The 115,343-nt window shown below is 31.5% G+C and carries 96 protein-coding genes, 1 tRNA gene, 1 pseudogene and 1 riboswitch (2 of these 99 running past the window's edge); of the genes and pseudogenes, 43 read left to right on the forward strand and 55 right to left on the reverse strand.

Annotated elements, in window-relative coordinates; all coding sequences use genetic code 11:
• Positions 1-243, reverse strand: the start of a protein-coding gene (locus ACY2IJ_RS00845) for an MCP four helix bundle domain-containing protein (protein WP_476725270.1). The gene continues 354 nt to the left of window position 1, outside the view; only the first 243 of its 597 coding nucleotides appear in the window; it begins with the start codon at positions 241-243; its stop codon lies off the left edge, out of view.
• 108 nt (positions 244-351) lie between these two features.
• Positions 352-585: a VF530 family protein gene (locus ACY2IJ_RS00850; protein WP_476725271.1), complete on the reverse strand. Its 234-nt coding sequence runs from the start codon at positions 583-585 to the stop codon at positions 352-354.
• A gap of 230 nt (positions 586-815) precedes the next feature.
• Between ACY2IJ_RS00850 and ACY2IJ_RS00855 the strand changes: the two genes are divergently transcribed.
• Positions 816-2,354: a sulfatase family protein gene (locus ACY2IJ_RS00855; protein WP_476725272.1), complete on the forward strand. Its 1,539-nt coding sequence runs from the start codon at positions 816-818 to the stop codon at positions 2,352-2,354.
• 144 nt (positions 2,355-2,498) lie between these two features.
• Complete coding sequence (locus ACY2IJ_RS00860) at positions 2,499-4,118, forward strand: ABC-F family ATP-binding cassette domain-containing protein (protein WP_476725273.1); 1,620 nt, start codon at positions 2,499-2,501, stop codon at positions 4,116-4,118.
• 72 nt (positions 4,119-4,190) lie between these two features.
• Here ACY2IJ_RS00860 and ACY2IJ_RS00865 read toward each other — a convergent pair whose 3' ends face one another.
• Both ACY2IJ_RS00865 and ACY2IJ_RS00870 read right to left on the reverse strand, forming a co-directional pair.
• A complete protein-coding gene (locus ACY2IJ_RS00865; protein WP_476725274.1) occupies positions 4,191-5,141 on the reverse strand; it encodes a PKD domain-containing protein in 951 nt (316 codons plus the stop codon).
• Positions 5,142-5,251: 110 nt separating this feature from the next.
• Positions 5,252-5,461: riboswitch (cobalamin riboswitch) on the reverse strand.
• Positions 5,462-5,543: 82 nt separating this feature from the next.
• Positions 5,544-5,999: a hypothetical protein gene (locus ACY2IJ_RS00870; RefSeq protein WP_476725275.1), complete on the reverse strand. Its 456-nt coding sequence runs from the start codon at positions 5,997-5,999 to the stop codon at positions 5,544-5,546.
• A gap of 181 nt (positions 6,000-6,180) precedes the next feature.
• Between ACY2IJ_RS00870 and ACY2IJ_RS00875 the strand changes: the two genes are divergently transcribed.
• The 11 genes from ACY2IJ_RS00875 to ACY2IJ_RS00925 all read left to right on the forward strand — a co-directional run bounded on the left by ACY2IJ_RS00875 (position 6,181) and on the right by ACY2IJ_RS00925 (position 14,987).
• Positions 6,181-7,191 carry a homocysteine S-methyltransferase family protein gene (locus ACY2IJ_RS00875; RefSeq protein ID WP_476725276.1) on the forward strand — a complete coding sequence of 337 codons (1,011 nt, stop codon included), beginning with the start codon at positions 6,181-6,183 and terminating at the stop codon, positions 7,189-7,191.
• Between the two features lie 60 nt (positions 7,192-7,251).
• On the forward strand, positions 7,252-9,948 hold the full coding sequence (metH, locus tag ACY2IJ_RS00880) for a methionine synthase (protein ID WP_476725277.1): 2,697 nt from the start codon (positions 7,252-7,254) through the stop codon (positions 9,946-9,948).
• A gap of 132 nt (positions 9,949-10,080) precedes the next feature.
• Positions 10,081-10,398: a thioredoxin gene (gene trxA, locus ACY2IJ_RS00885; protein WP_167898554.1), complete on the forward strand. Its 318-nt coding sequence runs from the start codon at positions 10,081-10,083 to the stop codon at positions 10,396-10,398.
• Positions 10,399-10,570: 172 nt separating this feature from the next.
• Positions 10,571-10,644, forward strand: a tRNA-Asp gene (locus ACY2IJ_RS00890).
• Positions 10,645-10,856: 212 nt separating this feature from the next.
• Complete coding sequence (locus tag ACY2IJ_RS00895; protein WP_476725278.1) at positions 10,857-11,498, forward strand: phage integrase SAM-like domain and Arm DNA-binding domain-containing protein; 642 nt, start codon at positions 10,857-10,859, stop codon at positions 11,496-11,498.
• Positions 11,499-11,580: 82 nt separating this feature from the next.
• Positions 11,581-12,108 (forward strand): site-specific integrase, encoded by a 528-nt coding sequence (locus ACY2IJ_RS00900; RefSeq protein ID WP_476726527.1) that lies wholly within the window; start codon positions 11,581-11,583, stop codon positions 12,106-12,108.
• Positions 12,109-12,224: 116 nt separating this feature from the next.
• Positions 12,225-13,079, forward strand: coding sequence for an RteC domain-containing protein (locus ACY2IJ_RS00905; protein WP_476725279.1), 855 nt, complete (start codon positions 12,225-12,227; stop codon positions 13,077-13,079).
• Positions 13,080-13,304: 225 nt separating this feature from the next.
• Positions 13,305-13,577 carry a helix-turn-helix domain-containing protein gene (locus ACY2IJ_RS00910; RefSeq protein WP_476725280.1) on the forward strand — a complete coding sequence of 91 codons (273 nt, stop codon included), beginning with the start codon at positions 13,305-13,307 and terminating at the stop codon, positions 13,575-13,577.
• 4 nt (positions 13,578-13,581) lie between these two features.
• Positions 13,582-14,064, forward strand: a complete 483-nt coding sequence (locus ACY2IJ_RS00915) for a hypothetical protein (RefSeq protein ID WP_476725281.1) — start codon at positions 13,582-13,584, stop codon at positions 14,062-14,064.
• 63 nt (positions 14,065-14,127) lie between these two features.
• A complete protein-coding gene (locus ACY2IJ_RS00920) occupies positions 14,128-14,781 on the forward strand; it encodes a P-loop NTPase family protein (RefSeq protein WP_476725282.1) in 654 nt (217 codons plus the stop codon).
• Between the two features lie 74 nt (positions 14,782-14,855).
• The gene (locus ACY2IJ_RS00925) at positions 14,856-14,987 is read left to right on the forward strand and encodes a hypothetical protein (RefSeq protein WP_022199157.1); all 132 of its coding nucleotides are present in this window, start codon (positions 14,856-14,858) and stop codon (positions 14,985-14,987) included.
• Here ACY2IJ_RS00925 and ACY2IJ_RS00930 read toward each other — a convergent pair.
• Positions 14,984-15,490, reverse strand: a complete 507-nt coding sequence (locus ACY2IJ_RS00930; protein WP_476725283.1) for a hypothetical protein — start codon at positions 15,488-15,490, stop codon at positions 14,984-14,986. The genes ACY2IJ_RS00925 and ACY2IJ_RS00930 overlap by 4 nt on opposite strands.
• A gap of 352 nt (positions 15,491-15,842) precedes the next feature.
• Between ACY2IJ_RS00930 and ACY2IJ_RS00935 the strand changes: the two genes are divergently transcribed.
• The 4 genes from ACY2IJ_RS00935 (at position 15,843) to ACY2IJ_RS00950 (ending at position 19,684) form a co-directional block, all read left to right on the forward strand.
• The gene (locus tag ACY2IJ_RS00935; protein WP_476725284.1) at positions 15,843-16,235 is read left to right on the forward strand and encodes a hypothetical protein; all 393 of its coding nucleotides are present in this window, start codon (positions 15,843-15,845) and stop codon (positions 16,233-16,235) included.
• 84 nt (positions 16,236-16,319) lie between these two features.
• Positions 16,320-16,676, forward strand: coding sequence for a CPCC family cysteine-rich protein (locus tag ACY2IJ_RS00940; protein ID WP_476725285.1), 357 nt, complete (start codon positions 16,320-16,322; stop codon positions 16,674-16,676).
• A gap of 189 nt (positions 16,677-16,865) precedes the next feature.
• Complete coding sequence (locus tag ACY2IJ_RS00945) at positions 16,866-18,470, forward strand: type I restriction-modification system subunit M (RefSeq protein ID WP_476725286.1); 1,605 nt, start codon at positions 16,866-16,868, stop codon at positions 18,468-18,470.
• Between the two features lie 41 nt (positions 18,471-18,511).
• Positions 18,512-19,684 (forward strand): restriction endonuclease subunit S, encoded by a 1,173-nt coding sequence (locus tag ACY2IJ_RS00950; protein ID WP_476725287.1) that lies wholly within the window; start codon positions 18,512-18,514, stop codon positions 19,682-19,684.
• Here the strand turns inward: ACY2IJ_RS00950 and ACY2IJ_RS00955 are convergent.
• Entirely contained in the window at positions 19,677-20,918 is a 1,242-nt protein-coding gene (locus ACY2IJ_RS00955) for a restriction endonuclease subunit S (protein WP_476725288.1), read from the reverse strand. The genes ACY2IJ_RS00950 and ACY2IJ_RS00955 overlap by 8 nt on opposite strands.
• Before the next feature lie 103 nt (positions 20,919-21,021).
• On the opposite strand from ACY2IJ_RS00955, the gene ACY2IJ_RS00960 reads away from it, so the two are divergent.
• From ACY2IJ_RS00960 to ACY2IJ_RS00975, 4 genes are all read left to right on the forward strand, one after another.
• On the forward strand, positions 21,022-21,948 hold the full coding sequence (locus ACY2IJ_RS00960) for a tyrosine-type recombinase/integrase (protein ID WP_476725289.1): 927 nt from the start codon (positions 21,022-21,024) through the stop codon (positions 21,946-21,948).
• Between the two features lie 382 nt (positions 21,949-22,330).
• Positions 22,331-23,242: an Abi family protein gene (locus tag ACY2IJ_RS00965; RefSeq protein WP_476725290.1), complete on the forward strand. Its 912-nt coding sequence runs from the start codon at positions 22,331-22,333 to the stop codon at positions 23,240-23,242.
• 10 nt (positions 23,243-23,252) lie between these two features.
• A complete protein-coding gene (locus ACY2IJ_RS00970; RefSeq protein ID WP_476725291.1) occupies positions 23,253-26,093 on the forward strand; it encodes a type I restriction endonuclease subunit R in 2,841 nt (946 codons plus the stop codon).
• A gap of 10 nt (positions 26,094-26,103) precedes the next feature.
• Positions 26,104-27,018, forward strand: a complete 915-nt coding sequence (locus ACY2IJ_RS00975; RefSeq protein ID WP_476725292.1) for a DUF5655 domain-containing protein — start codon at positions 26,104-26,106, stop codon at positions 27,016-27,018.
• 131 nt (positions 27,019-27,149) lie between these two features.
• On the opposite strand, the gene ACY2IJ_RS00980 is transcribed toward ACY2IJ_RS00975, so the two are convergent.
• Positions 27,150-27,803 (reverse strand): RNA polymerase sigma factor, encoded by a 654-nt coding sequence (locus ACY2IJ_RS00980; protein WP_476725293.1) that lies wholly within the window; start codon positions 27,801-27,803, stop codon positions 27,150-27,152.
• A 212-nt stretch (positions 27,804-28,015) separates the two neighbouring features.
• Between ACY2IJ_RS00980 and ACY2IJ_RS00985 the strand changes: the two genes are divergently transcribed.
• The 6 genes from ACY2IJ_RS00985 (at position 28,016) to ACY2IJ_RS01010 (ending at position 37,495) form a co-directional block, all read left to right on the forward strand.
• On the forward strand, positions 28,016-29,212 hold the full coding sequence (locus ACY2IJ_RS00985) for a FecR family protein (RefSeq protein ID WP_476725294.1): 1,197 nt from the start codon (positions 28,016-28,018) through the stop codon (positions 29,210-29,212).
• A 106-nt stretch (positions 29,213-29,318) separates the two neighbouring features.
• Positions 29,319-32,693, forward strand: coding sequence for a TonB-dependent receptor (locus ACY2IJ_RS00990; RefSeq protein WP_476725295.1), 3,375 nt, complete (start codon positions 29,319-29,321; stop codon positions 32,691-32,693).
• Between the two features lie 285 nt (positions 32,694-32,978).
• Positions 32,979-34,295 carry a hypothetical protein gene (locus ACY2IJ_RS00995; RefSeq protein ID WP_476725296.1) on the forward strand — a complete coding sequence of 439 codons (1,317 nt, stop codon included), beginning with the start codon at positions 32,979-32,981 and terminating at the stop codon, positions 34,293-34,295.
• Between the two features lie 86 nt (positions 34,296-34,381).
• The gene (locus ACY2IJ_RS01000) at positions 34,382-35,329 is read left to right on the forward strand and encodes a T9SS type A sorting domain-containing protein (protein WP_476725297.1); all 948 of its coding nucleotides are present in this window, start codon (positions 34,382-34,384) and stop codon (positions 35,327-35,329) included.
• 95 nt (positions 35,330-35,424) lie between these two features.
• A complete protein-coding gene (locus ACY2IJ_RS01005; protein ID WP_476725298.1) occupies positions 35,425-36,234 on the forward strand; it encodes a hypothetical protein in 810 nt (269 codons plus the stop codon).
• A gap of 10 nt (positions 36,235-36,244) precedes the next feature.
• Positions 36,245-37,495: a S41 family peptidase gene (locus ACY2IJ_RS01010; protein ID WP_476725299.1), complete on the forward strand. Its 1,251-nt coding sequence runs from the start codon at positions 36,245-36,247 to the stop codon at positions 37,493-37,495.
• Positions 37,496-37,733: 238 nt separating this feature from the next.
• On the opposite strand, the pseudogene ACY2IJ_RS01015 reads toward ACY2IJ_RS01010, so the two are convergent.
• A pseudogene (locus ACY2IJ_RS01015) lies at positions 37,734-38,264 on the reverse strand (RNA polymerase sigma factor); the annotation flags it as partial.
• Between the two features lie 20 nt (positions 38,265-38,284).
• Between ACY2IJ_RS01015 and ACY2IJ_RS01020 the strand changes: the two are divergent.
• Positions 38,285-38,560, forward strand: a complete 276-nt coding sequence (locus ACY2IJ_RS01020; protein WP_476725300.1) for a hypothetical protein — start codon at positions 38,285-38,287, stop codon at positions 38,558-38,560.
• 1,292 nt (positions 38,561-39,852) lie between these two features.
• Complete coding sequence (locus ACY2IJ_RS01025) at positions 39,853-40,284, forward strand: DUF6943 family protein (RefSeq protein WP_476725301.1); 432 nt, start codon at positions 39,853-39,855, stop codon at positions 40,282-40,284.
• A gap of 261 nt (positions 40,285-40,545) precedes the next feature.
• Here the strand turns inward: ACY2IJ_RS01025 and ACY2IJ_RS01030 are convergent, their stop codons facing one another.
• From ACY2IJ_RS01030 to ACY2IJ_RS01040, 3 genes are read right to left on the reverse strand one after another with little or no spacing between them, the layout of a single operon-like run.
• Positions 40,546-40,755, reverse strand: a complete 210-nt coding sequence (locus ACY2IJ_RS01030) for a hypothetical protein (protein ID WP_476725302.1) — start codon at positions 40,753-40,755, stop codon at positions 40,546-40,548.
• 5 nt (positions 40,756-40,760) lie between these two features.
• Positions 40,761-41,156 (reverse strand): DUF5675 family protein, encoded by a 396-nt coding sequence (locus ACY2IJ_RS01035; protein WP_476725303.1) that lies wholly within the window; start codon positions 41,154-41,156, stop codon positions 40,761-40,763.
• A 4-nt stretch (positions 41,157-41,160) separates the two neighbouring features.
• Positions 41,161-41,700: a hypothetical protein gene (locus ACY2IJ_RS01040; protein WP_476725304.1), complete on the reverse strand. Its 540-nt coding sequence runs from the start codon at positions 41,698-41,700 to the stop codon at positions 41,161-41,163.
• Positions 41,701-41,889: 189 nt separating this feature from the next.
• Between ACY2IJ_RS01040 and ACY2IJ_RS01045 the strand changes: the two genes are divergently transcribed.
• Positions 41,890-42,093, forward strand: coding sequence for a hypothetical protein (locus tag ACY2IJ_RS01045; RefSeq protein WP_010136054.1), 204 nt, complete (start codon positions 41,890-41,892; stop codon positions 42,091-42,093).
• Positions 42,094-42,404: 311 nt separating this feature from the next.
• Here ACY2IJ_RS01045 and ACY2IJ_RS01050 read toward each other — a convergent pair whose 3' ends face one another.
• On the reverse strand, positions 42,405-42,884 hold the full coding sequence (locus tag ACY2IJ_RS01050; protein ID WP_476726528.1) for an ISL3 family transposase: 480 nt from the start codon (positions 42,882-42,884) through the stop codon (positions 42,405-42,407).
• Between the two features lie 76 nt (positions 42,885-42,960).
• Here ACY2IJ_RS01050 and ACY2IJ_RS01055 point away from each other — a divergent pair, with 76 nt between their 5' ends.
• A complete protein-coding gene (locus ACY2IJ_RS01055) occupies positions 42,961-43,401 on the forward strand; it encodes a response regulator (RefSeq protein WP_476725305.1) in 441 nt (146 codons plus the stop codon).
• Between the two features lie 101 nt (positions 43,402-43,502).
• Here ACY2IJ_RS01055 and ACY2IJ_RS01060 read toward each other — a convergent pair whose 3' ends face one another.
• The 7 genes from ACY2IJ_RS01060 to ACY2IJ_RS01090 all read right to left on the reverse strand — a co-directional run bounded on the left by ACY2IJ_RS01060 (position 43,503) and on the right by ACY2IJ_RS01090 (position 56,762).
• Positions 43,503-44,702, reverse strand: a complete 1,200-nt coding sequence (locus ACY2IJ_RS01060; protein WP_476725306.1) for a family 16 glycosylhydrolase — start codon at positions 44,700-44,702, stop codon at positions 43,503-43,505.
• 180 nt (positions 44,703-44,882) lie between these two features.
• On the reverse strand, positions 44,883-48,140 hold the full coding sequence (gene lacZ, locus ACY2IJ_RS01065) for a beta-galactosidase, LacZ type (RefSeq protein WP_476725307.1): 3,258 nt from the start codon (positions 48,138-48,140) through the stop codon (positions 44,883-44,885).
• Between the two features lie 191 nt (positions 48,141-48,331).
• The gene (locus tag ACY2IJ_RS01070) at positions 48,332-48,976 is read right to left on the reverse strand and encodes an SDR family oxidoreductase (protein WP_476725308.1); all 645 of its coding nucleotides are present in this window, start codon (positions 48,974-48,976) and stop codon (positions 48,332-48,334) included.
• A gap of 238 nt (positions 48,977-49,214) precedes the next feature.
• Complete coding sequence (locus tag ACY2IJ_RS01075) at positions 49,215-50,723, reverse strand: sulfatase family protein (RefSeq protein ID WP_476725309.1); 1,509 nt, start codon at positions 50,721-50,723, stop codon at positions 49,215-49,217.
• An 11-nt stretch (positions 50,724-50,734) separates the two neighbouring features.
• The gene (locus tag ACY2IJ_RS01080; protein WP_476725310.1) at positions 50,735-52,390 is read right to left on the reverse strand and encodes a sulfatase-like hydrolase/transferase; all 1,656 of its coding nucleotides are present in this window, start codon (positions 52,388-52,390) and stop codon (positions 50,735-50,737) included.
• Positions 52,391-52,398: 8 nt separating this feature from the next.
• Positions 52,399-54,867 (reverse strand): beta-galactosidase GalB, encoded by a 2,469-nt coding sequence (galB, locus tag ACY2IJ_RS01085; RefSeq protein ID WP_476725311.1) that lies wholly within the window; start codon positions 54,865-54,867, stop codon positions 52,399-52,401.
• 86 nt (positions 54,868-54,953) lie between these two features.
• Positions 54,954-56,762, reverse strand: coding sequence for an arylsulfatase (locus tag ACY2IJ_RS01090; protein ID WP_476725312.1), 1,809 nt, complete (start codon positions 56,760-56,762; stop codon positions 54,954-54,956).
• A 214-nt stretch (positions 56,763-56,976) separates the two neighbouring features.
• Between ACY2IJ_RS01090 and pepE the strand changes: the two genes are divergently transcribed.
• Positions 56,977-57,678, forward strand: coding sequence for a dipeptidase PepE (gene pepE / locus ACY2IJ_RS01095; RefSeq protein WP_476725313.1), 702 nt, complete (start codon positions 56,977-56,979; stop codon positions 57,676-57,678).
• Positions 57,679-57,708: 30 nt separating this feature from the next.
• Here the strand turns inward: pepE and ribB are convergent, their stop codons facing one another.
• The 7 genes from ribB to ACY2IJ_RS01130 all read right to left on the reverse strand — a co-directional run bounded on the left by ribB (position 57,709) and on the right by ACY2IJ_RS01130 (position 64,741).
• A complete protein-coding gene (gene ribB / locus ACY2IJ_RS01100; protein ID WP_476725314.1) occupies positions 57,709-58,860 on the reverse strand; it encodes a 3,4-dihydroxy-2-butanone-4-phosphate synthase in 1,152 nt (383 codons plus the stop codon).
• On the reverse strand, positions 58,853-60,289 hold the full coding sequence (locus tag ACY2IJ_RS01105; protein ID WP_476725315.1) for an LptF/LptG family permease: 1,437 nt from the start codon (positions 60,287-60,289) through the stop codon (positions 58,853-58,855). The genes ribB and ACY2IJ_RS01105 overlap by 8 nt, the downstream gene beginning before the upstream one ends.
• A gap of 8 nt (positions 60,290-60,297) precedes the next feature.
• Positions 60,298-60,930: an outer membrane lipoprotein periplasmic chaperone LolA1 gene (lolA1, locus tag ACY2IJ_RS01110; protein WP_476725316.1), complete on the reverse strand. Its 633-nt coding sequence runs from the start codon at positions 60,928-60,930 to the stop codon at positions 60,298-60,300.
• Between the two features lies 1 nt (position 60,931).
• A complete protein-coding gene (locus tag ACY2IJ_RS01115) occupies positions 60,932-63,400 on the reverse strand; it encodes an FtsK/SpoIIIE family DNA translocase (RefSeq protein WP_476725317.1) in 2,469 nt (822 codons plus the stop codon).
• A 39-nt stretch (positions 63,401-63,439) separates the two neighbouring features.
• Complete coding sequence (locus ACY2IJ_RS01120; protein WP_476725318.1) at positions 63,440-63,823, reverse strand: diacylglycerol kinase; 384 nt, start codon at positions 63,821-63,823, stop codon at positions 63,440-63,442.
• 42 nt (positions 63,824-63,865) lie between these two features.
• Entirely contained in the window at positions 63,866-64,360 is a 495-nt protein-coding gene (gene tpx / locus ACY2IJ_RS01125) for a thiol peroxidase (RefSeq protein WP_476725319.1), read from the reverse strand.
• 84 nt (positions 64,361-64,444) lie between these two features.
• A complete protein-coding gene (locus ACY2IJ_RS01130; protein WP_476725320.1) occupies positions 64,445-64,741 on the reverse strand; it encodes an isoamylase early set domain-containing protein in 297 nt (98 codons plus the stop codon).
• Between the two features lie 251 nt (positions 64,742-64,992).
• Between ACY2IJ_RS01130 and ACY2IJ_RS01135 the strand changes: the two genes are divergently transcribed.
• Entirely contained in the window at positions 64,993-65,490 is a 498-nt protein-coding gene (locus tag ACY2IJ_RS01135) for a DinB family protein (RefSeq protein WP_476725321.1), read from the forward strand.
• Positions 65,491-65,493: 3 nt separating this feature from the next.
• Here the strand turns inward: ACY2IJ_RS01135 and ACY2IJ_RS01140 are convergent, their stop codons facing one another.
• Entirely contained in the window at positions 65,494-66,660 is a 1,167-nt protein-coding gene (locus ACY2IJ_RS01140; RefSeq protein WP_476725322.1) for a right-handed parallel beta-helix repeat-containing protein, read from the reverse strand.
• A 266-nt stretch (positions 66,661-66,926) separates the two neighbouring features.
• Between ACY2IJ_RS01140 and ACY2IJ_RS01145 the strand changes: the two genes are divergently transcribed.
• Entirely contained in the window at positions 66,927-67,877 is a 951-nt protein-coding gene (locus ACY2IJ_RS01145; protein ID WP_476725323.1) for an aldo/keto reductase, read from the forward strand.
• A gap of 139 nt (positions 67,878-68,016) precedes the next feature.
• Here ACY2IJ_RS01145 and ACY2IJ_RS01150 read toward each other — a convergent pair whose 3' ends face one another.
• From ACY2IJ_RS01150 to ACY2IJ_RS01160, 3 genes are all read right to left on the reverse strand, one after another.
• Positions 68,017-69,000: a family 43 glycosylhydrolase gene (locus ACY2IJ_RS01150; RefSeq protein ID WP_476725324.1), complete on the reverse strand. Its 984-nt coding sequence runs from the start codon at positions 68,998-69,000 to the stop codon at positions 68,017-68,019.
• Between the two features lie 165 nt (positions 69,001-69,165).
• The gene (locus ACY2IJ_RS01155) at positions 69,166-70,680 is read right to left on the reverse strand and encodes a sulfatase family protein (RefSeq protein WP_476725325.1); all 1,515 of its coding nucleotides are present in this window, start codon (positions 70,678-70,680) and stop codon (positions 69,166-69,168) included.
• Positions 70,681-70,772: 92 nt separating this feature from the next.
• Positions 70,773-71,642: a 3-keto-disaccharide hydrolase gene (locus tag ACY2IJ_RS01160; RefSeq protein ID WP_476725326.1), complete on the reverse strand. Its 870-nt coding sequence runs from the start codon at positions 71,640-71,642 to the stop codon at positions 70,773-70,775.
• A gap of 186 nt (positions 71,643-71,828) precedes the next feature.
• Between ACY2IJ_RS01160 and ACY2IJ_RS01165 the strand changes: the two genes are divergently transcribed.
• From ACY2IJ_RS01165 to ACY2IJ_RS01175, 3 genes are all read left to right on the forward strand, one after another.
• On the forward strand, positions 71,829-72,524 hold the full coding sequence (locus ACY2IJ_RS01165) for a hypothetical protein (protein WP_476725327.1): 696 nt from the start codon (positions 71,829-71,831) through the stop codon (positions 72,522-72,524).
• 176 nt (positions 72,525-72,700) lie between these two features.
• Entirely contained in the window at positions 72,701-74,569 is a 1,869-nt protein-coding gene (locus ACY2IJ_RS01170; RefSeq protein WP_476725328.1) for a 3-keto-disaccharide hydrolase, read from the forward strand.
• Positions 74,570-74,622: 53 nt separating this feature from the next.
• Positions 74,623-76,575: a sulfocyanin-like copper-binding protein gene (locus ACY2IJ_RS01175; RefSeq protein WP_476725329.1), complete on the forward strand. Its 1,953-nt coding sequence runs from the start codon at positions 74,623-74,625 to the stop codon at positions 76,573-76,575.
• Between the two features lie 123 nt (positions 76,576-76,698).
• Here the strand turns inward: ACY2IJ_RS01175 and ACY2IJ_RS01180 are convergent, their stop codons facing one another.
• From ACY2IJ_RS01180 to ACY2IJ_RS01195, 4 genes are all read right to left on the reverse strand, one after another.
• Positions 76,699-78,366 carry a T9SS type A sorting domain-containing protein gene (locus ACY2IJ_RS01180; RefSeq protein ID WP_476725330.1) on the reverse strand — a complete coding sequence of 556 codons (1,668 nt, stop codon included), beginning with the start codon at positions 78,364-78,366 and terminating at the stop codon, positions 76,699-76,701.
• Positions 78,367-78,465: 99 nt separating this feature from the next.
• Entirely contained in the window at positions 78,466-79,911 is a 1,446-nt protein-coding gene (locus tag ACY2IJ_RS01185; protein WP_476725331.1) for a sulfatase family protein, read from the reverse strand.
• 24 nt (positions 79,912-79,935) lie between these two features.
• A complete protein-coding gene (locus ACY2IJ_RS01190) occupies positions 79,936-81,450 on the reverse strand; it encodes an alpha-L-fucosidase (RefSeq protein WP_476725332.1) in 1,515 nt (504 codons plus the stop codon).
• A 240-nt stretch (positions 81,451-81,690) separates the two neighbouring features.
• Positions 81,691-81,882, reverse strand: coding sequence for a hypothetical protein (locus tag ACY2IJ_RS01195; RefSeq protein WP_476725333.1), 192 nt, complete (start codon positions 81,880-81,882; stop codon positions 81,691-81,693).
• A gap of 459 nt (positions 81,883-82,341) precedes the next feature.
• On the opposite strand from ACY2IJ_RS01195, the gene ACY2IJ_RS01200 reads away from it, so the two are divergent.
• Positions 82,342-84,648: a LamG domain-containing protein gene (locus ACY2IJ_RS01200; RefSeq protein WP_476725335.1), complete on the forward strand. Its 2,307-nt coding sequence runs from the start codon at positions 82,342-82,344 to the stop codon at positions 84,646-84,648.
• Between the two features lie 40 nt (positions 84,649-84,688).
• On the opposite strand, the gene ACY2IJ_RS01205 is transcribed toward ACY2IJ_RS01200, so the two are convergent.
• The 3 genes from ACY2IJ_RS01205 to pbpC are packed head-to-tail and all read right to left on the reverse strand — an operon-like array spanning position 84,689 to position 88,075.
• Entirely contained in the window at positions 84,689-84,916 is a 228-nt protein-coding gene (locus tag ACY2IJ_RS01205) for a DUF6095 family protein (RefSeq protein WP_476725337.1), read from the reverse strand.
• Positions 84,916-85,725: an N-acetylmuramic acid 6-phosphate etherase gene (gene murQ, locus ACY2IJ_RS01210; RefSeq protein ID WP_476725338.1), complete on the reverse strand. Its 810-nt coding sequence runs from the start codon at positions 85,723-85,725 to the stop codon at positions 84,916-84,918. The genes ACY2IJ_RS01205 and murQ overlap by 1 nt, the downstream gene beginning before the upstream one ends.
• Before the next feature lie 4 nt (positions 85,726-85,729).
• Complete coding sequence (gene pbpC / locus ACY2IJ_RS01215; protein ID WP_476725339.1) at positions 85,730-88,075, reverse strand: penicillin-binding protein 1C; 2,346 nt, start codon at positions 88,073-88,075, stop codon at positions 85,730-85,732.
• 258 nt (positions 88,076-88,333) lie between these two features.
• Here pbpC and ACY2IJ_RS01220 point away from each other — a divergent pair, with 258 nt between their 5' ends.
• On the forward strand, positions 88,334-89,371 hold the full coding sequence (locus ACY2IJ_RS01220; RefSeq protein ID WP_476725340.1) for a LamG-like jellyroll fold domain-containing protein: 1,038 nt from the start codon (positions 88,334-88,336) through the stop codon (positions 89,369-89,371).
• Between the two features lie 87 nt (positions 89,372-89,458).
• Here ACY2IJ_RS01220 and ACY2IJ_RS01225 read toward each other — a convergent pair whose 3' ends face one another.
• From ACY2IJ_RS01225 to ACY2IJ_RS01275, 11 genes are all read right to left on the reverse strand, one after another.
• Positions 89,459-94,954, reverse strand: coding sequence for an MG2 domain-containing protein (locus ACY2IJ_RS01225; RefSeq protein ID WP_476725341.1), 5,496 nt, complete (start codon positions 94,952-94,954; stop codon positions 89,459-89,461).
• 68 nt (positions 94,955-95,022) lie between these two features.
• Positions 95,023-95,904 carry a DUF4249 family protein gene (locus tag ACY2IJ_RS01230; RefSeq protein ID WP_476725342.1) on the reverse strand — a complete coding sequence of 294 codons (882 nt, stop codon included), beginning with the start codon at positions 95,902-95,904 and terminating at the stop codon, positions 95,023-95,025.
• A gap of 5 nt (positions 95,905-95,909) precedes the next feature.
• Positions 95,910-98,285, reverse strand: coding sequence for a TonB-dependent receptor (locus ACY2IJ_RS01235; protein WP_476725343.1), 2,376 nt, complete (start codon positions 98,283-98,285; stop codon positions 95,910-95,912).
• Positions 98,286-98,631: 346 nt separating this feature from the next.
• Positions 98,632-99,738 (reverse strand): helix-turn-helix domain-containing protein, encoded by a 1,107-nt coding sequence (locus tag ACY2IJ_RS01240; protein ID WP_476725344.1) that lies wholly within the window; start codon positions 99,736-99,738, stop codon positions 98,632-98,634.
• A 111-nt stretch (positions 99,739-99,849) separates the two neighbouring features.
• Positions 99,850-100,953, reverse strand: coding sequence for a helix-turn-helix domain-containing protein (locus tag ACY2IJ_RS01245; RefSeq protein ID WP_476725345.1), 1,104 nt, complete (start codon positions 100,951-100,953; stop codon positions 99,850-99,852).
• Positions 100,954-101,125: 172 nt separating this feature from the next.
• A complete protein-coding gene (locus ACY2IJ_RS01250) occupies positions 101,126-101,674 on the reverse strand; it encodes a DUF3575 domain-containing protein (RefSeq protein ID WP_476725346.1) in 549 nt (182 codons plus the stop codon).
• Positions 101,675-101,703: 29 nt separating this feature from the next.
• Complete coding sequence (locus tag ACY2IJ_RS01255) at positions 101,704-102,414, reverse strand: DUF4386 domain-containing protein (protein ID WP_476725347.1); 711 nt, start codon at positions 102,412-102,414, stop codon at positions 101,704-101,706.
• 55 nt (positions 102,415-102,469) lie between these two features.
• Positions 102,470-103,045, reverse strand: a complete 576-nt coding sequence (locus tag ACY2IJ_RS01260) for a Crp/Fnr family transcriptional regulator (RefSeq protein ID WP_476725348.1) — start codon at positions 103,043-103,045, stop codon at positions 102,470-102,472.
• 243 nt (positions 103,046-103,288) lie between these two features.
• The gene (gene lysA / locus ACY2IJ_RS01265) at positions 103,289-104,494 is read right to left on the reverse strand and encodes a diaminopimelate decarboxylase (protein ID WP_476725349.1); all 1,206 of its coding nucleotides are present in this window, start codon (positions 104,492-104,494) and stop codon (positions 103,289-103,291) included.
• Positions 104,495-104,633: 139 nt separating this feature from the next.
• Positions 104,634-105,866, reverse strand: coding sequence for a peptidase T (gene pepT, locus ACY2IJ_RS01270; protein WP_476725350.1), 1,233 nt, complete (start codon positions 105,864-105,866; stop codon positions 104,634-104,636).
• Between the two features lie 86 nt (positions 105,867-105,952).
• Entirely contained in the window at positions 105,953-106,519 is a 567-nt protein-coding gene (locus ACY2IJ_RS01275) for a hypothetical protein (RefSeq protein ID WP_476725351.1), read from the reverse strand.
• Positions 106,520-106,587: 68 nt separating this feature from the next.
• Here ACY2IJ_RS01275 and ACY2IJ_RS01280 point away from each other — a divergent pair, with 68 nt between their 5' ends.
• Positions 106,588-107,505, forward strand: coding sequence for a patatin-like phospholipase family protein (locus tag ACY2IJ_RS01280; protein ID WP_476725352.1), 918 nt, complete (start codon positions 106,588-106,590; stop codon positions 107,503-107,505).
• A 32-nt stretch (positions 107,506-107,537) separates the two neighbouring features.
• On the opposite strand, the gene ACY2IJ_RS01285 is transcribed toward ACY2IJ_RS01280, so the two are convergent.
• Positions 107,538-108,659 (reverse strand): lactonase family protein, encoded by a 1,122-nt coding sequence (locus tag ACY2IJ_RS01285; protein ID WP_476725353.1) that lies wholly within the window; start codon positions 108,657-108,659, stop codon positions 107,538-107,540.
• Between the two features lie 124 nt (positions 108,660-108,783).
• On the opposite strand from ACY2IJ_RS01285, the gene ACY2IJ_RS01290 reads away from it, so the two are divergent.
• Genes ACY2IJ_RS01290 through ACY2IJ_RS01300 form a run of 3 tightly spaced genes read left to right on the forward strand, consistent with a single transcriptional unit; the run spans position 108,784 to position 112,168 of the window.
• Entirely contained in the window at positions 108,784-109,398 is a 615-nt protein-coding gene (locus tag ACY2IJ_RS01290; RefSeq protein ID WP_476725355.1) for a hypothetical protein, read from the forward strand.
• Positions 109,399-109,409: 11 nt separating this feature from the next.
• Positions 109,410-111,746 carry a TonB-dependent receptor gene (locus ACY2IJ_RS01295; protein ID WP_476725356.1) on the forward strand — a complete coding sequence of 779 codons (2,337 nt, stop codon included), beginning with the start codon at positions 109,410-109,412 and terminating at the stop codon, positions 111,744-111,746.
• Between the two features lie 2 nt (positions 111,747-111,748).
• Positions 111,749-112,168: a Fur family transcriptional regulator gene (locus ACY2IJ_RS01300; RefSeq protein ID WP_476725357.1), complete on the forward strand. Its 420-nt coding sequence runs from the start codon at positions 111,749-111,751 to the stop codon at positions 112,166-112,168.
• 3 nt (positions 112,169-112,171) lie between these two features.
• On the opposite strand, the gene ACY2IJ_RS01305 is transcribed toward ACY2IJ_RS01300, so the two are convergent.
• The 6 genes from ACY2IJ_RS01305 to prmA all read right to left on the reverse strand — a co-directional run.
• On the reverse strand, positions 112,172-112,945 hold the full coding sequence (locus ACY2IJ_RS01305) for a copper resistance protein NlpE N-terminal domain-containing protein (protein WP_476725358.1): 774 nt from the start codon (positions 112,943-112,945) through the stop codon (positions 112,172-112,174).
• Entirely contained in the window at positions 112,942-113,823 is an 882-nt protein-coding gene (locus tag ACY2IJ_RS01310) for a cation diffusion facilitator family transporter (protein ID WP_476725359.1), read from the reverse strand. Before ACY2IJ_RS01310 ends, ACY2IJ_RS01305 begins: the two co-directional genes overlap by 4 nt.
• A gap of 83 nt (positions 113,824-113,906) precedes the next feature.
• Positions 113,907-114,335: an FKBP-type peptidyl-prolyl cis-trans isomerase gene (locus tag ACY2IJ_RS01315; protein WP_476725360.1), complete on the reverse strand. Its 429-nt coding sequence runs from the start codon at positions 114,333-114,335 to the stop codon at positions 113,907-113,909.
• Positions 114,336-114,521: 186 nt separating this feature from the next.
• Positions 114,522-114,794 (reverse strand): hypothetical protein, encoded by a 273-nt coding sequence (locus ACY2IJ_RS01320; protein WP_476725361.1) that lies wholly within the window; start codon positions 114,792-114,794, stop codon positions 114,522-114,524.
• A 2-nt stretch (positions 114,795-114,796) separates the two neighbouring features.
• Positions 114,797-115,072 carry an ATP-dependent Clp protease adaptor ClpS gene (locus ACY2IJ_RS01325; RefSeq protein WP_476725362.1) on the reverse strand — a complete coding sequence of 92 codons (276 nt, stop codon included), beginning with the start codon at positions 115,070-115,072 and terminating at the stop codon, positions 114,797-114,799.
• Positions 115,073-115,092: 20 nt separating this feature from the next.
• Positions 115,093-115,343 carry the 3' portion of a 50S ribosomal protein L11 methyltransferase gene (prmA, locus tag ACY2IJ_RS01330; RefSeq protein ID WP_476725363.1) on the reverse strand. It continues 577 nt past the right edge of the window, so only the last 251 of its 828 coding nucleotides appear in the window; the start codon falls outside the window, past its right edge — the gene reads right to left on this strand; the stop codon is at positions 115,093-115,095.

Raw genomic sequence — 115,343 nt, forward strand, 5'->3', positions numbered from 1 at the left:
GTGTTTTTTGTTTTTGGTATGAAAATAAGAAGTGTCGGATGTTACAAAAGCAATTTCTTTGTCTTGAACAAGTATAGAAATTTCAAACAACAAATCATTAGCAACAATTCTATCCTCATAAATTGTTGTTACAGACTTTTTTAGTCTGTTAAAATTGTCTTTATCAATAAGGTTTGTAGCTAAAACAATAGCAAAAACCAATAAAACACTAGCGGCCCACTTAATTCTACTAAAAATAGTCATACTCTTAAAATTGTTTGAATCAAATTTATTAAGAATATTATAATTTTTACCTATAAAAAATAAAAATATAGCAGTAATTTTTACAAGATAATGTAGAAAATAAAGAATTTATAAATTGTGTATTTTTTTATAGGTAAGCCAATCTAAATATAAGTTTTCTGTTTTAGTTCTAGCCCAAGGAGTGGTTCTTAAAAACTTTAAACTACTTTTAAAAGTAGGGTGGTTTCCAAAACACTTAATTCCTGTTTCTTTTTCCATTTCTTCCCAACCAATATTTTCAATAAGTTCGGTTAAAATATCGGCTAGTTTAATTCCGTGTAGCGGATTGTTAGGTTGTGTCATAAACAATATATATAAATGCAAAAATAAGCTCTAAATATGAATAAAGCCACTAATTGACCTATAGAATGTAATAAGAGGTTTTTTTTAAAGAATTATAGAGTAAATGTTGTTTAAAATTCTTTTACAGTATATGAATTGTGTGTATACGTAAACAACTAATTCTACAGTTAAACATATGGTTTTGATTACAGTCTAAATTCTGAAATTAAAACTTAAAATTAAAACAGCGTATGAAGTATTTATTAAAATCATTGTTCTTATTAGGACTATTCTTTCACGGAAGTTTGTTAAAAATCCATGCTCAAAAGAAACCTAATTTGCTTTACATTATAACAGATGAACATAACTTTAGAACTATAGGGGCTTATAGAGAGTTATTGTCTGATAATGAAGCTTACATGTGGGGAAAGAAAGCTTTTGTAGATACTCCTAATTTAGATTATTTAGCTCATAACGGAGCTATTTTAACAAGTATGTATGCGACAGCTCCATCGTGTACACCATCAAGAGCCGCTATGTTTACAGGTAATTACCCACATACGGTTAAAATGCCTAAGAATGGATATGTGTTGTCTCACGACATTCCTACTTTGGCAGATGTGTTGGTTAAGAATGGTTATGAAACAGGTTATACAGGTAAATTACATTTAATAGGACATCCTAAACCTAATTGGTCGCCAAAATATAGTTATGGTTTTCAACACAAAAAATACATGTTTAACGGTGGACATTGGAAAAAATTTGAATTAGATAAAGATGGAAACCCCAAAATAGGTAGTGTAAATGCTAAAGGAGAACCTAACACAAAATTAAATGGAGCCGATGAAAAGTCTTTTGCTACAGATTGGTTAACAGACAGAGCACTTGAATATATAGATTCAAAAAAAGGGTCAAAAGCTCCGTTTTTTCAAGTAATAAGTTTTCCAGACCCTCATACCAACAATACAGTAAGAGCACCGTATGATACCATGTACAATATTAAAGATGTTGAATTGCCTAAAACATTTAATCTAGAATATAACAAAGAAATGCCTGCTTGGAAAAATCCTGAATTGGATTTTGCTGTTGATAAAAAATCAAAAGAAAAAAAGTTTAAAAAAAGTTATACGACAGAAAAAGTAAAAAGAAAATTAAAGAATGATATTACTCAATATTTTGGAATGGTAAAATGTATTGATGATAATATAGGTAAGGTGATTAACAGATTAAAACAGAATGGACAATTAGACAACACCATCATTATTTTTTCATCAGATCATGGAGATTTGTTAGGGGAATATGGTAGAGATAACAAAGGAGTTCCTCAAGAAGGATCTGCTAAAATTCCATTTATTGTTTATTACCCTAATTTAATAAAGCCAGGAACCATTGTAAACAAAGCGGCCAACAATACAGATTTAATGGATACTGTATTGGCATTAATGAATGTTACAGATTTTGATCCAAATACAACAGAGGGTAGAGATATTAGTCCGTGGTTGTTAGGTAAACAAGACAAATCTTTAGAAGATGTTACGTTTGTTACTTACCAATGGTGGACATCTGTAATGACAGATAGATATAAACTAGTTTTAGACAAAGGAATGACCAAACCTTGGTTGATTGATTTAGAAAAAAATCCAGATGAATTAACTAATTTTATTGATGACAAAGCTTATCAACCTATTGTTAAAGAATTAGCTAAAAAATTAAAAGAGTATGGGAAAAAACACAAAGACCCTGTGGTTTTAGATCCTAAAATAGAGAATCAGTTGAACAAATTGATATAAACAAATCAAAAAGAAAAAAAACAGCTTACCAATAAAAGGTAAGCTGTTTTTTTATGAAATGCTTAAAATAAAAAAGTTACAGAAATCAATAGCCATAAAATACACACGTTTTTGTACTTTTGCACCAAATTTAAAACAAGAATCATGTTAACAGTTTCAAACTTATCAGTACAATTTGGAAAGAGGGTATTGTTTGATGAAGTGAATACAAAATTTACGCAAGGAAATTGCTATGGAGTTATTGGTGCAAACGGTGCAGGTAAATCTACATTTTTAAAGATTATATCTGGTAAAATGGAAGCTACCTCTGGGCACGTTACCTTAGATCCAGGAAAACGTATGTCTGTATTAACCCAAGACCATTATGCTTTTGATGAGTATACGGTATTAGAAGCTGTTTTAATGGGGAATAAAGAGCTTTACAAAATAAAAACCGAAATAGATGCGTTGTATGCTGATTATACAGATGAAAACGCTGAGAAAATAGGTGAATTACAAGTAAAGTTTGAAGAAATGGACGGTTGGAATGCCGATGCAGCTGCCGCTACCATGTTGTCTAATTTAGGAATAAAGGACGATTTGCATTATACCTTATTGGCAGATTTAGATGGAAAAACCAAAGTACGAGTATTGTTAGCGCAATGTTTGTTTGGGAACCCAGATGTGCTAATTATGGATGAGCCTACCAACGATTTGGATTTTGAAACCATTGCTTGGTTAGAAAACTTTTTAGCAAATTATGAAAATACAGTTATCGTTGTATCGCATGACCGTCACTTTTTAGATGCAGTTTGTACGCATATTTCAGATATCGACTTTGGAAAAATTAATCATTTTTCAGGAAACTATTCTTTCTGGTACGAATCTTCTCAATTGGCAGCAAAACAACGTCAGCAAGCCAATAAAAAAGCTGAAGATAAAAAGAAAGAATTAGAAGATTTTATTCGTCGTTTTTCTGCCAATGTAGCCAAGTCTAAACAAGCTACATCTCGTAAAAAAATGATTGAAAAGTTAAATGTAGATGAAATAAAACCTTCGAGCAGAAGATATCCAGCTATTATTTTTGAAAGAGATCGTGAAGCAGGAGATCAGATTTTAAACATAGAAAATTTATCTAAATCTTTTGAGGGAGAGCCTTTGTTTAAAGGTATTGATATCAATTTGTCTAAAGGAGATAAAGTATTGGTAGTTTCTAAAAATTCTAAAGCGGTAACCTCATTTTACCAAATAATTATGGGGAATGAGTCTGCGGATACTGGAGAATATAAATGGGGAATTACGACCAATCAATCTTATTTGCCATCAGATAATTCAGAGTTTTTTGTAGATGAAAAATTAAACTTGGTAGATTGGTTACGTCAATATGCAAAAACAGAAGAGGAAAGAGAAGAAGTTCATTTAAGAGGTTTCTTAGGAAAAATGATTTTTAGTGGAGAAGAGGCTTTAAAAAAATGTAACGTATTATCTGGAGGAGAAAAAGTACGTTGTATGTTGTCTAGAATGATGATGACCAGAGCAAACGTTTTGGTGTTAGATGAGCCAACCAATCACTTAGATTTAGAGTCTATTCAGGCATTAAACAACTCGTTAAAAAACTTTAAAGGAACGGTGTTGTTTTCTACACATGACCACGAATTTGCACAAACGGTTGCTAACAGAATTATAGAAATTACACCTAATGGAGTAATTGATAAATATGCTACGTTTGATGAGTATTTAGATGATCCAAAAATTAAAGAATTAAGAACTAAAATGTATCAATAACATTTTTGATTATACTCGTAAAAAGGCGAATCTTGTTTTAAGATTCGCCTTTTTATGTAATTAACTATAGGGTTACTCTACCAAATTAACCATAGATAAATCTACGGCACCTTTTAATTCTGTAGATAGTTCTCCTAACCACCCCATGTTTACTTGCGATCCAGTATATACTTTTATAAAATCGATACCTTTCAAAGTAACAGGATTCATATCACTGTCAACAGCCCAATCAATATCAAAAGCATTTCCATTTCCGTTTTTACTATAATCAGCATCGTAATTGTCTACATACCCCCATTCTAAAGGTTCTGTTGAAATAAAGCTAGTTCCGTTTACTGTAGGAAATAATCTAGTTCCAGAATAGGTAACTTGATCTTGTTCTTTTATAAAAAGAGGATATTTATTAAGAGTTCCAACACTTAACTCACCATTGTTTCCTTTGTTATCTGTCCAAGTAACAGCTTTAGTGTTGCTTTTAGGATTGGTGTATGTTATGGTGTAATTGTGAAGTGTTTCGGCTTTGGCATGTGCACTTCCTGCAATTTCGTACCAAGTATCGTCTGCTAATCCGTTTCCATTTTCATCAAAAGAAACTTGTACAATACCAGGTTCAGAAAATGTAGAAAAAGCATTTCCATAAATAATAAAATCTTTATCGTTGGCTCTGTTTACTACCGTATGATCAAAAGTAAAAATGATAGAACCACCCCAAGCTCCCAAAGAAATAAGTCCTGTTTTTCCACCTACTACTGTTTCAGCAGATTCTAAATTCCCAAGATTTTTATTAATGTATTGTCCTGCAGCCGGATTATAGGATAGAACTTTAGAAATGTATTCACTACTTTCTGATGTTATAGGACGTGCATACTCTTTAAAAAAATCTATAGGCTCTGGATCGTTATCTTTTTCTATAGGTTGTTCAGTAATATCCTCTACAGGTTCAATGTTTTCTTCTTTTTCACAAGCTGTAAAAGTAAAAAGAGAAATGCTTAAAAAAGCGGCTAATAAATGTTTGTTTGTCATTTGTTTGTATTTAAAATAGTTGATAATTCACATTATTTTAAAACAAAACACCAAGGAATAATAGGATAAATCCAATAATAATTTACCCAAAGCTATAACTCCCGAAAGCTTTGTTTTTGTAATTATTGGCAGGTATTCTGACTCGTTTCACTTATTTAACCCTTCCCATCTTTTTGCAGACAGTGGTAATGTTAAAAAGCTGTTTCTGTTTTTTACAGAGAAACTTACAGCAGCGGGAACTGTTCAGGATTTACACCTGATTCCCTTTTAATGCACATGTTTTATATAAAAAATGTACAACCAAAAATCGTGGCAAAATTATAATATTTTAAATGTTAAACAGTATAAAACGTAAAATATATGTAAAGTACTGAATAGGGAGCTTATACAAATACTATTGTGTTATTTGTAAGTTGATTCGTACATGTTGTTTAGTAAATTTTGAATAAAATCATTTTGCTCTGTTTCTATACTCAACCAACTAGCAACAGCATTTACAGAACTAAAAATTTCATAATGATTGCGTTTAAAATGTTCGTTAAGCACATATACCATAGAAGCAACAACTTGTTCTGGGTTGGCTGTGTAAATGGCAACTCTTGCAGCTCCGGTAAGTTTTAAATTGTTAGAAATCCATGTTCCACAATCATACAACTCTTCTCTAGACATTTGAACCTTAGTAAATCTAACATCAATAATAAAACCATAACTACTATTAAACTTAGAATCATTAATAATTTGTGTGGTTAAGTTTTTTATAGCCATAAAAGTTAAATCACCTTGGTAATATTCAATAATTAGTTTTAAGTTTTGTATTATAATGTATTTAGAAGTGTTGATATTTGTTTTGTTAGGCATATTAATTTGGGGTGGGGTTGTTCTTATTAAATTTAGTGCTAATTTAAGTTTTTTAAAACTGAGTGTTTTCACAAGGAAATTTAAAACAATTCTTTAATTAAGCCTATAAACCTTATATTTGCATGTTAGAAATAAGGGTAAGAAACAATTGTTTTTACGACCCATTAGCCAAACAAATCATATGGCAAATATTAGAGAAGAACTTAAGAAAAGAATTTTAGTATTAGATGGTGCTATGGGTACCATGATTCAGCAATACAAATTTACCGAAGAAGATTATAGAGGTGAGCAATTTAAAGATTGGCATGTTTCTGTAAAAGGAAATAATGATATGTTATCTATCACTCAACCCACAGCTATTAAAGAAATACATGCAAAGTATTTTGAAGCAGGTGCAGATATAGCAGAAACCAATACATTTTCTAGTACAACCATTGCCATGGCAGATTATGAAATGGAAGATTATGTATATCAATTAAATTACGAATCTGCTAAAATTGCCAAAGAAGTAGCTCAGGAGTTTACTGCTAAAGAACCACACAAACCTCGTTTTGTAGCAGGTTCTATAGGACCCACAAACAGAACCTTAAGCATGTCTCCAGATGTAAACGACCCTGGTTTTAGAGCCGTTACATTTGATGAATTACGCATTGCATACAAGCAACAAACAGAAGCTTTGCTAGATGGAGGTTGTGATATTTTATTGGTAGAAACCGTTTTTGATACGTTAAATGCAAAAGCAGCTTTATTTGCGATAGAAGAAGTAAAAGCAGAAAGAAACATAGAAGTTCCTATTATGTTGAGTGGTACTATTACCGATGCATCAGGTAGAACGTTATCTGGGCAAACAGCCGAAGCTTTCTTAATTTCAGTATCTCACATTCCATTATTAACTGTAGGTTTAAATTGTGCCTTAGGAGCAGATGCATTAGTCCCTCATTTAGAGGCTATTTCTAGCAATACTCAATTTGGAGTTTCTGCACACCCAAATGCTGGTTTGCCAAATGCTTTTGGAGAGTACGACGAAACTCCTGAACAAATGGCTTCTCAAATTCAAAACTATTTGGATAAGAATTTAATCAATATTATTGGAGGATGTTGTGGTACAACACCAGCACATATTAAAGCTATTGCCGATATTGCGGCCAAAGCAGAGCCTAGAAAAGTTGCAGAGCAACTTTGTACGAAATAATATAGTTATAATATTGAGACTTAGTACTAAATACTCAGTACTCAATACTAAGCGAAAGTAATGAGCGAAATAAAACAAACAAAATACATGAAATTATCTGGATTAGAACCTTTAGTTCTAGGTTCAGATATGAATTTCATCAATGTAGGAGAACGTACCAATGTAGCAGGTTCACGTAAGTTTCTTAGACTTATTAAAGAAGAAAAGTTTGATGAAGCTTTAGCCATTGCACTCCACCAAGTAGAAGGAGGTGCTCAGATTATCGACATCAACATGGATGATGGTCTGATTGATGGTAAAGAATCTATGGTTAAGTTTTTAAACTTAATTATGGCAGAACCAGATATTGCTCGTGTACCCATTATGATTGACTCTTCTAAATGGGATATCATAGAAGCAGGTTTGCAAGTGGTACAAGGTAAATGTGTGGTCAACTCTATCTCTTTAAAAGAAGGAGAAGAGGTTTTTAAAGAACACGTTAGAAAACTAAAAATGTACGGTGCTGCTGTTATTGTAATGGCTTTTGATGAGGTTGGACAAGCAGATAATTACCAACGTAGAATTGAAATTGCTGAGCGTTCATATCGTATTATGGTTGATGAATGTGGTTTTCCATCCGAAGATATTATTTTCGATTTAAATATATTTCCTGTAGCAACAGGAATGGAAGAACATCGTAGAAATGCCATTGATTTTATTGACGCTACACATTGGGTACGTACCAATTTAACCAACGCAAGTGTAAGTGGAGGAGTGAGTAATGTATCGTTTTCGTTTAGAGGAAATAATCCTGTACGTGAAGCTATGCATTCCGTTTTCTTGTATCATGCCATTAAAAAAGGGATGAATATGGGAATTGTGAATCCGGCCATGTTAGAGGTGTATGATGACATTCCTAAAGATTTATTAGAACATGTAGAAGATGTAATTTTAGATAGACGTGATGATGCTACAGAACGTTTGTTAGATTTTGCGGAAAGTTTTAAAGGAGAAAAGAAAACAGAAGCACAAATCTTAGCGTGGAGAGAATTGCCTTTACAGGAAAGAATTACACACGGACTGGTAAAAGGAATAGATCAATATATTGTAGAAGATGTAGAAGAAGCACGTTTACAAGTAGCCAAACCCTTAGAAGTAATAGAAGGTCATTTAATGATTGGAATGGGAGTGGTTGGAGATTTGTTTGGTGAAGGAAAAATGTTTTTGCCACAGGTAGTAAAATCTGCTCGTGTGATGAAAAGAGCCGTAGCTCACTTAATGCCATTTATAGAAGCTACCAAAGATGCCGATAGTCCGCCACAAGGAAAAGTATTGCTAGCCACCGTAAAAGGAGATGTGCACGATATTGGGAAAAACATTGTAGGTGTTGTATTGGCTTGTAACAATTATGCTATTGTAGATTTGGGAGTGATGGTACCCCCAGAAAAAATATTGCAAGCAGCTATTGATGAAAAGGTAGATGTTATTGGATTAAGTGGATTGATTACTCCTTCTTTGGATGAAATGGTTCACATAGCTAAAGAAATGAAACGCTTAAATTTTACCATTCCATTGTTAATTGGTGGAGCAACAACATCCAAAGCACATACAGCCGTTAAAATTGCACCAGAATATGATGGAGGAGTGGTACACGTGTTAGATGCTTCTAGATCGGTTCCGGTAACAAGTACTTTAATTGGAGAGGATAAAAAAATAGCTCAAGCTTTTAAAGATAAAACCTATGCAGAATACGATAAAGTTCGTGATGGATTTTTAAACAGAGCACGTAAAAAAGTATACCTGCCTTTAGAAGATGCAAGAGCCAATAAATATCAGTTAGAGTTTACTCAAGAAACCGTATATACACCGAATCATTTAGGAGTAAAAGTAATTGATAACATGCCGTTAGAAGAATTGTTACCCTATATAGATTGGACACCATTCTTTCAGTCATGGGAATTGCATGGAAAATATCCTGCTATTTTAAATGATGAAATTGTAGGAAAACAAGCCACAGATTTATTTGCGGATGCTCAAGAAATGCTAGATAAAATCATTAAAGAAAAATGGTTTGTAGCCAAAGCAGTTTATGGATTGTTTCCAGCAAATTCGGTAAATAGCGATGATATAGAAATATATGATACTAAAGATACTTCTAAGGTGTTACAAACCATGTTAACATTACGTCAGCAATCTAAAAAAGCCAAAGGGAAACCAAATTTAGCGTTGGCAGATTACATTGCCCCTAAAGAATCTGGATTACAAGATTATATAGGAGGATTTTGTGTAACTGCAGGTTTTGGAGTAGAAGAAAAAGCAGAAGAATACAAGCAAAACTTAGATGATTACAACTCTATTATGGTAAAAGCATTGGCAGATAGATTTGCCGAAGCTTTTGCAGAATATTTACATGATAAAGTTCGTAAACAAGACTGGGGATATGCTAAAAGTGAAGATTTATCTAACGAAGAATTGATAAAAGAATCTTATCAAGGTATTCGTCCTGCACCAGGATATCCATCTTGTCCAGATCATACAGAGAAAACACAATTATGGAAGTTGTTAAGCGTTAAAGAACATATTGGAGTAGAATTAACAGATAGTTTGGCAATGTTCCCAACAGCATCCGTTTCTGGGTACTATTTTGCACACAAAGATGCTCGTTATTTTGGTTTAGGAAAAATAACCAAAGAACAAGTACACAATTTTGCAAACCGAAGAGGATTGACCAATGCAGAAGCAGAACGTTGGTTAAGTCCTAATATGGCAGAGCAGTAGAAATTTTGTAAGTATCAAATAGATTGATAGACATATAAGCAAAAGCAATTATAGAAAACTTTGATTAGTTGAATAATTGTATATTTTTGTTACAACAAAGTAATTGAATTAAAACATTTAAAAAATAAAATTATGGCATTAGAAATAACAGATGCAACGTTTGAAGAAGTAGTATTAAAATCAGATAAGCCTGTATTGGTAGACTTTTGGGCTGCATGGTGTGGACCATGTAGAATGGTAGCTCCTATTATTGATGAATTGACAGAAGAATATGATGGAAAAGCAGTCATTGGTAAAGTTGATGTTGATGCAAACCAAGAATTTGCGGCTAAATATGGAGTACGTAACATTCCTACTGTATTAGTTTTTAAAGGAGGAGAAGTAGTAGATAAGCAAGTAGGAGTAGCTCCTAAAGCAACCTATGCTGCTAAAATTGATGCTGCTATTTAAGCTTGTTGATAACACAGATATAAAAAAAGATTACCAATGGTAATCTTTTTTTATGCGTAAAATTCTGAAAATTAATAAGCTATGTTTTTAGAGCTGAAAAAAAATAAAAAAAGCCTATAAACCCTTTGCACAACTGTGATTTAGTTGTATATTTGCAACCGCTAACAGCAACGGTCTGGTAGTTCAGCTGGTTAGAATACCTGCCTGTCACGCAGGGGGTCGCGGGTTCGAGTCCCGTCCAGACCGCAAGAGAAAATTTAATCTCTTCCAAAACCTTATAAACGCTATGTTTATAAGGTTTTTTTGTGCGTGAATATTTCATATAAAATCAAAGTATTTTATATATTTGGTTCACAAATCGGTTCACAGTTTTAAATTGTGATTTTTGTGAACCAGTTTAAATGATTTAATAGTTGATTTGACTTTTGTCCATTGTTTAACCACAAAATGACGATACTATGAAATCATTAAACACTTATGCTATCCTATTTTGGATATACACCAATCGTGCAAAAAATGGATATACAAATGTTTTTGCAAGAATTACTATCAATTCACAAAGAGCCAATATTAGTCTAAAAAAGAAGGTAGAAGTTTCTAAATGGGATTCTTCCAGAGGAAGAATCAAAGGAAATTCTGTAGAAGCAAGACAAATCAATCAATTCTTAGATAAAGAGCAAGCTAAAATATCCAAAGCTTATCAGGAGCTAGAATATGAAGAGAAATTAATTACAGCACAATTAGTTAAAGCAAGGTATTTAGGTACCGACCAAAAACATAAAACTTTACAAGCTTTAGTGACCTATCACAATAAATTAGTAGAGAAAAAAAATCATAAGAACACTTTACGTAGTTACAATACTTCTCAAAAGTATCTTTTTTCATACATAAATGAACTACTAAAAACTACCGATTTATATCTTAAGGAATTGGACTATCAATTTTTGTTAGGTTATGAATCCTACTTACGCAATTATGAACCTACCAATGGACAACATGCCATTCAGAACAATACAGTTATGAAGCACATTCAAAGGCTTCGTAAAATGGTTAAAATAGCTGTTGAAATGGAATGGATAAACAAAGATCCATTTATTTAAGTTCTCTCCTACTATTGAAAAAAAGCAAAGAGAATATTTATCAGAAACTGAATTAGAGAAAATTCAAAACTATCATCCAAACATTCCAAGGTTACAATTAGTTAAAAAACTATTTTTATTCAGTTGTTATACTGGATTATCATACATCGATATCAGAAATTTATCTCCAGATAATATTGTAAAAGGTATTGATGGAAACAATTGGATTATCACCAAAAGACAGAAAACAGGAACTTCTGTAAAAGTTCCTTTACTAGAATCTGCTGAAAACATCATAAATTCATCTTACGAAAACTTACGTGTTTTAAATTCAAAAAAATTACTACCCACTATCTCCAATCAGAAACTAAATAGTTACTTAAAAGAAATAGCAGATTGCTGTGGAATTACTAAGAATTTAACCTTTCACATGGCACGCCATACCTTTGCTACTACAGTAACATTGTCCAATGGAATTCCTATAGAAATGGTTTCTAAAATGTTAGGACATACTAAGCTTACTACTACTCAAATCTATGCTAAAATCATCGACAAAAAAGTAAGTGATGACATGCAACTACTTAAAAATAAATACAATAGAAAAACTCAAAAGCATAGGGAAATATCATAATCAAATTGAGTGTTTTGATATCAAAACACTCAATTTTAACTGTGTTTTTACTCAGTTTTGTTTTAAAACTCATCATCTCATCATTAAATTAAAAGTTGCTTAAAAATTTAATTGCAATGAAAAAAATAAAAACAATGATGAAAAATTATGAGAATTCTATTAAAAAAATTGAAGCAAAAAAACTTAATAAGCGTGAAGAACTGAAACTAAAAATTAAGGTTTCAAAAACACATTTACATCAAATTAGAGTTTACGTTAGGACTTTATCATTTAAAAATACACAAGAAGAAATAACCTTTTTTAAAAACATCAAGCCTGGTATTTGTGGAGAAATTAAATTTTTAAAATTACAAATGGCTTACAAAACCGAAAAGCCATTTGTTTCCATAGAAAAACAAAAGAAATACATTCACAAAGAGCTTAGGAGGTTAGAATCTAAAAAGAAGAAAAACCTCAATTTTTATAGATATATCAAACAAGGTCAGACTACTTTGGATGATAAGTACTTTATTAGAGGCAATGAACAATTAGTTTTGTTTTCACAAACAGATTATCCAGATATAGATCCCGAATTTGCAACCTCTTATGATTTATTAGCATGTGAGGTGGTTACATATGATTTACTAACAGAGTTTTACAAGCAAGAGCTTCACTGTTTATATAATATTGAAAATGGTTGCTATAATGTTTTAAGTGAAAAAGAAAGTACTATTCATAACTCCCTTTCTTGGACAGCATCCAAAACGGATTTAATAGAGCTTATATATTCACTTAAATGTTCTGGGGCTGTTAATAATGGGGAAGTCAACATCAAAGAAATCATAGAAATATTCGAAAAGTTGTTTGGTATTGAGTTAGGTAACTACTACAAAACTTTTGGAGAGATTCAGAATAGAAACAAAGACCAAACCAAATTCTTAAACAAATTATCTTTAAATCTTGTTCGTAAAATTGAATTAGAAGATGCATAAAAAATCGGTAGTTTTTGGAACTACCGAAAATAGTATTTTTACAAAAATTATTTAAATAAATTCTAAGTAACAAAACCTCAACCCCTATAGACGTTGAGGTTTTGTTTTTTAATGTTTTTTTTTCGGTAGTACCGAATAGGTACCGAATAAATTCCATCAAAGCGTTGCAATTTTGAAAAACGAAAGTCAAATCAAACTATTAGTTAATCTTTAAAATTGTAAAATATGCCAACAACAATTATTACCACAGATGATTTAAGAGAATTTAAAATTGAATTATTAGAAGATTTTAAAAAACTCTTAGAATCAAATTCATCCACAAAAACCAAAAAGTATTTAAAGTCTAATGAGATTATGGAGTTACTTCAAGTGAGTCCAGGAACCTTACAAACACTTCGAATCAATGGTACTTTACCTTACACCAAAATTGGTGGAATTATTTATTACGATGCTGAAGAAATTCAGAAAGTAATGGATGAGAACAAAGTAAAACATTGAGTTTATGGCTGAGATTAATTACATATCACATCTCAGTAATTTCTTTGTAAAAATACAAACCGACTCAAAAATGAATCCTACACATGTAAGCATGTATATGGCTTTGTTCTATCACTGGAATAAAGCCAGATTCTCATCGGAATTTTTTATCAATAGAAATGAAATTATGTTAATGTCTAGAATAGGTTCCAAAGGGACCTATCATAAATGTTTACATGATTTATCAGAATGGAAATACATCATTTACAAACCTTCTCATAACCCTCATATTGGAAGTAAAATTTACATGTTCAATTTTGGGACAAGTAGTGAACAAGTAGTGAACCGATACCGTACCAAAAGTGGGACAACTACCGTATCAAAAGTGGGACAAGTATCGGGGCCTTATATAAACAATAATAAACATAGTAAACATTATAAACAGGAAAATCATAATTCTGATTATTTAAAAGTTGAAAATGACAAAGATTACAACCAACCACTTTGATGGTCATCGAGCGGAGTCGAGATGAAAAAAATAGTTCCGGCTAATTTCAAAAATATAAACTCTATGCACCCACACATCATACACGAAAAAGAAACCCTATTCGAATTAGGAACTATTGAAAATAATATCATCCACTACGATTTTGACAAAATTGTAGCCTATCTCAATTACAAAGGCAGATTAACCTTTGGAAAAAACTTTAAAATCTACGAAGATGACATGTTTTTACTCTACAAGCTTTGCTTGTATTTTATCAGAGATTACAAGAATTGTGAAAAATACGGACTAGATCCCCACAAAGGAATTTTACTTTCTGGTCCCGTAGGTTGTGGAAAAACAAGTTGGATGAAATTATTAAAACACATCACACCTTCAACAAATAGTTTTCAAGTCATACCAAGTAGATTTTTAACGTTCCAGTTCAACAGTAAAGGTTTTGAGGTAATAGAAAAATACGGTTCTAGCTTTTCATTTTGTTTTGATGATTTAGGAGTAGAGCCTGATGGTAAACACTTTGGGCAAGATTGTAATGTGATGGGAGAAATTTTACTCTCCAGATACGATTTATTCATTCAAAACAAAAAACTAACCTTTGCTACCACTAATCTCAATGCAGAAGAAATAGGCGAACGTTACGGTTCTAGAGTTCGTTCTAGAATGCGACAGCTTTTTAATTTAGTAGCTTTTGATAAGAATTGTAAGGATAAACGATTGTAAGTCGATGTTTTACAGCTTTGTTAAAACCTATTATATATTTTATTAACTTGTAGAAACTTTTAAAATTAAATATTATGGGAATTAAACCAGGACCAAAAAGGATAGCAAAAACAACAGGAAAACCAGACAAACGTCAACGAGATAATAAGGAAACTCCTGGAAATACTCCTTCATTAAAACCACATAAGCATAAAAAAGGAGATTAATTAACTAAGAGTTTATTACATGTTGTCTTAAATTGGGTATATTCTTTTTGAGGAAACTTTTTACCAGTCCATTCTTCATAATCACTTTTATCAATAGAATTCTGTTGTTTCAAGATGTCTGTTACATTGTAGACTAAAGGAATCCATGTTGTTTGTCCACACATAATGATTTTGTAATTATACTCATCATTTTCAACAAAATTGCAACCTGGTTCTTCATTTATCGAACTTAATATAAAGTCTATTGGGGTAATACGATATTTTCTTAGTTCATAACGGATGTTATTCACATCTTTTTTTTGAAACACTAAAAAATAAGTATCTGGTTCAGCATCAAAATAAAGAAAGCTTTTTTGGTGCCTCTCAATTTCAAATAACATATTTATAAAATCGCTAATACAAAAAGAATAATTACTAAAAGTATATTGTTGATGTATAAACCCATCAATAAAACTAAAATGCATCCAGGCATTAATAGTTTGTTTTAAGGTTATTTTTAACATAGATGATTGATTTAGTTATAGATTATAATGGCATTAAAAAATACTTAAAAACATTAACAACCCAACCAAGAGTACTATACAATGGACAAATCCTTTAATAACCCATCCTCCAAAATTTAGAACATGAGACTTGTTATTCTTTTGTGTAAAAGCGAGGCCTGTTATCAGTATAGCGAAGATTCACATATGTTAAAGCTTTAATGTTATGGCAAATAACAATATGAACTGTGTTATGTAGCTGCATTGATAATCAAACAATTTACTATCATTTTCCATTAAATTACATCAAATACCACCTTGTATGCACATCAACAACACACAATAATATTAATTTTACTCAAAAAGTAATAAAATGTGTGATTTAACAAACGAGTTTAAACTTTGTACTTGTGATTTTGAACTTTCAAAAGCAAAATACACTTGGAAAATATTTAGAAAGAATTCTACAGTTGTTCAAGTAATTGTTGGCGAATATTACATACCGTATCTAGACTGGGACAATAGTACGTTACCTGAAAGAGTTGAATTCTACCTCAACAAAGCTCAAGATGAAAATAAGTTGTTTGACAAAAAGATAGATTTATATGACAATGATAGATTAGTGTTTTATAAAGAAAGCAAAATAAAGCTTCAGTTTAATTATGAGATGTATAGATGGTGGCTAAATAATTCTAAAAAAGAGCCTAAATATGCCATAATAAATCAAGGAAATATAAAAATAGCATCTGAAAAAATACGACAATGAAAAAGAGAATTCTAGTCGATTTTGAATGTGATATTATTGAAGATTTCGAAAAAAAGAAGAGCTTTTTTTAAAAAGTATCTAGAAGTGTATCACGTACAAAAATATGTTTGTGAGTCTTGTGGTTTTCCTATTTTTGATGATGAAGGAGCTTATGATATTTGTCGAATCTGTGATTGGGAAGACAACGGTTATAATGATGAACGGGAAGATTGGCCGAACCACAGTGCTGGTGAAAAATTAACTTTAACCGATTATAGAATTCAAAGTGGTGAAGAAGTTCTAAAACAACCTAAGACAGTACAGGATTTTAAAAGAATTATAAAAGCAATTTACCGTTACGATCGTTTTGAAAAATTTTATTACTCGCATGAAATATTCTCTATGGATTCAGATAAAAAAATTGAATTAGATAAAAAAAGGAAACAGCACTTACCAAACTAAAACAAGAACTAAGAATTTTAATTTAATACAATCGGATTTAAACATATACTAAAAGAACTTTTCTTTCTAAAAACATCAATAAAATTGACTGACTACAAAGAAGATTGCTTTTTACCTTTTACCATGAATCACTAACAATTCATATCGTACTACTTTGTATATTTAACAACTCAAAACAAATAATTGCAAATGTCAGAAGAGCAAAAAAGAATATTAGAAAAACAATTATGGGCCATTGCAAACCTATTAAGAGGTAAAATGGATGCCGATGATTACAGAAATTATATCTTAGGGTTTATATTCTTTAAGTATTTATCAGAAAAACTACACTTATATGCTGATAATATTTTAAAACCTGACAACCTTAAATACGAAACATTAGATGAAAATTCTGAGGAGGGAAAATTATATGTAGAACACGTAAAAAAAGCTTGTATTAAAAATTTAGGGTATTTCTTAAAACCTTCAGAATTGTTTACAAGTATTGCCAACAAAGGAGAAAACTTAAATAATTTAGAAACCAATGAAAATGATGAAGCAGTAAACTATTTCATCATAGAAGATTTAGAGCGTATTTTAAACAATATTGAACAAAGTACCATGGGTACAGATTCTGAGGATGATTTTGTACGTTTGTTCGAAGATTTAGATTTAACTTCTTCTAAATTAGGAAGAACCGTAAAAGCTCAAAACGAAATCATAGCCAAAATATTAAGTCACTTAAACCAAATTGATTTTAAATTAGAAGATACTGAAAGTGATTTATTAGGTGATGCTTACGAATATTTAATTGGTGAGTTTGCTGCAGGTGCTGGTAAAAAAGCAGGGGAATTCTACACGCCTCAACAAGTGTCTACCATTTTAGCTAAAATTGTAACCTCTCGTAAAACACGTATTAGGTCTGTTTATGACCCTACATGTGGTTCGGGTTCTTTATTGTTAAGAGTAAAAAAAGAAGTAGATGATGTCGGTTTTTTCTACGGACAAGAACTAAACCGTACCACATACAACTTAGCGCGTATGAACATGATTTTACATGATGTTCATTTTTCTAAATTCGACCTTAAACAAGAGGACACCTTAGAAGAACCCCAGCACATGGAAATGGACTTAAAAGCAGAGGCTATAGTAGCTAACCCTCCATTTTCTGCAGCATGGTCTGCCAAACCTATTTTTGCTTCGGATGATAGATTTAGCCAATACGGTAAATTAGCTCCAAAAACCAAGGCCGATTTTGCCTTTGTACAACACATGGTACATCATTTAGATGAAAACGGGATTATGGCTTGTGTTTTGCCTCATGGAGTTTTGTTTAGAGGAGCTGCAGAAGGACATATTCGCAAATACTTAATAGAAGATAGAAATTATATTGATGCGGTGATTGGTTTACCTGCCAACATCTTTTTCGGAACCAGTATTCCAACTTGTATTTTAGTGGTAAAAAAATGTAGAGAAGTAAACGAAGATGTTTTGTTTATGGATGCCTCTAAAGAGTTTGAAAAACAAGGAAATCAAAACAAACTACTAAACAAACACATAGCTAAAATTGTTGATACCTATAAAGAGCGTACTGAAATTGAAAAGTTTAGTTATAGAGCTCCATTGTCTGAAATTGCAGAGAACGATTACAATCTTAACATTCCTCGTTATGTAGATACCTTTGAAGAAGAGGAACCAGTAGACATACATGCGGTAATGGCAAATATAAAAGAATTGGAAGCCCAACGAGCAGCATTAGACACAGAAATTGATGGTTATTTTAAAGAACTAGGATTGAATTTTTCAACCCTATAAAAATCCTTAATCCTAATTTATTAAGTAAAATAACAATCAAGATGACAAAAAATAACAAGAGTGTTACTAAAGTTCCTAATAAAAGAAATATCCCTAATTTGAGATTTCCTGGGTTTACAGAGGATTGGAAGGAAACAAAAATTGGAGAAATATTAAAAATAGGTAGCGGTAAAGATTATAAACATTTAGAGAGTGGTACTATACCTGTTTTTGGGACAGGGGGCTATATGACCTGTGTAAATGATTTTCTTTTCAATGGAGAAACAGTATGTATAGGAAGAAAAGGTACTATAAATAAACCTTTTTATTATTATGGTAAGCTCTGGACAGTAGACACTTTGTTTTATACACATTCTTTTAGAGATATTATACCTAAGTTTTTATTTTATGTTTTTGAGCAGGTTAATTGGTTAAAATATAATGAAGCATCAGGAGTGCCGAGTTTATCAAAAAAGACCATAGAACAAATAAAGATTACAATACCAAAAATAGAAGAACAAAAGAAAATTTTTGTTTTACTTTCTGTAATTGACGACCGTATCTCTACCCAAATTGAAATAATTCAATCTTTAGAATCCTTAATGTCGGGGTTGATACATGATGTTTTTTCTCAAGAGCGAAGGTTTAAGGATGACAATGGAAATGAATTTCCGGAATGGAAAAAAAGTAAATTAGGAGATTTAGGTAATATTGTTAATGGATTAACATATAGTCCTGATAATGTAAATGACAATGGTGTTTTAGTGTTACGCTCCTCAAATGTAAAAGAAAGAACCGTCATTTTAAAAGATAAGGTTTTTGTGAATGTTAAAGAGGGAGAGTTTAACCCCGTAGTCTTAAATGATATTTTAATATGCGTAAGAAATGGAAGTAAAAGGTTAATAGGAAAAAATACTATTATTAAAAAAGAATCTGTTGGTCTAGCATTTGGTGCTTTTATGTCTGTCTACAGAAGTGATTATAATCAATTTTTATTTCATTATTTTGATAGTCAACATTACAAGAGAGAGGTACATAAAAACTTAGGTGCTACAATTAATTCAATCAATGGGAGTGATTTAAAAAAATTTAAAGTTCCTTTTCCTAGGGTAGAGGAACAAACCAAAATAGCTAATTTTTTATCTTCAATTAATAAGAAGATTGAAAAAGAGAAACTACTTTTAAAAGAATACGAGCAACAAAAAAAATACCTGCTTCAAAATTTATTTATATAAATAGGTTCTGTAATAAATACTTTTTTTTACTTTTATAATGCTCTAACAATTTGGTTTCTAATGCTATTTTAGCATCAATTGCTGATAGTGTAGCTGCTATTTTTTGCTGTTCTTCTATACAAGGTAATCTAACTAAACACTTTCCTATTTCTCCTAAATTTATTTTTACAGGAAATGCAACGTGAATTATTCTTTTCCATAGTTCTCGCTGAAAAGTAATTCCGTTCATATATTGAGATAAATATTTACTAGAAAACGAAGAGTTATGTTTGATTAAAGCTAAACTGACATAAAACGAAGCAACTACATCCCAATCTATATATTTAGCTTTACCTACATTACCAATACGGGTCATTAATATATCTCCTTTTTCTAACACTACTCTTTTATTCTCTTTTTCAAAAACTTCTTTAGAGATAAATTTTGTTTTTTCAAATTGATTAGCTGTAACATGTTCTACACTATAAAAAGGTATACCTTCTGAAACATAATTAGGTGTTTGATGTGTACCATCATAATATTCTGCTACTTCTCCTAGTTTTTTTTCTTCCCATTTAGAAAATGTATTATTACTATTATCTTTAAAAACTAATTCTTGAGAAAATAATTTTTGCATGGCACCTTTTTTTAACAATTCATAATCCTTTATTATTTCAATTTGAGTAATAATTCTAGAATCTACGAGACTTAATAAATCAACTATTTTATTTTGTTCTTCTTTACATGGTAAGTGAAGATTTATTTTTGAAATTCTTCCTACGTTTATACTTAAAACTTTTGAGCCTTGAGATTCTTTTTGTATTTGTTTTCTAACAAAATTAGATTTGAATAAATAACCATTAAATCCTAGACTAAAAATATTTTGTTTTGGTCTTGCTAATAAAGTATGTAATCCTGCTAATAACTTTTCATTATTAATGTTTAAAATCTCAATACTCTTACCTACATCATTTAAATCTTCAGAGGCATCCGCAAACACTAAATCTCCTTCTTTACAGTAATTTCCTTCAGAAATTCTATCGATATTTATTTCTTCATTAATAAACGGAACAGGTTCTTTAGTGATATCAAATAAGGTATGAAATTTAGTATGTATATCTCCGTAGTGAATGTTTTTTATAGTTCCTTTTTGGTAATTTAAATTATCACGAGAAAAAGAATTTGTGACTTTAAATTCCATTAAATCACCCATTTTATTTACTTTCCAATCTCCTTCAAAATTTGGAAATCTCAAATTAGGAACCTCGATTGATTAAAGATTATAAATCTTTAAATATCGTGTATCGGAATCCTTAATCCCTAATTTATTTCTTTGTGCATTCATTAAAAACAACACAATGCACCATCAAAAAAACATTCAAGAAATTAGCAAACTTTGGGTAACAGACAAAAAACAATACGTAAAAAAATCTACCATTTCGGCTTATGTGTTACTTACAGAAAACCATATACTTCCTGTGTTTGGTAATTATAAACGACTAGAAGAAGCAGAAGTACAAACGTTTGTATTACAAAAAATAGAACAAGGCTTAAGTCATAAAACCATCAGAGATATTTTAATTGTGTTAAAAATGATCTTAAAATACGGAGCAAAACACAAGTACACTACTTACACTCCTTTTGAATTGCAGTTTCCTACACCACGTACCCATCAAAAATTAGAAGTACTAACACGTTCAGAGCAAGTAAAAATTATGAATTACATTCAAGAACATTTTACCTTTAAAAATTTCGGAGTTTATTTATGCTTAAGTACGGGTTTACGTATAGGAGAAATATGTGCTTTACAATGGAAAGATATTGATGAATTGGATGGTTTAATATCGGTAAACAAAACCATTCAGCGCATTTATACCATAGAAAACGGAATCAGAAAAACAGAGTTATTAATAGATACTCCAAAAACAAAAAATTCCATAAGAGAAATCCCTATAAACAGATCTTTAGTTAGCAAAATAAAATCTCTTAAAAAAGTGGTGAATCCTAATTTCTATGTACTCACCAACGAAGCCAAACCCACAGAACCTAGAACCTATAGGAACTATTATAAAAATTTAATGTCGGACTTAAACATGCCCAATCTAAAATTTCATGGACTAAGACATAGTTTTGCTACCCGTTGCATAGAAAGTAAATGTGATTATAAAACAGTAAGTGTGCTTTTGGGGCATTCCAACATAAGCACCACACTTAATTTATATGTACACCCTAACACAGAACAAAAGAAAAAAGCAATAAATCAAATGTTTCGTGCTTTAAAATGATATTTTAGTAGACTTAAAATTAAAAAAGGAAAATTATTATAAATAGTAAAAAGAAAATTCAAAGGGAGCAAATTTATATGGTGTGCTAAAGGCAGTAAATTCATATAATATTGGGCATAAACAAACTATTAGAATCTTGTCCGTTCGAATGTCCTGAACTTGTTTCGGTATCTATCGAGAACATGTGTTAGATGTATAAAAATGAATCCATTTTAATCAAAAATAACTACGGTTCATTAAAATTAATCATAATAATGCGTGGTTTATGGTGTGAAAGTTGTAATTTTGCAGCAACAGTACACACCACGCTACATCATAAGAACAGCGTCCCAGGGTGTGTCTTTTGCTTTTTATAAGGTTCAATAAATTCTACAAATACTTTATGTTTGATAAAAAAGCATTTACATTAGAAGAACAAGTAAAGCAATTACAAGAACGTGGTTTAGAAATTAAACATCCACGGATAGCAGAAAAATACTTAATCAATATAAGCTATTATAGGCTTGGTGAGTATTGGTATGTAATGCAATCAGATAAGGAAAATCACATTTTTAAACCCAATAGTAAATTTGAAGATGTAATAGCACTATATAATTTTGATGCCGAATTACGTTTGTTATTGTTTGATGTGATAGAAAAAATAGAAATTAGTTTGCGTACCAAATTAATATACTACCTATCGCATGAAATAGATCCTTGGTGGTTTCAAAATTTTGAATTGTTTAACGATAGCAAAGCTTTGGTAAAAACCTTATCTAATTTAGAAGAAGAAATAGCGAGAACCAAAGACATATCTATAAAAAACCATCATAAGAAACACAAAGATGATGGACGTTTTCCTCCAGCATGGAAATCGCTAGAGCAAACAAGTTTTGGAGCATTGTCTAAGCTTTACGGAAATTTAAAAAACACCGTAAGTGCCAAAGATAGCATTGCTAAAGAATTTGGTGCTGTCAATCACACATATTTACCTAGTTGGTTACAATCCATAGCTCAAATTCGTAATTTTTGTGCACATCATTCAAGGTTATGGAATCGTAATTTGCCAGGAACAGTAAAATTACTATCAAAACCTCCAAACCCATGGATAACAGATATAAATAACATTCCTAAACAACATGAATTTAGTAAATTGTATATTCACATGTGTTTAATGAAATACATGCTAAACACCATCATTCCTAAGAATGAGTTTGGTAATAGATTAGAGGCTTTGTTAAACAAATACCCAAACGTAGATCCTAATGCTTTAGGCATAAAACCAAATTGGAAAGCAGAACCACTTTGGAAATAATAAAACAGCAATGAGAACCCAACCAGAACAAGAATTAGAAAATAACTTAGTAAGCCAATTAATAAGTTTAGGTTACAAGTCGGTTACTATAAAAACAGAAGATGATTTGGTAAAAAATCTAAAACATCAACTTGAGACACACAATAAAACCACTTTTACAACTGCTGAGTTTAAAAGAGTTTTAATACATCTTTCTAAGGGGAATATTTTTGACAAAGCTCAAACATTACGAGACACAAAATATGTGTTACAAAAAGACAATGGTGATAAATCTTATATTGAATTTATCAATCAGGACTTCTGGTGTCAAAATCAATTTCAAGTAACCAATCAAGTAACCATTAACGGCAAAAGAGAAAACCGTTATGATGTAACCATTTTAATAAACGGGTTGCCTTTGGTGCAAATTGAATTGAAAAAAAGAGGAGTTGAATTAAAAGAAGCCTTCAATCAAGTTTGTCGTTATCAAAGAGATTCTTTTGGATCTAACCATGCTTTGTTTAACTATGTACAGCTTTTTGTAATAAGCAATGGAGAAAACACAAAATACTATGCCAATACCTATAAGCAGGGTAAAATGCCAAGTTTTAAGTTTACCTCTTATTGGAGCGATAAAGAAAACAAGAGAATCTCTCAATTAGAAACGTTTGCAAACATCTTTTTAGAACCTTGTCACATTGCCAAAATGATTACCAAGTATGTGGTCCTGCATCAGAGTGATAAAATTTTAATGGCATTAAGACCCTATCAATACCATGCGGTAGAATCCATCATTAACAGAATAAAAAACTCTGATAAAAATGGATATATATGGCATACTACAGGGTCTGGTAAAACAATAACATCATTCAAGGCAAGTCAAATACTCATCAACAACCCTAAAATTAAAAAAGTTGTTTTTGTTGTAGACAGACAAGATTTAGATGACCAAACAGTAAGAGAGTTTCAATTTTTTGACAAAGATAGTATTGATGGAACAGAAGATACTAAAACATTGGTGAAACACTTTTTAGATCCTTCTAAAAAATTAATAGTAACCACCATTCAAAAACTAAATGTAGCCACAAAGAAAACCGCATTTAAAAATCAAATCGAAAAAATTAAAGATAACAAAACCATTTTTATTTTTGATGAATGCCATCGTTCTCAGTTTGGAGAAACTCATAAAAACATTGTGAAATTTTTCACAAATCATCAACTGTTTGGGTTTACCGGAACACCTATTTTTAAAGAAAATGCAACCAGTATTAAAAGTGTAAAACAAACCACAGCAAATCTGTTTCACGATTGTTTGCATAAATATGTAATTACGGATGCGATTAGAGATGAAAATGTGTTAAAGTTCTCTATAGAATATTACAACGTTTTTAAGAAAAAAATTCAAGAAGAAACAGAAGACACCAAAGTACAAGCTATTGATACAAAAGAGGTGTACGAGAGTGATGGCTATATAGAAACCGTTACCAATTACATTCTTAACAATCATTACGACAAAACCAATAGCAAACAATTTACGGCCATGTTTTGTGTAAGTAGTGTGGATATTTTAATAAAGTACTACGAACTTTTGAAAGCTAAAAAAGAAGCGGGTGTACACAATTATAAAATAGCAACCATCTTTTCATACAATACTAATGAAGAGGTTGAAACGATTGATGGTAATTTACCTGAGGAAGATGTTAGTGATGATGCTCCAGTAAACAAAGCAACAAGAGACAAGTTAGATGAATTTATTGCAGATTATAACAAAATGTTTAACGATTCACATACTGCAAATGATGCCAAATCTTTTCTAAATTATAAAACCAATATCTCTAAAAGAGTTAGAGCAAAAGAAATAGATATTTTATTAGTTGTAAACATGTTCCTTACAGGGTTTGATAGCAAAACATTAAACACCTTATATGTAGATAAAAACTTAAAATATCATGGATTAATTCAAGCTTTTTCTCGTACCAACAGAATTTTAAATGATAACAAATCACAAGGGAATATTGTAACGTTTCGTAACTTAAAACAAAACACAGATGATGCGGTTAGGTTATTTTCTAATCTTTCGGCAAAAGAAACCATTATCATAGCTCCTTATCACGAGCAGCTTTCTTTATTCAAAGAAGCTTATGAGAAATTAATAGCGATCACTCCAACACCTAATCATGTAAATGATTTGGTTACTGAAGAAGATGAACTAGAGTTTGCAAAAGCGTTTAGAGATATCATTCGTCTTAAAAATATTCTAGAGTCGTTTACCCAGTTTAACTTTGAGGATTTGCCAATAAAACCGCAAGAGTTTAAAAATTTTGTTTCTAAATACTACGATTTAAAAGATAAAATTCCCAAAAGAGTTAAGGCATCTATTTTAAATGAAATTGATTTTGAAATTGAATTGCTACATAGAGATGAAATAAACGTAACCTACATAATGAAGTTGCTAGCACAGTTACAAGAAGCGAATCCTAAAGATAAAGCAAATCAAAAAAAGCAAATTATAGAATTGTTATCTGGAGATGCAGAGCTGCGTAGCAAACGTGAATTGATAGAAAAATTCATTCAAAACAATTTACCTTCTATTGAAAATAGTGAATTGATAGAAGATGAATTTAAAAATTATTGGAAACTAGAAACCCAAAAAGCATTACAAGAATTAAGTACTACAGAAGCTTTAAAACATGATAAAGTAGAAAACATCATAAACGATTTTTTGTTTACAGGTAGAATGGCCACAGAAGATGAGGTGATTGATGCTTTAGAAAAACAACCTAGTGTACTCCAACGTGAATCAATAAGCAATAGGATTACATTAAAAATTAAGGACTTTATCAAAACCTTTATCAATGGTATTGATAGTTAAAAAGTAGAAAATGAATTTATACTCGGTAAATAAAAAGAATGAGTTACATAGTTTTAAAGAAATTCCTTTTAAACTAGAAAGTGAAATACAACATGTTTTTGAGGAAAACCTTCATGTTATAACAAACTTACAATTGGTGAAATCGGAGTTTTCTATAAAAAACAAACGAATTGATACGCTAGCTTTTGATAAGGAGTCCAACGCTTTTATTATTATAGAATACAAAAGGAGCAAAAACAGCAGTGTCGTAGATCAAGGTTTTACTTATTTAAGTTTAATGCTAGAAAACAAAGCAGATTTTATAGTTGAGTATAACGAAACTTTAAAACAAAACTTAAAACGTAATGACGTTGACTGGAGCCAAACCAGAGTCATGTTTGTGTCTACAAGTTTCACTGAAAATCAAAAAACAGCAACCAACTTTAAAGATATTGCTATTGAATTATGGGAAATAAAAAAATATCAGAATAATTTAATCAGCATCAATCCTATAAAAAAATCAAAATCTGCTGAAAGTATAAAACCCATTACAGCATCTAATAGTCAGCTTCAATCGGTAACAAAAGAAATAAAAGTATATACTGAAGAAGAACATTTAGTGAATAAATCAGAAGAAATTATAGAGCTATACGAGCTTTATAAAGAAGCTATTTTAAACTTAGCTGATGATATTGATATAAAGGTAAATAAACTATACATAGCCTTTAAAAAAGAGAAAAACCTTTGTGATATAGTAGTACTTAAAAAAGGATTAAAATTATTTATCAACCTAAACAAAGGGCAATTAGACGATGCCAAAGGAATCATGCGTGATGTATCCAACACAGGACACTGGGGAAACGGAGATTATGAAACCATTGTAACCAACACCAAAGATTTGGAATATATCATGAGCCTTATTAAGGAAGTTATTTACCAGTCCTAATATTATAATATTAAAATAGAGATATAATGAATTAATATTTATAGTTAATGGATATCTAAAATAATACGATTTACAATCTTAATATTGGCTATAAAAATAACATTGATAAAGGTGTTCATACAAATTGTATATTATCGTACAAGTAAACCTAATAATACTATAATTTTTAAAATTGTTTTTTGATCGGTTAAATCGTTGTCGTTTAATAGTTTTTCAATTTTATCTCTTACCAAGTTTAATACTTTTTTATGATGAGTTCTAATCACTTTTTCACTAACTCCTAGCTGTTTAGAGGCTTCTTTTGCACTAAGATTATTTTCCCAAACTTCTTTAAATATTTGTTGAGTTAATTCAGGAAAAACTTTTAAAATATCTTGGATAACATTTAATATTTCTTCTACCTGAATATTTTCTATGATATGTGAATAACTTTCAGACTCACTTAAAGTTTCTAGCAAAAAGTCATTACCTAAAGTTTTTGCAGCAGAAGTTCGTAAATAATCAAACATTCTATAAGTAAAATAATGAATCAAATATTTTCTCGCAGCTCCTGTCTCATCTGTTTTTATAGCATAAGGTTTTGACCAAAAAATAACCCAAAAATTTTGAACAATATCTGCTGATATTTCTTTGTTACCCGTATGTTTAGTAGCCCAGTTTAAAAGTAAACTAGCGTATCTATCATAAAAAATCTTAAATGCTTTCTCATCTTTTTTATCATAAATAGCTATTAGTAAATTTTTATCTGATTGTAACATTTTATCAAAGAATAATTTTAAGCGCAAATTACCAAATAGTAATAAGATATTGTTGAATGTAGATTAAAAAAATGTTACTAAAAATCATTTTCTTAATATAAGAATGTATGGGGAATGGTTTTTATTATGTTGATATATAGTCTTTTGAAAGAGGTAACATTTCCTTAACCTAATTGAGGGAAAAAAAAAGGGGCTTCATACGATATATATGTAGAGTACAACAAAAACATGGTTTTCACATGAAAAATAATAACAAAAAAAAGTGGCTAAAATTATTATTGGTTACGGAACTGTTCGAACGATATTATGAAAATAGAAGTTCTGAGCAAGAAAGAAAAATAATGGAAGATTGTGATCTTGAGAAAGAAAATAAACTAGATATAACTTTTTTTAAACCTAATGCAAAAACTAAAAGTATATGGAAAAGAATAAATGTTGAGTTACAGCTGAAGTCTTATACTCAAAAAAAACAGAAACAAATTTATAAATATACAGTGGCTGCTTCTGTAGCAATTATTGCTACTACTGGCTATTGGTTTATCCCTAATATATTTAAAAAATCGAATAGATTATCTAAGGTGTTGTCTGAAAAAACTAATGAACAAATACCAACAGGAACAGACAAAGCTATTTTAACTTTAGAAGACGGTTCTGAAATTCATTTGGAAAAAGGAACAAAATTCAAAACAAAAAACGCTCAGAGTAACGGAACACAAATTGTTTACAACACTGCTATTTCTAATTTTCAAGCAGACACTGTAGTCTCTGTTTTAGCTGAAGCCCCTAAAAATTATATAACCGTTCCTAGAGGTGGTCAATTTTTTATACAATTGTCAGATGATACTAAAGTATGGCTGAATTCTGATTCTCAATTAAAATTTCCTGTTCATTTTACTAAAGGAAAACCAAGACAAATTGAATTGGTATATGGAGAAGCTTATTTTAATGTATCTCCTAGTACAGAACACAATGGGGCTCCTTTTAAAGTAATAACAGCATTGCAAGAAGTTGAAGTATTAGGAACCGAATTCAACATCAAAGCATATAAAGAAGAGTCTAATATTTATACTGCATTGGTAGAAGGTAAAGTTTCTGTAAGTACCGAAAACAGCAAAAAAATACTTTCTCCAGATCAACAATCTGTACTAAATACAAAAGATCATCAAATAACTGTTCATCCTGTTGATGTATACAATGTCATCTCTTGGAAACAAGGTGTTTTTAGTTTTAAAGGCACAACATTAAAAGAAATTATGCTTGTGTTGTCACGTTGGTATGATGTACATATAGAATTTGAAAATAAAGCACTAGAAAAAATAAAGTTTAATGGAGTACTTAAAAAGAATGAATCATTAAATGAAATTTTATCAACTGTACAAAAAACAAAATTTATCAATGCTTATACCATAAAAAATAAAACAATCATTTTAAGATAATAAAGTAAAAAGAAAGGGAAAAAGTATCCACCTACCACAGCAGTACTTTATTCCCTTGTTTTTAAGAATTAATCAATTAAAAATTAACTAAATCGTATCCAAATTTATGGAAATTAAATTTATGAATCTGTTTTTCCTATTAGGAAAAATGAAATTACAGTTTGTTATGAGGCTGTTCGTTTTCTTGTTTTGCACATCCCTATTCAGTTTTACACCGAGTACTGTATTTTCACAGGAAGAAATTACTATACATAGAGAAAAAATAGTAGCAATAGATGAAGTTTTTGACCTTATTAGAAAACAAACAAATTATGCGTTCTTTTACCAAGAAGATTTATTTAAAGATACCCCAAAAATAGCTATAAAAAAAGGAAAATTTAATGTGCTAGAGCTTTTAGAAAATAGCTTAAGTAAAACAGCATTTAATTACGAATTAACAGCTAATAACAATACTATTGTAATTGTAAAAACCACTCCTGAAAAAAGTATCCAACAACAACAACAACAACAACAAGGAAAAGTTATAGGTAAAGTTTTAGACGAGGATGGAATGCCCATTCCAGGAGCCACAATTCTCATAGAGGGAACCACTCAAGGAACCATGACCGATTTTGATGGTAATTTCAAGATCAATGTACCCGTAGGAACCTATACGTTGGTGTTTAGCTATGTGTCCTACCAAACTCAAAAAGTAACCGATGTTGTAGTAGATGCTAACAAAACCAATCAGTTAAATATTGTGCTTAAACAAGACATTGCAGGCTTAGACGAAGTTGTCATTACTGCTAAAATTGCACGTAACCAAGCAAGCATTGCTGGATTCTTAAATCAACAAAAAAAAGCGGCTCAATTTTCAGATGGTATTTCTGCCGAACAAATAGCCAAAACACCAGATAGTGATGTAGGAGCTACGCTAAAACGTATTACAGGAGTAACCACAGTAGACAACAAATACGTAGTGGTACGTTCTATGGGAGGTCGTTGGAACCAAGCGGTGATGGATGGGGTAAACTTACCCAGTACAGATGCTTACCAACAACACTTTTCTTTTGATATTATTCCGAGTGCTTTGGTAGAAAGTGTGGTGGTGAGCAAAACCGTAACTCCTGACATGAATGCCAATTTTACAGGTGGATATGTAGAAATAAAAACCAAAACAGTTCCCAAAGAAAACTTTACCTCGTTTTCTGTAGGAAGCTCTTACAACAGCCGTAGTACCTTTAAAGACCGTGTAACCAAACAAAAAGGAAAATACGATTATTTTGGCTTTGATGATGGAACTAGAGACTTTCCTGATTTGGTTGCAATAGAAGCTCCCGAGAGCGAAGCTGAAGCAGATGCTTATATAGAACAGTCTAAAAAGTTTACCCAAGACAATTTTACCAATTACACCACCAATACTCCTTTAGGAAGCTCTTACAAATTAAGTTTAGGAAGGGTGTACGATCTTAAAAACAATCACAAATGGGGATTTGCGACCGCATTGACTTTAAGAAACAGACAAGAAACCCAAGAAATAGAACATACGCAAAGAAGTACTTGGAAAGAAAACTCATTGTTTTTACCTATTACAGAGAACAATAAATACTACAAAATGGAGCAGTATTCTTTTCAAAACTCAGGAGCTTCTTACAGTTATAATAGTAGTTTAGGGGGGATTGTCAATGCAGGGTTGGATGTAGGAAATCATCAAATAGATCTAAGAAACACCTATACTCATACTTTTGATAGTCAATTGACTCAAATTACAGGTTGGGATAATGAAAGAGATGACTTTCCTAATATTGTAGATGGTTCTGCATTGCCATATACTGAAACCACAAACTATCCCGTTTTTCAAGATTTTATTCAAAACAAGTTAGAAGGGAAACATGTTTTTGGAGACTTAGAAGTAAAATGGTTTGGAGCCCATTCTTACACAGATAAGAAAACCAAAGATGCAACTTCTTATGATGTATTTGATGTGTATCAAGGAGAAGATATAATATCAGAATATTTGGTTGTAAATAGAAATCCAAACACTTTAAAACGATATCATTTCTGGAACAAAGAAACCAATTACAATTGGGGAGGAAGTGTGCAATGGAAATGGAATTTAGGAGACCATGAGCACCGAGTAAAGGCAGGATATTTTGGAACCCACAAAAGAGCAGAAAATAAGCAAGAACGTATAGATTTAAGTTGGTTGGTAGAAGAACCTAAAGGAAAAGGAACACGTTTGTCCATTCCTTTTTCTGAACTGCTAAATGGAGATTATTATGGTTGGAATCAATACGGATGGTCTAAGTACGATTATTTGGCAGATGCTACTATAGGAGAAACCAAAATTCATGCACCTTTTTTAATGTTTGACAATGCTTGGACAAAATGGTTCCGTATGGTATGGGGAATGCGTGCAGAATCTTTTTTGTATGCACAACTACAATCGCAAACAGATAGTAATTTTTTGACTGGTGGTGGAGATAAATTACAAGAGGTAGATGATAAAAAATGGCAATACCTACCTTCAGCCAACTTGACTTTTACTCCTTCTAAAAAAGTAAATATACGATTGGGTTACAACCGTTCGGTTACCCGCCCACAGTTTGCAGAAAGACTAAGAGTCCCTTATTTTGATCCTGTGCGTTCAGCACTAGTTTCCAGTTCTAAAGGTATGGTCTCTTCGGTAGCGGATAATTACGATTTTAAAGTAGAATGGTTTCCAAAACTAGGAGAACTATTATCTGCCAGTGTGTATTACAAAGAAATTCAAGATCCGTTAGAAGCCGTTGCAAGTAGAGGAAATGGGACAGGAGCAACTTTTATTACTACAGCAAATTCTAAAAGTGCTACGTTATGGGGAATAGAAGCGGAAATCAGAAAAAGCTTTACTTTTTTGGGACAGAGTACCATTTTAGAGAATTTATACGTTACCGCCAATGCTACTTATAACAATACCAAGGTAGTAGGTTGGGGAAGTGGCGTATTACGAGATGAAAATAATGAATTAGTTCTTGATGAAGATGGTAATTCCATATCAATAGATGTTCCTTACGATGCCAATCGTCCTTTGAGTGGACAGTCCCCCTATGCGTATAACATCGGCTTAGATTATACAGGAGAACGTTTTGGATTCAATGTAGCACACAATACAGTGGGGGATCAATTTTTACTGGTTGCGGCAGATTATTTTCAAGAAGAAATACGCAGACCTTTTAGTACCACCGATGCCCAAATTAGTTACAAATTTTTAAAGGAAAAAAACTTACAATTCAAAGTGAATGTAAAAAATATGTTTGACACTCCTACGGAAACTTATAACAACCAAAACAGTTATACAGGTGAGGAAAGACCAGCTATAGGGGGAATACGACCTAGTTCTAGAAATAGATATGGTTTAACTCCAGGTGCTAGCAATGGTTACGATGAAGGGATAGATAAAGTAAAGTTCAAATCGTACAGAGGGGTAAGTATTAGTGCCAATATCAGCTATCGTTTTTAAATAAGATAGAATTACGTTCATAAAAATAATGTTAGTTCAAGAGTCCTGAACTCGTTTCAGGATATATCAAGAACACACCATAAAAGAATAAACCCTGAAACAAATTCAAGGTTACGAAGATAAACTTTGCGCAAAGAGGCTATAAAACCTTTTGTCTAAAAAAACCTGAGACAAAAGATGGCGAAAACAGGTACAGCTATAATCTTTAGAAAGAACAGTTACCCTTTCTAAAGATTGCTTCCTAAAAAAGGTGACTACTAAAATAAACTTGTTAAAAAATTTATCATGAAAAAATTATTGTCTATGGCAGCAGCGATTGCGATGTTAAGCTCTTGCCAACAGAATGAAGATCTTCCAACAGGAAATACTTCTTTCAACATGGAAGTAACTACTGCAGATTATGCAGCAGCAACTTTATCAGTACAAAATGTATCTGGAGACATTACCAGCAACACTACTTGGACGAATGATAAGGTTTGGGAAATTAGTGGAGTAATCAAAGTAAAAGATGGTGCTACTTTGACTATTGAAGCAGGTACCTACATCAAGTCAGACGGGGTAACAGCAGATCCAAATGGAGTTTTAGTCATTACGAAAACAGGTGCTATCAATGCTGTTGGTACAGCAACCAACCCAATTGTATTTACCAGTTACAAATTGTTAGATGGAAATTCTAGTAACAGTCCAGCTCCTGGAGATTTTGGAGGGGTGATTGTTTTAGGAGATGCTCCTACAAATACGGGGTCTACTAACAATATCATTGAAGGTTTACCTAGTGATGATACAGACTTCTATTACGGAGGTTCTGATGCAACTGATAACAGAGGTACGTTACAGTACGTTCGTATTGAGTTTGCAGGTAGTGATTTAGGTGGACCTAACTCTGGAGACGAAGTAAACGGATTGACTTTAGGTGGTGTTGGTTCTGGTACTACTATTGACCATATTCAAGTATCTTACGGATTGGATGACGGTATTGAGTTTTTTGGAGGTACTGTAGATTTAGAGTACGTTGTAGTGTTCGCACAAACAGACGATGCATTGGATTTTGACCAAGGATATACTGGATCTGTTACCAAAGCTTTGGTATTGGCGGATAAAAACAGTGATCACTCTGGTAGTTCATCTCCTGACTCTAATGGTATAGAGTTAGATAATGATAGTTCAGGTTCTACTAATACACCTATTACAAGACCTGTAATTGCTGATTTATCTATTGTTGGTGTTAGCTACCCAGCAGCGGCTGACTTGTACGAAAATGGAATTCATGTACGTAGAAATGGTGAGATTGACTTAACCAATACTACCGTAACAGGTTACAACACAGGTGTTTTCTGGCAAAGTCCTTCTTTACCTGCAAATTCTTCATGGTCTTTTTTTAAAGCTCATGGGTTTGTGAATCCTGCGACTTCTACAGGGGGGGCAGTTAGTTTGGGTAATCCTATTAATAACCCTACTTCAACTTCAAGTACTGCTGAAAAATGGGGATTAACACAACCTTTCTTTAATGATGGTGGATTTAGCTTGTCTGGTAACACAGGTGCATTTGCAACTGAGGCAGGATGGGCTACGGCTACTTGGACTCAGTATTTTGGGTTTTAATTTTTAAGTAAAACAAACCAATGGACATCAGCTTCGGCTGGTGTCTTTTTATCAAACAATTATTTAATAATAATAACAACAAAACAATGAAAAAAATAATACTTTTAACGAGCTTGTTAGTGGTTGTAGGAACAGCTCAAGCACAATTGCCTGTATGGTCAGACGATTTTAACGATGGAGCTGTAGATGATTGGACTTTGGTAGATGCAGATGAAGATACTTATAATTGGAAAGCACAAAAGGCAGTTACAATGGATAATACTACATGGGTTGTAGGGAAATTGGATGAATTTGATATTTTGGGGTCATACATTTATGCATTACCATCTTTTAATACAATTAATAACCCTAACAATTGGGCGATTAGTCCAGAAATTTCTTTAGCGGTTACTGGGGCTGAAGGGTTCTATTATCAAGGAACGTTTAAACTTTTGATAAATGGTCAAGCAGCTTTGGCTACTGATAGTAAATCAGCAGACTTATTATTTTATGCATCTACAAGTCCCGATTTTAGTGATGTTGCAGCAGGTTCATTAGAAGGATCTTTTGTTTTGTTGGGGAAAATATCATTAAAAAACCCAAACAATTCTTCATTTGGTCCGTTTCCTGAACAATTTGAAGATTATGAGCTAGATATTACTAGTTATATAGAAAGTTTACCTAGTCAAAATACTCCATTTTATATAGGAATTCGTCACATGACAAATTCCAATGGTAATAATTTTGGTTGGGGTTATGAGATAAATTCTATTGTTTTAGATGCATCTACATTAGGAACCCTAAGCAATCCAGAAATCCCTGGCTTGTCAAAATTAGCGTTGCAAGAAAATCCTGTAGGTTCTAAGTTGTTGTTTAATGATGCAAGAAAGCTAGAAAAAGCAGAGCTACAGATTTACAATGTTTTTGGAGCTTTGGTAAAAGAGGCTAGCTATAGTGCAGAAGGAATATCTGTTTCAGAACTTTCCTCAGGAGTTTATTTTGCAGTGCTTTCTACACCAAGCAAACAATACAGCATTAAGTTTATTAAAAAATAAACGCAAAAAATTAAAAATGCACAATGCTTTTGCATTGTGCATTTTAGTTTTTAGAACACCGTTATTTTATACTGTACATTCACAAAATACAACATATGAAAAAATCAATTTTAGGAATCATTTTGGGTACAACTCTTTTATTCCAAAGCTGTAACGATTCTTTAGAAGTCCAAGAAACCAATTTTGGTGTTGTTGGAAAAATTTCCATTCAAGGTTATGTATTATCTAACAACGCAGATTCAGTACGAATCAAAATCAATCACCAAACCCTAGAAATAAACACCGACAGTGTTTTTACCAAAAACATTCAAAACAACTACGAATTTGTCAACTATTACGACAGGGTTATTCCTAGAAACATTCAAGTCATTAGCCATTTGTCTGAAGACGTTTTAGAAGAAAAAGAATTTATCTATAACAACGCAGAAGTCAGTGAAATTTTAGACACCGTTTCTTTTTTTTACAAAGCTCCTAGCATTTTTATATCGGAGGTCTACAAAGATCGTCCAGGTAAATTGACAGGAAACAACTACATGGGCTATCGTTTTCGGTTTCCTAACATGAATTATTATAGCAAAAGTGGCTATCAGGGTACGGTAGATGCTATCATCACCTCTTTTTTAGGAACACCATTGGCTACTGCTCAAAACATCAATCCAGAGGCGTTTTCTGCTTATGTAGAATTTGATACCTCTTTGGCCATTCCGCCATTAATCAACATTCAAATTGTAAAACATGGTACTACAGAATCCTATTTGGCTGACAATGCTGAAATAAAAATTACGTTACCTGTACAAGCGGGTAAATCTAAAATGGTTTTGTTAGAAGAAACAGCCGATGCTTCGGGTAATTTTACAGGAGTAAGTGCTTCTATAGATTTAAGAACCTATTTTAATTACAATTAGAATTTTTTTAATGAAAAAAACAATCGCCTATCTTTGCTTGTTCATATTTTTATTTGTCTCATGTCAACCCGATGTTGAAGAAATTATCACCTATCAAGAAGGAACTAATGAGTATACCAATCAATGGATGTATGAACAAATGGAACGCTATTACTACTGGAACGAAAGCCTTCCTAATAAGGTAGATTTGTCCTTGCCTCCTAAAGATTTTTTAAAAAGTATCCTTCATTCAGAAGATCGATTTTCTTATGCTTACCATCCTGCTCTGTCCGAAACTTTTCCACAAAGTTTGCGTAGGTCTTATGGTTTTGATATCGCATTTAAGGAATATCAAGGAAAGTTGTATGGTGTTGTTTTATATACCCTTGTGGGTTCTCCTGCACAAAATGTAGGATTGGTTAGAGGTGATTTGATTACCAAGATTAATGGGGTTAATTTGACTAGTTCTAATGCTAGTAATTTGTATTCTACACTAATTACAGCCGATGAAGCAACCTTAGCACTTGTTACTTTTACAGAAGAAAACGGATTTTCTAACACACAAGAGTTCCATATTTCTCAACGCTTTACCTTGGATCAACCTATTCAAACTACGGTTATAAAAAATAACGGAATTAAAATTGGTTACATTTACTTTTCTCATTTTGACAAAGGAATGGCTCAAAATTTTGTTCATATTTTTGAAGATTTTAAAAATCAACAGGTTAACAAAATTGTTTTGGATTTGAGATATAACGGTGGTGGCGATGTTTCTTCTTCAGCAGCGTTGTGTGCTATTTTAGCTCCTAATATTTCACAAGACGATTTATTTATTCAATTTGTTGGCAACAAAAACGGAGGTACAATTCTACAAAGTTTTCAAGAAGCTATTGAAATGAATGAGTTTCAGGTTGATTTTAAAACGCTTCACAATGTGCATCCATCCATTCAGAAAGTTTATATTTTATGCGGTTCTCACACAGCATCCGCTTCAGAAATTGTCATCAACAATCTAAAACCCTACATGGAAGTAGTTACCATTGGAGAAAAAACCGTTGGTAAAGATGTGGCAGGTTTTACAATAAAAGATGAGCGTTTGGAAGAATCTGGCTGGGTTTTGTATCCGTCTATTTACAAACTATTCAATGCCCATCAAGAAGGAGGTTACGCAAAGGGCATCACTCCTACTCACATTGTAGATGAACTAGAGAGTTTGGAAATACAACCATTAGGAGATTCTAATGAGTTGTTGCTAAAAAAAGTACTCAGCCTAGTCAATTAAAAACACTTCAATACACACAACGTTCCTTCTTTCTGTAAAAATAACCAACAGTTTGAGACTATTTTTATTACAAAATCACATTGATACTACTGGCAAACTAGGTTGTTAGTAAAATTCAATTTTTTAAATTTGTTTGTTTTAAAGCTGAGCCAGTAACCTAGTATGCTGGCTTATATTTTGTGTAGTTTATTGTTACCCTTAAAAAAAATCAACCTTGTTTTTAATAAAATAGGGGTAATTAAAAATAAATATTTTCTATTAAAAGCACAATGTAAACAACCGAAGAGGTGTTGTCTTTTACTATTTTAAACGAAGTAACATTTTTATTGGTTTCCAATATTTTTCTTAATGTTGCAATACATTCTTTAGACTTGTACCTAACTGTTCTTTCGTTCATGTTAAGAATTTTAGCAGTTTCTTTAAAAGTATGTCCATCACGATGATGGAGCATGAATACTTCTGCCATTTTTCCAGGAAACTCTTTTAATATAGAATGAATAATCAACTCCAACTCCTTAATATCATATTCTTCAGAAACATGATTGTAAGACAAACTTTCTTCAAAATATTGAAAAGTTTCTTCGTTAGCCAATGTGATGATATTGATACTCTCTTTTCTAATAAAATCAAGAACTCTGAATAACAAATAATGAGATAGAAATCCTTTGGCACTCCCTTCCTCATTACATTTAAACTTTTCTGTTTTTTCCCAAATATCAATCCAAAAATTTTGCAAGATTTCTTCAGTCTGCTCCACATTGTTTATTCGGTAATTGTTTGCTTTTTTTTATGCATCAGAATACGATTCTATATACAGAAAGGATTCGCAACAAAACAGATGCCTTAAAACAACAACAATCTTCTGCAAAAAGAAAGAGTATGGATGATAAAAACAAAATGGGAGCAGCCGATAAAAAATTTATAAACTCTTTGAACTGGACAACAAATGTGTTGAAAAAATACTTTGAAGAAACCTTAACAATTCAAGAAAAAAAATTGATTAAAGAACAATTAGAGGCTATTGATTTTGATGAAACCGAGCTTAAAGCACTTATTCCTAAATGAGTACTAAAAAGTGGAAAGCGGAGTTCCTCCTTTAATCGTCAGCAAACAACCCTGCCAAAGTAAATAGCACTTTTTTTAAGCTTTTCTATTCATCATAAAGTTTAAAAAAAGAGCTATTTTACATTTCATGTGCCCGGCCTGTCCTGAGCCTGTCGAAGGGCACTTTGTCACGGTTGTTGCGTTCCTCAATCAGTCCTCACTGCAATTCCTTTGTCTGTTTTTGTCACTTCACTTCATTCACACTCATGGCTTCGGTTCATTTCGTTCAGCCACAACACAGCCAACCATTGCCATAATTTTAGCTCGCCTTGCAGGTCGCTACGGGCTGCGGGTTCTTGATTGTGTTGCTTCCGCCTTTTTGCCAACCACATCATCCAACACACAGGCTCTAGCAATTAAATCGGCACCCTTGTGTATTGTTCCGTTTCTCTTTAGGTTTTTGTTTGAAAAAATACAAAAACCTGCCGTTCAACTCCACACATAGCTGCAAACCACATTCGTTCCTCATGCTATTTTTTGCACCACCCGTTGCTCCACTCGCAAGGCGGCTCGCTAGCGCTTGGCCTGTGTCCGCAAACCGTTCCACTATTTGCACACTCAGCCCACCGTTTGGCTCAAGGCTGTTTTACCTCATTTCAATCCGATTAATCATTTTTTTAAAATGAAACTAGATGTCTAATTATAAATGGCATACACAGTTATTGCGTGTAAATTCAAATTGAATATTTCTTATCGAATACCTAAGAAATAATGAACGAAACAATGAAAGTGCGTTTCGAAGAAAAAGAGCATGGAATTGTGAGAGTGAATGATGCGTAGCAATTTCATAAGGTGCTTCTTGATTTTTGCTTACTTTTTATCAAGAAAAAGTAGGAAAGAAAGCATACATAATTATACCAATTCCCCATGTGCTTGTGGGCATTGGAAGCTTTTAAGAAATAATAAAGTTTACAAAACAATCCCCTCAGCACCGCACAGCAAGAGGTTTTTCATTCCACTACGTTACATTACAAACCACTTGCTTTAAGCCTTTGAAAAGAAAGATATTATTTAAATAAAAAAGGTTGCAAATTTCGTTGCTTCCTTTCATCCAACACTCAATGCTATCAAGTTCAAGCCCTCCGGGTTTTGATAAAAACTTTGATAAGTATTTCAAAAAACTATGCATTCTTTCTCCAAACTTTTTTCCAAAAAGCTTGACAGCATCTGCCACAGCAACAATGTTATAGGCATCTTTTTTCCAAAAAAAATATTGATGCGGAGTGTAGCGGAGCAATTTTAATTGGATAGCTATGTACTGTTTTGAAATCAAGACCCACCGTGTAGAGATGACCTACGACAAACCTCACTTTTTCATTTTAAACAAAGGATTGAACAGTGGCAAGCCACTGGACAACCCTTGTCCGAACTGCTTTGTGGTTACCACCAGATCAGAAGAAGACAAAAACACATTATTTCATTTATCAATGATGCTTCAAATTGGAGGTTTTTATGCTTATTATTTAAAGGGTAGTGTTATTCCATTTATTGGTATTAAAGATTGTTCTAAAACATTAAAAGAAGGAATGATTTTAAATGTTGAGGTTTACAAACACATCAAAATCATTCAAGCAATTAACCAGGAGCAAGAAAGATTATCTCAAGCATTGGAAAAAATTAAATTATTAAAAAAGGCTTTTATACAAGCCTGTTTTAAAGAAAGTAAAAACAAAATCAGTGCATAAAAAAAACTCCTGATCAAAAGACCAGGAGTTTATAAAATGAAGCAAAGTATCAAGTCTTTTTACTTTCTACCTTTTACCAACTACTGAAAATCACTTCAAAAAAATCTTACGTAACAGGAGCGATACAAAGAAACTGACCACCGCACCAATAATAGCCATGATAATAGTAAAGTAAACATCATGTAGTTTGATATTCGCTAGGGTAGTAAACAATGTACCTCCAAACACCGTTGATTTTAATTGAAGATTTTCCATAGCTATTTATTTTTTGTCTGAAACCACAACTTGACTGACCGCAGTGGCCACCGTTCCGGCTACTGCTACATATCCGGCAATACTAATCACGGCAGCAGGTAACGCAATTGGAGAGGCCAAGATGGCCCCACTTGCAGCTGCTAATGCTAGACCAATGTTTCTAAGTTTTCTAAAAAAGGATGGTGTTGGATGTTTTAATCTTTCTTGAATATTCATAAGTTCTAAGATTTTATAATTAATTGTACAGTTTCCTTTCTATCAAAAGCTTGATAACATTTGGAAACCAATTTGTTTAATAAACTTCTGGAAGAGGTACCTTTTCCAATGCCTGATAAACAAGTTACAGGAGCGATACAGCCTCTTAATTCTTTCAAAGCATCATTGGCAGGATGAATTAAAATAAGTGTCCTGTTTTTAACATTTTCCAAAATCAAATGATGTCCGAGTTTTTGAGAATACCTTGATTTTAACATATAAGTTCCTTCTGGAATACAAGAAACATTTCTACGATTTTCTAACCAGGGCAACTCGATACAGAAGCCAAAAAAAGAATCGTGAATAAAGAGAGCACCGTTGGTACCCTCTTTAAAGTAAGTTCTATACAAATGGATATCCATATCCTTACACTTTATCAGCTATCTTAATAGCCAAAGCATTGTAAGAACCATTTTTTAATGAATACATTTCACCATTCACTTCTTGATAGAATTCAACACCCAACACCTGAACAATAGGAAGTACAGAGTTTGCAGGAGCTGAAGCAGTCAAGTCAATAATGGCAGTATCATTACCATCGTATGGTAAAATAGCTGTTTCATCATTGTCAAAAACAAAAGTTTCATTCTCAAAATCCAATTCTGCCACACCAGTCACAATTTTAAAGTGAGTCGTTCCAGAAGGACCTGCAATGTGAGTTGTTGGTTTAAAAGCAGGAATGTTAACGGTTGCTTCTCCTGTAGCTCTATCCAAAGCATTGGTAAAAGCTGCAAACATAGTAGCTCCTAATTTTCCATTGATGTTGAACTCAAAGTTAGTTAACAATCCAAAAGTTCCATCTTGAATGGTTCTTTCCCCACGAGCATGCGTAGTATCTGTTTTAACCACTTTTAAAACAGTGGTTGTTAATCTACTAGAAACACGTTTGTCTTTAGCATTTTGCAAAAGAGTTCCTTTTAATTTAATAATACCTGTTTGTTTTGCTATAATACTATGATTTTAAAGTTTATAACAAAAGAATTAGTATCTTATATAGAAATCAAAATAAGGGTGTTATATAGGCCGTTAAAAGCCTTTCTTTCCGAAATAGTGTATATTTACCCCTAGGATAAAGTATAGTTAAAGTATTAAATCATGAAAATTACCAGAGCATGTATTTATCCAAAAGATGTTCAGTGTATAACTGGAAGAAGTGAACGTTATGGTAGGAGGCTATTAAAAGAGATTAGAGAACATTTTGATAAGCAACCACACCAATTTATTACCTCTGAAGAATTCGCTGAATACAGTGGAATAAGTATCGAAATCATTAATAATTATTTGAAGCAAGTATCATAAAATTTGATGTGTTTTGTATTGATTTAAAGATAGTTAATTTGTAAATTTGTAGAAAGAACGATAGTTAAATAATACTAAAATTATTTAAACTTTAGGTTCACAAATCGGTTCACAAAAATAATTTATAAGTGTTAATAGCACTGTTTATAAGGTATAACGGGAATAGTTCGAGTCCCGTCCAGACCGCATTAATTTTTAAAACACCTTATAAACACTATGTTTGTAAGGTGTTTTCTTTTTTAAGGTGTAAATGAGGGGGTGAATAATTCTGTTTAATTAGATATTTTTAGGATCATTCCTAAAAGTTGTGTTTATGCAAAAATATTTGTTAGTCTAAATAAGAAGAATTCTACATTTCTTACCCCTCTGAATTGTGCTCTAAAGGCTTTTATTTTGGCATTGAAAGATTCAGCAGCAGCGTTTGTACTTCTATTATTAAAGTAATTCAATATGGATCGATAGTTATTATAGATGGTGTTTGCAACTGTATTAAAAGCCTTAAATCCTGATTTTTCTACTTGATTATACCACTGTGCTAACCTTGTGTATGCAATTTTTATTGATTTCGCTTGGTTGAATATATTTTTGAGACTTTGGACTAAGTCGAATGCTTTTTTGATATCTGGGTATTGCTGGAATAGAATTTTACTTCTGAAGTATTGATTTTGTGTCCAATCTGAAAGAGCTTTGTAGAGTAAATATCTACTTCTAGCGAGTAGTTGTTTTCTAGTATCTCCATTTTCAAAAGTTTCAGGAATAAAGAGTATCTTTTTCTGTTTTGCTAATTTTATGGAATTGTTAAATTGTTAAAAGGAGATTTTATGGTGGAGTCTGGCGGAGTCTGAACTAAACAAAGGAACCATTTTTATGTTTACCATTCCTTTAAACACAACAACACTTTCTCCCAAAAAAGAAATCAATCAAAATGATTTAAAAAAATTAAACAACCGTAATATAATTATAGCAGAAGATGAACCTGTTAATATTGAGTATTTTAAAGCTTTTTTTGAAAAATTATCTGCAAACGTTACCTACGTTAAAAACGGAAAAGAAGCGATAGAGGCTTATTGTTTAAATCCTAATGTAGATGTTATTTTAATGGATATTAGAATGCCAGTAATGGATGGTTTAGAAGCGAGCAAACAAATTTTAAAAATGAATGCTAAAACAAAAATTATAGCCCAAACAGCTTATGCCATGTCATCAGATTATGATAAATATATAAGTTTAGGATTTACAGATTATATTTCTAAACCGATCAAGAAAAAAGAGCTGTTAAAAAAACTGATAGTAAACATTCAGAACTAAAAGTAAATTTGATTACTACTCCTAATTTTTTTGTTTGCATCAGAAATTGGTTTATTAATAGCGTAAATAAAAAGGTCGTCTAAAATAAACGACCTTTTTGTTTAAAAATGCTTTACAAGTTCTAGTTGATATGTATAGGTTTCTTTTTTAGAAATTTTATCCTTTAATTTAATAACTTGATTATTGTTTCCAAATCCAGCTAAAACTTTAAAAGTAGTTGTAGAAACTACTTTGTTGTTAGTATCTACTACTTTTAAAAGTGCCTTTGTATTTTTATTGGCTTTGTAAGTGTAAGAAATTTCTATCTTTTTTTTACCAATTACCTTTGGAGTTTCTGTAAGATTAATTTCCTCTTTATAAATAGGAGCGTAGTTGGTTGTATAGGTTTTGTTTATGGGAACTAATTCATAAGACCTAACCCAATTGTAATAAGAAGTATTAATAGCATTGTTGTTTAATTCTTCTGGGGTAGGAATAGGTTTAACCCAATTGTAGGTTTCGGTAACCATGTTTATTTTCATGGCTCTGTCAAAAGGTTTGTCAACTACTTCAGTACTTACTTTTACATCACCAACAAAACGGTTGTCTGCGTAAAAAGACACTTCGTTGGCATTTTTCCAGTAAGCTCCATAAGTATGAAAATCTTGCCAAGACTCAGAACTTAATTTAGCATTGCTTTTTTGACCATTTCCTTCAATTGCATTATTTCCTGCAGAATAGAATTTTTCTCTACCACCATTACAATCAATATAACGGTAATGTGTGTTAAAATTCATTTGTGTTCTAAACTTGTTGGTTCTATTAAATGTACCACCAATACTTTCTACAATATCTAGTTCTTGGCTGTATTTGTCTTTAGCACAATTTTCTCCGTTACTTTTTTTAGTTACAAAGTCTACAGGTTGTTTACTGTTAGACATCCAAAAAGTGGTAGACATGTTTATTTTAGAAGCTTTAAAATTTACCTCGTAATAACCAAAATGAGCTGTTTCTTCTTTACTTTGTACCGCACCACCTGCAATGGTATATCCATTTTTTTCTTCGGGTAACATTCCGTTTTTAATTTGCATAGTTCCGTTGTTTACAGAAACCGTACTTGGTTCGAACATGGCTGGTTTTCTTCCTTTCCATCCTTTAAAAGTATTGTTCCATTTGCTACGGTCTAATTCGGTTCCGTTAAATTCATCAGAATATTTTTCATTAATTACCCATCTATATCCTGGTTTAGGAGTAGGAGGGTCAAAAGATGCAGCAAATATATTGCTACTAAAAGCTAATATGGCAATCCATGCAGTTTTCATAAAATAATTTTATTGGTTTAAAAAAAACAAAAGTATAGGTTGTTGTAACTGGGTTTGGCTAGAGTAGATTTAAATACTAATACAAATGTCTAGAATTTATTTTTTGAAATAAAAAACTCATCATTCTAAAAAATAATGATGAGTTTTGTTATAAAAGAAATGTAGTGTTCTATAAAGAAACTAGAATTTTATTTCTTGAGCTTTTATACGTTTTCCGGTTAAAGGAGTAATGTAAAAACTATATTTATAAGTTCCTGGGCTAAGTAAATATTCTTCATGTGGTTCTGCTATCGCAGACCAAGTATTATCTCCACCTACTCCTGTTTGCTGCGCATCTACATTTACGGTAAACACGTTGCGTTTTTTCAATTGATAGGTGTGGGTTGCTTTTTGTAAATTTTCTAAGCTATAAGGCCATACGCTAAAGTTAATAGGTTGTTCGCTAGAAATTAAAACTCCTTTTCCTGCTTTGTTTTGCAAACTAAACCAACGAGTTCCCATATGATTTCCATGTTCTTCTGGATAAATGTATTCATAATTCATATGGTTTGCATTGGCTTTGTAAATACCTACAAAAGCTCCTGTATTTCTATCGGCATAATTAGCCTGTGGTCCTTTACCATAATAAGTTACATTTTGGAATTGGTTGTATAAATCAAAAGACATTCCTATTCTTGGTGCATTAGGTTGTCCGTTAGGAATGTTGGCTTGGTAATTTACTTTTAAATTTCCTTTGGCAATGTAGGTATATGTTAAAAGAACCTCTGTATTAGTTGTACTTATAGTCCCTTTTACGTTTACAATTGCTTTTCCTTTTTTAGGGTTTGATACGGTTACATTGGTTACTTTAAAATTCTTATTAGCATCCATCCACATCAATTCATTCTGTTGTTTTTTAGCTCTTCTATAAGCTTGATCATTTTCAGTTGCTGCTCTCCAAAAATTTAAGTTTAGTGGAGTAGCTAAAACAGCAATCCCTTCTTTTACAAAATCAGTTACCATTCCTGTTTGTTTATCAATAACAACTTTACTTTCTGGAGTTTGTAAAATCACTAAATTATTTTGATCTTTTATGGTAAGCTTAGAACCAGAACTCATTTCTTTTGCCTGAGGAGTCTCATAATTTAAAGCAAATTGCTCTTGAAAAACCAAGAATCCTTTTTGAGCCCAAAGGGTATTGTTTTTTAGGCTTCCTTTAATGTTGATAAAAAATTCATCACCAGCTTTTACACGTGGTTTTTTAAAGTCTACAACTATTTTATCTGTTTGATTAGGCAATGTTTTTAAAGAAGCAATACTTCCTTGTTTGATAATATTTCCGTTTTGAACCAATTCCCAAGTGATGTTGTAAGCAGACAAATCTTTTGCATGATGTCTGTTTAAAATGGTAAATTTACCTGTTTGTGCGTTTGTAGTGGTAATAACTACAGGTTGATTAACTTTTTTACACTCATAAATTTCAGGTTTTGGAGTTCTATCTGCAGCAATAATTCCGTTGATACAAAAACTTCCATCGTTTGGAGTGTCTCCAAAATCACCACCATAAGCAAGATATTCAATACCATCTTTGGTTTTGGTCAATACACCTTGGTCAATCCAGTCCCAAATATATCCTCCAATAGCTCTATCGTTTCTATAAATAACATCCCAATATTCTTGCATATTTCCTACAGAATTACCCATTGCATGTGCATACTCACACATAATTACAGGTCTGTTGTCTATAGCAGCTGTATCATCAATTAAACTTTGCAATGCATCTGGATTTGGGTACATTCTACTAATCATATCTACCCATTTTGGATCTGTAGGGTTACCTTTTCCAATGTTAAAATATTTCTTTTTATAATCTGGGTGGGCAGGTTGTCCTTGTGCACCTTCGTAATGAATGTAGCGTGTAGGATCATATTCTTTAATCCAAGCAGCCATAGCAGCATGGTTAGGTCCCATTCCCGATTCGTTTCCTAAAGACCACATTACCACACTAGGGTGATTCTTATCTCTTTCCACCATACGAATGGCTCTATTTAAATAAGCAGCTCCCCAATCAGGTACATTGCTTAGTTGCCCTCTAGTTCCATGAGATTCTAAGTTGGCTTCATCCATAACATACAATCCGTATTGATTACACAATTCATAAAAATAAGGATCGTTAGGGTAGTGAGAGGTTCTTACTGCGTTAAAATTAAATTGTTTTAACAGTTTTACATCTGCCTCTATATCTGCTCTAGTTACACTTTTTCCATTAGTCATACTATGATCATGACGATTGACACCAATCATTTTTACCATGTTACCGTTTACCAAAAAACGTCCTTTTTCATCAATATGAACTTCTCTAAATCCAACTTTTGTACTAGTGTGTTGAGTTTCGTTCCCCTTATCATCTTTAAGAGTAAAAATTAAAGTATACAAATAAGGTTGATCTGCTGACCACTGCTTTGGAGCTTTAATTTTAGACTCCATTAAAGCAAAATACACATTGTCTCTTTGCGGATAAAACTCTTTAAAGTATTTTCCTAGTGTAATGCTCTCGTTGTTTATTTCTTTTCCTTCGGCATCAATTAAAGTAGTTGTTAAGGTCCAATTGTCATAATTGGTAGCTAAAGGACTGGTGCCAAAATGACCTATTTGTTTTACATATTTATTAGATACATTGGCTACAAATTTAGGTCTAACTAGTAACAAAGCATCTTTGTAATTTTCATCAAAATCGGTACGTACGGTAAAATCAGCCAAACGAACTTTAGGTACAGCTTGAATGTAAACTTCTCTTTCTATACCGCTCATTCTCCAATGGTCTTGTGCTTCTAAATAACTACCGTCTGCCCAACGATATACTTTTACAGCAATTTTATTTGCTCCTTTTTTTAAGTGTGCTGTAATATCAAATTCTGATGGCAAACGAGTGTCTTCACTATACCCAACAAATTCTCCATTTACCCAAACATAGTAAGCAGATGAAACTCCTCCAAAATGTAAGATAACATCTTTGTTTTCCCAGGCATTGTCCCATTGTATAGTTTTTGTATAGTGACCAATAGGGTTGTCGTGATGATTGATGTTAGGAAAATCACTAAAAAAAGGATACGTAGAGTTGGTGTATATTGGAGTTCCATACCCTCTCATTTCCCAGTTAGATGGAACATCAATATTTTTCCAATGGTTAGTATTGTAATCTGTTTTTTCAAAACCCTCAATAGCATCTGACGGTTTGGCTACCCAGTGGAATTTCCAGTTACCGTTTAGGGATTTAAAGAATTTAGATTGATTTCTATCTCCTTGTAAAGCCTGAGTTTTATTTTCGTATTCGTAAAACGTACTACGAGCAGGCATTTTGTTAATTTGATTGACATGTGGATTCTCCCAATCATTTTTTTGTGCTTTGGTACTTTGTATAAAAAGCACCGCACTCATAAGGATTATTAATTTTTTCATTCTTAATTTTTAAACTTCTATTTTGTGTATGCTAAAATACAATGCTAAACCTTAAAAAGAGAATAATGAATGTGCTATCGTGTGTAGTATATGTTGAATTCTAAGAATATTCTAAAAAGAAAATCCTTAAGCTCCGTATATATACGGAGCTTAAGGATTGATAGGGAATAATTGTTTTAAAAAATAGAAAATTATGCAATTTGTTGCAGAGCACTATCTATAGGAGTATCTCCAGTTACAAGCTCAAAACTTTTTTCATATGCATTGGGATGATCTAATACCTTTGCTATAAAAGTAGCTACATCTGTACGTGGAATTGTTTTTCCTTTTTGTGCTAAATCATAGCTTAATGTAATGTTATTGGTGGCTGGTTTGTCTGTTAAAGTTCCAGGCATTAAAATGGTATAATTTAATCCGCTGTGTAGTAAATGCTCGTCTGCATCTGTTTTTGCTTGTAAATATGAAGTTAAACTTTTAGGCCAATTTTCTTGTGGTTGTCCTGATCCCATAGAACTTACCATAATAAAACGATCTATTTTGTGTTTAATAGCCAAATCAATAGCCTTTTGCGCTCCTTGTCTATCAATAAGATGTGTTTTTTCATCAGAAGTATGTCCACCGCTACCTGCTGTAAAAATAACAGCATCAATTCCTTTATAAGCATGTTCAAAATCTTCTTCTAAATCTGCTATTACTGTGTCTATTTCTTTGTTTTCAAACGCTTGTTTTTGTTCTGGTTTACGCAACATAGCAATAGGTTGGTGGTTTGATTTTTTAAGTTTTTGGGCTACTTGTTGACCAATATTTCCATGGGCACCAATAATTAATACTTTCATGTGTTTGTTTATTTTTAGAAGTAATGTTTTTAGGTAAAAATCATAAGCCATCAAAATGGATTGTGTTACAAACATTACTAAAGATTTTACACAATATTGTGCTTAACTATAAAACATCAAATAGCAAACCAAAGTAGGGTTGTAGTAGAAGTATAACGATTGATTGTAATCAACATATAAAAATCCCTAGTCTTAAAAAAAGACTAGGGATTGAAATTGAATATGGTAAGTTAATGAATTACAAATTCTGATAAATTTTAGAAATATCTAAAGGATCGTTCATGTTTTTCTGTAATTCTAATAAATCTTTAAAAAGACTTTTTACTCGTTGTTTTTGCTCAGGATTTTCAGATAAATTATTCATTTCCTCTGGATCGTTTTTTAAATCGAACAATAAAACTTTAGGAACATCTGGATACACAATTAATTTGTAACCATCTTTTCTAATAGCACGTTGTAGACTTAAATATGCTCCATAAATAGAAGGGTAGTAGCTTTCTGTTTTTTGCCCTTTAGCAATGTTTAAAAAACTATTAAAATCTATATAATCTGGTTTTTGTATTCCTCCTAACTCTAAAGTTGTGGCCATTACATCTTGTAAATACACATCGGTGTCTACTTTTTTGTTTTTAGGAATATCGGGTCCTAAAATAACCATAGGAGGTCTTAAACTATGATCGAATAAGTTTTGCTTTCCTAACAAACCGTGTCTTCCCATAGCCAAACCATGATCGGCAGTAAAAATAATATAGGTATTCTCCATTTTTCCAGATTTTTCTAAAGCTTCTAAAATTAACCCTATCTGAGCATCGGCATAGGTAATACTTGCATAATACTCTTTAATATGAGTTTTAATTGCATATTCAGTTCTAGGAAATGGAGCCAAAGCTTCGTCTCTTAAATTGTTTCCGTTTCCAATAGATTTACGGTACGGATATTCAGGAATAAAACTTTTAGGGACTTCCATTTGGTTAACATCGTACATTTCTTGATATTCTTTAGGAGCTTGTCTAGGATCGTGCGGAGCGTTAAAAGCCAAGTACATAAAAAATGGTTTGTCTGATGTTTTTGCATGGTCTATAAACTGTAAAGCATCGTCTTTTACAACGGCACTCCAGTGTTTACCACCCTCCCAAAATCCTCCAAATTTAGGATTGCTCGGATCCCAAGAATGATCGTTTTCGTTTTGAGGACGATTGTAACCTATAGGCATTAAATCATCTGGATTGGCATTTTTTATGTTTTTAATAGAATCGAACTTAGCGACCATTTTAAAATGATCCCAAGCATCTTTTGGCATTCCACCTCTAACATGGGCAGTATGGTTGAATACTTTTTCTGGATTAATGTGTACGTGCCATTTCCCTGTCATATAGGTTTCATATCCACCTGACTGCATTAGTTTTGACCAAATTTTTTCGTCGTTTCCTTCTTGTTTGTATGAGAATTTTTTAGCATTCCAAACAAATCTACCAGTGTTCATCATTGCTCTGGAAGCCAAACAAACAGCACCACTCCAAGAACCCATATTGTAAGTGTGGGTTAGTGTAGTTCCGTTTTGTACTAGCTTATCCATGTTTGGGGTAATAATTTGAGAGTTCCCTAAAGCATGGATAGAACTATAGGTTTGATCGTCTGTAAAAATAAAAACGATGTTAGGTTTTTCTGCCTTTTTAACCTTCTTTTGTTTAGGAGCACAGCTAAACAAAGCAATGCTAAGGACTGATAATGCAATGATTTTTTTCATGAATCTATTTGTTAATGACCTCCGTTAGGATGACTATCGTTTGTATATCTATATACAGCTGGTTTTCCCTTACCTCTAGCATAGGTAATTTGTGTTTTCCAAGCTGCTTTTAATTTGTTAAGAACTGCTGTATGTTTTGGGTTGTTGATTAAATTGTGCAATTCGTTAGGATCGTTTTTTAAATTGTACAATTCCTCATACACAGGTTGTTCTCCTTCTAAAGAAGATTCTGCCAAATGTCTGTAATAAGCAATATCTGGATCGTGTACTGCATATAACATTTTGTTTACAGGAATTCCCATTTCTTTAGCTGTTTTAATTTCTTGAGTAGCAGAACGAGTGGTGTTTTTGTAATAACGAATGTATTTCCATTCTTTATCTTGTACCGCTTCACATTTAGGATTTCCAAAGTGAGTAGACCATAAGTTTTCTGTGTAGGTATAGTCTCTTACTTCTTTGTTTTCTCCTTTAATTAAGTTAGAAATATCTTTTCCTTGCATTTCTTTAGGAATTTCTATACCAGCCATGGCTAACATTGTAGGAGCAATGTCTATTGTTTGTACCAAAGCATCACTTCTCATTCCTCTTGTTTTTCTTTTTGCTTTAGGATCTAACACAATAATAGGTACATGGGTTGTTTTTTCGTAACACAGTGCTTTTCCTCCTAAACCTTGTTCTCCCATAAATAAACCGTGATCAGAGGTAAAAATAAGGATGGTTTTTTTATTGATTTTTAGGTCTTTTAATTTTTGTCTTAAATTACCAACCAAACGATCAATTCCTGTCATTGCTTCTAATTGACGGATATATCTTTCTTTTACATCTTTTGGAGTATCAGAGTAATTGTATCCATCTTGTCTGTCTTCTGCTCTTAATAAATCTGCCGGTAACTTAGGTGTTTTAATGTCTTTTTTAGCAATATAGTTGTCCGGTAAAGGAATTTCTATATCTCTATACTTGGTTCTATACAAAGCATCATCTGTAGGCTTTAGTTTCATAGTTTTAGTACTAGCACTATGAGGTAGATTAAAGTTGATTGATAGCATAAAAGGTTTGTCTAAAGGTCTTGATTCTAAAAACTTAATAGCTCCTTTTAATTTACGTGCGTTAGGATCTAAAAAATCATCAACCCCTTCGTTAATTACTTCTGGTTGCGTATCTGCAATGGCATCGTTAAAAATTTTGTGTCTATCTTTTGGATAAAATCCTAAGTGACCGTGACCAGCATACCAATAATCAAAACTTTTTTCCATGACTCCGCTATCGTAACCACCTTTTCCAATAGGAGCGTGGTTTTTACCAATCCATCCTGTATAGTATCCTGCTTTACGCATAACCATTGGATATGATTTTTCCCAAGCTTTGTCCGACACAGAAGTTCCTGAGTTAAAGTTAACACCGTGCTTACGTTCGTATTGCCCTAATAAAATAGAAACTCTACTTGGGGTACAAATAGCACTAGATACGTGTGCGTTGGTAAATAAGACTCCTTCTTTGGCAAGTTTGTCTATATTGGGAGTTTCTACAATTTCGTTTCCTGTACAACCTAATAAATTGTAAGATTGATCATCTGTAAGAACAAAAATAATATTTGGTTTTTCTTGTGCTTGTAGACTAGTAATAGCCAAATAGCACATTAAAGTGATGAATTGAATTGTTTTTTTCATATAAGAAATTATTTACTTGTAATAATAATATTTGTTGATTTTAACCCTTTAGCCGAAGCTGTAAGTTTTATTTTTCCTTTCTTTTCGGTAGATTTTATAACAGCCAAACATTTTCCGTTAAAAGCTTTTCTTTCCGATGCTTGAAACGAAGCTAATGAGGTTTGATCTCCGTTACCTACCGCAATTAATTTTCCTTCACCTTCAACTTTAAATTTTACCAAATGGTTGGCTAGTGGGCAGTTGTTTCCGTTTTTGTCTTGAATTTGAATGGTGATAAAAGACAAATCATTTCCATCGGAATCAATTGTAGATCGATCTGCTGTTAATTGAATTTTAGCAGGTTTTTGTGCCGTTTTTACCGTTTTTTCTGCAACTTGTTTTCCGTTTTTATAGGCAATTACTTTTAACTCTCCTGGTTGGTAAGGTACATTCCAGCTTAATCTATATTTAGACTTGTACATTCCTTTTTTAAATCCGTGATATTCTGATGGAATTTCTGTAACATCTTTTCCTTTTGTTTTTCTTCCGTAAGATTTTCCGTTTACAAACAATTCAACTTCTTCTGCATTGGTATACGCTACTACAGGTATGTTTTTTCCTTCCATACCTTTCCAATTCCAATGTGGCAATACATGTACCATTGGTTTAGTTGTCCATTGACTTTGGTATAAGTAATAACGGTCTTTAGGAAATCCACATAAATCTACAGGACCAAAATAAGAAGAGCGAGATGGCCAATCATCATTCCAATATCCGTTTGTAGAATTGTCTCTACCTCCATATGGAGTAGGTTCTCCTAAATAATCAAAACCAGTCCAAATAAACTCTCCTAAAGATCTAGGTTCTTTTAACTGTGCATCAAACTCAATTTCTGGAGCATATGCCCATGGTGGTCCCACAATAACATCGTAACTAGAAACATGATTGGTTTCGTGTTTTTGATGAAAATCGATAGGCAAATGATAAACTCCACGACTACTAGTCATAGAAGAGGTTTCTGAACCGTATACAATAACCTCTGGGTGTTCTTTTAAAATATCTCCGTATTCTTCTGGCCAATAATTCATTCCAACCACATCTACATACTTATACAAATTGTTTTTAAACGGAGCAGGAAAGTAGTTAAACCCAATAGTTGTAGGTCTTGTAGGGTCTTCGTCATGACAAATATCGTTTAATAATTTGGTGGTTTTCCAACCGTCTTTTCTAGATTGTTCTAAAATTTCGTTTCCAATACTCCACATAATTACCGATGGATGATTGCGATCTCTTTTGATCATGTCACGCAAATCTTTCTCGTGCCACTTGTCAAAATATAAGTGATATCCGTTTTCTACCTTCCCTAATTTCCATTCGTCAAAAGCCTCTACAATCACTACAATACCTAGCTCATCGCAAATTTTTAAAATTTCTGGAGAAGGAGGGTTGTGACTAGTCCTTAGAGCATTTACCCCCATACTTTTCATAATTTCTAGTTGACGTTGTTTGGCTCTGTAATTAATGGCAGTTCCTAAAGGACCTTGGTCGTGGTGCATACAAACTCCTTGAAATTTGATTTGTTTACCGTTTAATGTAAATCCATTGTTTGTATCAACCTGAATGTTTCTTATTCCAAAAGTAGAATGGTACACATCAGTAATTATTTGGTTCATGATGATTTTACTTTCTACCTGATACAATTCTGGAGTTTCTAAATTCCATAATGTAGGATTTATAAGTGTAGTTTGAACATTTACCTTAGAAATTGTTTTAGGATTTAATGTAATTTCTTTCTTTTCTTGATGTACAATTTCTCCTTTGTTGTTTTTAATAGTTGTTTGTAAAAAAGCCGAAGTAAACTTATCCAAACAATTCATAATTTTAGTTTCTATATTAACTGTAGCTTGTTGTGAGCTAACTTTAGGAGTGGTAATATAGGTTCCGTATTGTGGAATATGAATGTTGTCATTTATTTTTAAACGTACATTTCTATAGATTCCAGCTCCAGGATACCATCTAGCAGCTAAATCTTTAGGGTGTAGTTGTACTGCAATTACATTCTCTTTATTAAAGTGTAAAAAAGGAGTAATATTAAACTCAAAACCAATGTAACCATTAGGACGTTCTCCTACATAATTTCCGTTTACCCATACTTTAGCATTGCTCATAGCACCATCAAATTCTACAGAAATAATTTTATTTTGATAGGCTTTATCAATGGTAAAATGTTTTCGATACCATGCTTCTCCAGTAACCGGTAAACCACCCGTTCTGGCATTGTGTTTATTGCTAAAAGGACCTTCTATAGCCCAGTCGTGTGGAAGATTTAATTTTCTCCACTGGCTATCATCTAAAGTTACTTTTTCACCATTTAGTGTATCTCTTACAAACAACCAATCTTTGTTAAAGTTAATATCTGCAACCGATTGGTTTTTTAGAGAAGAGGTACAGGCTGTAAAAGCAATGTACAAAAAGAGCACCCATAAGATGCTAAGCATTTTTTTAGAAATAAAGGTCATAATTTATATAGCAATTGTAACACTTTGTTGTACAAAACAAGTACAACAAAGTGAATAAGATGTTTTTAATTTATTTTTTGAATGTAAACGTAGTAAGCTACATTTTCTTCTCCATTGGCATCAATAAAACTAGCGTTAAAACCAGTTCTACCTTTAGGTAATTCTACTGTAAAGTTTGCAGCAACCGCATTTTGTTCAATAGAAGTTGAAATTGCTTTTTCTTTATTGAATTGAATAGTTGCTTTTTGATAATGTAAATTTTTACCTGCAGGAATATTGTTTTCAAGTCCAGGTACTTCTTTTTGGGTAATAGCAGCTACCTCTTGGTTGATTTTATACCCAGATTCTATAGGGTATCTTCTTAAAGATATTTGATATTTTGCTGCTTCTGTAACATCAATACTCCAATAACCTAAACCTTTAATACCTTCTCTAATATATATTTGATTCCAAGGATATTTACCTGAAGTTGTGTGAATATCATGTGCTGTTAATGTAACAGGGTTTTCTTTTTCTAAACCTATTTTGATATATACTTCTTCATCAAACTTTACAGAAACACGTTCCCACCATTGGTTGTAAAAAGCTTTCATTTTAGCTACTTGTTCCGGATATTGCTTGGCAATGTTGTTGTTTTGTCCTTTGTCGTTTTCAATATTGTAAAGTTCTTTTCCGTTTACCAAACGCCATTTGTTTTGCATTACAGATGATTTTCTCCATTTTTCTGGTTGTTGAATTCGTTGAGAATCTGTAACCAACATTCTATCCCAAGTAGTTTCAGGATTTTTTAACAATGGAACTAGACTTTTACCGGCTAAAGGTAAGTGGTTTTTAGGTAAATTAAGATTACACAATTCTGCCAATGTAGGAAGAATGTCTAGGTTTGCTGTCATTTCATTAACATCGGTTCCTCCTGTTAACTTTCCGTTTTTCCAATGAATAAAAAAGGGAACTCTGTGACCACCTTCATATTCGCTACCTTTGTGTCCTTTCATTCCAGCATTGTAACCTAATTCTTTACCTTTTTTAAATGCATGACCTGCCGATGTTCCGTTATCAGTCATAAAAATTAAAATAGTATTGTCAGCAATGTTAAGTTCTTCTAATGTTTTTCTTAGTTTTCCAAAATTGTCATCAATATTGCTAATCATTCCAAAAAATCGCTTTTGTTTTTCGGTCAATTCTTCGTTTTTATATTTGTTGTAATATTCTAGAGGTACGTTGTACGGACCATGAGGGGCATTGGGAGCTAAATAACAAAAGAAAGGTTTGTTCTTGTTTTGTTTGATAAAATTAAGGCTCTCTTCAAAAAAGACATCGGTACAATATCCGTTGTATTTTGTAGGAACTCCATTTTTAAAATAGGTATCATTAAAATAGGTGTTTCCCCAATAGTCTGGAGTTTGTCCAACACCACCACCACCGTGCATTACAGTGTGTTGAAATCCTCTGTTTTCTGGTTTAAAATCATGATTGTCTCCCAAGTGCCATTTACCAAATCCACCTGTTACATATCCGTTTTCAGAAAACATATCAGCCATTGTTTTTTCATCCTCTCTAAGTAAAGACCATCCACCTACGGTGTGCCATACACCTACTTCGTTTGCATATCTACCCGTCATTAATCCAGAGCGAGTTGGTGCACATGTAGGACCTACATGAAAATCTGTAAGTCTATAACTGTCTTTGTGAAATTCATCTATGTTAGGAGTTTTAATTATTTTATTTCCTAAGGCACCAACATCACCATAACCTTGATCATCTGTAATAACAATAATTACATTGGGTTTTTTAGAACTTTTTTGATGTTCGTTGTTGCTACTACAAGCAAAAGAAAATAATAGGCATGCTATAAGGTATAAAGACTGTTTCATGAATGATTAAAATTATTTATAAATGTAAAATTCTCAAAAATAAGGAAAGTTAATAACTACAAATGATTTTTAGCTTGAAACAAATGATTTCTTTTGGTTATAATATGTGTTTTAGCTCTTTATTTTATAGTGATTTACAAATTATAGAAACTAACAGGTTTAAATTTTTTAGTTGGTAAATAATTAGTTATTTTTAGTTAAACATATGTTAATTATGAATTTAGTTTTAGCCAGTTCAGGAACTGTACACGGATCTGAATATTTAGAATATTTATTGCCTACAATTGATAAGTTGTATAAAGATGTGGAAGAGGTTTTGTTTATACCTTTTGCACAGCCTAGTGGTATTTCGTTAGATGATTATACAGATAAAGTTCAAGAAGGATTAAGTTCTTTAGGTATTGAAGTAAAAGGGTTGCACGAGTTTGATGATTATAGATTGGCCATTAAAAATGCCAAAGCCATATATGTTGGAGGAGGCAATACTTTTTTATTAGTATCTAAATTGTATTGCTATGGTTTGTTAGAGGTGTTGAAAGATGCTATAAAAAGAGGAACTCCTTATTTAGGAACAAGTGCAGGAACAAACATTGTTGGATTAAGTATGCAAACCACAAATGATATGCCCATAGTATTACCACCTAGTTATAAAACATTGGGAATATTACCTTTTAACTTTAATGTACATTATTTAGAACCAAGTAAAAACTCTAAACATAAAGGAGAGACTAGAGCAGAAAGGATTAAAGAATTTCAGTGCATAGAACACACAAAAGTTTTGGGGTTAAAGGAGGGGAGTTGGTTGCGAATAAAAGGAGACGATATCCTTTTAAGAGGAGGAAAAAAAGCTTTTTGGTTTGATAAAGGAGAACTTACAAAATTAGAACCCAACACCAATCTAAAACAAAAAAGCTGAGCAATTAATTTGCTCAGCTTTTTTGTTGGATTAATAATTAATTCTATCCACAACCTCTAAACCATAACCGGTAATACCTACACGTTTTTTTTGTGCGGGGGAGTTGGTTAATAGTTTTAGTTTGGTAATGTCTATATTGTGTAATATTTGGGCACCAATACCAAAATCTTTTTCATCCATAGAAGATGAAGTTTCAGTTTCGGTGGTAATTCCCTTTTGAGCATTTTTAAAATCAGACAAACGCTTTTTTAAGTTAAAGGTTTGCTGTTCTTGATTGATAAATACAACAGCTCCTTTTCCTTCTTTGTTTATTTTATCAAAAATTCTTGATAATTTATCTTCTGGCCCTTTTGTTAAAGTATTTAATACATCGTTTCCAAAAGCATTAGGAGTTACTTTACAAAGTACAGCTTCGTCTTTTGTCCAAGAACCTTTGGTTAAAGCCAAATGGATTTGATTGTTTGTTGTTTGGTTGTAAGCTCTTAGCCTAAATTTTCCAAATCTTGTTTCAATATCAAAATCTTCAATTTTATCAATTAAAGAATCGTGTTGCATACGGTAGGAAACTAAATCTTCTATAGAAATTAATTTTAGATCAAACTTATCTGCCACCTCTTTTAACTGAGGCAAACGAGCCATGCTTCCATCTTCATTTAAAATTTCTACTAAAATTCCTGCTGGTTTTAATCCTGCCAATCTAGCCAAATCTACACTTGCTTCTGTATGACCGGTTCTTCTTAACACACCACCTTCTTTTGCTTTTAAAGGAAATATGTGTCCAGGTCTACCAAGGTCTTGAGGCTTTGTTTCTTCTTGAGTTAAGGCATATATGGTTTTAGATCTGTCGTGAGCAGAAATACCTGTAGTACATCCGTGTCCTATCAAATCAACAGAAACGGTAAACTGGGTATTGTGTAAAACAGTATTGTTGTCTACCATCATATTCAACCCTAATTCTTCGCATCTTTCTTCTATTAAAGGAGCACAAATTAATCCACGACCATGTTGAGCCATAAAATTAATCATTTCTGGAGTTACTTTTTCGGCAGCAGCAATAAAGTCTCCTTCATTCTCTCTGTCTTCATCGTCTACAACAATTACCATTTTTCCGTTTCGGATATCTTCTATGGCAGCTTGAATGCTATCTAACTTTATTTTAGATGTGTTTTTTGTGTTATTCATCTCTTTTTTTAAGTCTATTGAATAGTTTTTTAAACGGCAACAAAATTACACCAAATTTAATGAATCCCATGTCTTTTGATGCGCTTATCGTAAATATAATTGCCAAGGGTAACATAATAAGTGTACCTAACCAACCACCTAAAAATGCAGATAAACTACTTTCTTCTGCTAGGTTTTTTCCAAAAGTATTGGTAAAATGATAGGTTACATATATAACAATGGCTACAATCATTGGCAAACCAAAACCTCCTTTTCTAATGATAGATCCTAAAGAGGCTCCTACAAAAAACAACATTAAGCATGAAAAGGAACTTGTTAGAATTAGGTGGTATTGATAATCGTGATTGTTCAAATCTTTTCGTCTTCTTTTGTAATAGTCTTTGTAATTATTTACGTTTTTAATTTTGTTGTTAACAGAGTTAATTGCTTGATTTAAAACTGTTATTTGGGTGGTTAATGAAAAATTTTCTAATATATTGGGGTTTAATTCTTTTACTATAGGATCAATAGTGTCTGATAATTTTTTAGCATCTATACTACTTTGCATAGATTGTAATTTTATTTCTAAATATTTGTCGTAAGAAATTTTTAAACTATCAGAACTATTTTGCAATTGCACCATGTTTTTCATGGTGTAATGATGCTTGTATTTTTCTTCTTCTAAATCGCTACTTGTTAAATCGGAAATATCGATGTTAACGGTATATTTATCAAACTTTGCCATAGAGGAAGGCATGCGTAGTTTGTCTTCTTTTTTTCTTTTATCTGCTGTATGATCTTCAAAATAGTAACCATCTTCTAATATTAAGGTCATGTATTTACTACCTTCTTCGGTAGTAATTTTTCCTTTTTTGGCTGTAATAATGGTTTGATCTTCTTTTAAGCCTTTTGTGTCTATAATAATAACATCTTTTAGTAAATTATTTTCCTCTCCATATTTTTTAGCGAATTTAATACTGTATCCTGGTATTTCGTCATTAAAACTACCTTCTACTAAGGCTAAAGTAGGCTGTGTTTTTTTAATGTTTAAAAGCAAGTTTTTTTGTTTTAAACTGGCATATGGAAATGTGTAATTAATCATTAAAAAATTAATTAAACTAATAATTCCAGCAGTTACAATTAAAGGTCTTAGGAATCTGTAAAAAGAGACTCCAGAAGATTTTATGGCTGCTAGTTCATAATTTTCACCAAGGTTTCCCATGGTCATAATGGAAGACAGCAAGACAGAAATAGGCAAAGCTTGTGCGGTAACTAACAAACAGGTGTACCACAAAAATTTAAAAATAATGGCAACTTCTATTCCTTTTCCAGCAATGTCATCAAAAACCAACCATAATAGTTGCATTACCAATACAAACATTACAATTAGAAAAGAGGCGAAAAAAGGAACTAAAAAGTTCTTAATAAGGTATTTATCTAAAGTTTTCAACTAAATAGTTATTCGTTAATATAGTAATCTAACGCTTGGTATTTTGCTTTGTTAAAAACAAATGTTGATGGCGATAGGTTTTGATTTGTTTTGTAGCTGGTAATATCAAAACTTGTGTTGGTTCCATTTTTACCAACTTCGGTTAAAGATTTTATTTGGTGTTTGTTGGTGTTTATTCCTAGTAAAATATGTGAAACTTCTTCAGAATCTTTAGTAGGAATTAATTTAATGTATTGAATTTCTCCTGATTTTTTGTCCAATTGATACGTGTATCCTTTTTTGTAAAAAGATAATAATTTAGAAGGAGTTAAACTTTCATCATCTATGTCATTGGCAGATGTGATGTTAATTTCTTCATTTTCTGGAGATATTACATAGCTCTTTTGTTCATCAAACAAAATAATATTGTCTAAATAGTTTAGCAAATATTTATCTCCTTCTATGGTGGCAGATCCTTTACTGGTTTGTTTAATATTAACCGCTTTGTTTTCTAAAGTATGGGTAAATTCAATGATGATATTTTTTTGAGATTCTAAGTTTTTAGTAACTTTTTTTAGAATTTCTTCGGCTTGTGGTGAGTTTTGGCTATAACCAAATATACTTAGTAATAATGCTAAGGCAATAGTAATATTGTATTTCATTTTAATTGTTTTTTTCGTTGGCTAACAACTGTTCCAAAGCTGTTAAATCGGTAATTAATACTTGTCTGGCTTTACTTCCTTCAAAAGGACCTACAATTCCTGCAGCTTCTAATTGATCAATCAATCTTCCAGCTCTGTTGTAACCTAATTTTAATTTACGTTGCAATAAAGATGCAGATCCTTGTTGTGCTATAACAATAGTTTCTGCAGCTTGGTTAAATAGTTTGTCTCTTTCGCTAATGTCAATATCAAGTTCTGTACCACTTCCTTCTTCACCTACAAATTCAGGCAACTGATAGGCTTCTGGGTAAGCTCTTTGCGATCCAATAAAATCAGTAATTTTTTCTACCTCTGGAGTGTCTACAAAAGCACATTGTACTCTTGTTAAATCGTTTCCACTAGAGTATAATAAATCTCCACGACCAATTAACTGATCGGCACCTGGAGCATCTAAAATGGTTCTAGAGTCTATTTTAGAAGTAACTCTAAAAGCAACACGGGTAGGGAAGTTGGCTTTTATAATTCCGGTAATAACGTTAACGGACGGACGTTGTGTTGCCACAATTAGATGTATACCAATGGCACGTGCCAATTGAGCTAAACGAGCAATAGGTGTTTCTACTTCTTTACCTGCAGTCATAATTAAATCTGCAAATTCATCAATTACCAAAACGATATAAGGCAAAAACATATGCCCATCGTTAGGATTTAGTTTACGTCTTTTAAATTTATCGTTGTATTCTTTAATGTTACGTACCATTGCATTTTTTAGCAAATCGTAACGGTTGTCCATTTCTATACACAAAGAATTTAGGGTGTGTATTACTTTGGTGGTGTCGGTTATAATAGCATCATCTGTATCTGGTAATTTTGCTAAATAATGACGTTCTATTTTGTTAAATAAAGTTAATTCTACTTTTTTAGGGTCTACCAATACAAATTTAACTTCGGCAGGGTGTTTTTTGTATAGCAAAGAGGTTAGAACAGCATTTAATCCTACAGATTTTCCTTGTCCTGTGGCACCCGCCATTAGCATGTGTGGAGCTTTGGCCAAATCAAACACAAATGTTTCGTTAGAAATGGTTTTACCTAAGGCAATTGGCAATTCCATTTTTGACTGCTGAAATTTGTTAGAAGCAATGGCCGAATTCATAGAAACAATATTCGATTTTTTGTTGGGTACTTCTATACCAATAGTTCCTTTTCCAGGAATTGGAGCTATAATACGAATTCCTAATGCAGATAATGATAGAGCGATATCGTCTTCTAAATTTTTAATTTTAGAAATTCTAATTCCAGCATCAGGAACAATTTCGTACAGAGTAATAGTGGGTCCAACAGTAGCTTTTATTTGAGCGATTCCTATTTTGTAGTTGCTTAAAGTTTCTACAATTCTATTTTTATTGGCTTCTAGCTCTTCTGCATCTACAGAAATACTTTCATCAAACTCTCTTAATAAATTTAGTGTAGGAAATTTAAAGTTTCCTAAGTCTAGCGTAGGATCAAATTCTCCAAAGTCCTTAACCAATTTGTCCGACAAGTTACTTGTAGATGTTTCTTCTTTTTTAGAGGTTTCTACAGCTATTTTTAAATCGTCTTTTTTGATTTCTTCTTTTTTTATGCTAGAATGATTTTCTATGGTAGGAGTTGCATTTTTTACATTTAATTCAAAAGAAGATAATGGCTTTTCTGTTTCTTCAAACTCGTCTAATGATATAATTTGTTCCTCTACAATTGGTTTTTTGGTGTCGGCAACGGTTGGTTGTTGTTTGTCATCGGAATTTTCTAGTGCTGTTTGTTCACTATTTTCTTTAGTGTTAGAATTTTTAGGTGTTTCTTTTTTAGGAATAAAATCAGATTTAAAATTTTCTAATTCTTCTTTTTTGGGAATCCAACTCTTAATTTTTTCTGGGGTAATTTTAAAACGAATAACTGCGTAAGAAATGTATCCAAAAATTAAAATGATTAACAAACCAAAAGGAGCTAAATAAGGAATTAAAAAGCTGTTTAATTCTACACCTACAACACCTGCTATTAAAGCATTTTTATCGGCAAAAAAACCAAAAGTAGTAGCGGTCCATATCAAACCTAAAATTCCCCAATTCCATGATTTTGCTATTTTTTTAACAGGTATTTTTAATAGGATGTAAACTCCTGTAAAAAATAATAAAATAGGGATTAACAATGCTGCAACACCAAAGCCATCGTAAATAAAAAAGTGACTTATGTTGGCTCCTATTTTACCTAGTAGATTTTGAGCAATTACTGTTTTGTCTCCTAATTGAGATAGTGTACTTTGATCTTGTTTCCAAGAAAAAAAGAACGAAACAAATGAGGTGAATAAAAAGATTCCAAAGAGAGCAATAAACAATCCAACAACGGTTTGTGTTTGTCTGTTGTTTACAAACTCTTGTATTTTTATTTTAAGTTGTTTTGGTTGATTTGTTTTTGTGTTTGTTTTCTTTGGCATATTTAAATTTTAAATACAGATAGCAAAGATAGGGAATTACTAAGAGTAGTATTGCATTATTTTAGGGATATAAATAAAGCCAATTATGATGGCTCCAAATAGTCCAGAAAAGAGTACAGCCCCAGCACTAATGTCTTTAATAGTTCCTATTTTTTTGTCGAAATTGGGTTGTATAAAGTCGGCTGTTTTCTCTATGCATGTATTTAAAGCTTCTACGCTAATTACCAGCCCTAAAGCTAAAAACTGACACATCCATTCGGTAGTGTTTATTTTAGAAAGTATACCAAGTGTTGTTAACAGAATAGTGCTTACTGCATGAACCTTAATAGCGTTTTCTGTTTTTAATAAATAAACAAAGCCTTTAAAAGCATAATTAAGGCTTTGAATTCTATCAATTACTATGTTTTTTTCTTCTGTTTTCATGGATAGTTAAAAGGGCTTGTAAATATACAAGCCCTTGTTTTTTTATAAAGCAGCTAAAGCTGATTCGTAATTAGGTTCGTTAGTGGTTTCACTTACTTGTTCTGTGTAAATAACCTCGCCATTGGTATTGATAATAACAATAGATCTAGATAACAATCCTTTTAAAGGTCCGTCTGCAAAAGCTACTTGGTAGTCTTTACCAAAATCTCCGCTAATGTCTGATAAGCTAACTACGTTTTCAATTCCTTCAGCACCACAAAAACGTGCGTGTGCAAAAGGTAAATCTTTAGAAATACATAAAACTTTTGTGTTTTCTAATTCTGAAGCTTTTTGGTTAAAAGTTCTTACAGATGTTGCACAAGTTCCTGTATCTACACTAGGAAAAATATTTAAAATAATGTTGCTTCCTGCAAAATCTGCTAAAGAAACTTCGACCAAATCGGTGTTTGTTAATGTAAAAGCAGGAGCTTTGCTACCTACTTGGGGTAAATTACCTACGGTTGTAAAAGGGTTAGATTTTAAAGTTACGTTTGCCATTTTATTGTTTTTTTTAAGAAAAATAAATATATAAAAAAAGCCTTTAACTTAGGTTAAAGGCTCTTGAACTTAATGTAATTATTTTTACAACTCTATTAAAGAGTTTTCTGCGTTTGCATATTCATTAAAAACTAATGCTTCTGGTTCGTCATCATTAATATATTCTCCATCTGCAATAAACTTGTATTCGTAAGATTTGTTGGTTTCTAAATCAACAACTACTTTAAAAGTTCCGTTTTTTAATTTTTTAAGTGGAGTAGCTGTGGCATCCCACTCATTAAAATCTCCTACTAATGATATTTCTTTTACTTCTGGTGCTGCGTATGCAAAGGTAACTTTACAAACGGGTTTAGATTTTAAAAATTTTTTAGATACAGCCATAATTCAATTTTATTTATAGATATCAAAATTAATAATATTTATAATACAAAACACTCTTTTTTTATGAACTCCTTGATTTTTAAGGATTTGTTAATTTAGGTTGATTAACATTAGTTTATTGTTAAATAGAGGTAGTTATTCTTGTTTTAATAATATTAATTAATGATGATTTAAGGTTGATGACATATAGCGTGTAATTTTTTTTATATTTAAACGACACAAGAACAGAATAAAAAAAGAAAATAAGGTAAATGATAGAAGATATTGTTAAGAATTTAGAAAAAGGAAAATATTTGTTAGAAAACATTCATAATGAAAAATATACAGACAAAAGCATAGCTCCCTATTATTCTAGCATTGGTAGTCATGTTAGACATGTGTTAGATGTTTTTAATTGTGTTTTTATTGGTTTAAATACAAATTTGATTGATTTTACAAAACGAGAAAGAAACATAGAGGTAGAAAACAATACCCACAAAGGTATTGCTTACTTTAATCATATTATTAATCAATTAAACAGACTAACAGCAAAAGATTTAACAAAAGAATTAGAAGTTGTAGAGGACTTAGGTAGTGGAACTTATCAACTAAAAACAACACTTGGAGCTGTTTTAGCTCAATCGCAAAGTCATGCTATTCATCACTACGCTACTATTGGTTATTTATTACATCATTTAAATGTTTGTTTACCATGTAATAGCTTTGGAGTAAACCCTACAACTCCTAAAAAGGTATTTGCAGATAAGTAAATCTTACCTAATTTTAATATAGCTTTCTTTAACGGTTTCTTCTGATATTTTTTGAATATCACTATATTTTTTCCCTTTAATTAAAGCTTTATTATCAATTAGAAAAGTCATGGTTTTAGCAGATTTAAAGCTTTTAATTCCTAAAGTTTCTGATTTGATAACATTGTTTCCCTTTATTTTTAAAAATCCCTGACCGTAACCTACAGATATTGCTGAATCTGCTTTTCCAGATTCAATAATATTGTTGTCCAAAGTAATATTTCCAGAACCTGATGCTTGTTTTTCTTCTTCCGTTAAACGTCTACCAGTTCCATGCCCAATTTTATCGGTTGCATATAAAAGAATGGCCACATCTGCCAAACATGTAATAGTATTGTTAACTACCAATACATTTTTAGTTCTATCCTCAAAATGTAAAGCTTGCGAGTATGGACCTGTTCCTCCTAAAAACGTACATTTTTTAATAGTAACATTTTGTGTGTTGGCCAACGCAATATTAAATCGATCGCACAAGTCAAAATGGGTGTTTTTTATTTGAATGTTCTTATGCCGAATAATTTTTGCGTGTGGATTGTCTAAACTAATTTGATGATCTCCTTTAAAAAATTTACAATCATCTACTATAAAATTTTCTAAAATAGGGCAGTCCATGGTTTGCAAACTAAATTTTGTATTTTCAAAATTGGTGCGAGTAATGGCAACATTTTTATAACTTCCTTTAAAGTTAATACCTGTATATTTTCCGTTTTTAAAGTAACAATCTATCACCTTAATTTTATCAATAATTTGTTTTTGATTGATGAAGTATAATTGCTGTTGTCCGTTTAAAAACAAAAGATTTTGAACCGTAATATTGCTGCCTGTTACTTTTAAAATAAAGTCTTTTTGATTGGTTCTTTGGAATTTATATTTTCCAATTCTCTTGTCTTTTCCTTTAAGAGTAATATTGTTTTTAGTAATGATAATAGGAGCTTCTTTTTCTTGAATTACGATATCTATATCTACCACAATTACATCTCCAGATTTTGCCTTGTTATAAGCATTCATAAACTTCTGACGTGTATTGTTGGTTTCTGTTTCTGCTGAGACCAAAATGTCTTTTGCATTTGCTTGCATTGCAAATAATAAACAAATTGTTGTGGCAAATAAGTTTTTGTATAAGGTTTTCATTTCAAATTGGTTTTAATATTGGCAATAACGCACATTTTATTTTGGGTGTAGAACAATTTTGTTTTTTTGAGAAAAACGAATGTGTTTTCTATACCAAAAGAAGTAAGTAGATGTAAAATAAAATTTCTATAGAATAATTGTAAATAGTTGTTTTTTTAAGTATAATATTTACAACTGCAGTATTAATATTCACTAGAAATTTAGATATTTTATACTATCATTGTACCTGTAGGATAAAGAAAAATAAATTTAAAAATTCATTAAAAATGAGAACATTAAAATTTAGAAACCACGATGAAATGCCTGCTTTTGGTTTGGGAACATGGAAATCTGGTGAAGGAGAAGTTTACAACGCTGTAAAAACAGCTATTAAAGAAGGGTATAGGCATATTGATTGTGCTGCTGCTTATGGTAATGAAGTAGAAGTTGGAAAAGCAATAAACGAAGTTATTAAAGAGGGGATTGTAACAAGAGAAGAGTTGTGGATTACTTCTAAATTATGGTGTAATATGCATGCCAAAAACGATGTGTTTATTGCTTTAAAACAATCGTTAAAAGATTTGCAATTGGAGTATTTAGATTTGTATTTAATTCATTGGCCTATTGCTCAAAAAAAAGAAATTCCTTTTGTAAGCGATGCATCTCACTTTATTCCTTTAACCGAGTTGCCTAACGAAAAAACGTGGGAAGCGATGGAAGAAGCTGTTGCACAAGGTTTAATCAAACACATTGGAGTTTCAAATTTTGGACCTAAAGCTTTGCAACAATTGTTAGAAAATTGCAACATTAAACCAGAAATGAACCAAGTGGAGTGTCATCCGTATTTTCAGCAATCGGAACTGATTGCTTTTTGTCATAAAAACGATATACATGTTACTGCATATGCACCTTTAGGATCTGGTGATAGAGCTGATAAGTTTAAAAAAGTAGATGAACCAGTTTTGTTACAGGACCCTGTTATTAAAGAAATAGCTGCTTCTAAAAACGCTACAACAGGACAAGTGTTAATTAGCTGGGCTTTGCACAGAGGGACTTCTGTTATTCCTAAATCTGTAAACCCGAGTAGAATTGCTCAGAATTTTCAATCTCAACAAATAGAGTTGTCAGAAGAGGATATGCAGAAAATTGAAAATTTAGATAAAAATTACAGATTTTTAACAGGAGAGCATTGGGTTTATAAAGGTAGTCCTTATACTTTAGAAAGCATTTGGGCTTAAGTATTTTGCTTTTTATAGTTAAAATACAATCGATTGATTTGTTTTAATTGAAATATTATAAAACCCTAAACAAATATTTGTTTAGGGTTTTATAATTATTATGTGTTTTGAAGAGTGTAAAGCAATTTGTAAAAGTAACTTATTTATGAATAGACCATTGTAGCTTGTCTATACTAACTCCCATGTTTGGATATACTACACTTGATATATACCATTGACCATCTTCTCCCTGAAAAATTTCAGGAGCATGAGCATTTAATGTCGTAATGTGTTTTTGTAAATCAATTCCAAAGTTGTAAATGTCTTTAGAGGCATATACAATTGCTTCATGAGTATAAGCTCCCATTAAATCAGATCGATCCCATTGCCCTTTTCTCCAAGAGCATACAAATAAATAAAAAGTGTTGTTGTAAAAAATTATGGAGGGAGATTCTGGATCAAATGTATTGGTCGTTAATATTGTTTTGGCATCGCTCCATTTTATGAAGTCTTTAGAAGTTCTCATACGAACACATTTTTCAGAACAATAGGTCATGTAGTAAGTGTCTTTGTGTAGAATAATACTAGGATCTCTAGCTCCTTTTTCCTCTTTAAATAAAGTACCCTTAGGAGTCCATTTATAGAGGTCAGAAGAAGTTGCTAATCTAATAGGGCTATGACCATATACCATGTAGTATAAATTTTGTTTTTTTACAATATAAGGAGCGTGATTGGCATTTATTTCTCCTGGTCGATCTTTTGGTGTTAGTATTTTATGTAGTTCATTATAGTGATTGATTTTAATACTGTTTTTAAAATTTTTAACAGAAGAAATTGCATGAAAAGAAGCAAATTCTCCCTGATGAATGTTTCCTAACTTAGGATTGGTATAGGGGTGTGTAATGCCAAAGATATGCCACAGTCCATTTTTTGCTTTTACAAAACAATGATCATTAGGAATCCATTTATCATACCATTGGCCTTCTTTTAAAACCTTTGTATCAGGGCCAAAAAAATAATCTCCTTTAGGCTCATATATTTTTACAAACTTATTATTTTGTTTGGGAATTAATATTGCATTGGATTGAGAGAAACTTGTAGAAAAGTGCATTACAATCATACAAAGAGATAGGAGAACTTTCATATTTATTTTTGAGTTTTTATCCAATGGACTATGGTTGTATTGTCTAGTATTTTTTGCTCTTTTTTCGAGTAAAAAATATACTGATTAAGTCACAAAAGAGAAGGTTGATTATAGATTGGATGGTCATACTTTTTATCATAGTCTATTTAATTTGTAAAATATAAATTACCTTTTAGTTCTAGATCTTTTCCATTCGTATGTTCCCTTTTTAGCCGCTTCTACCAATTTAGGATATTTTTTAGTTCTAGCTTCACCATCATAGTTGTCAAACACATCTCCATTTCCAAACATTCTAGGGTCGTTTTGTTGTTTTAATTCTTTAAAAAGCTCTTTTTGTAGTCTTTTTTTTATTTTTTTATAGGTGGATTTATACGCTAAATTATTTAAGCATTCAGGGTCTTTTTTTAAATCATACAATTCCTCTTCGGGTCTTTTTCCGTAGCAGTATACAAAGGCCGGATTGTTTTTAGGCAAGTGTTTGGTATAATATTTTGTAGGGCTTGCATCTGTGTCTCTATAATCGGCTTCTTCTGTACCACAAGGCCATCTGTTAGGTTTAAAATTATAAGAATATACATAGTTTTCATTATGAATACTTCTTACTGGATATCCCCAACCATTGGGTCTAGAGGGATCATTTCTTTCTCTACCTGTAATTACTTGTTTTCGGTTGTTGTTTATGGAATTGTTAAAAATAGGAGTTAAGCTTTTTCCTTCTATTTTTTGCATTTCTGTGTTTTCTGGTTGTATGTGTGTAATTTCAAGTATGGTTGGAGCGATGTCTGTAAAACTTGTAAAATCATGAACAATTCTACCTGGTTGTTTTATGTAGTTAGGCCATTTAACAGCAAAAGGTACTTTGGTTGCAAAATCAAAAGGATGGCCTTTGTATCTAGGAAATGGCATACCGTTATCTGAGGTAACAATAATAATGGTGTTCTCTAATTCACCGGCATCTTCAAGGTGTTTTAAGATTACTCCTAACTGAATGTCAAAATGTTCTACTTCAATGGCATAATCTAAAATATCATGTTTTACATCTTCAGAATCTCCCCAAAATGTTGGGTAAAAATCGATGTCAGAAAACTTTTTTCCATTTTTAATTCCTGACTTAAATTCATAAGCTCTGTGAGGTTCTTTGCATCCATACCAAAAGAAAAAGGGAGTGTCTTTAGGTTTGTCTTCTAAAAAAACTTTAAAGTTACCTGCGTAATCATGTTTGTTAATTCCCCATGCTTTAACTTTTTTTACTTTTAATTGATTGTATTCTTTTCCTGTTAATACTTTGGCTTTTTCTTTGTCTCCAGGACCCCAACCTTTTCCTGTAAAGCCTGTATGATATCCGTTTTTACCCAATACTTGAACAAAACTAGTAAATTTATCAGGCCATTTTGTAGGAGTAAGGTTTGCTAAATCTTCTAATTGCCATGGGTTTCTTCCTGTTAAAATTACGGCTCTTGAGGGGGAACATTTACTACTAGGTGTGTACATATTATTGAATAATAATCCTTCTTTAGCAATTTTATCAAAATGGGGAGTTTTTACAAACTTGTATCCGTATGCACTTGCATGAGACATGTCATCTGCTACGGCAAATAAAATATTGGGTTGTTTATTTTGTGAGTAGAATGCTTTGCTAGAAAGTAATAAAGCGAATAACAAAAGTATAAATCTAGACATTTGAATTAGTTTTTATTAATGTTGAATATATGCTGTTAAAGAAATTAACTGAGCTAGTGTATTTTAATTAAAGGTACAATAGGGGAGAACATCTATTTGTTATTACTGCTGGGTGTATTTAATTCTCTAACCCAAATGTTTCTGTAACTAACTGCACTTCCGTGGTCTTGTAGTCGTATAGCATCTTTGCCATGTACTTCTTGTCGTGGCCATCCTATGTAGGAAACAGCACCTAAAAGTTCAAAATGATCTTGAATTAACACACCGTTATGAAAAACAGTTAACGATCCTTTTTTAACTCGTTTTTTGTTGTGAAATACGGGTGGATGATAGACAATATCAAAAATATTCCACTCTCCTGTAGGAACTGATGGATTTACCAAAGGAGGAGATTGTTTGTATATAGAACCTACCATTCCATTTACATAAGTTTCGTTATTGTTGTTGTCTAATATTTGAACTTCATATCTAGCATCTAGTGCCACACCGCTATTCCCCCTTGCTTGCCCAGTTCTTTTTGAATCTACTGGGGGAGATCTCCATTCAATATGAAGCTGTATAGCACCAAATTTACGTTTGCTAACAATGGTTGCGTTTCTTTTTTTACCTCCTTTGTCTACAGTCATTGTTTTTTTAATAGAATCTAGTTTCCATGTACATGGGCTGTTGTCCTTCATAGTTATCCATTCATCCATGTTGCTTCCATCAAAAAGGACAATTGCATCACTAGGAACACCGTTCTGATAAGGATTTATCTTTTTAGGTATAGGGCTGTAATACTCAGTTTCTCTATGATCTTTGGGAGAGGGAATGTCCGAAAAATCTCCTGTTTTTAATGCTTTTAGAATATTAGGATTAGGGGTGTAGTTTTTATTGGCAGGGTGTGTTTTTTTATGTTGACTTTGTGCCAATAAGTTTAATAAGAGAAAAGCTAATGTTAATGTTTTTTTTAGTGGTTGCATTGTATATGTGTTTTACACAATATTAACAGAACAAGACTTAATTTACTGGCTTTTAATTGTTAGTAGACACTTAACAACACACTTAATAGATGTTTTTTGAATCAAATAATGCTATTATATAATGAATTTTACAATGTTGAATTTTATAAATATGGTACTTTTATTTAAAGTTTTAATTCTCTCTTTATGTATTATTATTTAATTTCTTCAATCTTAATTTCTATGACTATTAAGTTTGTCACTTTTTCTAAGCATCTAAAAATTTCGGATATACGTTTTTCAAAACAAGATTCGGTTTTGCCAATAACTCACTTTGAGGAATTTAAGAAGAAATTTAATCCTTTAAGTAAAAATATAGAGGTAGATGCTGAGTTTTGTACAGAAAGTAGTTTGATTGATAAACAATTTGTGTCAACTTATTTAGCAGTTCAAAATTGTAGTATAGGTGTATGTGAACCGTTTGATAGAACGAACGATGATGGTTTTTGTTTTAAAGAACTTAAAGAGTTTTCTTCTTTTTATTTGTTCACTTTTACTTATGAAAATGGTTATTGCTGTAAAACTTTATACGCAGCTACCTTAAGTAAAAAAACATTAAAAATTATTGAAATGGGTGCTATAGCTTTTGCCGGGAATAAAGAAGGATGGTTAGGGGATAAGTATGGAAAATGGATAAATACCAATACGATGGATATGATTACTGTTTCTAACTACGATGATGATTTTGTAGAAGAGAATAATAATTCTAGAATAGACACCACATGGTCAATCATTAAATTAAGTCAAGAAGGAAAGTTTACAGAACAAATACGAAAAAAAGTAAAATATTTGGAAGGAAGAAAGATTTATTTTAAGGAATTTAACCAAGAGCTAATTAAATAATTTTTGTTATAACACAAGCGTTTGCTTAAAGTTGTAAATAGTAAAAACATTCTCTATTTTATTTTTTAATGTCTTAACTACTAAAAACCACTCTTTTTAAGTGGGGCATTAATACTTTCTTTAATGGTTTTTAAGTATTGGGGTTTTATGTTTACCTCAAATTAAATCATTAACTAATGAAATATAAAATTTTCTTTTTTACACTACTTGTTGTAGTAACTAATGTAAACTGTTTTAGTCAAAATCATCAAAATAATAAAACAGAAATAGGTAAAAATACCTTAAATCTTTCCAGTTTAAAATCTTTTAAAAAAACATCCAAAAATTGGAAAATTGTTAAAAATGTAATGGTGGATGATCAAAATCTAGTATCAAAAAGCGGAAAAGGTGTTTTGATACATACACTAAAAAACAAAAAATCTAAACCCATTGCAACCAAGTTTAGGCATGGTAATATAGAATTAGAATTTGATGTATTACTACCCAAAAACTCAAATTCTGGAGTGTTTTTACAAGGGAGATACGAAATTCAACTAGCTGATAGTTGGTGTAAAAAAGATTTGACTTTACAAGATATGGGAAGTATTAACAAAGGGAACAATGCTTTAAATAAAGGCTGGGTAGCTAGTAATAATGGAAGTAAGGATCCCAGAGTTTGGCAACACGTAAAAATTAATTTTCATGCTCCAAAATTCGATGAATCAGGAAAAAAAATAAAAAATGCTTGGCTAGAAGAGGTAGAAGTAAACGGTTTGGTAGTTCAAAAAAACAAAGAAATACAAGAACCAACTTTAGGAGCCATGTATACTGATGAAAGTCCGTTAGGTCCTATAGTTTTTCAAAATTCTAATAGCCAATTTGCTTTTAAAAACATAACCTACAAATTAAATTATTATACTCATTTGTCATCAAAACACATTGTTGCAAGCATAAAAAAATCAACAAATATAAAAAACATAGAAAGTCTTAAAACTCTAAAAATTGATAAGAAAAAAAAGGTCAAAACAATTTCACCTTTAACAGATCTTAAAAAGAATGCAAAAAACTTAATTGTTTATCAAGGAGTTTTTGACATACCAGAAACAGCAGATTATGAGTTTACTATGTCTGCAGAAGGGGGAGCTTTTTTAGCTATTAATGATAAAATTCTACACAATTTTAACATGTCTTATTCAGGACACGAAAATAAAAAACCAAAACCTAAACATATCAAATGCAATTTAAAAAAGGGAGAAGCTTCTTTTATTATTGCTTATAACAAAACCTCTCCATCAAAAAGATTTATTGAATTGTTGGTAGAAGGAGAACATTTACAAAAGCATTCTTTACTATCTCATAAGTTTTCTAAAAAAGAAAAAGAAATACAAGAAATGAGATTTATTATTTTAGAAAAAGATCAGAAAACAAGAATACAAAGAAGTTTTCTTATGCATAAAGATGAAAAACGAACTCATTGTATTTCTGTAGCACACAGTGGAGATACGAATTATTCTTATGATTTAGCTAAAGGTTGTTTATTGCATATTTGGAATGGAGGTTTTTTAAATACTACACACATGTGGCACGGTAGAGGAAATGGACAGTTGGCTTATCCTGAGGGACCTACTATTTTGTTCCATGGAGATGTAGATTTTGCTTTTATAAAAAATGAAAAAAGTAGGTGGCCAACAAAATTAGCAGAAAACATAGAACAAGAACAAAAAGGTTATCGATTAGATGCTATAAAAAATCCAACCTTTTATAGAGAAATACAAGGTGCCAAGATTTCTAACAAATTTGTACCTACATCTACTATTCATCAAAGAAAATTAACCAGAGAAATAACCACAGATTCAAAAAAAGATATTTGGCATAAAGTAACCGAAGCAGATAAAATAGAAAAACTGCCAGGTGGTGGTTATTTAATTTTGAATCAAAATATAGTAATAGATTTTTTGAACTCTAAAGATTACAAACCCATCATAAGAACTCAAGGAAATGTTCAAGAATTAATTGTAAAAATACCTGAGGGTCAACAAAAAATGACATATGATATTGTTTGGTAAAACAAATAGATAAAAAACAACTTGATGAAATTATAGATTAGATGAAAATAAAAATGAAACATATAGCGGTGTTACTTTTCTTATCCATAGTCCAAATAGGATTAGGACAAAGTGACAAGAAAAAATTTAATAAAGAACAAGCTTTAAAAGATGCTGAATATTATAAAATTGTTGATGTACCCATTCCTAAAGATGTTGTTCTAGAAGTAGGAGGTTTGGCTTTAACAGACGAGAACAAACTAGGGGTGTCTACAAGAAGGGGAGAAATATGGCTTATAGACAATCCTACAAGTGAGAATCCTACTTATAAGCTATACGCACAAGGAATGCACGAAGTATTAGGGTTGGTTTATAAAGATCATGGTTTTTACGCATCTCAAAGAGGTGAGGTTACAAGATATGAAGACGAAAATAACGATGGAGAAGCAGATTTGTTTAAAACAGTTTTCTCTTGGCCATTATCTGGTAATTACCACGAATATTCTTACGGTCCTGTTTTAGATAAAGAAGGAAATTTATACGCACATCTAAATTGTACCTATTTTGGTGGAGGATTAAGTAAAGCAAAATGGAGAGCATGGTTGTTAAAAATTACTCCAGAAGGAAAAATGACACCAATAGCAACAGGATTTAGTGGGCCTGCTGGACTTGCTATAGATAATGAAGGAGAAATTTTTTATTCTGAAAACCAAGGAGATTGGGTTGGTTCTGGACGAATAACACATATAGAAAAAGGTGATTTTCTAGGGCATCCAGCTGGTTTGGCTTGGACAAGCGAACCCAATTCACCTTTAAAATTAAAACCAGAAGACATTAAATCAGATTCTTTATCTATTTATGAGTATGCTAAAAAAATCAAGGCATTAAAATCTCCAACAGTTTGGCTTCCACATACCATTTTAGGAATTTCTACTTCCGATATTTTATACGACACCACAGGAGGAAAGTTTGGTCCTTTTGATGGGCAAATGTTTGTTGGAGATCAGGGAAATAGTAAAATAGTTAGAGTTTTTATGGAAAAAGTAAATGGAGTTTATCAGGGAGCTGCATTTGGTTTTGTAGAAGGTTTTTCTTCTGGAGTACTTAGAATGACTTGGGCAAAAGACAACAGTATGTTTGTTGGAATGACAAGCAGAGGGTGGGGGTCTACAGGTAGAGCACCTTATGGATTGCAACGTTTGGTTTGGACAGGTAAAACACCTTTTGAAATAAAAACAATGAAGGCTCTTAATGATGGATTTGAATTAGAGTTTACCAAACCAGTAGATATAAAAATGGCAAAGCAAGTTGCAAATTATAAAATGTCATCATTTACTTACAAGTACCATAAAGAATACGGGAGCCCTATTATTGACAAACAAAAAGCAATGATTCATAAAGCAGAAGTTTCTAAAGATGGTTTAAAGGTAAAATTAACAATACACGGAATGAGATTGGGGTATATTCATCAAATAAGCATTCCAGAATTGAAAGCCAAAACAGGAGAAACTTTGGTACATACAGATGGTTATTATACTTTAAATCAGGTACCAGGAGGAGAATTAAAATCTCCACAAATGACTATGCCTATGGGAGGTGAGTCTACGTTAAAACAACCTAAAAGAGTAAATGTTAAACCTAAAGGTTGGAAAGCAGATCAAAAAATAAGTATGGGGACTCTTGTAGGTTTAAGATTTAGTGAGGAAAAGGTAGTAGTTAAAAAAGGAACCCATATAGAAATGTCCTTAGTTAATAATGATGATATGTTGCATAATATTGTTATTATGAAACCAGGTAAAGATACACCTAATATTGTAGGAAATATGGCTTTACAATTAGGATTAGATGGTCCAGAAATGAATTACGTACCAGAGACAGATTTGGTGTTGTATCATTCAGGAATAGTAGAGCCAGAAAAAACAGAGACTATTTACTTTAAAGCTCCTACAGAGCCAGGTAATTATTGGATTGTGTGTACTTTTCCAGGACATTCATACACCATGCGAACTCAATTGATTGTAAAATAATTTAACAATAATACATAGAAGAGTAGTACAATAATAAAAGTTGTACTCAAATTAAAGCTTCATTAAATAAAAAAACATCGTTCTATGAATTTAGAACGATGTTTTTTTATGTATTTGTAGTTTTTATTTAGAAGCTTCAATAATTAATTTTTGTACTATTTTTTCACCGTTTAAAGACTCATACATAAATATATAAACTCCCGAAGCAAGATGTTTTAAGCTCATAAAATTAGATTTTTTACTATGTACAGAAACAGAAGTTACAACTTTTCCAGACAATGTTGTAATGGTAAGCACGCCATTCATGTTTTTGTGTGTAATGTTATTTTTTGCTGGATTAGGAAAAAAAGACGGTTTGTTTGATGATTTTTCTATTTCATCATCAATATTCATTTTACTCTCCATATCACTTTCAACTACAATTGGTTTTTGAGTGCGTATGGCTGGCAAATCAAAAGCTACATCTTTAATTTCTACATTACTTTCAGTAATATTTTGTCCTGCACGTATCAATACATCACCAGTTCCTTCGTCATTTCCTCCAAAAGATATTTTTTTGGTTGTGTTGTTTCCACCAATAAAGTTATTCAAAAGTATGGTATTGTCTTTTTTAGTTCCTATTTGAATGTTTTCTCCTTCGTTAATTAAAATGTACTTGGCTATTTTAGAAGATTCGTTAAAAGTATTTCCTGCAATAAAAATATTTCTTGGGCCATAAGCGTGTACATCGCGTTTACAGTCTTTATCAATATGTCCACTCTTTGCACATTGTGTATTGGCTCTTCTTTCGTTACTACCATACACATTATATGTCCAAGTAGAATATGTGTTACTTGGTCTTTGTTGTGTAACTCTTTTGTGACCTTCGGTTCCGTTAATATGGATATAGGTATAAGGTTGAGATACCGTGTTTGGCATAGAAAACGTATTGTTATAAATTTCTATGTTATGTGTAAATTGTTCCATGTGTATGGGCTGACACCCCCCTCCAGCATCATCTGTCATACCTTTAAAAATATTGTTCTGAATTAGTACATCTTTAGATTGTACCATGGCTATGTGGAATTGTTTACTTTTTTCAAACGTACAATTTTGTATAACCGTTCCGTTTAAACTAGTGCTTTCTGTGTATCTTCTCCCAGTACCATTTCCTGTATCTTCTCTATCATTTCCATTGTCTGATGAGACGGCTGTTTCATACCCTTCTTTAAATAAGCATCCATCAATAATAACTTTGTCTACATTAACAATTACCTCACCATTTCTTTTGTTGGTGTTTCTGTTAAATATTTGCACGCACATAAAATCGATATTAGAAAAAATACAGTTTTTTAACACAAGACCGTCTGTAGGATATGCATTAATTGCATTGATGGCATTCCATTTAGAATTGGTAAATTCTACGTTTTCAAATTGATGGCCTCTACTTTTGTTGAATCTAAAAATTGGATTCCCCCAAGTTTTTTGATTTTTACCTCCATCTAAAGTTAAATTAGATATTTTATAATTATTTCCTTTAGCATCTATCAATGTGTTTTTTACAGCAGTTAGTTTAAGAACTGTATTGTTGATGCCACTTCCTTCTAAGATCAAATTATTATTTGATAGGGAGAGGGTTTTTGAAAACTCATAAATTCCTTCTGGAAAAATAATTTTTTGAGTTGTATTGTCATTTCCCCATTCAATAATTTGATCTATATTGTTAGGATTTGCTATTTGTGTTTGACTTACAACGGTAATGCTTTTAATACATAGCATTGCCATTATTAATGTATGTTTTATAGTATACATAATCTTATTTTTTTTTGATGACTTTTACTCTCTTGGCCCATTCTTTCCATTGGGTAATCATTTGATTTAATTTCTCTGGGTGAGTTTTAGCCAAATTATTTAATTTGTTGTTTGTATTTCATCATCATAACATCTAATATCAAAATCTTCCATCATTTTAATCAATTCTTTCACTTTTTCGGGGTACGTGTCTACCAAATTGTTTTGCTCAGAAATGTCTTTTTTTAGATTATACAATTGTCCTTTTTTAACAGGTGGTTGATTATATCTGTATTTTTTAGGTATTTTTTTTCCGTTGTATAAAAACTTCCAGTCTTTGTATCTTATTCCATCAATATGGTTGGTGTTAGAAGCGTAGTAATACATTTCTTTTCTAGGAGATTTTAATGTTTTTCCATTAAAAAAATTGGCAATATTGTAACCGTCGTATTTTCTGTCTGTAGGCATTTTTATACCTGCATAGTGTGCAATGGTAGGGAATATATCTAAAGTAGAAACCAATTCATCACTAACAGAACCAGGTTTAATTTCTCCAGGTGCCCAAATAATTGCAGGCACTCTTTGTCCTCCTTCGTAAGTAAGAAATTTACGACCTTTAAGAGGTTTAGCAGAACCATGGCTATTAGGACCATTGTCTGATGTAAAAATAACCACTGTGTTTTTATCCAGTCCTTCTTTTTTTAGTGTTTTAAAAATTTCACCAACACTCCAATCTATTTCCGCAATAGCATCGTAGTAAGGTGTACTTCCGCTAACTCCTTTAAATTTTTCTCCAACATGAATTGGAACATGAGGAAAAGCGTGTGCTAGATATAAGAAAAAAGGCTTCTTTTTGTTTTTTTTGATGAAGGATATTGCTTCGTCTGTGTATCTTTCTGTAATGGTATTTTGATTGGTTGGATATTCAACAATTTCGTTATTACGAAGTAGAGGAGCTTTGTTTTTTAGAATATTATTACTTCCTTTTTTAAATTCAGATTCTACTTTGTTTATATCAGAATGTAATTCTTTTAAAGTGTAGTTCTCTGTAAGTTTTATGTTTTTAGAAATAGCGATGTTTTTAGCAATAGACATATTGTTGCTGTATGGTATACCATAATAAGAATCAAACCCTTGGTTTAGAGGTAAGAATTGTTTGTCGTGACCCAAATGCCATTTTCCAACAATACTGGTTTTGTATTTTTTTTCTTTTAAAAGTTCGGCTATGGTAATTTCTTTTGGAGACAAGCCTGGTTCATTTGTTAATGGACGTAATACAGCGGGAACTTTAACACGTTTAGGCATTCTACCTGTTAATAATGCAGCTCTAGACGGGGAACAAACAGAAGATGCAACATAAAAGCTAGTAAGTTTTAATCCTTCTTTAGCCATTTGATCTATGTTGGGAGTGTTTACTTTTTTAGAACCAAAGCAACTTAAATCTTCATAACCTTGATCATCTGTAAAGATGATGATGAAATTTTTTTGTTGCGCTTGGACATGAAATCCGAAACATAGGAAAAATGTTAGAACTAAGAAATGGTGGTTTATTTTAAGTAGTTTCATTGTATTATAGGTGTTTATATATAGTTATTCAATAGTAATTTTATAGACAATGGCAGCATCTCCATATTTGGGCATTTTTTTGGGAGTTCTAACTTGTAAACCACTGTTTGTTTTTTTCCATTTAATATGTTCTTTGCTACCTAAAACATTTATGGTTTTAATTTTTAAATGTTTGGCTTTGTGTGCAAATACTTTTAAAATGGTTTCTTGTTTAGCTCCAGGCCAACCTAATTGTATAGCATACACCGTTTTTTTATTTTGGGTGTAACGAATGTCTTTTGCATTTAAATTGTTTAGTCCTGCTTTTATTGATCCGTAAGCATTCCAATCATCGTTAGGATTTCTTTTAAGTTCTGTAGGACCTTGTCCAAACTCAACAAACGGACGAGTTTTGTAAATAGCTTCTCCATAGGCAGACAACCAATTTCCAATTCCTTCCATAGATTTTACTTGTTCTTCTGGAATAATTCCTTCTGCCATTGGAGCAGCAGCTAAAATCATAACTCCATTTTTACTAACAACTTCGGCAAGTATTCTAATGGCTTTATTAGGGTTTAATGCAGTACGTTTGTTTTTATTATAACCCCAAGAACTACCTAATTGAAAATCTGTAACCCATACAAAAGGAGCAATTGTTTCCATGGTAGCTCTTTCTATATTTACAACAGCTAAATCTGTAGGGAAAAAGGCTCCTTTTGTATTTACAACTACTTCTTTATTTAGTTCTTTTGCTTTGTTAAAGTAATTTGCTAAAAACTGTTTTCGGTATTCTTCTTGAATGTATCCTTGTGCAAAATCCATCCAAATATAATCGGGGCAATAGGTATTAATAACTTCGTTTAATTTACCTAGCCATATGTTACACTCTTCTTTGTAGCTGGTGTTTCCGTATAGAATGTCAAAAGCACCTCCTTCAGGAAATTCTAGTTTGTTATAAGTTGTAAGATGTTGACTTACTGGACGTAGTACGCTATTTTCTTTTTTAGGGAAAAACATCATATGAAAACCATGATGAAACGTAGTCATAAATTTCAAATCACGTTTTTTAACTTCTAAAGCCATTTCTTTTACAACATCAATTTTAGGTCCCATATCTTTTGAGTTCCATGGATTTACTTTGCTCTCCCATAAAGAAAATCCATCGTGATGTTCTGCAATTGTTCCAATAAACTTGGCACCTAATTGTTCAAATTTATCAACCCAATCTTTAGCACTAAATTGTTCTCCTTTCCATTCTGGAATAAAATCATGATATTGTTTTGCTCTACCATAAGTTTTGGTGTGGTAGTCGTAGATATCTTTTCCCCAATTTTTCTTTCGATCATATTCGTACATAAAACGACCATACCACTCATTACCGTTGGCAGGTACATTGTAGACTCCCCAGTGGAAATACACTCCTAATTTGGCATCAGCAAACCATTCTGGTGTTGCTTTGTGTTTGCTAAGGTTTTTCCAGTTGGGCTTAAATTTTTCTTGAGCAAAAGAAAAAGTACTAACAAAGAGTACTATTAGTAGTAAGTATTTATTTTTTTTCATTAGGGTGTTGTTTTTGGTGTTTATTTTTAAAACCTTAAAAAAAAGTAAGGTTAGTTCTCCAAAGGAGACTTCTCAATTATTATAATTCTAGGATCACCTGTGTTTGTTAAGTATGTAAATAATTCTAAATGCAGTTTTTTACAAACTTCAGAATGATTTTAACTAGGTTGTTTAATTGATAAGTATCTTTTTTTATATGATACAGTTCTACTATTTTATGTAACTAAAGTTATTAACTAGCTAAGAGCCTAACAAAACAATTTGAATAACAAATGGTTTAAAATGATGTAGTTTTCTAAAATAACTCTTTCCAAAAATGGTTTTTAGAAAAGCATCCATATCTTTTAATAAGTTAAGTATTACATACTTTTTTTGAAGACACAAGTTTAAATTAGAGTCAAAAAAATAAGGAATAACAGCTGGTTTCTTCATTGTTTACAATTTGAAGTTCTTGTGAAATTAATATCTAATGATTTAAAAGAAACTTAACAACTAGTTAGTTGTTTTGTTAATAAAGGGTTAATATATAGCTTAATAAAGTATGTAAACACTTGTTTACGAGTGTGTTTTTTGTTTTTTTTAATGAAGTAGTTATAAGTAAGAACTGGTTTTATTTAATCTTTTGTGTTGGTTTTTAAGGTTATTATTAAAATGAATTTTGTAGATTTTCAGTAAGTTTGATAATAATTACTCGCCTACATTTTCAATTTTATGTCAAAAAAAAATAATCTTATTTTTTTTCAAACGATTTTAAAAATCACTTTTCTGTTTCTAACATGTAATGTTGTTGCACAGACAATTAGTGATAAAACCTTTGCGATTGCAGAACTATCTAATATTAATGATATAAAAGAAGTTTTTAAAAAAAAACATGCAAGTGAAAATTTTGGTATGTCTATCAATATAATTGAAGATGCTGAACAAACCAATTTACTTGTACAGTTAGAAAGAGATCGTATAAATTTGGCTTTACTTTTAAAGCAAATTGAAGAACACCTAAAGAGTCATAAAAAAGAAGTGTTTCCTTTGTTTTTAAGGTTTAAAGGAAAAGAAAGTAAACTAATCACCGCATTACAGCAGGCCAATTTGTTAGATGTAGTTTATCATCAGCCAGCTGGAGAAAGGTGGCCTACTACCGAGCAAATTTTACAAAAACAAAAGCAATTAATTATTTTTAAAGAAAAAACTTCTAGTAAGTTTTTTAACGCCATACCTCACCATGTGTTTAATATTTCTAAACCATTAGAAGAACGGTTTTCAGATGCTGATTTGTCTAATGAGTTTTTAATGGTTCATCGTTTTACATCTCAAGGTTTGTTATTAGAGAAAATACCCGAAAATTGGAATAATATTAGTACCAGCAATTATGCAATTGACTACTTAATGACAAAGTGGAAAATTACCGGAAAAAGACCCAATTTTATTTTTTATTCTTCCATTCAATATGCCCCAACCATTTATTATTTATGCAAATTATTAGATCAGGTATCTTTTGTAAAAGGTAGTGTAAGCATAGATAGGCAATTGGTGAATAGAATTAATTGGAAGCATAATAAAAAATCTATTACAGGCGGATTTTATAGTTTTCCTTTTCATGCTCATGAAAATTTAATTCTACATCCTTTAAAAGAAGGTTTTTCTACATTATCTGATGAAGTAAAATTATCAGGAGAAAAAAATAGAGAAATAAATTTTGAGATGAAGCCTTTAGAAATTATAGATGGTTTAACGGCTAGTTATAAGTTTGAAAATAATTTAGAGAATGATGTTTTAAGTACAAATACTACACTAGTGAGTAATACACCTGTTTTTGTGGTAGATAAGAACAAAGGAAATGTGTTAAAAATTAGTGATAAAAATGCAATAAAATTAAACAATGTAAAAGAATACGGAATTGTAAATTCTAGTTTTACCATAGCGGTAGATTTTAACTATACTTTTTTAAAAGGTCAAACTAGTTATCCTATTTTAGGTACCGATGAGGTAGCGTATAGAAAAGGATTGCATTTAAATGTACAAACCAATAAACTTATTTTTGGTTTTTTTACCAACGATACAAAAGTCAATTATAATTTACCCGAAAAAAAATGGCATCAACTTATTGTAAAGTACAATTTAAATAAAAATGAGCAAACCATTTACTTAAATGGAGTGTTGGTAGGAAAGTCTAAGCATAGAGCTTCTTTTATAGGAAACTCCAACTTGTTTTTAGGACATTGTTTGGAGAATGTTCATTTTTTTAATGGTTATTTAGACAACTTACGTATTTGGAATAGAGCTTTAAGCGAAAAAGAAATAGTTTGGTTGCATAACAATGACTTAGTTGTTGAAAATAAAAATAATGTGTCTCCAATATTTCTAGTTATACCTTTAGTTTGTTGCCTTGCTTTGCTTATTGTTTTTTTTCTTAGAAAGAAAAAAAGAAAAGGTACAGTCTACATTCCTTTAAGGGAAAAAGAACAGAAAAAAACAAATGTCATTCAGTTGTTTGGTCAGTTTAGGGTTTTTAACAATCAAGGAGTTGATTTATCTGAGAATTTTTCACCAAAAATTAAGGAACTATTTTTACTGATTTTAATAAGAACAATACAAAACAAAAAAGGGATTAGAACTCAGGAACTGACACAAATTTTATGGGAAGGTTTTTCTTCTGCAAAGGCAGCAAATAATAGAGGGGTTTCATTTAATGTGTTAAAAAAAATAGTAAATAAAGCCAAAGGCATTCAAGTAGTTTATGAAAACAAACTATGGAAAGTAGTGTTAGATGATGCTTTTTTTGTGGATTATGAGTGGGTGTGTAAATTTTTAAAGGAGAAAGAAACAGATACCAAGGTGTTTTTTGATATTGTTAAAACAGGAGTGTTTTTAAATGATGCTAAAACAGACTGGATGTTAGAAGAAAAATCAAATGTGAATTTTGACATTCTAGATGTTTTATCAATTTACACAAAGGAAGAGTTTACCAAAAAGAATTATCCAAAAGTTTTAGAAATCACCTCATATATTCAACAAATTGATGAATTAAATACTGTGGCTCTTTACTATCAACTACATTGTTTAAACATAAAAGGTAGTAAAAACAAAGTCAATTATCTTTTTGAAAGTTTTTGTAAAAAATATGAAGAGCTTAATGATATTCCTTTTAGGTATGATTTGCTACATTTTTTAAGTGAAGATATAGATGAGTTTTGGGATTAATAGTGAATACACGTGCATCTATGTAACTTGTTATAAAAATTTAGTCTTTAAATAAATATTTTAGCAAAGAGCGGATTCCCATGGCAAACAAAACAATGGTAGCAATAGCTAAAATAATTCCTATATAAAGAATAAAGTGGATATCTGCTTTTTGTTGTGCTTTAAAACCCATAGTAATTACTATGGGGCTAAGAATAAGGAGAGATAAGGTAGCTCCCATTATGTTAATACCTCTTCTTAAATGTTTTTTAGGGTCTGGAGTTTCCATTATTTGTAGTTGTTAATTGCGTTTCTAACACTTCCGTATTTTAAAAGTAATGCTTTGGCAGTGTTGTAGTCAATATCAATTTCTTTTAAAATCATTTTGGTACCTCGGTCTACCAACTTATCATTAGACAATTGCATGTCTACCATTTTGTTTCCTTTTACTTTTCCTAATAAAATCATCACACTGGTACTAATGGTGTTTAATACCATTTTTTGAGCTGTACCGGCTTTCATTCTAGAACTTCCTGTTACAAATTCAGGACCTACAGTTACTACCACGGGATAGTTGGCTACTTTGTGTAAAGGACTATTTAAATTCATGGTAATGCAGCCTGTAACAATGTTGTTTTGGTTGCAAGCTTCTAAAGCAGCTATTACATAAGGAGTGGTTCCCGATGCTGCAATTCCTATCACTACATCATTACTACAAATGTTGTGTTTTTGCAAATCTATCCAACCTTGTTGGGTGTTGTCCTCTGCATTTTCTACCGCTTTTCTAATAGCAGTATCTCCTCCAGCAATAATTCCTATCACCAACTCATGAGGAACTCCAAAAGTAGGAGGGCATTCTGATGCATCTAAAATACCCAAACGTCCACTAGTTCCTGCTCCCATATAAAACAATCTACCTCTATTTTTTAGTTTTTCTACAATGGTATTGACCAAAGCTTCAATTTGTGGAGTTGCTTTTTCTACCGCAAACGCTACTTTTTGATCTTCGTTATTAATGTTCTGAATTAATTCTAAAGCAGACATATTTTCTAAATCGTTGTATAGAGAATCTTGCTCAGTAGTTTTTGTGAAATCCATGGATTTATTCTAGGTTGATGTTTCTTTTAATTTGATTTCCGTTTTGATCAATTACCGTAATTTGATGTTTTCCAATGGTTGGAGTAATCGCAATTTCATGATGATGCGTTGTTGTTTTTACATAGGTATGATCTAAGTACCAAAACAGTTGTTCATCGCTTCTTTGATGACTTACTTTGATGACAATAGGATTTGTTTGTTCATCAAAATCTTTTGTCAGGATAAAATTAGCGTTTTCATTTGGACTTATAAAGTCCATAACGGAATTGTTCACGTTTAAACAACTTTTTTTAATAGGAGGAATATCTTGATAATTGGCATTTTGTTTTTTGTAGTACCATGCTTGGTTGGGGGGAAGTACAAACCAAGTGGCAGGGATAATAGTATTTTCATCGGCACAATTTTTAAACACACGATGTTTTTGCTCTTTGTCTACATATATTTTTTGATGGTAAGGACAGGGCAACGTGGTATTATTTGTTAATGGAATCCATTCTTTAGTGGTTGGGCATAACGGATTTGCTTTGTGACCGCTAAGGCTACAAACCTCTATTTCTTGAAGTTCATCTATAGGTTTGTCAAACCAATAATTTTCAGGCAAACTTTCCAAAACATCAAACATAACTGGTGCAGCAAAATTGACCCCTGTCATGTTTGCAATTCCTTCTCCATCGGCATTTCCAACCCAAACACCAATGGCATATTTTTTAGTTACTCCAATACTCCAAGCATCTTTGTTTCCAAAGCTGGTTCCTGTTTTCCAAGATATTTTATGAGAAGAATTGTAGTGTTTCCATTCTTTGTCATTTTCGGGTCTAGTTAATTCTGTAATAGCCTCAAGACCTAAATAAATACTCCCTGCATCAAAAATATTTTTTGCAATGGATTTTTCTCCCAAGTCTAAAATGTTGTTTTTGTAAAAACTAGCCTCTTGATGTTCTTTGCTAAAATAACTTCCGTTGTTGGTGTTGTAATGATTTAATGTGCTTGCCAAATTGGAATACATATTGGTCAGTTCCCATAAAGAACTTTCTGCTCCACCTAAAATTAAAGTCAATCCGTAATGATCTACAGGTTTGTGAACTCCTTTTAATCCTAAATAGTTTAAATCACTTTTAAACTTATGCATGCCATAGGTTCTTAACATTCTAACCGCTGGAATGTTTAACGATTTGGCAAGTGCTTTTTTAGCCGAAACAGCTCCGGAGTAGGTAAAATTATAGTTTTGTGGTTTGTATTCTTGTATTTGAGTAGGCACATCTGGCACCAGCATATTGGGTAGTATTTCTCCACTGTTTAACATGCCCATATATAGTATAGGTTTTAGAGTGCTACCTGTACTTCTTTGTGCCTGAATCATGTCTACAAACTTTTCGTTTTTTGTAGTGGTAGGACTATTTCCTACATATGAAACTACTTTTTTAGTGTAAATATCAATCACCAAAACCGCTAGGTTGTAAATGTTGTTTTTAGCATATTGTTGATGAAATTTGGCAACACTTTTAAGGACTTGTTGTTGAATGTCATCGTTTATGCTTGTTTCTATTCTTTCTCCTTTGTTGGTTTGATTAATGTGTGAAATTAAATGAATGTTTTCTTGCGGAATAGCAACAGGTTTTTTAGGAATGTTTTCTTGTATAGATAACTGATACGTTGTTTCATCAATAATTCCTTTTTGTTTTAGTTTTAATAACAAAAAATCTCTTTTCTTTTGTAATAAGTGTTTGTTTTTTCCAGGGAAAATCAACCCCGGAGCATTAGGTAATACTGCCAATGTAGCACTTTCTGCCCAAGATAACTTTTCGGGAGAAGTTCCAAAATATCGCCAAGAAGCCATTTCTAAGCCCACTACATTTCCTCCATAAGGAGCGTGATTGGCATAGAGTTTTAAAATTTCATCTTTAGATTTGGAGAATTCTAATCTTGTAGCCCAAATAAGCTCAATGAATTTTTCGGTATAGGTTCTTTTTTTATTTCTGCTTAAACGTATGACTTGTTGTGTAAGTGTACTAGCACCTCTTTTGTTTTTTCCTGTTTTGTAATTGGTAATCATGGCTTTTCCTATAGCTATAGGATTAAAACCAGGATGATTGTAAAAATATTCATCTTCATAATAGCGTATGCACTGCTTAAATTTTGTCGGAATGGAATCCGCAGGAGGGAATCTCCATTGTTCGTCACTAGCAATAGTAGCTCCTAGTAATTGATGGTTTTTAGAAAAAATAACGGTAGAATAATCTTCCTTAAATAGGTGAGTGGGTAAAAACAAGAAATACCAAAAACACAACATAAAACCTATACTAAGTTTTAGTTTGTGTTTTAAACAATAAGATGTAATTTTTGTTTTCAAATTAAGGAGTTACGTTAATTTAAGTGTTTTTGTTGTGGTTGATAAAATACTTGTCTTACCTAATTTAGGAGTGTTTGTTTGTAATTAGATAGAGCAAACATAAAGTTTATTTTTCTTATCTAGTTTTTATGTTTTATTCGTTTTTAAAATAAATTAAAATGTCCGATTGGGCGATTGATTTGTCTTAATGGGCGATTGATGTTTTTTATAGTCTAGTAGTTTTGCTAATTAATTAAATAATAGTAACAACTTATACTTATGAAACTAAAAAACTACTTTTTTTTATGGACTTTCCTATGCCTTAATACTATATACGCACAAAAGAATCATTTAGTTTCTGTAGCACAAAAAGTGAATGTTGTAGAGTCCGCAACACATTTAAATTTTGGAAATCATAATGACTATGTAAGAATTCAAGGTATTAATCTTGCTAATTCTCCTATTACCATTGAGTTTTATGCTAAATTTAACAATCTTTATCAAGCGGGTTATATACTAAGTCAAGGAGTTGAAGCATATGGTCAACAATTACAAATTGGTTTTAGAAATGGTTTTTTTCATTTTTCTTTTTTTGGAAATGATTTATTTATATCTAATTACAATACAGATAGCAATTGGCATCATTGGGCATGTGTATATGATCCTGTTACTCATGTAAGATCTGTATACCAAGATGGAGTTTTGGTAGGACAAAATTCAATAAGTCCATATCAAGGTTCTGGAGATTTATTGTTGGGACTAAGAACATTGTATAACAATACGGGGTTTTGGGGAGATTTAGATGATTTACGCATTTGGAATGTTGCAAGAACATCTGCAGAAATTAATTCTAATAAAGAATGTGAATTGGTAGGAAATGAAACAGGTTTAGTAGCTTATTACAAGTTTAATCAAGGTGATGCATATGGAAATAATGGTGGGATAACAAGTTTGTTAGATGCAACTTCTCATGGACACCATGGAACTTTTCAAAGTTTTTCCTTATCAGGATCTAGTAGTAATTTTTTATCAGGTTCCCCTGTAAGTAACTGTACGATTTTAAATATTGCAAATTTTAATATAGATACTGATGTTATAATTTTTCCAAACCCAACATTAGGAAGTGTAGAAATTAATTTAAAAAGCTTAACGAATGTTACAGTTACGGTTTATGATGTAAGTGGTAGAGAATTGATGCATAAATCTTTATCTGCAAAAGAGAACCGTATAGATGTTTCTAATTTAAAATCTGGAATGTATTCTTTTATTATAAAATCTACAGAAGGAACAACGGTTAAAAAAATACTTAAAAATTAATAAAATATCTTTTTCTATATCCATTAAAAAAGGCTGTGTAAACAGCCTTTTTTAATGGATAAAATTATAGTGTTTAGAGAATTAAAATTAAGGAGTTACATCAATCCACATTCCTTTGGTATGACTCATAAAATTATCATCATACATAGCCTCTACATGCGTTCCTGGTAAATAATAAGAACCTAAGTAGGTGGTGTTTATTCTTACTTTTAAATTTATTTTTTGATTGGATTTTAAATCAAAATAATAGTGAATAGCATTGTCTCTAATATCGGTATAAGTAATAGCACTGTTGGTGTTGGTTTCTCCTGTTGCGTAGCGTGTGTTTAACAACTCCCAACCAGATGGAATTTGATAGGTCATGGCTACATCTTTCACTGCTTTGTTATAGGTGTTTTTAATTTCTATTTCTGCGGTAAAATTAGTTCCTTGCGGTAGATTTTTTACATCGATTTGTTTACCGTTGGCATCTACATATTTTATATGGGTAACTATATTTTTAGAAATGTTTTCTTCGGTATTTATTTCTGGAATTCCTGCGTAGGTTAATTTTACATACAAAGGTTGTTTGTTTTTATTGTTTACAAGAATTTTATTGGCTCCCTTAGTAAGTTCAACATTGTTAGCTTGTATAGATTTTTTAGATGCTATATTTAGCTTTTGCTTGTTTACTTTTACTTGTACATCCAAACCTTTGTTTGCTACATTTTTGTAATAATTAGCCACGGCTAATAAGCTCATAGCAGTTGTTTTGGTATTTAAATAGGTGTTTGCGTTTAATTCTTTGGCAATATCGTTTAACAATTCTCTAGCCTTTGTGGAGTGGTTTAAAACTCGGTACGTTTCTAAAGCTATGGCTTTGTTGGCCAATGTAGAACCATGGTTTATTTGATGCACTTTGGTGTAATTAATTAATGAAGCACTTTGTGTTAATTCCAAGGCAGCCTTACTTTGCCCTATAGTTGCATAAGCCAAAGCCAATCTTAATTTGGCAATGTTAGAAAGTTTGGCATCTTCTCTTAAACGGTTCATCATAGACATTTCTGGTTGTTGGGCCAGTGCTAAGGTGTACAAACGGTAAGCTTGTTCTACATAGGTGTTGTTTTCTGTTTTTCGCCAATTTCTTGCGGTCTCCTTTTGATAAGCAATCCAATTGTTTTTAAAATTATAAGGCAAAGAAAATCCGTGTTGTTCTGCTTCTAGTAAAAAATGACCGGTATAGGTGGTAGCCCATTCATTTGCTTTCTGATTTCCTGGCCAATAACTAAATCCTCCGTTAGTTAATTGAAAATTGTTTAGTTTTTGGATTCCACGATTGATATGATCGGCTATTTTATTTTTTTCTATTAAAGAGGTTTCAAATAACTCATTGATGTACAATTGCGGAAAAATAGCCGAGATTGTTTGTTCTAAGCATCCGTGAGGGTATTTGATTAAATATTTTAATCTATCCGTAAAATTTATCTGCGGAAAAGTAGAAACTTCAATAGTTCCTGTATTGCTGTTTTCTATTCCAAATCCATCAACCACCAATTCTTTTTTAGCATTGGCTTCTATAATAAATTGTTCGCTTTTGGTAATTTTATTTATTGGGTTGTAAGCATCTAACTCAATATCGTAACTAGCGCTGTGATTTTTATTACTTGCTTTGATACTAATTTTTCCTAATCCAGAAGTTAAGGCCTTTATGTTAAAATAAGCAATCTCATCACCAGGTTCTTTAAAAGTAACTTGTTGTGTTTTAGTTCCTACAATGCTAAAAACCTCATTGGTTTTAATTTCAACTTTTACACTTTGTGTTCCGTTTAAAGAATTAAAAACTGTAATTGGAATTTTAATTTGTTCGTTCTGACTTACTTTTCTAGGAGCGCTGGCTAATAGCATTAATGGTTTTTTAACCAAAATACTCTGCTCTGTTTTTCCATAAGCTTCGTTTTTAGGTTGATGTGCTACAAGCATTGCTTTCACAGCTCCAATGTATTTAGGAAGCGTTATTTTATGTGTGGCGGTTTTGTTTTTGTCTAAGGTAAAAGGACCTTTAAAAATAACCACAGGTTTAAACCTATTGGCTTTTTGAGTTTTGGCAGCTCCCAAATCTTGATCTCCACCAATACTAAATACCTGATTTAATTTTCCTCCAAATGCACCAATTACATCATCGTACATATCCCAAGTTTTAATACCTAAAGCTTGTTTGGCATAAAAAGTATTCCATGGATTAGGGGTTTTAAACCTTGTTAAATCCAACAAACCTTCATCTACCACAGCAATCGTGTAGGTAAAGGGTTGCCCGTTTTTTTCTGATATTTTTACTTCAAACTCCTTTTCAGGTTCTACTTCTTTGGCCACTTTAAGAATAGGGAATAGGTGAGATGAAGCATTTTCTACAGTAATGTTTTTTAACCCATACATTCTTATAGGCAAATCGTTTTTAGTATTGTTGTGAGCTTGTAAAGTATGGATGTTAATGTACACGTTAGGAGTCATGCTTTGATCTACTGTGAAAGTAAAATTGGTACTTTCTTTCTGAGTTTGAATTCGGTAATGTTTAAGAACCTCAGTATTGTTTTCTAGAGTAATTAATGCATTTCCTTGTTCCGATGAAGGGAAGTTTACGCTTACCGTTTCTCCTATTTGATAGGTTTCTTTATCTGTAGTAAAAATAAGCATGGCCGCTTCTTTCTGATTTCCTTTTTTTGCTTTTCCAGCCCATCCTGGCCAATCAATAAATACACTTTCTCCAGTACTGTGCCCGGATTTTTTGTTGGTTACTTTTACAAAATAATGACCCCATTCAGGATACTTAACTTCAAACTTAAAATTCGCTTTTCCTTGAGCATTGGTGGTGACTGTTTGATGAAATACAGCAGATTGGTATGAAGCAGAATTGAACTGAGAATAGTTGTTGTTATTGTTGTACCACCAACTGTTTTTCATTTTGTAAATGTTTATTTCTAAGCTTTGGTTGGCTACCGGTTTTCCTTGATTATTTACACTTACCAATTCAAACAAATGTTGTTTGTCTGTAAGCAGCATATTTCTAGCTTTGTCTCCCACGGGTCTTTTAATTCCTGTGTATATGGTAAATGGTGAATAGGTTTGTGTGTACACATCGGTGCTAAAATCTCCCCCGTTTTCATAAACTCTAGTGGTTAAATAAGCTTTTAACATTCCCGGAGCATTGCTGTTGGTTTTAGGTTTTAAGGTGAATTTTGTGGTTCCTTGTGCATCTAATTTACTTTTTAGAACATTGGTCTGTGCGGTTTCAAAATGTTTGCTAGGATCGTTAAAAACATAAGCTGGATAGTGCTCAAATTCTGTATTTTGACTTTTTAAGGTCAAATCAGTTTCTACTTTTAATTCCTTGGCAATGGCTCCATGTAACCATTTGGCAGCAATGTTTATTTGGTTGTTATTGCTTAAAATTTCTGTATCGGTTTTAATGTTGATTTTAAGACGATTGGGTTTGATGGTTTCTACTTTTAAAGTCTTGTTAAACACAGCACCACCTACAGCAATGCTTAGGTTCCAATTTCCAGTTTCGTAGCTGCTTTGAGTTGGAACCGCATAGGTATATAAATTATTGGTTCCTTGTGTATTTACTTTTCTGTGTTTTAAAACTCCGTTAGGGTTTTTAAGTTCTAAAGTTACCGGATGTCCTGCGGGAATTTTGTTTTTAAGGTCGTTTAACATAAAGCCAATAAAAATGGTGTCTCCAGGTCTCCAAACTCCTCTTTCTGTATATATAAAACCTTGAATTCCTTTGGTAGGTTTTACTCCGTTGGTATTAAAATTACTCATAGACAATACATTTCCATCGTTTACTTTTAAGTAAGTGGTTTGTCCGTTTTTTTGAGCTGTAACAATAAAAGGAGTATTTTCTAAATGGCTAATAGCAATTCCCTCCTCATTTGTTTGGGTACTGTAAATGGCTTGTTGCTGAAAGTTGTAAAATGTAATTGCAACATCAGACATAGGTTCAGAACTAACTGTGTTGTTAGTGGCTATAAAATAAGAGTTGTTGTTTCCTTTTTTTACGGTAATTCCAATATCAGTAGCAATTACGTTTTTGTAAATAGATTTGTTAGCATAGTAAGAATCTGTACAAGGATCGTCTCTTTCTCGCCAATTGTAACTTTCATAATTGCTATAATATTGGTTGTTGTCCCAATTGCTAGTTTCTAATTCTTCTTCATCAAAGTTGATGCTTTCTACAGGTGTTGTATTGCTGTTTGTTTCTCCTTTACATTGATAAGTTGCATAACTTCTTTTGTAAGACAATTCTACTTTGTAAATAGCTCCTTTATCTATGTTAATAAGCTTGTCTAAAGCCAATCCGTAGGTTTGCCATTTAGCGTATGCGGAACTATTTTTGGGTTGCAAAGGAATTATTTTTCTTAAAATGGGTCTTCCTACCATTTTAAAGTTTTGATTTCCTTGTAGGTTGTTTTGTTGTAGGAACTGAAGAATATTAGATTCAAATATTTTGTAAATTTTAACTTCTACCGCTTTTAGATTGATGGCTTCAAATTGAATGTTTAAGTTTTCTGAATTAGGAAGTATGTTTCCGGATTTAGAAAATTTAACATCAGGCTTGGGTTCATCAAAAGAAAGGGTTTTGTATAGGTCTTCTTTAAATTTGTATCCGTAAGTGTTTTTAATCCCTTTTCTAACGCCAATGGTTAATTCACCTTTTAAAGTTTTATCAGGATAGACTTTAACCACATTTCCACTTTTAACAAATTTTAATTTTCCACTTGACTGAATAGAAATCAAGCCGTTTAAATATTGGTTTTTATCTACAGGGTCGCTAAAATTAATTTCAACTCTTTGTTCAGCATCATTAATTACCTTTACATCCACCACTTTAAAGTTGTTTTTTCCGTGTATGTGAATTTCTCTTTGCTGTTGTTTGTCAACACCTATAGGAGCTCCGTTGTATGTTAAGGATAGTTTAGAATCGTCTAATCCTCTGTAAATACTATCTATCTTAAATAAAAAAACGTTGGTGTCTACAGTAACTACATCAAACTTTACTTTTTTGTTTTCTGAGTTTTGCGTAGCGGTTAAAATTTGTTTTACTTTTTCTAAAGAAGTTACATCGTTCGTGGTGATGTTTCCTAAAACATATTGCCAGTCTCGGTTATAAGATTGAATGGCTTGGGTGTGAACTTCAAAATTTTGTTTTTTTGTTTTGTAAGTAAAGTTGTAAGTGGTTTCTGTTTTTAATGCTTTTGGAAATAGCTTGTTGATATTAAGGTTTATAGTGTAAACCGTGTTGTTTTTTAAATTTTTTGCAGGGGTAAAAATTATTTGTTTTTGGTTGATGATTTCTACAGTTCCATTGACTTTAGGTTGTATGGAAAAAGCTTTTTTAAGGTCTTGATTGCTGATAGAAGACTCTTGAGCAAGATAAATTGTTATTGGAGTTTTAACGGAGTTTATACCTGAAGTATGATTGTAAATGTAAGTACTATAGTCAATATCAGGATTGTTTTTGGGTTCTTTTTTAGGAGAGCAACTGTCAACAAGAAAGGAAACAACAAAGCATAAGAATGCTAAAAACAGAAAAGACTTTTTCATTGTAAATTTTTTTCCTAAAGTAGGGATTTACAATCAAAAAGTCTAAACTAAAAAGAAGAGAGAAATTCTTAATACTCTGTAATTATTTCTTTGTCCGATTTTTCTTTTACAGTATATTCAATATACGTAAATTGGTTGATAGAGAAATAACCAAAAGCTCTGTTTTCTTCATCGGTTTGATTTAAGATGTTTCCTCTAATAGTTGCAGGAGCGGTAGAAAAAGGTCCATTGCTACCTTCGGCAGTTAATAGTATTTTAGTTAAAAAATCATTATAACGTTTGCTAATTCCGTAGCTGGTAATTTTTAACAAATCTCCAGGTAATAATTCTTCTTCAAAATAAGTAAAGTCATAATTGTTTTCACCAGGAACTTCGCTTAATAAATCATCATCTGCATTAGAATATTCTGGCAAAAGAGATATACTTGTTGGTGGTTCTATTTTGAATAAAAAGAAGTTGTCTACACCTATTTCATTGTCTATGTTTAAATCTACTTGAATAATTCCCTCAGGATCTAAATCTTTGTTTAAACTTTGTGTAATGTAGTTAGGGTCTTCTATAGATGTGTAGGTGTCTTCGGCAGTATAAACTTGTCCGTCAACTTCAATTTTTATGCTATAGGTTTCGTTAAGAACAGGTTTTTTAAAATCTGTAGCCACATATAGTTTTTGGGTTGCATCATAAGCAAAAGTTCCCATAGATTCGTTACTGCTATTGGTTACTGTAATATTTGCATTTGTAACTATTGGGTAGTCTTGGCTATAATAAGGTGTAGATTTTGTTAATTTGATGGTTTGTGTTTTGGATGCTTCATCATCATTTTTGTTCCAATCTATACTAGCCTCTACAACCAATCTAGGTGTAGCGCTTAAAATATCGTCTAAAACAACTTCTTTGGTACAGGATAGGGTACAGAAAGCTAAAAAGAATATGTATATGTAATTTTTCATGATTGTTAGAATTTAAAGTTGAAAGTAACTGAAGGAATCATTCCGAACATTGTTAAACGTTCTGTGATATTTCGTGTGGTTCCGGTTTTAAAATTTTCCTCTTGTCCAAAGGTAATAGCAGATGCATTTTGTCTGTTGTACAAATTGTAAATGCTAAAAACCCATTCTCCTTTCCATTTTTTGTTTTCATACTTTTTAGGAACGTAAGTAGCAGAAACATCTACTCTGTGATATAAAGGCAATCTTTTAGAGTTTCTGGGTCCGTAATTAGGAACATTTAAGTCTAAATAACCATAACTAGCATTGGCATAGGTAACAGGTTGTCCTGTTTGTAGGTTAAAACTAGTGTTAAATTTCCATTTTTTAGAAGCTTTATAGTTGGCAATTACAGTTAAATCGTGAGTTTTATCATAACCAGTTGCATACCAATTTCCGTTGTTAATTCCTACTTCTTCGGCTGTTCTTCCTTTGGTTTGTTGTTCAGATCTAGATAAAGTATAGCTAATCCATCCGTTAAATTTCCCTTCTTCTTTTTTAAACATCAATTCTAAACCATAGGCTCTTGCTTTTCCATTTAAAATAACAGATTCTACGGCTTCTTGTGCTACCAATTCTGCACCATCTGTATAGTCAATTCTATTTTGTACTGTTTTTCCAAAAACTTCGGCAGTTAAACTATACATATTATTAAAATCTTGACTGTATCCGAAGGCAATTTGATCAGATAATTGGGGTTTGATATATTCTCCACTAGGTGTCCAAATGTCTAAAGGGGTAGGAGATTGAGTGTTGGATAGAATATGAATGTATTGTGCCATTCTTTGGTAGCTGGCTTTAAAAGAACTTTTATTGTTTAAGGCATATGCAATAGAGAATCTTGGTTCTAAGTTGTTAAAAGCTTTTCTTAATTTACTTCTATCCATGTTTACTTGTCCAATAGGTTCTGCTTGTTCGTAAAGTTTTGTTTCTTTATTGTACAAAACAGGAGAACCTTCGTAAATATTAATATTATTTTCCCCTAATCTTAAAAAATTACTCCAACGCAGTCCATATCTTAAATCTATTCTGTCGCTCAATCGGTGTTCAACATCAATGTACACGCCGTTTTCTATAGCATATTTTTTTGCTATTTGGTTGGTTTCTATTCCTGTTCCAGGCTTGCTTGGTTGAATTTTTCCAGGATTAAAAATGTAGTTAATAGATTGTACTCCGTAATTGATGACAATATCATCGTTAAAATATTGTTTTAAATCGTATTTAAGATTGTAGTTTTCCAATCCAGAATCCCATTGAAACCCAGCAATACCAATTTCTAAACCATAGTAGTAATTGCTGTAAATAAGCGATAGGTTAGAAAATAGTTGACTGTTAAAAATGTGGTTCCAACGTAAGTTGGCTACAGCATTTCCGTATTTATTTACAAATGTTGTTCCTAAAGAAAAAATATCACGACCAAAATATCCTGACAAGTACAATTTGTTTTTAGAATTTACTTCCCAGTTTACTTTGGTGTTTAAATCGTAAAAATAAGCTTTGCTTTTGTTTTCTGGCTGAATTAGGGGTAAAAACAAATCGGCATAAGACCTACGACCACTTACAAAGAAAGAGGCTTTCTTTTTAACAATAGGTCCTTCTAAAGTTAATCTAGAAGACAGCAATCCTATTCCTCCGTTTCCGTGAAATTCATATTTATTTCCATCTTTTTGATGAATGTCTAAAACAGAAGAAATTCGTCCTCCAAATTTGGCCGGAATTCCACCTTTGTAAAGTTTTAAATCTTTAATGGCATCTGCATTAATTACAGAAAAGAATCCAAATAGGTGAGAGGAGTTAAAAAGGGTAGCTTCATCTAACAACACTAAGTTTTGATCGGCAGCACCACCACGAACGTTAAATCCTGATTGTCCTTCACCTGCATTGGTAACCCCGGGCAATGTAACAATAGATTTTAACACATCCACTTCTCCCAATACGGCAGGAATTTCTTTAATGGTTTGTACTTTCATTTTATTTACACTCATTTCAGCTTTTTTAATGCTTATTTTTTCGGTGTAAGCAGAAATGACCACTTCATCTAGGTTTTCTGAATTTTCTTGTAAGTTTACATTAAGTGTTGTGTTTTTAGTAAGGTTAATTTTTTTAGTAAAATTGTTATACCCTAAATAAGACACTTTAATGGTGTATTCCCCTTTTGGAAGTGTAAAGGAATAAAAACCATATTCGTTGGTAACCGTTCCTTGAGAAGCTACGGGTTCTATAATACTAACACCAATTAAGGTTTCTCCAGAACTTGCATCTTTAACAACACCTGTAATTGTGAATTTTTCTTGTGCATAGCTGCTACTTACGATAAGGAGTAAGAGCATTAAAATTTTTTTCATGTAGTTGTGTTTATTTGTTGTAATTGGCTGCAAATTAATGCTTTTTTTAGGTCTTAAAGGTTTCAAAAGAAGCAGTGAGACCTATTTTAGACTGTTTTAATAGTGTTTTTATATTTTGTTAAAAAGATTGGTTTGTTTTTGGTAAAATTGAATTCAAATTTTCATTGCTTTGGAAAATATTTGTTAAGCAATTTAAATGAATATGACATTTAGATGGCTTATAAATTTTATTTTTTTGTTTATACTATCTAAATCAAAAATAGTTGTTGTTGGGTTTTAGAAAGTATAAAATAGATTAACTTCTAAAAAGTATCTGTATAATGGTTGTTAGTACCATTAAACAGGGTTACTGTATCAACCTTTTTTTATATTCTGTAGGAGATGTGTTGGTTTCTTTTTTAAAAATTCTATTAAAACTTGCTTTGGATTGAAAACCACATTCATAAGCAATTTCAATCATGTTATGATGTTGGTAAGCAGGATCTTCCATTTTTTGTTTCACATCCTCAATTCTTTTTTTGTTTATGAGTTCGTAAAAATTAGTGTGAAGGTGGTTGTTTAGCAGGTAAGAAAGTTTTTTATGGTTAATGTGCATTGCATCTGCAAGTTTTTGAAGATTTAGATTTTCATCTTGATGAATTTTTTCTTTATCAAATAACAAATTCAGTTGTTGCTTTAAGGCAATGGTTTCTGTAGGTTTTAATTTTTTTTGATTTGGTTTTAACTTTAAAGTTCCCTCGGGTAATAAAAATTTTGAATGATTGGTTCCGTAATATCCCAAATAGACTATTAAAATAGCAGCCATTAAAATGGAAAAATAATAAGTCTCATTTTTTTGATTAAAAAACAAGTTGATACCATCAATAACAAGAGCAAAACCAGTAATGGCAATTGTACCAATTAGCATATGATTTACCCACTTTATATTGTTAATTGAACTTACAGAAAATAAATTTTTAAATGCTTTTAAATAGTAATTGTATTTTACTTTAGAAATAATATTATAGGTAATTAGGTAAACGTTTAAAAGTAAGTTTAATAAGTTGTCATTATCTCGTGTAATTTTTAAATATTTAAAAAGAGGAATATTTAAAATATATGTAAACAGCTCTGGAATTGTAAAAATAGCACAATAAAGAACGGCAGGTAAAAAATGCAAATAGTGTTTAAATTTTAACTTTTTTCTATGATAAAACAGAGATTCAATATAGAAATAGATTAAAGGACCTAATATAAATTCAATATTGTTTGCTATTGGGAATGTAATTAAAATAAGAATATCAAATTTAATTTGTATAGCATATAAAACCAGTAAACAGTTAAGCAGAACAATAAAAAAGACAATTAATATTTTAGTGTGCGTGTCTTTACTTTTTTGTTTAAAAAGCAATAAAATTAAGATACTAACAATAGTAACAACGCTAATAAGTAAAAACTCTATAAACTTATTCATCTTGTATTCAAAAAATAAAATTGTTTAGTAACAAAGTTAGAGTTTTTAAGTTTAGGTTTTGGGTAGTTATAGAATTGCTGATGGTGTAAAAATTAAGATTTAGACAATTTCTTATGCTAACCTTTTTTTATATTCTGTAGGAGATGTGTTGGTTTCTTTTTTAAAAATTCTATTAAAACTTGCTTTGGATTGAAAACCACATTCATAAGCAATTTCAATCATGTTATGATGTTGGTAAGCAGGATCTTCCATTTTTTGTTTCACATCCTCAATTCTTTTTTTGTTAATGAGTTCGTAAAAATTAGTATGAAGGTGGTTGTTTAGCAGGTAAGAAAGTTTTTTATGGTTAATGTGCATTGCATCTGCAAGTTTTTGAAGATTTAGATTTTCATCTTGATGAATTTTTTCTTTATCAAATAACAAATTCAGTTGTTGCTTTAAGGCAATGGTTTCTGTAGGTTTTAAATTTTTATTTTTAGGTTTAAATTCAATGATCCCTTCGGGCAAAAGAATTTTAGCTTGATTGGTTCCGTAGTATCCTAAGTAAATAATTAATACAACCGATAAAATCATAGTAATGTAAAAGGAATCATAATTATTAGGAATAAAAAAGCTAAAAAACCCTACAAAAAAATCAATAGAACAAACAAACAAAATACCTAAAAGCATTTTGTTAACCCAACTAACATTTTCTATAGACGATGTTGCAAATAAGTTTTTGTATACTTTTAAATATTGATTGTATTTAAGTTTAGCAAAAGAAATATAGGCTATTAAATAACAGATTAATAGAATGTATAATATGTCCTCGTACTCATCTCTTTTGTGTAGATAAGCAAAAAGATAGGTGTCTGTAAAAAAGGAAAAAATTGTAGGTATGGTAAAAAATAGTAAATAAACTAAAGCAGGTAAAAAATGTAAATAATCTTTTTTTTGAATTGTTTTTTTATGATTAAACAGAGCTTCTACATAGAGTAAAATAATGGGACCAAGTAGAAATTCAATATTATCTACCACCGGAAAAGCAATTAATATAAGAATGTTAAACTCGTTAATGTCTGCATATCCTATAATCAGATAATTCAACAAAATCATAAAAAATAGGGTTAAAAGCTTAAAGTGCAATTCTTTTTTTTGTGCTTTAAAAAGCATAAAAAGAAAAGTAGCTATAATAGTTATACCGCTAACAAGTACAAATTCTAAAAGTTTAATCATTAATTTTTAAGCATAACAAGTTAAGTGTAAAGTTAGTTTTTTTAATGTTTTTAAGTTTATGTTATGGTTAAATATGGTTAGAATAACTATTGACAAATAGAATTTGTGGAATTTAAAATTTAAGAAAGGATTAGTTAAATAGTAAAAGGTATTATTTAGCTAGCTAAGCAAGTTAAAATCGATAACCTATACTTATTGCACGACGGTTGATTATATTATGGTCCGTTTTATTAGCGTTAAATAAATTACCTCCCATACCAAATAAAGCTTCAAAAACAATTCCTTTTTTGGTAACCCATTTGTATCCAATACTTAAACCTAGTGATAAGTCAATAACATCAGGACCTTCATTTAAAGTAATATTTCCATTGACATCTGTTAGTTGTTTTCCATCTATTGAACCTAGTGTTCCAAATCCTTCAATAAAGAAACCCGAAGCATATTTTTTACCAAAATATCTTCTGTAAAAAGGAGAGATTTGAAAATTTACATCCTCATCATATTTTTTACTGAATGAGTACAATCCTGTTATTCCTAATGATGACTTTCTATTTAAATTTCTTTCATAAGTTGTTTCAAATAATCCAAATGCTGTGAAATAAACATTAATTTTTAGTTCATTTTTATTTTCGAATGAATAAGGGGTTATTTCATCTTTATTTTGTCCATTAACTGTAAGAATTGAAAATAGGATAGCTATTGTTAAGAGAGGGTTTTTCATAATACTGGAATTTGATTTTTTTGATTGAATTATATTTGGAATTGTTTATTCGTGTTAAATTTGATTGAATATGTTTTTTTAGGGTTTGTGATTCCTTTTTTAATTAACCAAATAGCCAAAATTACTTCTTGTAATAAAAGCGGAGTTGTTATAATTATGTATTCGGTTGAAATAACAGTAAGTAGTTGAAAAAAAATTAAAAAACCAGCAGTCATAATTAATATGTTTCCTGCTATTCCCCATATTGAAATCCAAGTTGGGATGTTTTTTTGTTTATAAAGTATAGCGTAAAAAAGTAAGTTTCCTAATCCTGTTGCTGTAATCACACCTAAATGGTTTACTAAATCTCTAGTGTTTTTTAATATTTGACCAATTGTTTCATAAAATTTTAAATCACTATTTATCTCTGTTAAGTATTTTTCACTTAAAAGGATATATGTTGGCAATAGTATTATTCCTATTAATTGAAATACTCCCGCCATAAATCGAAATCCAACAAATCCAATAGAAAGAAAACTACTATACTGTTTTAATATTGGAAATAATATTAAAGAGAAACTAATATAAATTGGTATTAAAAGAAATTGAAAAAGAGCTCCAATTAAAACGGTATTTTTGTTTAGATAAACAATTTCAAGATATTTTTCATTATCAATTGAAGGAATAATACTTAAAATACCAGTAATTATTCCCAAAAGGATTAGAGTTCCTGCAATTCTCGAATTTCGTTTATTTTCCATATGCTACAAAAGTAGCCTGGATCTAATTTAGATTTCATTGACTATAGTTAAGAAATTATTTTTTGGTAAGTATTCTTTTTCTAATTCTACTTAACGATTCGGGTTTAATACCTAAATAACTAGCTATTTGGTGCTGAGGGACTCGTTGAATTAAATCTGATCTATTTTTTAACAGATCTAAGTATCTTTCCTCAGGATTGGAAGTTTTAAATTTAGCAAAGGAGTCTTGATTTTTAGCCATTATAACCTCGCCAATAACTCTAGACAAAGATTCTAATTCTGGGTACTTTTGAAATGTTTCTTTTTCTAATTTAGGGTTACCCACACTAACTATCACATTTTCAACACATTCTAAGTAATAATTAGAGGGACTAGATGTTCCATAATTAGAAGGTGTAACGGCATATTCCTCGGTATAAAATTCAATAGTTTTTTCTTCTCCGTTTTCAACAATATAACTTCTTATACATCCTTTTAAAATAAAATAGCATTCAATACAAATATCACCTTCTTTAAGTAGAATCGTACCTTTTTTAAAGTGTTCAATAAAAGTGCTGTTTACAATAGCGCTTTCTAATTCATGAGTGATTTTAGTATATTTTGAAAGGTATTTTAGAATTTCATTTTTCACGGTTATAGGGATTTAAAATAGAATTTTGGAAGATGTTATTTTTCAATGAAAATTCCAATTAAGGAATATTTTTTTTAAAAACGGTCAATTGTTCTTATTATTGGATTTTATGAAAATATATATTATTTAATGTTTTTGTCAGATGGGAAATTTAATTAGGGAAAGAAAATAGTTGAAAGATTGTCATCATCAAAACCAAAAAACGCTAACCATATGGTTAGCGTTTTTTGGTTTATAGCCTTACTATAAATCAATTTCAATTTGATTTTTTAGAATATCTTCAAAAGTTTCTCTTTCTCTAATTAAATAGTCTTGTCCTTTAACAACTAAAACTTCGGCAGGTCTAAAACGAGAGTTGTAGTTAGAAGCCATAGAAAAACAATACGCTCCTGCATTGTCCATACAAATAATATCACCTTCACTTACTTTTCCTAGTTCTCTAGTTTCTGCAAACGTATCGGTTTCACAAATGTACCCTACTACATTGTAGATTTCTTTTTCACCATCAGGATTAGATATGTTGTGTACTCTGTGGTAAGCATCATACATCATAGGTCTCATCAAATGATTCAATCCACTATCTACCCCAACAAAATTAATATTAGGTGTTTGTTTGATGACATTTACTTTGGCTAAAAATTTACCAGATTCACTTACCAAGAATTTACCGGGTTCAAAAATCAACTTTAATTCCTTACCGTACTCATCACAAAAAGCGTTAAAACTAGCTCCTAATATAGGTCCTAATTCTTCTAAGTTGGTTGCATGGTCTCCATCTTTATAAGGAACTTTAAAACCGCTTCCTAAGTCAATGAATTCAATCGTGTCAAATTGTCTTGCAATTCCTAACAATACTTCCATAGCTTCTACAAATGCGCTAGGATCTTTAATGTCAGAACCTGTGTGCATGTGTACACCGTTTACAGGAGTTCCGTTGGCTGTTACTATTTTTTTGATTTCTTCAATTTGAGTATGAGAAATACCAAACTTAGAATCTACATGTCCTACAGAAATTTTAGCATTTCCACCTGCCATAATATGCGGATTGATACGCAAAGAAACAGGAGCCTTAGGAAATGCTTTTCCAAATTTATCTAAACTAGATAAGTTGTCTAAAGTAATTTTTACCCCTAAATGATGAGCTTCTGTAATTTCTGCAAAAGAAACTCCATTAGGAGTATAAGAAATATCTTTTACGTTAAAACCAGCAGCCAAACACAATTTAATTTCTTGAACAGATACACAGTCTCCTCCAGATCCTAAGTTTTTTAAAAATTTAAGAACGTTAATGTTGGTGTTAGATTTTACTGCGTAATTTAATTTTACATTTTTTACAGAAGAAAAAGCATTCATCATACGTTTGTATTGACGTTCTATAATATCTGCATTGTATACATACAACGGTGCTCCGTATTTTTCTGTTAATGAAATTAAAAATTGATTGTCCATTATTTTTATTTTTAAATCTACTTTCTATTAATATTCAATGTCACCTTAGTGGCTACATTTCGACTCCGCTTGATGACTTAGGTGTTCGAATGGAGTCGAGAATTTTCTGTCTTAAATAAATCTACAGTTTCGTTTAAATTTATTTATACTTATTTGCTGTAATTTCAGCAATATTTATAATTACTTTAATCGCCTTTTCTATAGATTCTAAAGGAACGTATTCGTATTTTCCATGAAAATTGTGTCCTCCTGCAAAAATATTAGGGCAAGGCAAGCCCATAAACGATAATTGAGAACCATCTGTACCACCACGAATGGCTTTGTATATAGGTTTTATGTTCTCTTTTTCCATAGCTGCTGCTGCAATATCTACAATATGCATTACAGGAGCTATTTTTTCTTTCATATTAAAATATTGATCCTTTAATTCAATAGAAAAAATATCCTCTCCAAATTTTTGATTCAGCGAAGATACTAAAGACTTCATGGTTTCTTTACGAGCTTTAAATTTTTCTAAATCGTGATCTCTAACAATGTATTCTAAGGTTGTTTTTTCTACATCACCGTTTATATCATGCAAATGATAAAATCCTTGATATCCAGTTGTTTTTTCTGGAACTTCATCAGCAGGCAATCCGTTAATAAATTGTTGAGCTACCAAAATAGCATTTACCATTTTGTTTTTAGCATAGCCCGGATGTACGTTTTTTCCTTGAACAGTAACTACTGCACTTGCAGCATTAAAATTTTCGTATTCCAATTCTCCAACTTGGCTACCATCCATGGTATAAGCCCATTCGGCACCAAAAGTTTCTACATTAAATTTATGAGCTCCTTTTCCTACTTCTTCATCAGGAGTAAAACAAATACGAATGGTTCCGTGTTTAATTTCTGGATGATTGATTAAATATTCCATAGCGGTTACAATTTCTGTAACTCCCGCTTTGTCATCGGCACCTAAAAGCGTAGTTCCATCAGTAGTAATAATGGTTTGCCCTTTGTATTGCTGAATGTCATCAAAATAGGTGGCATCTAAAACAATATTTTGTTCTGCATTTAAAACAATATTTCCACCATCGTAATTTTTATGAATTTGTGGATGTACATTTTTTCCGCTAAAATCTGGGCTGGTGTCTATATGGGCAACAAAACCAATTACAGGAACGTTGTAGTTTACATTGCTGGGTAAAGTTGCGGTTAAATAACAGTTTTCATCCAATTGTACATTACTTAAACCAATGGTTTTTAATTCTTTTTCTAGCATACGAGCCAATACCCATTGTTTTTCGGTACTAGGAAAAGCAGGGTTGTTTGGGTCAGATTGTGTATCTACCGTTATATAGCTAATAAATCTATTTAGAATGTGTTGCATGCTATGTACAATTTTTGGCAAAAATAGCTAAGTGTTTACAACAAGCATAAACTTTTGTAAAATAAAACCGATTTGCTTTTACTTGTTTAAGGAAGCATATTTAGTGAGTTAAAAATATGTACAATTTCGCAGCTGTTTTGCGATAAATTTTGACTACCGTTTATTTGTGATGATAGTAAGTAATAATATTCTTTATCGGCCACATAACACTGAATGGTATAAATTGCGTTGGTTGCATTTTTTTGGAAACTATACACTGCATATGCGGGTTTTTCTTTAAAAGTAATGAGTTTGTCTTTTATAATATAGGTATTAGGATTGGCCAAAATTTGTTGGTTAATTTTGTTTTTAAATTCTTCTTCAATAATTATTTTTCCTTTAAATCTAGTAACATCAACAAGAAAAGATGCCGAAAAGTTACGGGTAGTGTCTGCTGCGTATATTCTAGACTGATAATCATCAAAATACAATTCTCTTTTCCAATGTTCTCCAATGCTAATTTCAAATCTATTTTTTACATCTCTAATGGTTTTCGTGTGATGAAATTCTGTGTTAGAATTGCAATCAATCACATTAAAAATAGTAGGTTTTTGTTGACAAGAAAATAGGAGTGTAGCTATGATAAAATATAGGAAGTAATGAATTTTTTTCATCTGAATAGTTAACAATTAAATATGTATATTTAGTTGACTAAAATAAGTCTAAAATATCAAAAACATATATGCGAGCATTGGTAATTTCTGGAGGCGGTAGTAAAGGAGCTTTTGCAGGAGGAGTAGCAGAGTATTTACTTATTAAAGAAAAAAAGGAATACGATATTTTAGTAGGAACTTCTACAGGTAGTTTGTTAATATCTCACTTAGCGTTGGGTAGAATTAAAAAACTAAAGGAGTTGTATACCAACGTAAATCAATCTACAATATTTAGTGTAAATCCGTTTGTTATAAAAGGGAGGAGAGGTGCTAAAACGGTGTCAATCAATCATTTTAAAGTGTTGTGGAACTTAATTAGAAAACAAAAAACATTTGGGGAAAGTAAAAATCTTAGAAAATTACTACACAAAACTATAGACGATGTTTTTTTTGATGAATTAAAAGCTACCCATAAAGATATTGTGGTAACGGTGTCTAACTTAACTTTGGGAAAGGTAGAATACAAATCCATTAAAGATTTTGAAAGGGAACAATTTTGTGATTGGATTTGGGCATCTTGTAACTACGTACCTTTTATGAGTTTGTATGAAAAAGATAATTTTCAATATGCCGATGGAGGTTTTGGTTCTTTGGTTCCTATTAAAGAAGCAATCAATCGTGGTGCTACAGAAATAGATGTGATTATTTTAGATACAGAAACAAAGTTAATAGCCAATATTCCTGCAAAAAACCCATTTGCATTAATTTCTGATGTGTTGGATTTTACGTTGGAACAGGTTAGAAATCACAATGTATCTATAGGTAAATTGGCATCGCATTATGGAGAGGTACAATTAAATTTGTATTACACACCTACAATTTTAACCACCAACTCCTTAGTTTTTGATAAAGAATTAATGACAGAATGGTGGAGAGATGGTTATACTTACGCAAAAAATAAACATAGAAATACAGATATGAACGAATTAAAATTCGCAGATAAATAAAAAAGGGAGCTAATTAGCTCCCTTTTTAAGTGTTAGAATAAAATACAAGTAGCTCTTGGTGCTTCTATTTCATCTACAAAAGTTAGTTTTCCAGATTTTGCATCTCTTTTAAAAGAGCAAATATTATTTGTATCTCTATTGGCAACAACTAAAAATTGATTGTCTGTACTTAAAGAAAAATTTCTAGGGTGTTTACCGTGCACCGAAACACGTTCTACAAAAGATAAAATTCCGTTTTTGGCCACACTAAAAACAGAAACGCTATCGTGTCCTCTGTTGCTCATGTATAAAAATCTACCGTCTTTGGTAATTTCTATATGTGCAGCTGTATTGGTGTTTACATCAAAATCAGTAGGTAAAGTAGGTACTGTTTCTATAATGTGGTAGGTGTTTTCTTTTGTGTTTTTTTCTACCACAGAAACCGTAGCACTAAGTTCATTAACCACATAAAAAACAGGAAGTGTAGGGTGAAAGGTAATCAATCTTGGCCCGCTATGTTCAGGAAGTGCTAATTCGTTAAATGCATTAGGTACAAATTTGTTGGTTTGTTGGTTTATGCTCGAAAATAAAATTTTATTTGCACCTAAATCAATGGCAATAATATTGTTAGAGTTGGGTTCAAAATAACACGAATGGGCAAAGACTTTTTTTTGTCTTTTATGACTACTAGGTGTAGAATAACTGTGTTTTTGTGTATCTAAAATAGGGCTCAATTTTCCGCTATCATCAATAGTATGTAAATCAACACTTCCATCTGCATAATTGGCATTTAAAACATATCCGTTTTGTGTAGATACGTAACAAGGAGATTTTCCGGTAGCAGAAGTACTTATAGGGATTAATTTATGTTCTTCAATTTTAAAACTACTCAATCCAATTGCTCCTCCAGAACTAGTACTAATCAAAAATTTTTGATTTTCTGTTGTACATAAATAAGATGGATTATTTGTTGTAGCGACTAATTTTATAGGAGATAGGGTACCGTTTTGATCAATATTAGATTGGTAAATACCTTTGCTTGTAGAAAAATTACTGTTAGTTACAGTTCCTATATAAAAAGATGAGTTTTCTAAAGTTGTTAGCATGGTTTTATGAGGTTTACAAGAAGTGATTAATCCTGTGATAAGAATAGCTTTTAATATGGATTTATACATTTATATATTTTTTGTGAAGATATTAATTTTTTAACACAAAAAATAAATGCAACAGCGTTGCGTTATTTGAAAAGGTTTATATCTTTGCAGCCAATAAAAAAGATGTACATAAAATAAGAGTCCAATGAAATTTAAAGCAATTGTAGCAGCGTTAGTTATAGCAAGTAGTATTGTTTCTTGTAAAAAAGACGATCCAATAATACCTAATCAATCAGAGTTAATAGCCAACGTAACTTTAACTTTAACACCTAATGATGAAGGAGATGCCGTTGTTGTTCATTGGCATGATGAAAACGGAGACGGAGTAGTTGATGAAAGTGAAAAAACAGCAGGAAGTTTAGAATCGGGTAAAACATACAATGCGGTAATCTCTTTAAATGGTGAAGAAGAGGAAGATGAACATCATCACGAAGAAGAGGAAAAAGGTGAAGAGCATGGTCATGAACACGGAGATGACATAGATGCTGAAATAAAAGAAGAAGCAAAGGATCACCAGTTTTTCTACATTCATAATATAGATGGATTAACTGTTAAATATGCTGATGAAGATGCAGATGGGAACCCAATTGGTCTTGAAACTACTTTTACAACAGGGAATTCTTATAAAGGTGGAGATATCAATATTGTTTTACGTCATGAGCCAAATAAATTTGCTCAAGGTGTTGCTAGTGGAGATATAACCAATGCAGGTGGTGAAAATGATGTAGATATCACTTTTAATTTAGGATTAAATAAATAAGAAAATACACATTGAAGTTTACACATTATTTAACAATAGCTATACTGTTTGTTCAGTATAGCTTTTTTGCTCAAAATTGTAGTTATACCCTTTCGGGATCAATTAAAAATGCCTCCAACAAATCAACCATTGTTGGAGCTTCTATATTTATAAAAGAAACGGGAAAAGGAGCCATTAGCAATCAAGATGGATTTTATGAAATTAAAAATATTTGTGAAGGAAATTATCACATTATTGTCCGTCATATAGGGTGCGAAGACAAAGAAAAATCGGTTACTGTAATTAGTAATGTTAAATTGGATGTAGAAATGCCCCATTTGGTTAATATGCTAGATGGTGTCCATTTGCTAAACAAACATCCTAAAAAATCAACCCAAAGCACACAGGTAGTTAAACTAAAAAATATTCAAAAAAACACCAATAAAAACTTAGCCAACCAACTAGAAAATTTAACTGGTGTAAGTACAGTTAAAAACGGAAATAGCATTGCAAAACCCGTAGTGCATGGGCTTTATGGTAGCCGAGTAATGTTGTTAAACAATGGTGTGGTACAAAGTGGTCAGCAATGGGGGAACGATCATGCTCCAGAAATAGATCCATTAATGGCAGGTACCATTCAGGTAACCAAAGGAGTGGGTGCCTTAGAATATCAAGGAAGTAGTTTAGGAGCGGTTATAAATGTAATTCCAAAAGACATTCAAAAAGATCCTCATTTGCACGGAAATCTACTCTATTTTACAGAAACCAATGGGAATGGACACAATGTGAATGTAAGTTTAGAACAAAATCATGAACAAGTTGCTTGGAGAGTTACCGGAACTTTAAAAAAATATGGAGATAGAAAAACATCTGATTATTATTTAAATAACACAGGGTTTACAGAAGCAAATTTAGCTATTCAATTAGAAAAAAAACTTTCAGATGCTTGGACATTAAAAGTATATGCAAGTACTTTTAATACCACACTAGGGGTGTTAAGAGGTTCACATGTTACACTTAGTTCCGATTCTGAAAATGGAGAATTGTCTGAATATGCAAAGTCTGTTTTGTATGCGGAGGAACCTCAATATACAGAAGCTAATTTTTCTTATGGTATTGATGCTCCAAAGCAAGAAGTACACCATCACTTGTTAAAATGGGAAAATGAAGTTAAGATAAATGCAAATGAGTTATATACATTTAATTATGCTGGACAAATAGACCAAAGAGAAGAGTATGATATACGAAGGTCTGGTAGGAGTGATACTCCAGCCCTAGGTTTGTTACAGCAAACTCATTTTTTAGAAGCCACACATCAAAAAGAATACAAAAACAAATTAGAGATTAAAAAAGGAATTCAATACACGTTTACTGACAATACCAATGACCCAGAAACAGATATTTTGCCTTTAATTCCAGATTATTTATCGCATCAAATAGGTGGTTTTGCTTTGTTTGATTTGGATATGGATAAATGGAAGTTTGAGTTTGGTGGACGATACAATTTTACGTATCAAAATGTGGCTTATATCAATAGAAACATAAATAGGGATATAGAAAAATATGATAACTATTTTCATAACTATAGTTTGGCTACAGGAATAGATTATCATGCAACTCAAAATCTATTTTGGTCTTTTAATGTGGGGTTAACGTCTAGAAATCCAGATATTAATGAATTGTATTCTAATGGATTGCATCAAGGAGTTAGTGGTTTTGAAATTGGTAATCCCAATTTTAAAAAAGAAACTGGGTTAAAAGCTACCTTAGGTTTAGAAGGAAATATAGATTTTAAATGGTTTTTTGAAAGCTTAGTGTATGCACAGTATATAGATAACTATATTTACTTACAGCCTAACAATCAGTTTACAACAACTATTAGAGGAACGTTTCCTGTTTTTGAATATCAGCAAGACAATGCAAGAATTTTAGGTTTTGATTTTGGAACCAACTATCTTTTTATAGACGATTTTAAGGTAGGGGCTAAGTATAGTTTTATTAGAGGAAATAATTTATCAGAATCTACACCATTGGTATATATGCCAGCCAACAATGCTTTGTTAAATGCCGAGTTCAAAGGGTTTAAAGAAGGTTTTTTTAGAAACTCAGTTTTAGAAGTTCAATACAAATACGTGTTTAAACAAAATCATTTGTTGGAGAGTCAAGATATTTTAACACCACCCAATGCTTATCAGTTGGTAAATATAAATTTAACAAGTGAGTTTTATGTGGCTAAAACAAAAGTGAACTCTTATGTAAAAGTTGATAATATTTTTAATGTTACATACCGTGATTATTTAAATAGATTAAGGTATTTTTCTGACGATTTAGGAAGAAGTATTGTATTGGGGATTAAAGTAAATTTTTAAGTATGACAAATCAACAAGAAAAATTAGCAGAATTACTAAGAAACAGAAGTTTAAAAGCAACACCTAAAAGATTGGAATTGTTAGAGTTGGTTGCAAATTATAAATCGGCAATTCCTTATAGTGAAATTCAAAAAAAACTAGCAGGTTTTGATAGGGTTACATTGTACAGAACCCTAAATGCATTGCTAGATGGGGGAATTATTCACAAAGCTTCTGTAAGTACCGATGAAACTTATTATGCGATGTGTAAAGAGTATTGCACATCGGAGTGTCATAACCACAAACATGTACATTTTAAGTGTGTAGAGTGTTTAGAGGTGTCTTGTGTAAATACCACAAACACCATTCAAATTCAAATACCTAATGTGCAAATTCAACAAGTAGATGTAGAAGTAAGTGGTGTTTGTAGCAAATGTGTTTAAAAATTAATTTACAGCAATAAATTTTGCCAACGGAGCCATTTTAGCTTTGTTTAAAAACAATGTATTATTGCTTATGGTGTAGTTGTCAACAGTTTCTAAAATTTTTAAAAAAGAGGTTTCGTAAGGGGCTTTAAAACAGTACTTTTTTGTGGTAACTGTTTTAGAAAAACTCAATCTGTTTCCAGATTTAAGCGTATAACTACCAGATAAATTATTACAACCTGTAAATCCTGAAACTATATTTTCTGTACTATTTAAGTTTAAATAAGGAATATTTTCTTCTGTTTGTTCTACTTTTTTTCCGCCTAATTCTACCAACTTCCATTTTTTATCTGTTAAATTAAAATCGGTAGTTATTTTTTGCAACACATATTTGGTTGCCAAAGCTCCATCAATTGTTTCTTTTTGTTTGTTTAGCTGAATTAAAGTGTTTTGTCCTACCATGTAACTCGTATTGTCTAGAGTTATGGTATTTTCTAAATTGTTCCAAGTAAATTTTCCTTTGTTAAGAGTAGGTGTATTTTCTTTACCTAAATAGGTAGTTTGTTTTGTGTAGCTTAAATCTTGATTTATTGTAATTTTAGTTTTTATTCCACTACAATCTGCACAAGGAATTGTTCCTATATAAGTTCCATTCCAGTCTAATGTTTTTTTACTTGTGTTTTTAAGATCTATAGGGCTTTGAAAATGATGTGGGTTTTCGTTCTCCTTAGTAGCATTTTTGCATCCAATAATAGCAAAAGTAAAAAGAGTAATTGCAATTAAAGTTGTTTTCATAATTCTGTTTTTTGATAATAGGGTTCTATGTGAATTAAAATATTTCCTAGGTTTGGTATTTCTTTATGTAAAGTATCTTTTAAGACATGTGATATTTCATGCCCTTCTATTACGGATTTAGATCCTTTTACCCGAGCATGCAAATCTACATGATACTGCATACCTGCCTTTCTAATAAAACATTTTTCTGTTCCCATTACACCAGGAACTTTGTTAGAGGTAGTTCTAATGTTTGTAATTAAATCGTCATACCTGTGTTCATCCATAATTTCTCCCAAGGCAGGTCTAAAAATTTTATAAGCATTGTACAATATGATAAAAGAAGCAATCAAAGCAGCCCAATCATCGGCTGTTTCGTATCCGTTTCCAAAATAAATGGCAATTAATATACCAATAAATGCTGCTACAGAGGTTAATGCATCACTACGGTGATGCCAAGCATCTGCTTTTAAAGAAGAGCTATTGGTTTTTTTACTGTTGTGCAGTACAAATCTGTAAGATAGTTCTTTCCATAAAATAATAATTCCTAAGATATACAAGGTCCATACTTTGGGAACTTTATGGGGAGTTTGTATGTTGATGATACTTTTGTAAGCAATTATTATGGCCGAAGAAACCAAAAGGACTACCACCATAAAAGTAATTAATGGCTCTATTTTTCCGTGTCCGTAAGGATGATTTTCATCGGCAGGTTTTTTGGCATATTTTAAACCAAATAAGACTAATAACGACGAACAAACATCGGAGCTAGATTCAATAGCATCGGCCACCAAAGCGTATGAATTTCCTATAATTCCAGCAGCTCCTTTTACAATTGCCAAAAGTATATTTCCCAACAAACTAAAGTAAATAGTCTTGATTGCTTTTTTATGATTCATAGCCTACAATAGAAAGTAATAAAGATAAAAAAAACACCTTTTAAAAGTTTAAAAGGTGTTTGTGTTTTAGAAAAAATTAAAGTTTAGTTTACTTCAACTAATTCAATATCAAAAATTAAATCTTGACCAGCCAATGGGTGGTTTGCATCTAATACAACTTCTTCTTCTTCAACACCAACAATTACTAACATTTGTTTTTGACCATCTTCACGATTAGCCTCTAATTGCATTCCAACTTGAGGTTCTAATTCTGCTGGTAATTGAGTTTTTGGTAATTTAAATACAGCATCTTCGTTTCTGGCTCCATAAGCTTCATCGGCAACAATGGTAACTTGTTTGTTGTCTCCAACAGACATTCCATTTACTGCATCATCAAAACCTTTAATCATTTGTCCTGCACCTACAGTAAATTCTAAAGGTTCTCTTTCTCTAGAGCTATCAAATACTTGATCGTTATTTAATTTACCTGTGTAGTGTACTTTTACGGTGCTACCTTCTTTTGCTTGAGACATATCTCTGTTTTTTGAATTAAAGTTCAAATTTATAGATTTAAATATGGCTCATAGAATGATTTATAAAAAAAATAAATTTCTTGTTTGATGATTTTTAATCAGAAGGAGATAAATGGCTTTGTGGGGTTGTTTTGTAGGGTAAAACAGTACAATAAAAAAGGAACTTAAAAATAAAGTTCCTTTTTATTAATTGTAATCTAAGTATTGTTGAATTACTTTACGATGGTTGTTATTATCTAATTTAAAATCTTCTATTAATGTATTTAATGCATTGGGTTTTTGTTTTGCAATGTTAGATTTGTTGGTATAACTTGTAAAGTGAATGTTGTATTGATTTTCTTTCTTTTCTATTAAAATATACAAATCTTCTTTAATCCAAGAATAGGCTATCGTATCAAAAAAAGAAGAACTGTCTTTGGTAAAATTACTAAAGTTATAATAGTTTAAAAATTGTTCCATGGTTATTGAATTTCAGCAGACAAACCTAGTTCTAATAATTTTGAACAACGTGGTTTTAAATCTTCGTAACTACCTGTTTTAACTGCGCATTTGCCTTTGTAGTGAATTAACATGGTGCATTGTTCTGCCTGTAACGGTTCATGATCACACACATCTATAAGGCTATCTATAACAAAGTCAAACGTGTTTACATCGTCATTGTAAACAATAATTTCATAGTCCTTTATAAGTTTTTCAAGGACTTCTATGCTTTCTGATGTTTTTTCTATTGTACTCATAATCAGTGCAAAAATAAGAATTATTTATCTAATAGTAAACCTACCCAATTATTTTTAGTATATGTTTTTTGAATTGTTAATCCCAAGTCTTTGGTTCTTTGTTCTAAAAAGGGAATATCTTGGGTGTAAAATCCACTTAATAATAATTTACCTCCATCATTTAAACAGTTGTTATAAGTATCCATATCATTTAACAAAATGTTTCTGTTGATGTTGGCTATAATTACATCGTATTTTTGATCTACCAACATAGAAGCATCTCCTTGGTAAG

The organism is Wenyingzhuangia gracilariae, assembly GCF_056387575.1.

What these genes read in the sequence shown, in the direction of transcription:
- ACY2IJ_RS00850 (WP_476725271.1), bottom strand. Translation starts at nt 585, where the DNA reads ATGACACAACCTAACAATCCGCTACACGGAATTAAACTAGCCGATATT.
- ACY2IJ_RS00855 (WP_476725272.1), top strand. Translation starts at nt 816, where the DNA reads ATGAAGTATTTATTAAAATCATTGTTCTTATTAGGACTATTCTTTCAC.
- ACY2IJ_RS00860 (WP_476725273.1), top strand. Translation starts at nt 2,499, where the DNA reads ATGTTAACAGTTTCAAACTTATCAGTACAATTTGGAAAGAGGGTATTG.
- ACY2IJ_RS00865 (WP_476725274.1), bottom strand. Translation starts at nt 5,141, where the DNA reads ATGACAAACAAACATTTATTAGCCGCTTTTTTAAGCATTTCTCTTTTT.
- ACY2IJ_RS00870 (WP_476725275.1), bottom strand. Translation starts at nt 5,999, where the DNA reads ATGCCTAACAAAACAAATATCAACACTTCTAAATACATTATAATACAA.
- ACY2IJ_RS00875 (WP_476725276.1), top strand. Translation starts at nt 6,181, where the DNA reads ATGGCAAATATTAGAGAAGAACTTAAGAAAAGAATTTTAGTATTAGAT.
- metH (WP_476725277.1), top strand. Translation starts at nt 7,252, where the DNA reads ATGAGCGAAATAAAACAAACAAAATACATGAAATTATCTGGATTAGAA.
- trxA (WP_167898554.1), top strand. Translation starts at nt 10,081, where the DNA reads ATGGCATTAGAAATAACAGATGCAACGTTTGAAGAAGTAGTATTAAAA.
- ACY2IJ_RS00895 (WP_476725278.1), top strand. Translation starts at nt 10,857, where the DNA reads ATGAAATCATTAAACACTTATGCTATCCTATTTTGGATATACACCAAT.
- ACY2IJ_RS00905 (WP_476725279.1), top strand. Translation starts at nt 12,225, where the DNA reads ATGAAAAAAATAAAAACAATGATGAAAAATTATGAGAATTCTATTAAA.
- ACY2IJ_RS00910 (WP_476725280.1), top strand. Translation starts at nt 13,305, where the DNA reads ATGCCAACAACAATTATTACCACAGATGATTTAAGAGAATTTAAAATT.
- ACY2IJ_RS00915 (WP_476725281.1), top strand. Translation starts at nt 13,582, where the DNA reads ATGGCTGAGATTAATTACATATCACATCTCAGTAATTTCTTTGTAAAA.
- ACY2IJ_RS00920 (WP_476725282.1), top strand. Translation starts at nt 14,128, where the DNA reads ATGCACCCACACATCATACACGAAAAAGAAACCCTATTCGAATTAGGA.
- ACY2IJ_RS00925 (WP_022199157.1), top strand. Translation starts at nt 14,856, where the DNA reads ATGGGAATTAAACCAGGACCAAAAAGGATAGCAAAAACAACAGGAAAA.
- ACY2IJ_RS00930 (WP_476725283.1), bottom strand. Translation starts at nt 15,490, where the DNA reads ATGTTAAAAATAACCTTAAAACAAACTATTAATGCCTGGATGCATTTT.
- ACY2IJ_RS00935 (WP_476725284.1), top strand. Translation starts at nt 15,843, where the DNA reads ATGTGTGATTTAACAAACGAGTTTAAACTTTGTACTTGTGATTTTGAA.
- ACY2IJ_RS00945 (WP_476725286.1), top strand. Translation starts at nt 16,866, where the DNA reads ATGTCAGAAGAGCAAAAAAGAATATTAGAAAAACAATTATGGGCCATT.
- ACY2IJ_RS00950 (WP_476725287.1), top strand. Translation starts at nt 18,512, where the DNA reads ATGACAAAAAATAACAAGAGTGTTACTAAAGTTCCTAATAAAAGAAAT.
- ACY2IJ_RS00960 (WP_476725289.1), top strand. Translation starts at nt 21,022, where the DNA reads ATGCACCATCAAAAAAACATTCAAGAAATTAGCAAACTTTGGGTAACA.
- ACY2IJ_RS00965 (WP_476725290.1), top strand. Translation starts at nt 22,331, where the DNA reads ATGTTTGATAAAAAAGCATTTACATTAGAAGAACAAGTAAAGCAATTA.
- ACY2IJ_RS00970 (WP_476725291.1), top strand. Translation starts at nt 23,253, where the DNA reads ATGAGAACCCAACCAGAACAAGAATTAGAAAATAACTTAGTAAGCCAA.
- ACY2IJ_RS00975 (WP_476725292.1), top strand. Translation starts at nt 26,104, where the DNA reads ATGAATTTATACTCGGTAAATAAAAAGAATGAGTTACATAGTTTTAAA.
- ACY2IJ_RS00985 (WP_476725294.1), top strand. Translation starts at nt 28,016, where the DNA reads ATGAAAAATAATAACAAAAAAAAGTGGCTAAAATTATTATTGGTTACG.
- ACY2IJ_RS00990 (WP_476725295.1), top strand. Translation starts at nt 29,319, where the DNA reads ATGGAAATTAAATTTATGAATCTGTTTTTCCTATTAGGAAAAATGAAA.
- ACY2IJ_RS00995 (WP_476725296.1), top strand. Translation starts at nt 32,979, where the DNA reads ATGAAAAAATTATTGTCTATGGCAGCAGCGATTGCGATGTTAAGCTCT.
- ACY2IJ_RS01000 (WP_476725297.1), top strand. Translation starts at nt 34,382, where the DNA reads ATGAAAAAAATAATACTTTTAACGAGCTTGTTAGTGGTTGTAGGAACA.
- ACY2IJ_RS01005 (WP_476725298.1), top strand. Translation starts at nt 35,425, where the DNA reads ATGAAAAAATCAATTTTAGGAATCATTTTGGGTACAACTCTTTTATTC.
- ACY2IJ_RS01010 (WP_476725299.1), top strand. Translation starts at nt 36,245, where the DNA reads ATGAAAAAAACAATCGCCTATCTTTGCTTGTTCATATTTTTATTTGTC.
- ACY2IJ_RS01020 (WP_476725300.1), top strand. Translation starts at nt 38,285, where the DNA reads ATGCATCAGAATACGATTCTATATACAGAAAGGATTCGCAACAAAACA.
- ACY2IJ_RS01025 (WP_476725301.1), top strand. Translation starts at nt 39,853, where the DNA reads ATGTACTGTTTTGAAATCAAGACCCACCGTGTAGAGATGACCTACGAC.
- ACY2IJ_RS01030 (WP_476725302.1), bottom strand. Translation starts at nt 40,755, where the DNA reads ATGAATATTCAAGAAAGATTAAAACATCCAACACCATCCTTTTTTAGA.
- ACY2IJ_RS01035 (WP_476725303.1), bottom strand. Translation starts at nt 41,156, where the DNA reads ATGGATATCCATTTGTATAGAACTTACTTTAAAGAGGGTACCAACGGT.
- ACY2IJ_RS01045 (WP_010136054.1), top strand. Translation starts at nt 41,890, where the DNA reads ATGAAAATTACCAGAGCATGTATTTATCCAAAAGATGTTCAGTGTATA.
- ACY2IJ_RS01055 (WP_476725305.1), top strand. Translation starts at nt 42,961, where the DNA reads ATGTTTACCATTCCTTTAAACACAACAACACTTTCTCCCAAAAAAGAA.
- ACY2IJ_RS01060 (WP_476725306.1), bottom strand. Translation starts at nt 44,702, where the DNA reads ATGAAAACTGCATGGATTGCCATATTAGCTTTTAGTAGCAATATATTT.
- lacZ (WP_476725307.1), bottom strand. Translation starts at nt 48,140, where the DNA reads ATGAAAAAATTAATAATCCTTATGAGTGCGGTGCTTTTTATACAAAGT.
- ACY2IJ_RS01070 (WP_476725308.1), bottom strand. Translation starts at nt 48,976, where the DNA reads ATGAAAGTATTAATTATTGGTGCCCATGGAAATATTGGTCAACAAGTA.
- ACY2IJ_RS01075 (WP_476725309.1), bottom strand. Translation starts at nt 50,723, where the DNA reads ATGAAAAAAATCATTGCATTATCAGTCCTTAGCATTGCTTTGTTTAGC.
- ACY2IJ_RS01080 (WP_476725310.1), bottom strand. Translation starts at nt 52,390, where the DNA reads ATGAAAAAAACAATTCAATTCATCACTTTAATGTGCTATTTGGCTATT.
- galB (WP_476725311.1), bottom strand. Translation starts at nt 54,867, where the DNA reads ATGCTTAGCATCTTATGGGTGCTCTTTTTGTACATTGCTTTTACAGCC.
- ACY2IJ_RS01090 (WP_476725312.1), bottom strand. Translation starts at nt 56,762, where the DNA reads ATGAAACAGTCTTTATACCTTATAGCATGCCTATTATTTTCTTTTGCT.
- pepE (WP_476725313.1), top strand. Translation starts at nt 56,977, where the DNA reads ATGAATTTAGTTTTAGCCAGTTCAGGAACTGTACACGGATCTGAATAT.
- ribB (WP_476725314.1), bottom strand. Translation starts at nt 58,860, where the DNA reads ATGAATAACACAAAAAACACATCTAAAATAAAGTTAGATAGCATTCAA.
- lolA1 (WP_476725316.1), bottom strand. Translation starts at nt 60,930, where the DNA reads ATGAAATACAATATTACTATTGCCTTAGCATTATTACTAAGTATATTT.
- ACY2IJ_RS01115 (WP_476725317.1), bottom strand. Translation starts at nt 63,400, where the DNA reads ATGCCAAAGAAAACAAACACAAAAACAAATCAACCAAAACAACTTAAA.
- ACY2IJ_RS01120 (WP_476725318.1), bottom strand. Translation starts at nt 63,823, where the DNA reads ATGAAAACAGAAGAAAAAAACATAGTAATTGATAGAATTCAAAGCCTT.
- tpx (WP_476725319.1), bottom strand. Translation starts at nt 64,360, where the DNA reads ATGGCAAACGTAACTTTAAAATCTAACCCTTTTACAACCGTAGGTAAT.
- ACY2IJ_RS01130 (WP_476725320.1), bottom strand. Translation starts at nt 64,741, where the DNA reads ATGGCTGTATCTAAAAAATTTTTAAAATCTAAACCCGTTTGTAAAGTT.
- ACY2IJ_RS01135 (WP_476725321.1), top strand. Translation starts at nt 64,993, where the DNA reads ATGATAGAAGATATTGTTAAGAATTTAGAAAAAGGAAAATATTTGTTA.
- ACY2IJ_RS01140 (WP_476725322.1), bottom strand. Translation starts at nt 66,660, where the DNA reads ATGAAAACCTTATACAAAAACTTATTTGCCACAACAATTTGTTTATTA.
- ACY2IJ_RS01145 (WP_476725323.1), top strand. Translation starts at nt 66,927, where the DNA reads ATGAGAACATTAAAATTTAGAAACCACGATGAAATGCCTGCTTTTGGT.
- ACY2IJ_RS01150 (WP_476725324.1), bottom strand. Translation starts at nt 69,000, where the DNA reads ATGAAAGTTCTCCTATCTCTTTGTATGATTGTAATGCACTTTTCTACA.
- ACY2IJ_RS01155 (WP_476725325.1), bottom strand. Translation starts at nt 70,680, where the DNA reads ATGTCTAGATTTATACTTTTGTTATTCGCTTTATTACTTTCTAGCAAA.
- ACY2IJ_RS01160 (WP_476725326.1), bottom strand. Translation starts at nt 71,642, where the DNA reads ATGCAACCACTAAAAAAAACATTAACATTAGCTTTTCTCTTATTAAAC.
- ACY2IJ_RS01165 (WP_476725327.1), top strand. Translation starts at nt 71,829, where the DNA reads ATGTATTATTATTTAATTTCTTCAATCTTAATTTCTATGACTATTAAG.
- ACY2IJ_RS01170 (WP_476725328.1), top strand. Translation starts at nt 72,701, where the DNA reads ATGAAATATAAAATTTTCTTTTTTACACTACTTGTTGTAGTAACTAAT.
- ACY2IJ_RS01175 (WP_476725329.1), top strand. Translation starts at nt 74,623, where the DNA reads ATGAAACATATAGCGGTGTTACTTTTCTTATCCATAGTCCAAATAGGA.
- ACY2IJ_RS01180 (WP_476725330.1), bottom strand. Translation starts at nt 78,366, where the DNA reads ATGTATACTATAAAACATACATTAATAATGGCAATGCTATGTATTAAA.
- ACY2IJ_RS01185 (WP_476725331.1), bottom strand. Translation starts at nt 79,911, where the DNA reads ATGAAACTACTTAAAATAAACCACCATTTCTTAGTTCTAACATTTTTC.
- ACY2IJ_RS01190 (WP_476725332.1), bottom strand. Translation starts at nt 81,450, where the DNA reads ATGAAAAAAAATAAATACTTACTACTAATAGTACTCTTTGTTAGTACT.
- ACY2IJ_RS01195 (WP_476725333.1), bottom strand. Translation starts at nt 81,882, where the DNA reads ATGAAGAAACCAGCTGTTATTCCTTATTTTTTTGACTCTAATTTAAAC.
- ACY2IJ_RS01200 (WP_476725335.1), top strand. Translation starts at nt 82,342, where the DNA reads ATGTCTATCAATATAATTGAAGATGCTGAACAAACCAATTTACTTGTA.
- ACY2IJ_RS01205 (WP_476725337.1), bottom strand. Translation starts at nt 84,916, where the DNA reads ATGGAAACTCCAGACCCTAAAAAACATTTAAGAAGAGGTATTAACATA.
- murQ (WP_476725338.1), bottom strand. Translation starts at nt 85,725, where the DNA reads ATGGATTTCACAAAAACTACTGAGCAAGATTCTCTATACAACGATTTA.
- ACY2IJ_RS01220 (WP_476725340.1), top strand. Translation starts at nt 88,334, where the DNA reads ATGAAACTAAAAAACTACTTTTTTTTATGGACTTTCCTATGCCTTAAT.
- ACY2IJ_RS01225 (WP_476725341.1), bottom strand. Translation starts at nt 94,954, where the DNA reads ATGAAAAAGTCTTTTCTGTTTTTAGCATTCTTATGCTTTGTTGTTTCC.
- ACY2IJ_RS01230 (WP_476725342.1), bottom strand. Translation starts at nt 95,904, where the DNA reads ATGAAAAATTACATATACATATTCTTTTTAGCTTTCTGTACCCTATCC.
- ACY2IJ_RS01235 (WP_476725343.1), bottom strand. Translation starts at nt 98,285, where the DNA reads ATGAAAAAAATTTTAATGCTCTTACTCCTTATCGTAAGTAGCAGCTAT.
- ACY2IJ_RS01240 (WP_476725344.1), bottom strand. Translation starts at nt 99,738, where the DNA reads ATGAATAAGTTTATAGAGTTTTTACTTATTAGCGTTGTTACTATTGTT.
- ACY2IJ_RS01245 (WP_476725345.1), bottom strand. Translation starts at nt 100,953, where the DNA reads ATGATTAAACTTTTAGAATTTGTACTTGTTAGCGGTATAACTATTATA.
- ACY2IJ_RS01250 (WP_476725346.1), bottom strand. Translation starts at nt 101,674, where the DNA reads ATGAAAAACCCTCTCTTAACAATAGCTATCCTATTTTCAATTCTTACA.
- ACY2IJ_RS01255 (WP_476725347.1), bottom strand. Translation starts at nt 102,414, where the DNA reads ATGGAAAATAAACGAAATTCGAGAATTGCAGGAACTCTAATCCTTTTG.
- lysA (WP_476725349.1), bottom strand. Translation starts at nt 104,494, where the DNA reads ATGGACAATCAATTTTTAATTTCATTAACAGAAAAATACGGAGCACCG.
- pepT (WP_476725350.1), bottom strand. Translation starts at nt 105,866, where the DNA reads ATGCAACACATTCTAAATAGATTTATTAGCTATATAACGGTAGATACA.
- ACY2IJ_RS01275 (WP_476725351.1), bottom strand. Translation starts at nt 106,519, where the DNA reads ATGAAAAAAATTCATTACTTCCTATATTTTATCATAGCTACACTCCTA.
- ACY2IJ_RS01280 (WP_476725352.1), top strand. Translation starts at nt 106,588, where the DNA reads ATGCGAGCATTGGTAATTTCTGGAGGCGGTAGTAAAGGAGCTTTTGCA.
- ACY2IJ_RS01285 (WP_476725353.1), bottom strand. Translation starts at nt 108,659, where the DNA reads ATGTATAAATCCATATTAAAAGCTATTCTTATCACAGGATTAATCACT.
- ACY2IJ_RS01290 (WP_476725355.1), top strand. Translation starts at nt 108,784, where the DNA reads ATGAAATTTAAAGCAATTGTAGCAGCGTTAGTTATAGCAAGTAGTATT.
- ACY2IJ_RS01300 (WP_476725357.1), top strand. Translation starts at nt 111,749, where the DNA reads ATGACAAATCAACAAGAAAAATTAGCAGAATTACTAAGAAACAGAAGT.
- ACY2IJ_RS01305 (WP_476725358.1), bottom strand. Translation starts at nt 112,945, where the DNA reads ATGAAAACAACTTTAATTGCAATTACTCTTTTTACTTTTGCTATTATT.
- ACY2IJ_RS01310 (WP_476725359.1), bottom strand. Translation starts at nt 113,823, where the DNA reads ATGAATCATAAAAAAGCAATCAAGACTATTTACTTTAGTTTGTTGGGA.
- ACY2IJ_RS01315 (WP_476725360.1), bottom strand. Translation starts at nt 114,335, where the DNA reads ATGTCTCAAGCAAAAGAAGGTAGCACCGTAAAAGTACACTACACAGGT.
- ACY2IJ_RS01320 (WP_476725361.1), bottom strand. Translation starts at nt 114,794, where the DNA reads ATGGAACAATTTTTAAACTATTATAACTTTAGTAATTTTACCAAAGAC.
- ACY2IJ_RS01325 (WP_476725362.1), bottom strand. Translation starts at nt 115,072, where the DNA reads ATGAGTACAATAGAAAAAACATCAGAAAGCATAGAAGTCCTTGAAAAA.